Genomic DNA, 115,343 nt, shown 5'->3' with positions numbered 1-115,343 from the left:
ATGGATTCCAGTAAATTAAAACCACTAGTTCAAAATGAACTGGTGGTTTTAATTGTGGAATAAAAGTGAGATTCATTTTTAAATACTCTTCAAGAAGTCAGCGAAAATTCTGTTGTGAAAGATTACATACTTCGTTTCCCACTTTAGATCCATGAAGTTTACCCTCGTTCAATCGGATATATTTTTCAATAATGTTTGCTACTAGACCGGGAGAACATGCTTAAGTTCAATTATAATGCTTCAAAATGAGTTGTAGAATGGCTTTAAGCTATAAATTCAGTTAACGTTGAACATATTTTTGGCAATGTGAATTTGCAGCAGTGGAGTTTGTATTACATTTGGATTGTGGTAGAGTCGTCAACTTGTAAGCCACAAATGTATTTGCAGTTATTTTGCGGGGCTATTGGTCGTGTATTTTGATCGTCGCCAATGAAAGGAATTATCCTTGATAGGATTATTACTGAGATTACCACTGCTTATTATTGACATGGAATGTTTGTCCGGCTTTATTTAATGACAAATGTAACTATCGAGGGAGAATGGACTTTGGAATAATGGAGGTAATAAGTTAAGAAAGGATGAACAATATGATGATTGCTTCTATGCAAGGTGTTGTGAAAAGGTATGGATCACAGCTTGTACTGGATTATATAGATTTAGATATTCAAGAAGGAGAAATTATCGGTTTGCTTGGTCCGAACGGAGCGGGAAAAACAACATTAATTCAGACGTTAACCGGAATTACTGCTTTTGAACGGGGGAAAGTGGAGCTTTTTGGACAAACAGAAAATCCGTTTTCCAATCAAAATAAGGAAAAAATAGGTTTAGTTACGCAGGAAATTACGGTATTTGAAGAATTAACAGCAAAGGAGAACTTGCAATTTTTTGCAGGGGTTTATGGGTTAAAAGGAGAAGAAAAGAAAAAAAGAGTAGCAGAGGCATTGGAATTTGTTGGTTTGGCAGATAAGGGAGGAAAGATGCCAACAAAGTTTTCTGGTGGAATGAAGCGTAGATTAAATATTGCTTGTGCCCTGACACATCGACCAAAACTATTGATTATGGATGAACCGACGGTCGGAATTGATCCCCAGTCAAGAAATTATATTTTAGAAGCGGTAAAAAAATTGAGAGATAGTGGTACGACGATTTTATATACAACCCACTATATGGAGGAAGTTCAATCCATTGCTACTAGAGTGGTGATTATGGACCAAGGTCAAATTATTAAGGAAGGTACAGTAAATGAACTCATTCAAACGGTACAGCACGAAGAAAAAGTGAAAATGGATGTGACTGATCCTGAAAGTGTCCCCATTCATAGCTTAGAGAAGATAGCTGGAGTTAAAAAGGTTATCGTATCTGGAAGCCAAATCACCGTTATTTCAGCTGTTCATTCGGGCAATTTAGACCGGATTATCTCCATTGTGAAGGAGTATGCAGGGGTGCTTGGAATCCAGGCTGATAAACCTAATCTTGAAGACGTCTTTCTAACATTAACTGGAAAGCATTTAAGAGACAAGGGGGGAGAATAATGCGGGTACTTTCAACCGTGAAATTTACGGCATTAAGAATGCTGAGAAGCTACATTGTTTTATTACTCCTGCTTGTCGTTCCCATCATTTTACTTACAGTATTTTCTTTTATCCTTTCAGGAGCTGTCCCAGAATCAGGGGTCCCATATATTAACGAAACTTCAATGACTCAGGTACTTGTTTTTCAGTTGTTTGGCGGTTCAATTGTCATGTCCCTTATCTACAATGATCTATTTACAGAAAATAAAATAAGAATGTATGCTTTACCTTTTAATCAAACAATGTATGCTTTTTCGATTATGATGTGTGGTGCGTTATTTTCCACTCTATTAGGCGCTCTACTAATGGTTTATTCTCAATTTGTTCTAGGTGTAATGTGGCAGAATTGGCTGTGGATGATTTATATTATTTCCTTGATGGCGGTTTTATCGATCATTGTTTGCTTGATTTTCACGTTCTCAGTAAAAAATTTCAAAATTGCTGAACGATTAAGTGAAGTGTATGGGATTGGTTTTGTAGTTTTAGCTGGGTTATTTTTCCCGATGCCTGAAAATGGCTTTTTCGATTTTTTAGGGTCATATGGAAATCCATTGACTTTATCGATGGGTGCAATTCGCGATATGGGAGAATCTAATATCGGTGATGCTTGGTTCCAAGCGAATATTCTCTTAGGAGCAATTATCATCTTATTTGTGGTGATGCTCATTTTAGGGAGGAGGAAAATAGGGTGACCATTTTTAAATTTGCTTTAAAAAGAAGTTTCAGTAACACAACTAATATAATTTTTCTTACCCTTTTCCCGATCGCTTGTATTTTTTTGCCGAATGGAGAAGAGTGGCCTTTTCTTCCTTATGGTTATCAGTATTTTGGCTTGTTAATTTTATTTGTCGGCATACGATTGGCAACCATTATTCTTGAGGATCGCGAAAAAGGCGTGGTTAAACGTTTAGCCGTAGCTCCAATAAGTCATTTTCAGTATTTAAGTCAAAATTTACTGGCTTATTCAATAATTCTAATTCTGCAATGTATTATTGTTGTATATGGTGGTGTCCTTCTTGGAAAAGAGCTTTATCAACCCGGTTGGCTCTTCATTCTATATGGATCTTTTAGTTTTGCTTCATTAGCGATTGCATTAGCATGGATTTCTATTTATCGTAACAAAGATGCCTCCTTTCTGGTTTATATGTCATTAATCTTTATTATTGTTGTTCTTGGTGGATTGCTGATTCCAATTGAGATCTTCCCTGATTTGTTAAAACGAGTAGCGGTCATATTCCCAACCTATTGGCTGGCTGAAGGTTTAAAATGGATTGTTTTTAGTGAAGAGATCCTCGATTTTTTATTGATTAATGGGGTGCTATGGCTTTATACCATTGTATTTGTCATTGTGGGAAGTATAAGAAAAATTAATTAAAGAGGTTGATAAGGATGAAAAAGCTAATGGAACCGCTTCTATTTGTAAATAGCTGGCGTTTTTTAATGATGGGTGCCTTTATTCATTTATGGGTGCTAGGCGACTCACAGATTAGTTCATTTATCCTTATCCTCCTGCTCCTGCTTATGACTTGTCTACGCTGGCGTTTTGCATTGCCAGTTTGGTTTGTACTAGTAGATATTCTTATTTGTTTTTTCTATTTTCCATATACGGATATCGCTTATTACGGTTTCGCATTGCCTATTTTTGAACTTGCTTTAAAGGGAAAATGCTTGTTTTCTCTTTTCCTATGCGCAGGTGTATTTTTTGCACAGGCATCATCATCCTTCTTATTTTGGTTTTTTTTCCAGGCATTCTTCTTTGGAGTCTTTTCATTTATTTTCTTGAAAAATCAAGAAATGTATAGGGTAGACATAGATGAGCAACGTAAGGTCCGGTACGAACTGGAACGAATAAAAATAGATTTGCTGGAAGCGAATCAATCGGTTTCCCATCAGGCGGAACTAATGGAAAGATATCGGATAGCAAGAGAACTTCATGATCACTTAGGACATGATTTAACAGGTGCAACACTCGCCTTACAAGCTTATCAATATGTTCAGGAACCGGAAGAAGCCAAGAAAATTCTTCAGGAGGTTAAAAATCGTTTAGAGCGTAGTACGAAAAGTTTAAGGGAAACTGTCCATAATATGACACCAATGACACGAATCGGTGTGGAAAGCTTAGAGAGCGTTGTGCGAAATTTCCAACAAAAGGATATTGAGTTTAAAAAGTCAGGAAATATGCTCTTGGTTCCGGTTCATATATGGAGTCTGTTAGAATCGTGTGTGAAAGAAACTTTAACGAATGTTGCCAAACATAGTAATGCTACAAAGGTTGAAGTGGATTTACAGGTGACAGAATCGATTGTGCGTCTATCAATCAAGGATAATGGCACAGCTAAAAAGCTGAGCCATACAGGAAGTGGGTTAAGAAGTTTGCAAATGCGCTCCCGCTCCATGGGAGGCAGCTTATCTATCAGTCATGAAAATGGCTTTTTAGTCGTTTGTGTTATTCCTTTGGATAAGGAGATGTTAAATAGATGAAGGTTTTAATTGTAGATGACGATCCGCTTGTTTGTCAAAGCTTACAGTTACTGCTTGGAAAGGAACATGATTTGGAAGTCATTCATATAGCAGTGAATGGACAAGAAGCGATGGAATTATGCCAAAATGAACAACCGGATGTTATTTTAATGGATATACAAATGCCAGTTGTCAATGGAATTGAAAGTACAAAAAGAATAAAAGAACAATGGCCTTCTATCCAAATTATGATGTTAACGACGTTTCGGGATGAGAAGAATATTAGATTGGCATTAAAAGCGGGAGCGGCAGGGTATTTGCTAAAATCGGCATCAATTGAAAACATGGCTCAGCAAATTAGGGCATTAAAAGCAGGCTCCACAATATTGGATGCAGATGTTTTAAAAACAATTACGGAACCAGAAAAAGCAGCCTTGGAAGGTTTAACGGAACGAGAGACGGATATCGTAGAGCTAATAGCTCAGGGATTTTCGAATAAGGAAATAGCTGAACAGCTTTTTTTGAGTGTTGGAACTGTCCGAAATATGCTATCGGTTATTTTAGACAAATTAGAATTTCGTGATAGAACACAGTTAGCCATTTATTACTGGCAAAGGAAACAGGAGTGAAAAAAGGGAAATGAGTTAGGGTGATAGAGATGTCCTTTAGCGGCACTGATGCCTCATAGCCTGCGGTTTGGAAGTAGGAAAGAGACAGTCTCAGGTTATATAATAGCCCTCGAGTCAGTCTCTTTTCCTGAATTGTCATTTTAAGTAATTGATGGGAATAAGCTTTAAGCGTTCAAGCAACTAAGGGATCACAAGTTAAATTCCAAAGTGATATCCTGTTTTTTTAGCAGGTTTTGCATCTTTTTATTTAGATAGAGATATACTTTCCGGTAACAGATTGTGAATTTTCTTTTAACTCTTTCGGAGTTCCAGTAGCAATAACTTCTCCACCTTCAATTCCACCGTTTGGTCCCATGTCAATTATATAGTCGCTTGAAGAAATCATTGGAATATTGTGCTCGACAATAATCACTGAATTGCCTGCATCTACTAGACGATTTAGCAATTCGTGCAGATGTGTAATATCTGAAGTGTGGAGCCCGCTCGTTGGTTCATCTAGTAAATAGAGTGTGTGTCCTTTTTGAGAACCGCTTAATTCTTTTGCCAGTTTCAGGCGCTGCCCTTCACCGCCAGATAAGGTGGTAAGCTGCTGTCCCAAAGTAAGGTATCCCAAGCCAACATCGACAAGTAAGTTTAATCTTGTTTGCGCTTTTTTCCCAGTTATATGCTTTAGCGCATCTTCCACATTCATTTCTAAAAAGTCTGAGATCGTATATCCATTAACTGTTATCTCCAGCACTTCTTCTTTAAATCGTTTGCCTTTACATTCTGGACAAGTTACTTGTGTATTGGAAAGAAAATGTAGATCAACGTCCACTTTCCCCATTCCTTCACAGCGATCGCAGCGTCCCCCAGTTGTGTTGAATGAGAAAAATTTAGCTGTGAGTCCCAGTTTTTTAGCATGCTCTTGCTCGGCAAAGAGCTTGCGCAAATCCGTATAGATATCGAGATAAGTGGCAACATTAGACCGTGCCATACGAACCAGTGGACTTTGTCCAATATTAATAATTGAATCGATTTCTTCCATTCCGGAAATGCTGTCACACCCTTCTTGAGTGGCTAAAACATCGAAAATTAATGTCGACTTTCCTGAGCCTGAAACACCCGTTATAGCTGTGAGGGTTTCAAGAGGCAGGTCAACAGAAACTCGTTTCAAATTGTGCTTTGTAGCATTGTTGATTGTTAATGCTTTCCCATTTCCTTTACGAGCTTTGGAAGGTAAGGTAATATCTTTTCCAAGAGTGCGACCAGTGATGGAGTTTGGATTTTTCATAAGATCTGAGGTCGTTCCAACCCCTATAATCTCACCCCCAAGTCGTCCAGCACCTGGACCAATATCAATTAAATGATCCGCTGCTTCCATGACCGTTTCGTCGTGCTCAATAACAAGAACGGTGTTTCCTAGATCACGTAAACTTTTCATGACATCAATTAATCCATCTGTATCGCGGGGGTGCAATCCAGCTGTTGGTTCATCTAAAATATATAGTACACCGGTTAATCCGGAGCCTAAGATTGAGGCAAGGCGTAATCTTTGTGCTTCTCCCCCTGATAAAGTGATGGCTTGCCGATCCAGTGTTAAATAGCCTAGTCCGACTTGTAAAATTCGGGCAAGTCGTTCATGTAAATCATGTAGAACAGTGGCTAAAATCTCATCTTCCTCGTGAGCAAATAGTTCACTGGTGTTTTGTACCCAACGTAAAAGTTCATTTAAGGGAAGAAGTGAAAGTTCGGGCAATCTTTTTTTGTTTACACGAACGGAACGAATCTCTTCGAGCAATCGTTCACCGTGACAGTCTGGACAAGTTTCGGATTTAAAAAAATCTGCCACTTGTGAACTTTCTCCATTTTCTTTATAGGAACGCCACATAGCACCTAATACTCCAGCAAATTTTCCTTTTGCAACAGTTTTTGGTGGTTTGATATTAGGAAAGTGACGTGTGAAGCGTTCATCCTCAGCACCATAGTAAAGAAAGTCCAGCTCTATTTCTGAGAAGTCCTTGATAGGTTTGTCCGCAGTAATAGATAAGCCGTAGTACTGGCTTCCAGCAGTAACCACATTTGTATTGTATTCTCCCCATGAACCAGTCCAAATGCTTACTCCTTCATTAATTAATGATTTATCTGGATTAAAGAGTCGTTTTAAGTCAATTTCCTTTGCAACACCTAATCCCGAACAAGTAGGGCAGGCACCGGAAGGTTTATTGAATGAGAAATCAGCACGTGTCAACCGGTTGTGGGCTTTCTGACAGTTTTCACACACTATCATTTTCTCATCTGCCCCGATTGGTAGTGAAGGCAGGGTTTTACCACAAGCTGAGCATGGACGCTCACCTTTCTGTTCAAAGAGCTTCCGCAAGTAAGAATAGAGATCAGTTACGGTTCCAACTGTTGAGCGAGGATTACGATTGGTTACATGTTGACCAATTGCAATGGAGGGGGAGAGACCGCTGATTCGTTCAACCTTTGGCCGTTCAAATACATCAGTTGATAGCCCACTTGATTCTAAAAATTGACGATTACATTCACGTTCCAATATATCAAAAGCAAGGGTTGATTTTCCAGAACCGGATGGTCCAGTAATGACCACCAGTTGATTTCTGGGAATATCCAAAGTAATATTTTTTAAATTATTTTCTTGTGCTCCTTCAATACGAATGGTCTCTAACATATAAATATCCTCCTATTCTATTTTTTTTAAAAGCTGAGGTTGTCCTCATGAACCCAGTATGAGGACAGGCTTAGCACAGAATTCCTTTAATGGAGAACTCTTTCTTTTTTTTGGGAACTTCAGGCTAGAGCGGTGTGTACCAAAAGTTAAACTTGGCACTGCTTTTTGAAAACTTGAGGAAAAACGAATTTTTTGAGAAGCCGCAATACTTTTGGGACTTTCCCACGAATTTTGGCTCATTGCGTATGAAATCAAGGTTTCACACTGCTGATAGGTCCAAAAATCATCACCGACATATATTGAGGTCTTTTTAAAAAGGAAGTTGTACACATAGTTGCTGCTGGGTGCTATATCAGCTTTGGACCTGCTCTTCCATCATACAACTTTGATGCAATCCCCCTACTTTTAGTGAATGTGCAATTGTTCTGATAGGAGAAGATTTTTAAAAGTTTAGCATGTTCTTGAAGGTTGTACTTTAAGGGTGAATTAGGGATAATGAAGAGTAAAGGGATGGTGTATAGGGATGAAGGGTATTGAAATAGCGAGGCTTTGTAATGTGTCAACAAGCACGTTGAAGCATTATGAAGAATGGGGGCTTGTTCCAGAAGTACCCAGAGCTGAAAATGGCTATCGAAAGTATACAAACATCCATGCAGCTTATTTTCAATGTATTGTAAAGATGAATATTGGTTTTGGGATGAAGTTCGTTCGAGAGATCATGCCGTTGATTCAAAAAGGAGAAGTTATGCAGGTTCTGTGGAGAATTAACGAGGTCCAAACTCTGCTACAAAAGGAAAGACATCAAGCAGAACAAGTTGTAGAGATGCTCGATGTGGAGGAAGTTGAATGGTTTCAGCGAAGTCGTAAGAAAAAGGATTATTATACGATTGGGGAAGTAGCAGAAATTGCGGGGATAGCAGCATCAGCCATTCGGCATTGGGAGCTGGAGGAGCTTATTCATCCTATTCGTCATCAAGAGAGCGGGTATCGCTTGTATTCACCAGCAGATGTCAGACGAATCCTCATTATTCGAACAGTTTCTCGTGCCGCGTGGTCATTGGATATTGTTAGAGAAGTATTATCTGAAACAGAAAATCAACATCTTAAACGGGCAAAAGAAATGGCTATTCACTCATTGGAATATATTGATCAAAAGTTGATTGCCCGTATGAAAGCGATCACTGCTTTAAATGAGCTATTGGATCTCGTCTCAAATGAGGAAGATATCTGGAATGAAGAGCCGCGTGGGTATATGGATAAGTTATTTTAAGAAATATGTTATTGCTCATTGCTGCAAAAACTTTCACCAATAGGACCGGAAAACGACTTTTTTATTTTGTGAGGAATATTGTTCAAGAACCATGTCGTTTGGCTGGTAAGAATCAAAGTTCGTAGGAGTCATTCCCTTCGATTATCTGTAGGAGTAGTTGTTTAGATGCACTTTCAGTATTATAAAAGATCCCATTACGAACGTACAAATTTCGGGATATTACGAACCAAAAAAGACCGGGGGGTTTGACCCGGCTTTTTTGGATAGCGATAAGCACTAAGGAAAAAGGCTTTAATTTAACGTCGCAGGAACAATTCGAACTTTCATTGTTCCGAAGGTGCGTGCGCTTTTCTTACATTGGTTGTTATTGTGTTGAGAAAATATATTCAATGTCATCCAACATGATATTGGCTGCTAGTACACCGCCAGCTGTGTTCCAGATAATGTCACTTACTTTATGGGCATTTCCTTTCTTGACAACTTCTAGGTTTTTCCATAACGGATCGTTTGTCCATTCTTCTTCGACCGCAACGGAATCTGCATAAGTGAAGTAGAATAGAACATCTGCATCCATTTCAGGGATTAATTCTTTATCTACCTCTACGGCAAAGTTCCCCATTTTATTGTTTTCAGTAAATAATTTTGCTTGATGGGCTGCTCGTTTAAAGCCAATTTGCTCAAAGATCACACCTGAGAAAGAATCCGTGTAGTAAATACGAGTTGGACGAGAACTAAAACGTATAACCGAAACTTCTTGATTTACCTTATCACCAAGCGCAGTTTTTAATTTTTCAACTTTATGATCATACTGAGCCAATATTTCTTCTCCTTTTTTATCTAAATTTAGTGCCTTTGCATATAATTCAAAGTTTATTTTCCAATCACCTGCTAAATCTTCTGAAAAAACAGTTGGTGCAATAGCTTTTAATTGCTCATAAATTGCTTCTTGGCGAATTTTATTGCCGATAATTAAATCAGGCTTTAGTTTGGCGATTTTTTCAATATTTACTTCGTTTTCATCTCCAACAACCTCAACGCCTTCCATATCGGCACTGATGTGTTCGTACCAAGGATCCTGCCCCCATGACATCACGGCTCCCACTGGCTTAACTCCAAGTGCCAATAATGCTTCCGTACCTTCATTTGTTAAAATAACAACGCGTTCTGGTGTTGCCGGTATTTCTGTTGTTTCCATGGCGTGTTTTACTGAATAACTAGTATCTTTTGTTTTCGTTGCTTCTTCAGGTTTATTTGCAGCTTCTTCGTTGGTATTTCCACAACCTGCTAATAAAAAAAGTGATAGAATGGTAAAAATCGGTACTAATAACCTGAATTTCCTTTTCAATTCTTTCCCTCCCGGTGCAAAATAAATGAATTTGATAATCATTATCAATTAGTATGGCTGTTTTTATTCTACTTGAAGGAAGAATTGCAGTCAATAATACATTGAAAATAATTATCATTATCATTGACTGAGTTTTTAATATCTTCTAAACTAGCAATATAAATAATTAGGATGGACAGTCAAATGAATGGGATATTTGAATGGAAGAATTTAGGTAAAGTTGCAGTGGCAATCGTTTTTCTCGCTTTATTTATTGGGATGAGTATTATTTTAGGTTATACAGATACATCGATTCAATTGGCTTACGAAGCCTTTACATCATTTGATGGAAGGAATGAGCATTTAATCATTCAATCGGTTCGTTTGCCAAGAGCATTAATTGCAGCTTGTGTAGGTGCTTCTCTTGCAATAGCAGGAGTTTATATGCAAACTCTGACTAAAAATCCTTTAGCATCTCCTGGAATATTAGGAATAAATGCAGGAGCTAGCTTTGCAGTAGTTTTTGTTCTCTCTTTTTTTGAAGTTTCAAGCCTTAACATCTTTACTTGGGTGGCTTTTTTAGGTGCAGCTATTGCAGCAATAGTGGTTTATTTTGTAGGCGGAGTTGGTAGAAAAGGATTAACCCCAATGAAAATAACTCTTGCTGGAGCTGCAGTTACAGCGTTGTTTTCTTCTTTTACTCAAGGGATTTTGGTAACAAATGAAGCTGCACTTGATGAAGTGTTGTTTTGGCTTTCCGGATCTATTCAAGGGAGAAAGCTTGAATATTTAACATCTGTCTTCCCTTATTTATTGGTCGGCTGGACAATGGCGCTTGTCGTGGCTCCAATGATGAATGTCGTTGCTATGGGTGATGATATAGCTAAAGGGCTGGGATTAAAAGTTGGATTGTTAAAGCTAACGGTAGGGATGATAGTGATATTACTTGCGGGTGGATCCGTCGCTATTGCAGGGCCAATTGGATTTATTGGAATCGTTATTCCGCACATTGCTCGACGTTTAATAGGTAACGATCATCGTTGGTTAATCCCTTTTGCAGGCCTATTAGGAGGAGTGCTCTTATTAGCTGCTGATATAGGTGCTAGATATATTGTAATGCCTCAAGAAATTCCTGTAGGAGTGATGACTGCTCTTTTTGGCACTCCGTATTTTATTTATATTGCAAGAAAGGGGTTTAACAAGGGATGAAGGGATATCAAAGTGTTCGCTTAGGTAAGGATCAGGTGTCCCTACTATTAGACAAAAACACGATAGTAAAGTTAGTCATTCTAATTATTTTCACTTTCGGCATTTTCATTGTAAGCGCTAGTTTGGGTGACCTTAGAATCCACCCGTTAACAGTGGTTAATCTCCTGTTTTGGGGGAGCGGAACAGAGCTGGAACAACTCGTAATCTATCAGTTTCGATTACCACGAATATTTGCTTCAATGTTGGTTGGAATGGGATTAGCGGTAGCGGGAGGAATTCTCCAAGGAATAATCCGCAATCATTTAGCTGCTCCAGATACAATTGGAATAACTGCGGGAGCGGGCATGTCAGTAATGATTTTTTTATGGCTTTTTAGTGATGAAAATTATTCGTTAATGGTTAGTATAAAATGGTTGCCCGTTGCAGCATTTATAGGAGCTTTGTTAGTGGCCATTTTTGTCTATTTTTTATCATGGAAGGATGGAGTAACCCCTGTACGACTTATACTTATCGGAATAGGTGTTTCCGCTCTGATGCAAGCTGGTACAACAATATTTATGGTTTTAGGTCCAGTCTATATGGCAAGCCAGGCGAATATTTGGATTACTGGTAGTGTAAATAGTGTAACTTGGTCAGACGTTCGTGTGCTTCTGCCAGTGACAATTGTATTGTTGATGATAGCATTTATTTCGGCACGCAATGTTAATGTTCAATCACTTGGTGAAGATATTGCAACAGGGGTTGGAAGTCGGGTTCAGCGCCAACGTTTTATACTTCTCCTTATTAGTACGGGTTTAGTAGGAACTGCAGTTGCTTTTGCTGGAGGAATTGGATTTGTGGGACTTATGGCACCTCATATTGCCCGAAAGCTTGTCGGTTCTTCGTTCGGTTCATTATTACCTGTTGCAGCTTTAGTAGGTGCTATTCTCGTAATGTTAGCGGATTTAATGGGTAGAACATTATTTTTACCATCTGTCGTACCAGCAGGTGTATTTACGGCCACTTTAGGTGCTCCCTATTTTATATACCTTCTAATGAAAACAAAAAATAGTTAATTGCTGGAGGAAGTAATGATGACAAGTATTTTGCAGACGGAAAAGCTTACTCTTTCATACGGTGATACAATTATTATTAAAGAGTTAAACTTAACGATTCCGAAAGGTGAAATTACAATATTTATTGGTGGCAATGGGTGTGGGAAATCTACGCTCCTGCGTTCCATTGCCCGTCTTTTGAAGCCTGAAGAAGGAATGGTATTGCTTGACGGTAAAAACATTGCAAAGTTACCTACAAAGGAAGTGGCTAAAAAATTATCAATTCTGCCACAGGCACCAGATTCTCCAGAAGGACTTTCCGTTTTGCAGTTAGTGAAACAAGGGAGGTATCCATATCAAAATTGGGTGAAGCAATGGACAAAAGAAGATGAATGGCATGTAATGAATGCTCTTGCTTCAACTTCTTTAATCGAATTTAAGGATAAGGCCATTGACGAGTTATCAGGGGGACAAAGACAAAGGGCATGGATTGCCATGACATTGGCACAAAACACTGATATTATATTGCTGGATGAACCAACAACTTATTTAGATATGGCGCATCAAATTGATATTCTCGATCTTTTGTACGACTTGAATGAGAAAGAGAAAAGAACGATCGTGATGGTATTACATGATATTAACTTGGCTTGTCGCTATGCGCATAACCTGGTGGCGATACGTAATCAACAGATTATTGCACAGGGAAAACCAAATGATATTGTGAATGCTAAACTTGTTCAACAAGTTTTTGATATGCAGTGTGTGGTTACAGTTGATCCTATTGTAGGGACACCGCTTTGTATCCCGTACGGGAAAAGTCGCTCCAAGGTTAATTTTAAAGCAAATTGAAGTTTGCTGAAAAGAAACTGAAAATGAGCAATTTTTATTTTGTTTTAACCTAATATTAGGGGAACCTTGATATATGATGTTATGAAATTATGTCATTTGAAAGTGCTTAATCTTCCATTGTAACAGTTTCCCCAGAAGAGAGTGCCATGGTAATATTATCTGTCACAAGCTTAAAAACAAAATTTCTGGTAAAAAGAAGGGCACTTGTTAGCAGAGAGAGATCATTTTTAAAAATTTCAACCATTAGGACTAGATTCACTGTCAGCAATACAATAATCGCTATGTCACTTTCACCTTTGAATAGTTACTGGTGGATGGTATTTAAATTTGGTTTAACTCTGCTACTCCGAGGGCGAATTGCTTCCAGAGAGTGCTTTCTACACGTTCTTTCTGAAGGTGGTCGCATTCAACAATGAGAACAACTTCTGAATTTTTCCGTTTTAATAAAAACTGTTTCCGTTGAGAAATTTTTTTCATAAACAAATCAATGATGAAACCTATCAAGAATCCGCTTCCTGCTCCGATTAGCCCCCAAATAATGGGTCCCCATTCGAGTTCAAACCCTTTGCTGGCGCCTACTGTTGAAAAGAGAAAAGCCAGTATCATTCCTTTTGAGATGAGAGAAACTCCATCAGAATGATGAATGCTGTCAAATATCCTGCGCTCCTCTGTTCTATTGTTTAAAGGAACAGCTAAAATGTTTGTGATTCCGTATTCCTCCAATTCTGTCATTGCCAGCTCAAGATAGGTTGAATGTTCAAAAGTGGCAAAAATGAGCACGTTATTCACCCTGCTTCCTTTCTGTAAACTAAATCTATATTTTTGATAATGACTTCTTAAATATTTCCTTTGCTCATATTCAAATAATTTATTGTTTTCGACAGTGCTTACATAAGAATCAAAAATCGTAAAAAAATAGAAAGAAGGTAAATATAAAAGCCATTGAGCATCGAGAACCGCATTTGACTTATCAAGATTTCCATTTAGTAAGTAAATAAGTGCTTCGAGGAAATGCGAGTAATACATAAAAACAGCAGTCCAAATAAGTGTAAAACCAGCAAGGATAATTCTGTGTGCGTAAAGTTGACCCACGCTGGGAATAGTCATTGACCAAAGGAGCGCCATTATAGGATTCCTTTTATCCAGATAGTTAATTTCAAAGGCTCCTATTGAAAATGAATTAAACCGAGCATCCTCTCTTTTGGCAAGGGTATAAATATTATTCAAATCCACAGTGGTGCGGTAACTGTCCCAGATTGCAAAAAGATACACAGGTATATACATTAGAACCATTTTTAAATCCAATACTTCTTTTGCTGCATCAAAGTTACCTGTGAATGAATAAACCATGGCTTGATTTAGCCTTGTTGCCTGGTTGATATAGATTTCCCATATAAATAAAGAAAAAGCTCTAAAATACTTATTTAAGAGAAAGTGTCCAAATCCAGGGAATGCAATGACCACATGGCTATAGTCCAAGGGTTCCTTAAATGAATCTGTGTTGTTCCAAAAATACTTACATAAGCCTTATAGCGCCTTGACTTGTTTGTATTTTGGAAATTTTCCATGCTGTTCCTCCAATAATTTTTTATGAAGGTAGTATCTGCTTTTAGTCTCAGATTTATCCTTTTTAAAGGATTTGGTTATGAAGCGGTGGGAGGGGATTATGATTGAACGAAACGGTTTTTTAGGAAATCTTTTTTTGGTGGAGAATTATTCTTCAACTTTTATGTAATACTAACCTAAAAAATATTTAGGAGGGTTGTACTTGAACTCGGAAAAAAAACAAGCAAATATTGAGTTATCTTGTACGGAGATTGGTGGTCTCTGGGGCGTTTATTTTCAAGAAAGCATGAGTTCTTGTTTTCTTACATATTTTTTGCATCACCTACAAGATAAAGAAATCATTCCACTCGTAAAAGAATCACTGCAAATTTCACAAACTCGATTAGAAAAAATAAAAGAAATCTTCCTTGCAGAAAATTTCCCTGTACCTTCCGCTTTTTCAGAGGGAGATTTAAATTTGGCTGCACCTCCATTATTTCATGACTATTTGCCTTAAGCTATGTTTATATGATGAATCGGTTAGGAATGATTAATTTTAGTTTTACTGCTTCAAACAACGTGCGTCTCGATGTCCTTGATTTTTTTACCGAATGTATACATACTTCGACTGAACTGTTTGGGAGAGCGGTTAAGATGATGCTGTCAAAAGGTATTTATGATCGTCCACCTAAAATGAACTATCCGAAAGAAATTGAGTTTGTGAAAAAGGAGTCCTTTCTTTCGGGGATTATTGGAGATAAACGCCCTCTAAATGCAATAGAACTATCTGAAATTTTCTTTAATATCGAACGTAATTACTTTTCCGTCCTAATCATGCTTGGATTTGCTCAAGTAGTAAAAGACAAAAATTTAAAAAAACATATTCTTAAAGGCAAAGATGTTAGTGAAAAACAGATCTCACTTTTCAATAAGTTACTGATGCAAGAAGAGCTTCTTGGAACGGTGACAGTAAGTATGGAAGTAACAGATTCCACTTTGTCACCGTTCTCAGACAAACTCATTTTTTCAATGATTAATATTTTGAATTCAGTAGATATTAGCTTAATCTCACATGCAATGTCAGTAACAATGAGAACAGACCTTACAGCCCAATATAGCAAAATCATTGCGGAGGTAATGCTTTACGCCAAAGAAACATTTGATATTGTCGTCGAGAGGCAATGGATGGAACAACCTCCACTTGTAACGAATAGAAAGATGTTGATTCGTAACAATAATAATTAGCTGATTTGTGAGAAGTAATATTGTGAGGTATTATGCGTGGATCCTTCAATCATGAAGGATCATTTTTCTTGCGCTTGTTTTTAAAAATGGGCTTTGTGAAATAGAATTGTTGTTAAAATGATTTTGGGCTCATTGCATGGAATCAAAGAGAAAATGAGCCAAAAATCAACACCGATATATAACAGAGCCTAAAAATTAAATAACTAAAAAAGCATGCTGCGGTTTTCGGCGCAATTTCAATCTGAAAAATACTGCTCCTGTAACGGAATACAACAAAAAATGGAATCAGAGTGAAAAATCTTGTTAATGAAGATTATATTTCATATAATAAAACTATAACGTTTTAGTTTAGGAGGAATTATTTTGGGGCTGAAAAATTAAAAATTGGTGAATTAGCTGAAAGAACAAATGTTACAAAGAGGACAATTGATTATTATACACATCTTGGATTATTGGAAGCGGAACGTTCTCCTTCTAATTATCGATATTATAACCACTCATCTATTGATCGAGTTCATTTTATTGAAAAGCGAAAAAAAGAAGGGTTATCTTTAGAGGAAATTAAGCAAGAAATTATTGAGACTCGCTCACAAGAGGTTGATGTATTAGAGTTAAGATCGAAAATGACGGATTTGGAAAAGGAAGTTTCGGGCATTCTTACTCATCTTGAAAAAACAGATCAAAAAAAATGTGGGGAAATTAAAGAGAAAATTTCTCGCGAGAGCTTGTCTCTAATTCAAACATTGCTTTTATTTCTAAGCTAGAACCATCGTTAATATAGTTAGATGGAACGTTCTGTTTTTATCTTCATCAAGAGGTAATGATTTGATGCCATAAAACAATTGAGACTGTTTTACTATTTTTGGAGGTGAATCCCTCAGGGAGAGGGAAATAATTGGACATATACACGATTTCAAACATTTTTTTATTGATAATTTTACTTGCGTTGACGGCATTCTTTGTTGCTGTTGAATTTGCCGTTGTGAAAATCCGAATGTCAAGGATTGATCAATTGATAGCAGAAGGGAACAAGAAAGCTGTAGTAGCAAAGAAGGTTGTTACGGATCTTGATTATTATTTATCTGCCTGTCAGCTGGGGATTACGGTTACGGCATTAGGACTTGGTGCTTTTAGTAAGCCCTTTGTGAAACAATTGATGTATCCTGTGTTTGATTGGTTAAATGTATCTGATGGAATTGCTTCAGTCATTTCATATGGGGTATCACTGGCTGTAGTCACATATCTTCACGTCGTAATAGGAGAAATGGCACCAAAAACACTTGCGATTGAGTTTTCTGAGAAAGCAACGCTGCTTCTAGCGGGTCCACTATATTGGTTTGGAAAGATTATGTATCCGTTTATCCAAATTTTGAATGGTACATCTCGAGTACTCCTACGCATGGTTGGTGTTCCGGCAGCAGCACATGAGCAGGCTTATTCGGAAGAAGAACTTAAAATTATTATGGCTCAAAGCTTCCAGGGTGGGGAAATTGACCAGACCGAGCTGAATTATATAGAAAATGTTTTCTCTTTTGATGAGCGTGTTGCAAAAGATATTATGGTACCGAGAACAGATCTTGTTACGATTGATAAAGATATGAGCTATGAAGAAATTATTAAAATTCTGGATGAACATAACTATACACGTTACCCAGTTGTTGAAAATGGCGATAAGGATCGGATTATTGGAATTGTCAATGCTAAGAAAATGTTGAGTCATATCGTTGCTGGTAGAAAAAGTAAGCTTGAAGAATTTATCCTTGATGTACCACATGTGGTTGAGGCAACAAGTATTCAGGACATCTTTTTAAAAATGCAACAGGCCCAGGTTCATATGACTGTTGTCATGGATGAATATGGTGGAACAGCTGGTGTTATAACACTTGAGGATGTTTTGGAAGAGCTTGTCGGTGAAATACGGGATGAATTTGATGGAGATGAGGTAGCAGATATTCGTTCGGCTGGCGAGAATAAGTATATCATCAATGGCCGTGTACTCCTTTCTGAGCTTGAAGAAAAGTTCGGTTTGGAATTTGAAGATAGCGAAGATCTTGATACAATTGCCGGATGGATTCAGTTGAAAAATCTCGATGTTGTAGAAAAAGGTGATGAAATCGTACATGGCCGCAATGTTTGGACAGTCGATCAAGTGGATAACTATCAAATAAGACAGGTTATTTTTCATCTGAATAATGAGCAAGAATTAGCTGAAGAGAAGAAAGCTTCTCTACCATTAACGGAAACATCTTGGAGGTGAATCCCTCGGGGAGAGGGAAATAATTGGACGAATTGATAATGTTAAATTTATTTTTGATTGCACTATTCATCCTGCTAACAGCATTCTTTGTTGGAGCGGAATTCGCCATTTTAAAGGTTAGAATGTCTAGAATCGATCAATTGATCGCTGAAGGAAATAAGAAGGCAAAGTTAGCAAAGAAAGTAGCAAAGGAACTGGATTATTATTTATCTGCTTGTCAGTTGGGAATTACCATTACAGCTCTTGTATTGGGTGCTTTAGGTGAACCAACTGTACAAAAAATATTACAGCCTTTGTTTGAAGAGTTTCAAGTCCCAACAGCAGTTGCTACGATGCTTTCATATTTCATTGCATTGTCTATAGTTTCACTTCTGCACGTTGTTATTGGTGAGCTTGCACCGAAAACATTAGCTATCCAATACGCAGAAAAAATGACGTTATTATTGGCGCCGCCGCTTTATTGGTTTGGCTTAGTTATGGGACCGGTCATTCGGCTCCTAAACGGATCTGCCAGACAGCTTCTTAAATTATTTGGTGTGAAGCCATCCGGTCACGATTCGGTTCATTCTGAGGAAGAGTTGAAGCTGATTGTTGCTCAGAGTTATGAAGGTGGAGAAATCAATCAAACAGAGCTTGCGTATTTAAAGAATATTTTCGCATTTGATGAAAGACAGCTAAAGGATATCATGATTCCCAAGGCTGATATGATTACGCTTGAAAAGCATCAATCCGTAGATGATATGATTGAAGTGATTGATAAGTATGATTACACACGTTATCCAATAAATGATCTGAGTAATCAAGCAGACGATTTTATAGGATTTATCAATACGAAGGAAATGCTTACAAGTATTGCTGCTGGAAGGAATGGTAAGATTGATGATTTCATCCACGAGATTCCACGGTTCAAGCAATCAATTTCAATTAAGGATGTTTTTCTCAAGATGCAGCAAACCCGTACACACATGGCTATTGTGACGGATGAAAAGGGTGTTTGTGTTGGTCTTGTTACGATGGAAGACATTTTATCTGAAATTGTTGGGGAAATAAGGGATGAATTAGATGGAAATGAAATGTTGGCAACAACAAGTTAACGATTAACGATAAGAAGTGAGAATTCAGGAAAAGAGACTGACTCAATTTGATCGCTCCCTTCGAGGAAGACAGATTAAAAATAAAAATCTGTTTTGCCTTCGAGGGAGCTTTTATGTGCTCAATCATAACAGCTAATCAAAATGATGATTGGGCTTGAGAGTTAAGAAACATGTTTAAACAAGAACGGGCCATTTAAAGAATTTTCAGGAGCTGCAGAGGAGACATCAAAAGAAACTAAACGGCTTTAGTCCCTTGAAATATGGGCTAAAGCCACTTTTACACTTTGTATTCGTCCGCTGACTAGCTATAAGTTATTGTGCTTTAACTTTTCTTCTTTTTACAATTAGCCATATGATGAACAGTGCAATTGGTATTAACAAATAGTTGGCATATTGTCCAAATAATTCACCAGCCTTTTCCCATTGAGGTCCAAGACTGTAGCCTAAATAAACATAAATCGCTGTAACTGGGAGCATGGCTAAGTACGTATAAAAAATAAATTTCCACACGTTCATTTTCGCTATTCCACACGGAATTGAAATAGCTGTTCGAACACCTGGAACAAATCGCCCTAAAAAGGCAACACTCCCACCATATTTTTCGAAAAATTGATCTGATTTATCCATATGCTCATCTTTTATGAAGAAATATTTTCCAAATTTTAATATGGCCACTCGGCCACCGTAACGACCTAATGCATATAAAGTAAGCGGACCAAGTACTCCACCGATTGAACCTGCAAAAATCGCTCCAAATAAATTCATTTCTCCTTCATATACCCAATAACCAGCTAACGGTAGAACAAGTTCAGCTGGGACAAATTCAAATGTTAACGCAAGCATTATGCCAAAATATGATAGATCCTTAAAAGCCTCCATCATTTGTAAAATCAGAGCTTCCAATGAGGACTACCTCCTTTACACAATATTATAACTTAGGAAAAAAGCATATATATACTCTAAACAGAGAAAATCCTCCTTCATTTGCATAGGTTAGAGAGAATCACAAGGCTGAACTATTAGAAAGGAGATCACTTAGATTTATTATTACTGTAATGGTAGTCAAAGAATACTTTGTTGCTTTGAAACAATGACGTTTCATTAAAAGGGCAAAATATTGGAAGCATACCATTATTTCATATTTTAAATTTCCGTTTACCGTTAGTGTAGTAAAATTAAAAAGAAAAAAGGGCAGTGATTGGAGACGTCCCTTTAACCATATTCTAATAAAACTCCCAAATTTTAATTTTACTATCTTTTTCATTCCTCCTTTATTCTTTAAGTTTCAATATTTTTCTTAAATACCTGTTTATGTGATTACGAGAAAGTTCGTCAAAGGTGCCTTATACGTTTTTTAAAATTTCTTAAACACAAACAGGGTACCTTTATATTGAATCTCTTTTTCATTAATAAAGTCAATTAAAAACTAATCATGGCTAAATAAATCTGATTATGTTCCCTGATCCATGACAGTTTTTTAGCTTTTCATTGTCAAATTTGTAGTGTTGCTGACAATGATTCTTAAAAGATATTAAAAAAGGGATTACCAAAAAATCAGAGGATTCTGCATATTGATCCCCTGATAGTAATCTCTTGTTTTAAAAAACGACTTGAATGGATACATTAGCCAAAAGATCGTTTTCCTTTAAACGTCCTACGGACTTCCTAAAATGGTTATTTATTCTTTTGAATTTTGGATAATTCATTATGTATCTTATCTATTTTCCTGCTTAATTCCAGTACTTTTTTGTTATCTAATCCAAATATCTTTCCCAGCTTATTCATTTCTTTTCTAAGCATTTCAAATTCTTCCAGTAATTTTTTCTGATCCATGTTTGCTATGTTCCTTTCTTGGTAATAACATGTTCTAACCACGTGTAAAAGGAAAATTCCAATAAGTGCTGTGATAAACTTGACAAGATCTAATGATTTTTTCCTTTTCTTTTTATTATAATACAAAAATAGTCCTTACAAGAACAGAAATAGTAATATTGTCACTAAAAATGCCTGCACAGACTTCTCATGATTGTCTAAAATTTGGTTAAAGTGAAGGTGTTTTATTATGTATAATAATGATGTATCAACTGCAAAGTCACTTGGTTTCAGGATACGTGAGTTGAGAAAGCTACGTAAAATGACACAAGAGCAATTAGCGGAAGCAATCGATTCAACAGGAAGTTATGTAGGTCGTTTGGAACGTGGAGAAACGAATGTGCAATTACATACGCTAGAGAAAATAGCTGAGGCGTTAGAGGTTAATGTATCCGCTTTATTTGATGAGGAGCTGCAACAGGTCTTCAAGAATGAAGTGATTAGGGAAACGGTATTACTTATGTCAGAGCAGAATGAAAGCCGTCAAAAGAAAGCTCTGAATATCTTAAAGGAACTATACAAACCTGATTCCTAATGTGGCAGCGGAACTTAAAACAGTTTAAATAAGGAAAGGATGGTCTTTTTTGATAAGTACTATCCTTTCCTTATTTTAGTGTAACAAAACTTGTTCTTTTTATTCGAACACTCTGGATTCTATTACCATCCACTAAGCCATTCTCAGAAATAAGCAATCAAAGAAAGAAGGAATTTCAGCTGAAAAAAGAGAAGAATAATCTATAAAAATAAGAAAAGGAAAGAGGCTATTATGGAGAGAGAAAGTGTTATAGTGAGTTATTTTCAGTCTTGGATCAACAAGGACAGTTCAAAATTAACCGAGATATTCTCTGCAGATATTACTTACAGTGAATGTTATGGTCCTGAATATCAGGGAGTTGAAATGATTAAGAGATGGTTCCATGATTGGAATCAAAAAGGTACTGTATTGCAGTGGGACATAAAACAATTTATCCATCAAGACAATGTAACTGCTGTTGAATGGTATTTTAAGTGTGAGTATATGGGAAATGTCAGTGATTTTGATGGGGTTTCATTAATAGAATTTGACCAAGACAACCGTATTGTCAACGTAAAAGAATTCCAATCAGAACTTCCGCATTATTGTCCTTACGAGTAATGTGGACAAGATAGGAATGATTACCATAAGCAGAGCTTAAAGATAAAATCTCTCTTTTTTATAAAGAAAATTTTTCCAGTTTTTGAGTGTGTTGAAAGAGGGAAAGGGGAATAAATGGATAAAATAAATAATCTCGAATTGAAACATTTTGCACACGAGTATATGGATGCACCTGAATGCTTTTGAGCTACCTGAAGAGCAAGCTCAATTTACATCGCTGCCAAACTGTTATCACGAAGTAACAGATGGTCAATACCGGATTGTTATTCTTAAAGTCCAAAAGCCAGTAGGCTTCTTTTTATTACATTCCACCAATAGAGTAAAGGAATATTCAGAGAACCCACATGCTATGCTGCTGACTGCGTTGTCCATCAACTTTGTTGACCAAGGAAAAGGCTATGGAAAAGGTGCGATGTCACTATTAAAAGAGTTTGTTAGTAAGGAATTCCCGAGCTGTAACGAAATTGTTCTTGCTGTTAACCACAAAAATATAGCTGCTCAGCAAATGTATCGTAAAGTTGGTTTTCAAGATACAGGAAAAAGGAAAACTGGCCCGATTGGTAAGCAGTTTATTATGATGAGTTTAAGGGTGTAATATTAAAAGGCTATTTAGCTATTGAGAGCTGAAAAAGACTGTCTGTGCTAAGCAAATGCACCTCAATTTGTAACGACTGTTGTTCGATAAAGGTGTAAAAAAGATTTACTAAAAGTTTTTTGATTCTATGCTGTTAAGCAGCAGCTAGAAGAAAAAATGTTCTGATTCATGACAATATTGCCGAAGTACAACGACCTATAATAATGCTCTTACCCGTTCTTTAACCTCAAACGGCAATGGCTGGTTTAAGGCTTGTTTAAAGATTTCAGGATGCTTGACACCTGTTTTTTTTAAGAAATCTTCAATAAGTAGTGCTTTATACTGCTTATTAGGAATAAGCCAATATAAAATATACCAATCTTCTAGTGAGCAGAGCGGGATACTTACTCCATTTATAGTCTTGCTATCGACGATTGAATGGGTATTGAAAGCAATTTTATAGATGCCCTCGTGATGTTGAATGGCAAATCCCCCCATTACATCAACATCCATATTTTCAATTAGATATTTGGAGAAAGAGGTTGTTCGAAAGGGGTCAGAACTCACGGCTTCCTTACACTGTCCGATGGTTGATAACATTTGATTCAATTTATATGTGCTGTTTTCCTCTACCAAAATATCAATATCATTTGGATTGTCCTCTAGATTATAAAAACTTAGTAAGAGTGAGCCACCAAGTCCCCATGTTATCTTCTGATCATTTATTTTGCCACCAATAGCTGTTAACGCATTTAACATGTCAATTCTCCTAACAATTTTTTCAATATTTTTATATATAATATAACATCCTAAGATGAGTCTCTTGTACAAAGAAGGCATATTTTTAAAAAAAGTACAGCGAATTTAAGCCTTCATTCTTGTAAGTAATAGGATAATTCCAGATCTATATTAGTTGTTGTTGACAAAATACGACGTGTGTTGACAAAATGTCAACATGGAGATATATTGGTCAAAGAAAGTAGATGAAGGGAATAAGAGACAATGGTTAAGGTTAATAGAGATGATGATGAACTGTGCGAGCTATTAAAAGAGATGCTGGAAGAGCGCTCATGGTCACTGCGAAAATTGAGTGAACGAACAGTGATTGATAAAGCAACGATTTCCAAAATATTGAATGGCAAAAGAAAGGCAAACCTTAACCATTTGCAAAGGTTTGCCGATTGTTTTGAAGTCCCATTACATAAGTTGCTTAAGGCTGCTGGGTATGAAGTTGAAAAGAAAGATAGCAAAGTGTTTTCCGAGTACCATGCCTTTTTGAAAACAATGAAGCCTTTCTTTGAAGAGAATCAATTACCGAAGAAAAATTTAACTGTAGAAGATATTCAACAAGAATTAGCAAAATATGAACAATTTGCGCAAACAAAAGAGGGAGAAAAGACGATTGTTAATGGATTCGCAGAAAAGCTAAAAAAGGTCGATAGTATCGGATCAGCTATTAATCATCTGAAAGATTTTTATGAAAAATTCCGATTGAAAAAAGGGTCGGTTAAAGAACTTTCGTTGATGGGGGGAGCTTTGCTCTACTTTATTTTAACTATAGACTGCATCCCGGATTATTTATTCCCAATTGGCTATGTGGATGATGCGATTGCAGTTCAGGTTGTAGTAACAATATTAAAAAAATAGCGAATAATAGATCAAGATTTTCATAGACAATAGCAAGAGCGAAAGGAGAGAGTATGGAACGAAAAGAGCCACAAATTGATTCACAACTATTATTTATTTTGTTCGGAATATTTATTTTTAGTTTGGTTGTTGTTTATAGCGCTTCAGGTCAGTACCAGGCAGATGATCCATTTTATTTCGTCAAGAGGCAAGTGGTTTGGTATATTATTGGTTTTATTGCTATGACAGTAGTGATGCACTTTGATTACGAGTTGTTAGAAAAATGGGCTCTCCCATTATATGCAGTCGGAATGGGGTTATTGTTGTTAGTTCATTTTTTTGGAACATTTAAAAATGGTTCGCAACGCTGGATCAGCTTCGGCCTCTTTGAACTTCAGCCGTCAGAGTTTATGAAGATCTTTTTAGTCCTTTTGCTAGCTTATTATTTAAGTAGAGTGGGGGAAAAAAGTTTAACGTTTATACAAAGCATTCCAATAACTTTTAAGTTACTCTCTTTCACGATGGTCCCCTTTTTTCTCATCTTAATTCAGCCTGATTTAGGTTCTGCACTAGTAATTGCTGCTGTCCTATTTACATTAATTGGTGTCTCCGCTATTTCCTATAAAATAACGCTCCTTTTATTATCTGGATTTGCCGCTTTAATTACCTGTTTAGTTTACCTGCATAATCATTTCTTTGATATTTTCATTAAGATCATTAAACCGCATCAACTTGAAAGAATATACGGCTGGTTAAGCCCGGATCATTTTTCGTCGAGCTATGGTTATCAGTTGACTCAATCTATGCTTGGGATTGGTTCAGGACAAATGACGGGTTCAGGGTTTAATCAGGGTAGCCAAGTCCAAAGTGGCAGGATACCGGAGGCTCATACCGATTTTATTTTTGCTGTTATAGGGGAGGAGTTTGGATTCGTCGGTGCCTCGATTTTAATTTGTTTATATTTGCTACTAATCTTTCGAATGGTTCATATTGCTTTGCGTGCTAATACATTATTTGCTGTCTATATCATTGCGGGTATTATTGGTTTAATTGCCTTTCAGGTATTCCAAAATATCTCCATGACAATAGGGTTGATGCCGATAACCGGACTGGCATTGCCGTTTATCAGTTATGGAGGAAGTGCCCTTCTCACGAATATGATCGGTCTTGGGCTGGTGTTAAGTGTGCATAAAAGATCAAAGCATTACATGTTTAGTAAAAAATAGATGCGGTTCTGTAGGTGATGGCATGATTTTTAGAGCGCTTAAAAAGTTCGATTATATTTTGATTATCACCACAATCATAATGTGCCTCTTTGGTTTAGTCATGGTTTATAGTGCTGGTTATCCGTTAGCGCTGGAGAATTATGGCGATGAGAGATATTTTTTTCGAGACAGCTTAAATCTTTCGCTGTTGGCATTACCTTGTTTGTGGTGCTGGCTTTTATTCCGCATCAGGTTTATAAAAATCTTAGCCCGCTCTTTGTGGTTGCTTCGCTCATGATCCTAGTCATGGTGTTAATTCCCAGTGTTGGAGTCGAAAGAAATTACTCTCAAAGATGGGTGAGAATCGGTTCTTTTATGTTTCAACCGTCAGAAGTGGTGAAGCTTGGTATGATTCTGTATTTTGTCGCTATGTATGCAAAGAAATAGAGGTATATTACTGATTTTCGTAAGGGTGTACTGCCGCCATTGCTGATTTTAGCTTTCGTTTGTATGTTGATTCTACTACAGCCAATTTTAGGCACCGCTGTTATCAAATTGGTGCTGTGAAGCTTTAAGAAAAATTCTGACTGGCTAAACTAGTACAGCTTAGCACCTAAATAGAAATATATTGCAACTATTTAGGTGCTAATGGTATTCCGCATTAGCTGACCTTAAGCGGTTCGCTTTTCGGATGTGGTAGTCCCTTTTTCCTTTAAGGATAGTAAGATGATCATTCCAATAATACATGCAGAACCACCCCATTGGAAAGTTCCAAAAGGTTCTTTAAGCCAAAACACCGTGGTGATAACAGCAGCTAACGGCTCAACACTGCCTAAAAGGCTCGTCTCTTTAGGCGACAGACTTTTGAGGCTTTCGATATAAAACCAAAAGGCAAGCATGGTACCAAATAGGATTACAAAGAGCAAGTATAAATAGGCTTCTACAGGCAAGTTCAATAGATGGATCCGCCAAGGGGGGTGGATAAAACTCAAGGCAAAACTGCCGATAATCATCGCCCATCCAACAATGACAAGTGAATCATATTGTTTGAGGAGCGATGCTGCATATAAGGTATAGAATGCAAGAGCGACTCCAGATAGTATCCCCCAGACAATCGCCGGCAGCGGCACAGATAATTGTGAAAAGGTGCCGTTTGTTAATAAGAAAAAGGATCCGATTAATGCGAGGGAAACAGTCAGTAAATCTCTCCGTGCTAGCACGGTTTGTTTGCGGACAATTAAGTAGATGATGATCATAGCCGGTGCTAAATATTGTAAGAGAGTTGCTACTGCCGCATTTCCGTGTTTTATGGAAGCCATATATGTATATTGGACTGCAAGCATGCCAAGTAAACCGAAGATCACTAATTGAATCGCTATTTTTCGGTTTTTCCATACAGCAAAAATTTGCGACCGTCCTTTATTAAAAAATTGAATAAATAAAAGCAATAATCCTGCTATCAGCAATCGAGTCGTTACGAGCCAATTTACTTCAATGTGATATTGTTGAAAAAGCTTTTGCGAAGCTGTACCACCGATTCCCCAAAATATTGCGCCTGTTATGACAAGTACTATTCCCTGCCATCTATTCATTTTTTTCTCCACCTTCAATATAAAAATAGTGCTACAATATAATCAATAATAAGCTGTAAACCCTTAAAAAAATACAAAAATCGAATGTAAAAATATAAATATATTGAGGTTATGCGATGCAAATTAAGAATTTTAAGATCGATGGCACTTTAAAAGAATTAACGGAGCATCGAATGCGTGAATTACCACTGGCATGCTATGAAACTACGATTCACGATAATATCCATGGATATATACCGCTACATTGGCATAATGAGTTTCAATTTGTGTACCTTGTCAAAGGGGAAGCCATGTTTCAAATTAATGAGATAAATATCAAGGTTGAAAAAGGGGAAGGGCTCTTTATTAATAGTGGTTGTGTCCATATGGCAAGAGAGGAGAATAATTCTGGCTGCACCTATATTTGTTTAAATGTCGCTCCTAATTTCGTTTTATCGCAAGAACTTTATACAACTCTTGTCGCACCATATGTCGAGGCTACAAATATCCCATTTTTACACTTACTTCCAACTGAGACTTGGGCCAATAATATATTGACTTCCTTGTTGAAGATCAATCAAATAATAAAAAGCTGCCCGCCATTCTTTGAGATCGACATATGTGTGCAGCTTGCATTCATTTGGAAAAATCTCATTATGAATGGAATCACATTAGAACACGAACAGAAAGAAATGCGAAAGAATCAACGAATAAAGCAGATGCTAAATTGGATTCATCTTCACTATGATGAAAAGATTCTTTTAGATGATATCGCCGAAGCAGGGAAGATAAGCCGTTCCGAATGTTGCCGTTATTTCAAGCGAATGTTAAATACAACGCCGTTAACATATGTGAGTGAATATCGGATTCAAAAAAGTTTAATTCTACTGCAACAACCGGATTCTAATGTTACTGACGTGGCATATCAGGTGGGATTTAACAGCACAAGTTATTTCATTGAAAAATTTCGTAAATGGATGAATATGACCCCATTAGCATATAAAAAATTGAAAAATCATTGAACATTGAAACCATTGAGTTCTGGATGATTTTGTATATCTATTTAGCCGACAGCAAAGAAAATCGCTTTTTTTTTCTTTCTGATAAGAACTTGTTACAATGATATTAGATATTTTTTACAAATACATGCTCAACATGAAAGGACGGGTAATATGTCGATAGCGGTGATTTACGGTGGTGCACGGCAGAACGGAAATACAGAGCAACTAACTGAATATGCGATTGAAGGATTGCAGAGTGAGAAAATTTATTTGCGCGATTATCATATTCTTCCAATCGACGATCAACGTCATTCTGAAAGGGGCTTTCAAGATCTAGGAGATGACTATAATAGTGTTATTAAACGAGTCATGGCACATGATGTTCTGATTTTTGCCACCCCGATTTACTGGTACACGATGTCTGGTCTTATGAAGAATTTTGTCGATCGCTGGACTGAAACGTTGAGAGATTCTGAGTTCCCTCAGTTCCGTCAAGAAATGGGAAGCAAGAAAGCTTTCCTGATTGCGGTGGGTGGTGATGAACCACATATAAAAGGTTTACCCCTAGTTCTTTCGTTTCAGCATATAATGGGTTATTTTGGTGGGAAATTGGATGGTTATATTTTAGGAAAGGGAAGTAAACCAGGAGAGATCTTACATGATAATGCTGCCTTGACAGCAGCTGAGCAATTACGCAAGAAATTAGTCAGAACGGGAACTAGCTGAGATCGAGCTGTCTGAAAAGTTCCAATCTAAAAAAACAAATGAAGAAAATAACTCATTTTTCTTCATTTGTTTTTTATTAGACAGAACTATACAAAATGATTCTATACAGGAACGTAATGGTTTATGGCGCTATGGTTATTAAATTATTATTCAATAAAAATGTAAGATTTTACATAATGGCGAAGCGATTGCTTATTGCATTAACAGAGCAGTAATGTTGAATAGGGTTTAGTTTTCGGTTTGGGAAGGTGTCAAAATGAATATGGCAGAGGAAATCATAATTACTCCATTAAAGAATGAATTAATTGATGACATCAATAAAACAAATGATGATTTTAAAGTGTTTGGTAAGGTTGTACCCAGTTTTCAATCAGGAAAATGGTCTTTTGAAGAGAATCTATTCGATGAAACAAAAGAAATTCGTTTCCCAGATGATAAACTTGATTGGAGCCAATATATAAACCGGGAAGATAAGGCTCTTTTTTTAGCCTATAAGAATAATCATTGCATTGGGCAAATTAGAATCATTAAGGATTGGAATCGCTTCTGTTATATTGAAAATATCGCGACCAAAAAAGAATTTAGAGGATATGGAATCGGGAAGTTGCTCTTAACTAAAGCGGAAGAGTGGGCAAAACAAAGAAAGCTTATCGGAATGTCACTAGAGGCTCAAGATGATAATCTTGGAGCATGCAGATTTTATGTGAAACAAGGATTCATCCTAGGTGGAGTTGACACAATGAAACAGTCCTATAATCCAAATATAGTGACCACTTTGTATTGGTATAAGTTATTCAAGTAACAGGGTGCAATCGTTTAATGGAGCAACCAGTTATTAAAACAAGTTGCTTAATAGAGTATTTCTTTATTCCACAATCGGGCAAGCTCGTGGAATAACTTACTTTCGATTATAAAGAGTTTTGATGTTTTAATTTTCAATAATGTGTATGAAAAAAGTACTAGCGTTAATCAGAAATGGGTCTATCTTAATTAAGGGCGTTTTATTAAGGAATCTCAGATATAAAACGTGCAGATCAGTTGAATGATAAATTTAATTGGTCTGTAAATTAGTAGTAGATACTAATAGCAAGTGTTATAATCATTAGCACGGGAGAGTGAATAGCTTATTCCTACTGTGCATTATAACGCCCAAAATATATCTCTAAAGGAAGGTTCACATTCTGGGATAACAGTTAAACCTGATTTGATAATAATCCTGAATAGAATTTACACCTCACTAAAACATATTTCCAGTTTTCACTAACGGGTGTTTTCGTATTATAGAGTTAACCAGATTTTACTGGTTGCTCTTTTTTTTATAGGACCTATTATTTCAGTAGCCAGGGTAGAACGTACGGGTGCGTGGGAGTTAGATCTCGTCAACTAAACTGTTCACCCCCTACTTGTAGAATGATGTTTGAGGCTGGTTGGGACAAATGATCTCGTATAACAAGCGAAGCTATGTAACTACAGGAAGGTATAGGGGTTACTGGTGAATAAAACTAGAGGAGAGATATTAATGAATCCAGTCATTGGCTTAGATGTAGCCAAAGGAGAAAGTGAGGTACAGGCTTTTTTGGATAAAGACAAGCCATTCGGGAAAAGTTTTAGTGTAAAGCATACCAAGGAGGATTTAGATTCGCTTATTTCTTTTTTGAGAGAGATAGAGAGAAATACTGGGGTTAGACCAGCAGTTATTCTTGAATCTACAGGACATTACCATACACCAATTATTCAATGTCTTGAAGGAAGTCAGTATCTATACATCTTGGTTAATCCAATTATTTCTTATCAAGCTAAGAAAACAAGCCTTAGAAAGGTAAAGACTGATGCGATTGATGCATATCAACTTTGTGTTCTTTATTACAAGGAAGAATTTGAGCCGTATAAGAAAAGAGGACTGAGACTTCTAAATCTGAGAACATTGTCAAGGCAATATGAAACCGTTACGAACCTTTACATCCAAGCAAAACTTCAGTTCCATACCCTTCTTGATCAGATATTTCCTGAATACAGGGGAGTTTTCGGGGATTTATTTTCGAAAGTTTCTCTCAAAATATTAAAAGAGTTTCCGACATCTGAAGATATACTGATGGCAGGGGAAGAAAAGATAATGTCACGAATTGAGGAAATGCGTATTAAACGGTCCCAAAGTTGGATGACGGAGAAGGCAGCTAAATTAATGGCTTCAGCTAAGCGGAATCCTTTCCAACAAGGTGTTTATGAGAGCCAGTTGTTCAGTTTGGATATGTACATCAATATGCTTCTTCAATACCAGGAACACCTATCCAGCTTGGAGAGACAGATAGATGTCCTGGCAGAAGAAATTGAAGAATGTAAGATAATCCAGTCAATTCCGGGTATAGGAGAAAAAATCGCGGCAACGATTATTTCCGAAATCGGAGAAATTGACCGGTTTAATCACCCTAAGAAACTTGTAGCTTACGCAGGAATAGATCCAAGTGTCCATTCATCAGGTAAGTTCACCGCTACGATAAATCATATTACCAAACGAGGTTCAAGCCGATTACGGCACGCTTTGTATATGGCCGTATTATGCGGTATAAGAAGCTCCAGGAACAAGAAGCTAAAAGAGTATTATGATCGGAAACGAAAAGAAGGAAAGCCTTCAAAAGTAGCGATGATAGCTTGCGTAAACAAGCTTTTACACTGGATTTATGCAATCCTAAAAAGAAATGAGCAATTCCTAGATTTGGCTTAATCAACAAGAAAAAGCAACTAATGAAAAACCTACCAAACGGAATTTGGAGGGTTATTTGGCGTGCCTTCAAAAAGTATAACACGGTAGAAAAAATATTTTAATAAGAAGTTCTTGACTCCTATTAGCTGGTTTAGTTTAATAAGCTCCGATAATCAGAAGCCCTTCAATAGACACCCATTGGGTTGTTGAAGGGCTTTTTTTAGATACTAAAATATACTGCTATTACAATACATAGTTTAAATGCCCAATACAGCGTAATAAGAGCTTTCTATAATTGAGACCTTCTATTAGAAAGCCTCTTTTTGTAGAAAGAAAACTTTACGCAAGGGCGTAGGGGCCGGAACTGCATGATTATATAAAAGAAAACTGGCAATAAAAAATCACTAGAATAAATAAATTTTGCCTTTGTCAATTAATAGAAGCATATCTGCAACTTTATCTAAATCAGAGGTAATAAGTGTAGTAAAAATACATTTCTGCCTTTCTCCTTAACAAAATCTAAAAGTACTTCCATTAATTCATCCCGAAAAAGTGGATCAAGTCCACTTGTTGGTTCGACCATGATCAGAAAGTCAACATGATGGGACAGGGCGATTGCAATTGAAAATTTCATCCGTATTCCTTTGGATAAAATGGAAATCTGCTCTGAGTCTGACTTAATAAACGGTGTATTGTTTTCTTGAAAAAATATCTAGCTTATTTTTTAAGCGTGGTGTTTTGAGTTTTCTTTTTGGTGCTGACTTTATCTCAGCAAATTCATCTTTTTTGAAGGGACTATAAATTTCCAAAATTAGGTTGACAGAGTTTTTGGTTTATTATATTGTAATATTGTAAAGGTAATATTTAACATAATTAGGAGGGTGATAGAAATGGCTTTACGTAAAAATGGTTCTAAATCGCTCCTGTTAATTGCTGTTCTGTTTTTGACTTTTTTCTTCGTGTTTAGTTTGAAAACATCTGCCGAAACTACACAAGAAACAAATACCGAAAATCCTTTTGTATATCTTGAAACTCCTGAAAATTATATTAATTACTTGAAGAATTATGATAAGGAAGATGCAGCATCATTTCAAATTCCGGAACAAGAAATTAATGCTACAGTCAACGATGCAAAAAAAACATTAGAGGATTTCCTAGAATTAAGTTATGATGATCAAGTAAAATTTTTAGATTACATGAGAAACCCGCAAAAATTATTAACAGAAACTTTTGAAGGAAATGATCCTAATTTAACTTATGAAATGATTGAAAGTACACCATCAATCTCTATATTTGCAAATAGTCGCACGGTATCTCATAAAGGTGTTTTGACTGCTATGGGAATTAATTGGACAGAGTATAAAATAGATGGGACATACGAATATAATTCAAGTGGAGCAACAAAGCATCTAAGCACAAATGCTTATGTTAATAGACATTTTAATCCTGCTGTTACCACAACAAAGGAAGGTCAATCTGGTTATGTAAGTGGTGGTAAGTATTATGGTTCAGGAACTTTCAATTATAAAATTGGTATAATAGGTACTGATTGGGGGATTCAAATAGGTACCATAATTATTAAAGTTGAAGGTGGGGCAAAAGGTAAATCGTCGGGGTCGTTCTATAGGCAATAATAAAAAGTGTTTTACCCAGTCGTTACTTTTAATTGAATTGCAGGAGGGAATGATTACGATGACTCGAAGATTAAAAATGATCTTGATTTCGATTTTGGTTTTATTTGTTATTTTTGCTATTATTGGAATAATTGCCTTTAAAAATGCCCCAATCTCAGGCTAGCTAATTCTTCAAGAAGTTAATAGCTAATATAAGGTAATTACGAATATAGAAGATGGTAAGGTTACGAAATTAGAGAATATATTTATGGACTGAAAAGTTTTTATTGTTCAGTCTTTTTTAATGGTTAAAATGGTAGCAAGTTCAGTTGTCACTCTTTTCCAGCGATTCTAATGTAATAAAACTTATGCTCAATTTTCGCTGTTATGTTGATTATGTCATTTATTTTTTGTAGATTTAATGCTATTTTTTTCGATATTACAGGGAACGGAGGGGGAGAATATATTGCGAAATTCATAGGGCTACATCATCAGTCTTATTAAAAGAGATTAAATAATATGAACATCATGGTGCGATACATCTTAAACAACATAGTTTAAACTAGACGTCCTGAATCTTCAAGAACTTATTATGAGGACAAGGAAAGCATAATTTTGGCGTTCCATGTCCGCATGAGCTGTTTATGAGTACAAGGGAAGCTTAATTTTAGCGATCTATGTCTGTATGAGGAAAAGTTATAACAGAACAAGCCAGAGTGGTCCAATTGTTTTCGGAATTTCTTCATCCTTGTGGTAATCTCGAAATTTTTAAATACTAATAATAGAAGTTGGAAAATGGTTATGAGTTATTATTTAATAGGATTCATTTTGAGTTTAAGTTAATCTATATCGAATAATAGGTAACATTTCCCGAAAAATGTTTAAAGTTCGTATTATTGGGTATTTCAACTTATCTGGATAACGAAATTAAGCATAGGTTAGCAGTGTTAATTCTACGGATTACAGCTTTCTGGTCATTTCCCATCAAACACTTCCTTAGTTTTATCCTTATTATTCATTAAGAAAAAAACTATGTAAGTAAGAAGCCATACTCATTCTTACTTACATAGTTTAAATAACACTCCCGAATTTAATATACTAACTTATTCCTGAATTGACTTTTAAACATTACTTTGTGTACATTCTTTAAAAATAAATCCTCTGTTACGCCTTTCTTTTTATTTACTTATCTTTTCGTATTTCTCTATGAATTTTACGAAGTGCCTTTTTTGAACCTCGTTCAATATCATGATTTAGTTTTCTGGTTTTATAATCAATGAATAAAGTGTCTAAATCATAGCCCTCTGGATATAATTCTGTAGCTTTTAATTCTAAAGACAGTCGTTTTTCATTTATCTCAATAAATTGATTTTGATAAAACACAGTAACGTTATAGTACTTGTCCCTTTCTTTGTACACAATTCCGAAGTCGTCATAGTCAAGTAGTTTGACACGATCCCCTTTTTGGTAATTGATAATATTCTCTGCTTTTTCAACAACTATATTTGGCTTTTTGATTTTGCTTTCATTTAGTTGTTCCAATCGATATTCTTTCTTTTTCATATAATCTTCGGCTCTTTTTAGAACATTTTCCGGAATGTTCATTCTCCGTGAGATCCATAATGCATTACTATCTCCGGATTTTCCGATGAGAAGCTTATATAATGGTTCCAATGTTTCATTATCAAATTGCATGGCAGCGTTCATAAAATCACTATGCATTTCGGAAAAACGTTTTATTTCTCCATAATGCGTTGTGGCAACAGTAATACATCCTTTTAGATAAAACTCTTCTAATAGGGAGATTGCTAAAGCTGCCCCTTCGTTTGGTTCTGTTCCACTGCCAATCTCATCAAATAGTAAAAGTGTATTGTTGTTAACCGATTGAAGTATCTCTGATATGTTTTTCATGTGTGAAGAGAATGTACTTAGTGCATTTTCTAAACTCTGATTGTCACCGATATCTACAAAAATATGGTCAAATACTGCAATTTCCGATTCTTTAGAAGCTGTAATATGGAACCCGGACATAGTAGCTAAAGTAACAAGACCAATTGTCTTCAGTACAATTGTTTTTCCTCCCGCATTAGGTCCAGTAATGATCAAGCTTCGATAACTGCCTCCAATCTGAAATTGAAGCGGAACAACATGACCTGATAATAATGGATGCTTGCAATTGATTAAGTTCATCTTTCCAAAATTATTGATTTTTGGCTCAATTCCATCAACATGCTTGCTGTATTTGGCTTTGGCAAAAGTCATATCGTAAAGGGAGATAAGCTCGATATTAATTTTAATAAGCTGGAGATTTTCTGTCACTAGCCCCGTTAAAGTGGCTAGTATTTGATATTCCAACATAGCTTCTTCAGATTTTAAAGTTGCTAATTCACCACTTAATTTTCCGACCACATTAAGTTCCATAAAGACTGTCGAACCTTTAGAAGATATTTCAATAACGGTTCCCTGTACTTGATTTTTGTATGAGGCTTTTATAGGTATTGTATAACGGTCATCTTTTATACAAATCATGAATTCCTGAATATATTTTCTATTTACGCTGCTGTTTAAGAATTTATTTAAACGTTCTTTTATTTTTTGTTCAGTTGTTGTGATATGGTCGCGAATACGTTTGAGTTCTTTGCTGGCGGACGAGTCAACCTGATTGTTTTTAATCGATAAATTAATTTCCTCTTCTATCTCCATGAATTCTGTCATGGAATTAGCATAGGACGCTAATGTAGGTGCAGAAAATTCTTTATTGATCATGAAATGTTTAATCTTTCGGCATCCCCGTAAAAAGTCGGAAATACTTATAAGCTCTGCTGGATCTAAAATGATGCCTTTTTCCAATTTAGCGATAATGTGTTCAATGTTAGAAACACCTATAAATGGTACGTTTCCTCCTGCATCAAGTATAACCCGTGCTTCAGATGTTTCGGTTAAGCGCTGCTTGACAATTTTTAAGTTAGAGCTAGGCAGTAATTTATCAATTAGTTGTTTGCCTAATCCACTAATGCAATAATTTTTTACGATCTCTTTTAATTCGTTGAATTGTAATTTTTCAAAAGTACTTATATTCATGTTTTTACTCTCCTCAATGTGATTAGTTTATCAGCAATGAAGATACCTAGCGTCAGGATTTCAATGAGTTGTTAAAAAATAAAAAAAGCTGAGGCAGATACCTCAGCTTTTACGTTTACAAGGAAATAGTAAAATACATAAATAAAACTATCAATGGGATAGTTCAAATTCTGAAATTACGCGCTTGTTTTTAAAGTAGGGTAGGTATCTTCATAGGCGGAAATAAGTCCAAAACAAAATAAGGGGTAAATCCCCCGTTATTAAAACATCCTTATTTCCTTTAATTTTTTATCCTATTTAGAAACTACCGCACTCACAAAACGCACCTCTTCTAATATGAATGATATGCTCATTGAAATCGAGTTTATAGAATTGATTATAATCTGTGGAGCTGGAAATGTAAAGGCTGGCATATATCTGGTTCACCTGAAACTATAGACAAATGCATTTTTGGTTACGGAAGGTGCCCTAGATCATTGAAATGAATGGGTGCCAAGTGGATATATTCCTTATGAATCTTTGAGAAAGTCTTCGCAAAAAGTCGTGTTAGATCTGTTAAAGAAATGGTTTCCTGAAAACCAAAGTGTTCTTAATCTGATTAATGAACGGTATCAACGATATTCGAAAAGATTCTATGTGAATGAACAAAAGAAAATGAAAGACGCTAAGGGTGCAGCAAAGTACATCGGTAGATACTTGGCAAGACCAGCGATAGCTGAGTATCGGATTATTCTCATTGTCATCGAGAGATGGGCTTAGTTGAGATCTGGAATACAGATTATGGATTCTAGTATCTGAGGATAGGGAATCGATCAAAACGATGAGGAGGATCAACTGTGGGCAAAAACAAAGAGCAGGATGAATGTTTGAAATGGTTTGATGAAGAAGATCCATTCGAGTTGAATGAAGAAATGAAATTCATCATTTTAATTGTAGAGACTGTGGCAAAGAAGATGAAGCTCCAGATTATGTAGTGGAGGAGTTTCATTTTTATTTAGAAGAAAATGAAGAAGTAGTTTGTCCTTTTTGTAATGGAGCGATGATACAGGCGAGGAAAGACCCAAGGGAGTAATCAACACTTGGGTATTAATTGAGTTGCGTTAGCGATTTTGTTCTTTTCGGTTTTCTTTTACAAAGTGGAATAGCACCGAGGTAAGTAAGTCTGCATAAAGGGCTCATGAGGACAAACGAAGTCCAAAAAAAGCCAAGTGTGTCCGCATAGGGAGTTCATGAGGACAAAGAGCGTCAAAAAAGAGCATCCCGTGTCCGCATGAAGGGTCCATGAGGACAAAGAGCGCCAAAAAGGAGTCAAGCGTGTCCGCATAAAGGGCTCATGAGGACAAAGACCACCAAAAAAGAGCACCCCGTGTCCGCATGAAGGGCGCATGAGGACAAAGCTCATCAAAAAGGAGCATCCTGTGTCCGCATGAAGGGCCCATGAGGACAAAGAACGCCAAAAAAGAGCAAACCTTGTTCTCATAAACAACACATGAGGACAAAACCAGGTCAGTCTTAAGCGTTATCTGTCCCCACGAATCAGAAACTTTCAGACAAAACCAAGTAATGCAAGTGAATGAGCCTCACTTGCTTTTTTTAAGGGATTTTTCCGACAGTTTATTATTTTGCAATTCTTTAAAGTGCAATATTAACAAAGGAATTTGTCTTATAGAGGCAACGGGGGATCGTTCTGGTCAAACTTCCCTTGGACTAAGGGGCAACACTTTTACATCATTTCCGGATTACTTTATAATAGGCTTTTTTATTATCTTCTTTTTCAATTGTTATATTGTTATAAAAATATCATGAAGATTTAATATCTTTGAAATCGCTACTAAGGGTACAATGTGAATAGAGTGTTTTATCTAAAGGCTTTGTTATATGTCGGTGTTGATATTTGGCTTATTTTCTCACATCGCTTCATGGAATCAGAAGACTTTTCAGTATAACTGAAAGGCGTGTGAAACTAAGGTTTCACACGAAATGTGCCAAAAATCGTTTAATCAACCATAGAGTTTAACAAAGCTTTTTTAAAAGAAAGCTACACGGAAGGATAAAGAAACCAAGCTTAATTACGAGTAGTGTTAAATAAATCGTATTGGTTTCGAATATAGTGAGTCTTTTGTCATGTAAAATATGCTAATATAGGTCATAGGTAATAATTATAGGAAAATGGATTTTTTACTTCTGGATAAAATAAGGTTTGTGTCTGAAGATTTTGCACAAAATTTTTGTGCTGATTTAAATTACAAACATGGGGAATGGAAGTATGAATAAAAAACTAAAACATTTAAAAAATTTAAATCGATTTAGTAAAATAACCTTTATGATTTTAACCATTGTTTTAAGTGTAAATCTGCTTTCAAATTCTACTGCTTATGCAAATGAACTACTGGATGAGCCTACAATTGCAAGTGAAGCTGCCATTTTAATAGAAGAGGGCAGCGGTAGAGTTTTATATGCAAAAAATCCGGATGTACTTATGTATCCTGCTAGTTTAACAAAGGTAGCGACTGCCATATATGCAATCGAAAACGGGGACTTAGGGGCGATTGCTACGACGAGTGAAAAGGCCAGACAAGTTGATGGTACTAGAGTGTATTTAGAGGTGGGAGAAAGAGTCTCATTAAAAAAGCTTATTCAAGGTTTGCTGATTAATTCCGGAAATGATGCGGGTGTAGCGATTGCGGAACATTTGCATGGGTCTGTGCAAGAATTTGCCCATGAATTAAATGCTTATTTAAAAGAGATAGGCTTAAGGAATACGAATTTTATCAATCCTCATGGTTTATTTGATCCGGAACATACGACTACAGCAAGAGACTTGGCTTTACTTACCCAATACGCCATGAAAAATGAAGTGTTTCGCGAAATTTTTGGAACGAGAGAATTAGATTGGGATGGTGAAAGTTGGGATACGACGATCTACACGCATCACCGCTTGTTGTTAGGGCGGCCATATGATGGAGTTACTGGCGGAAAAAATGGTTATGTTAATCAATCAGGCCAAACGTTAATTACGACGGCAAAAAGAGGGGAGATGTCAGTAATTGCTGTCGTTTTAAAGGGAGCCACGCAAACCGAAATCTACAATGATACAGTAGAATTACTTGATTATGCCTTTGCCAACTATCATTTTGCTTCTATTCCTAAAGGGAAAGAATTTACTTTAGGTGAGCGAATCTTTGTCACAAAAGAAGAATATAAATTTCCGCTTGTACAAAACGAAGAATTTAACGAAGAAATGACAACGGATGGTCTTTTAAGAATTAAGAATCAATATGGAGATGAAATTACATCATATCCGATTCATGAAATAGAAATACCTGAAATACAAACAACAACAGTAGATGAACCAAATTTAGTTGAAAAAAAGGACGATTCCAAGAAATTAAATGCTTTTATGATCATTTCGTTTATGATGATTTTTGCTGGAATTGCAGTCTTGAAAAATCGAAATCGTAAACGCCACCATATGAAAAAGCTTTGAGTTTAAAAATAGAGAAAGGATTGGTATTAAGGGGAACCAATCCTTTCGTTTTTTAAGGTGATGAGGATGGGAGTCATTTCATCCACATTGTAAACATCATTCAAAGTGGTCTGCACTTGCCAAACGACTAACTTTTGTTTCATTTTTCTTATAAAGATATTGTGGATCAGGTATCATCTAGGACTAGTGAATTTCGAATAATTTTGAGTGTACCCATACAAAGTCAGCGGCTTTTTCTAAATGATTTCTTAAAGGTTAAATAAATGAGGTAAATAAATAAGATAACAACCCCAACCAAAATTTGCCATTCAACCCCGAGGGTTAAAAAATAAACAACGGAGTATGCTTCTATCATAATAGCGGGAATTTTGCCAGCTGTACTGGCGATAGAGAAAGGCAATACCTTCAATTTACTTATGGCTGCAGTAAGTGTGACAATGCCAGAAGGTACGAAGGGAAGCACTCTTAGGAAGATAACAATAAAGAAAGCATGAGCTCCATCTGACTCCTTTAATTTGCTTAAATAGCGATTTTCTAGTTTGTTGAAGCGAGGAAATGCAGATAATTTTTGCAGTCCTTTTCTGTATAGAGTGAAGCTAATAATGGCACCAGCTGCTTCACCAATGATTAATATGATAATGGCGAAATTTAAGTTTAAAGCACTAACTGTTCCAATCGTTACGAAAGTGCTAGGCAGTATCCCTGCTATCGCAATAATGATATTAAGAAGGATGCTTATGAGACTTATTATAATTGGATAAGGTGCAAACAGATCAAACATCATGTTTTCTCCCAAGCTAAGTGTCTAGTTAATGGTCATTAACAGTGCTGAGCAGTCATGCTCAAGCGAAAATGAATTTTTTCGTTTACTGTATGCAGAACTGTAGTTAGTAATGCTAGTTTTCGTGGCTTCCGTTGAACTTTTAGGATAAATGCAACCAAACTTTGAGTAAGGAAGCCCAAGCTACGCATTTTGCCTGGGCTCCTTAAAGGTTTTTCTTCTAAGTCACTTTTCTCAATGACCATAAAAAATACAATGTGGGAATAATCAAGATCGTAGAAGAAGCCATCCCAACTTGTACAGATGTATAAAGGGCAATCATTCCCACTAAGCAGTCAAAATAGTTGCTTGAACTGAAAATAAAGCGGCAACCAGAACGCTGGCAATGATCCCGCTAAACCTTCCAATTGAACTGTATTGTGCCCCTTTTAGGAAAACCTGCTCCAATTCTTTGCTTTCCAATTCGTCAGAAATCCATGCCTCTTCTGTTCCGCTAATATACGTCCAACCTAGTCCCCATAAAATAGCCCCAATGGCAATTGCCCAAAATTCTGGAAAACTCCCTTCAAGTAGATGGGCAGCTTGAACGTCCCGACGACTAAGGATTTTTTCCTTCCAAAAAAGTCAGCCACTAGTCCCGTTGGCATTTCAAATAGTAAAATGGATAATTCCATAATAGTTCCGACTAACACTAGCTGAAGTGGATTTAACTCAGCCTGAGTTACATAGTAAATAGCATTCAATGTAAATACCATTTGGATCATAAATGCACGTGAACTAGTTACTAAATAATAGATATTTTTGATCTTCAATGTTTTTCCTCCGATTTATGAGATTTGGATACTCAAATCGGAGAATAGGTTTACAAAAATAGATTTTAAGCTAACATACTCTCCGATTTGCTTGTGAAAGTAAGTGTTAAGCTTTTCATATTCATCGCTCCTTTATAAAGTTATATTAAGTATAATGAATGTTATTTGAATTGTCATTGAAAAAAGGGAGTATTGGGTAAGTAGCCTCTTTTTAGAAAGTCTGAAACAAAATGTTCAGAAACACTTTGGATGATTATGGTAATATGGAGAGGTGCTATTTAAAAAGGAGGAGGAAGCTGTAATGGAAATTCCAATTGGAAATGGAGCTCTTATGCTACCACCGTTACATATTACGATTGTCGGACTTATTATCTTATTTTTCTTAATGCGGTGGAGTAGGCAATTGGAGACTGGACGTTATAAAGTTTTCTTATATTTTTTAATTGGTACTTATGCTGCGCCTATATATTCTCAAAGTACGGAAAAAGGTCAATTTCAACTATGGATTCCGCTAGGATTTATCATTCTTTTCTTGTATTTGTACCGCAGTAAAAGCAATCATCCTTCAAAAATGAAAGCAAGTCTACTAGGACTTTCTATCGCAATTTATCAGATTATTGTCCACTATCTTCGTTAGTTCTTTAAAGGTAAATATTTGGCAAGTCTAATCTGACTTTGGTTAATATGAGCCAAGGATTTACTCTTTTGAGCGAAGGAGTGCCTCCAGATTAACAGGCCCTCGTTAGCACAACGCATTATTTAAAAATTGAATCGGTATGAGTATAATTGACTCTGCAGTTATTGAGCAGTTTTCTAATTTTTGAATCTTGATGCGAACGAGAAATATATCAAGAAAGCGTTACAGTATGCATAACTGAAGTTGGGCAAACTATATTTATGCTCAACAATCTATAATGTTAACATGAGAAAAGGTGGAATACTGCATGATTTGTGAGTTAAGCAAGGAAGATTTTCATAAATGTAAAAGCATTATAAATGGAGCTGGTCAATTAGAAGTGAAAGCCATTGTAGAAGGAATTAATCCTGGGCGAATATTTGTGGATCATCCTATATCACCGACTACTGGGCTGGTTTTGGTTAGGCAATAATGATGGTTTCGTATTTATTGGTAATGAGCATAATGATGCATTTAATTATGAAATAAACGGTTTTTTAGACCTTGTGATTGCACCGGAGGCAAGGAAGGTAGGTTTAGAATGGTTTGAAGGATTAGGGAATCATCAAGGATGGGATACAGTAATCGAGAAGTTATTTACTTCTCGAAATTTAAAGTCTTGGAATCAAAAGGTATACACGTTATCAAAAACTACTTATAAGGAAAAATCGTATTCAATGGAAAAAGGCTATACCGTGACAAAAATCAGCTCTGAACTTTTAAAGGACTCTTCCATAAAAAATATGGATTTTTTACGTTTGAAAGTTTCTGAATTTTGGACTTCTTCTGATTCTTTTTTGAATACTGGTAAAGGTTACTGTGTGTTATTCAATAATATAATTGTTAGTATTTGTCTTTCAGGATTTGTCGTTGAAAACATTCACTGCATCGCAATTGAAACCCTCCAAGGGCATAGAGGCAGAAAACTAGCGCAAGTGATTGCCCATTATTTTGTAAAAGATTGCTTAGAGAATGGTAATATTCCTTATTGGGATTGCATGGAAGAGAACTGGCCGTCTGTAGCGATTGCGGAGAATTTGGGATTTGAGAATGTGTTTAATTATAAGGGATACTATTTCAAACTAAGAGATTAGGAAACCATTATTTTTTAAAAAAGGAGAAAGTTGAAATTGAAAAATGTTCTTAAAATCCTAACGGTTGTGTTTATTTTTCTTGTCCTGTTTAGTGTATATGCTATACATGAGGTGAAAACTGTATTTAATGAATTCGTTCACAATTTAGTTAACGAAAGAACATTAAATCCCATAAATATGGAACTATTTACTGAGAATATAGAAGGTCTGGAGATTAAGTTTGAAAAAGAAGACAGGACATCGGTGGAAATGATAAAAGCGATATATCCAAAAGCAAAAGCGGAGTTAAATAAATTATATGGCAGTCATTCTGATGCACTGACTGTTATCGTGTATGCTAATGAAGAGGCTTTTCATGCTGCCTCTTCCTCTGAAAAATCAGGTGGATATTACCTTCCATTAAATGAATCTATCCACCTTAAGAGTGAAATTATGGTATCAGGCTCTCAATTCGAGAATTTATTTCATCATGAGTATGCCCATTACAGAACGGATCGATTTTTAGAGGAGCATGGGATCTCTGGTGAAAGCATACCTACTTGGTTTAACGAAGGGATATCCGAATTAATGAGATACAGGGATACTGAGGTCGATATCGACCAGATAGAAAAGATGGATTTTGAAGAGTTAATGACGAACACCTCCTTTTATAAGGAAAGAGATGGGAATGCTGAGCCATATCTCCAAAGCTACTTTGCTGTAAAAGAGCTTGTCGATCAATTCGGAATGGCGGCTATCACTGAGATTTTAATAGCTTTAAAGGATATGGATTTAGAACAAGCTCTTAGTAAAATAGTAGGGATGAATAGTGAACAATTATTGAGTAGCTATTTAGAAAGGAGAGAAAGTATTAACAAATTAATCGCTCAAGCCGAGGAGTACCAAGTTAAGGGAGATTATAGGTTGACTCAGAATATTTATGAAGAGGTGCTTCGATTAGAGCCAAATAACTTTTTTGTAAGTAGATCTATGCCTCATGTATTGGTTAAGCAATCGCAGTTTTTCGAGGCAAAAGCGATGTTAAAGAAGAGAGAAGATTTAGAAGGATATGAGCTTGAATTGTTGGCTGAACTTTCGCTACTGAGTGATTTGAATGAGTCTCTAAAATATGCGGAAATGTTTGAAGAGAAGATCGGAACGAATATCGATGATCATCAGTTTACATCCCCTTTTGGAAATGCCATTCGGCAAAATATTGCTGAGCCGGTGAATGTTTATCTAAGATTAATAAACGGAAACCTAATAACTTACCAAGAAATTGCTGATCAATTAAAGATAAACATAAAGGAAATGTATCCAGATGATCCGCGTGTTCAAAGCTTGTAAATAAGAATGGGCAAAGCGTTTGGGAAATTTGGGATTAGAAACAAAACTGGCAAATCTTATGTTAGTGGGAACCCGTTGGCAGTAGGTGAATATATACTGTGGTTCATGTTTGGCTCATAAATCATAAAGGTGAACTCCTTTTAATGAATGGACATTCTATCCCAACTGGATCGATCTTAGAAGGTGAAAATAGTCTCGAGGGCGCATTAAGAGAAGGAAAGAAGGAATTGAAATCGGGATCACATTGATATCTTCCACTGGGGGGATCGCTATTGCGATTTTGATGATGTGTGGGTTTTTCGAAAGAATTTCGAAAAGATTGAAACGATCCTTCGAGCAGAGAAGGTTGTTGATATGAAGTGGGCAACAAGAGCTGAATTAGATAGGATGTTTCAAGCAGACTGCATTGTACCAATTTTAAGCTATATTTAAAAAAGGAGAGAAGAATTTTGCTATCTAGGAGAGTGATGATGTTCAACAACATAAACTATTTGAAAAAAGGGAATGAAAAACAAAAGAGAGCTTATGAGGCAATTGAAGTTTTAGGAGTTATGGAACAACTCTCTGAGTATGATCCTACTCTTTGTGGGACGTTGCCGATTGAAATTGATATTGCAGATTCGGATTTAGATATCATTATGGAAGTTCATGATTTACAACAATTCGAGAAGGCGATAACGGAACTTTACCATGATAAAGAAAATTTTCAAATAAAAAGACGTATCATGAGAGGCATTCCGGTTGTGAAGGCTAATTTCCTTTTTTTCGGGTTCGAATTTGAATTATTTGGCCAACCGCAGCCAGTAGAAAAACAGAATGCCTACCTCCATATGCTAATAGAACATGCGCTTATAATGGAGTCCCCCCACGTAAAAGCAGATGTGATTACTCTTAAACAACAAGGCTTTAAGACAGAGGCTGCGTTTTGTAAAGTTCTTGGATTAGACTTTGAAGATCCTTATGAGAGTCTTTTAACGTACGGCAAAAAAAGAGGGTTCATTTAAAGGGATCTGTCCATACTTTACAGTCGTTATGCGAAAAACATTCGTAGACCAATAATAATCAATAGAATAGAGAGCATTTGCATAATCATTTTACTAGGAATTCGCTTGGATAACCGTATTCCAATCTGGGAACCGATCATCACCCCAATTCCTCCCCAAAGAACGGTCATCCACTCGATGTTGTTATAAACGAATTGTGCAGCAACACCAATTATGGAATAAAGAGCAAGCGCAAAAATGGAAGTAGCTGTTGCGTAATGTGTTGGAACTTTAAAAAAGTAGATTAAAACTGGCACAAGAAGCCAGCCTCCTCCGATCCCGAGGTAGCTAGACAATACTCCCATGATAAAACCAAGTGGCAGCAATCCTTTTAGTGGAAGGGGCCGTGCTTCTATCTCCAATGCACTATCGGCAGTGTCTGCCTCCATCTTAATACTAGTATCTCTTTGTTTCTGAAGAATTTTAAAAGGGGAATTTTTTGCAAACAAAAAAATCCCTAGCGCCACTAGAATGGTGGCGAAAATAACATAAAAGTAACTGGATGAATATAGCTGCAGCAACCAAACTCCAAGTATGGAGCCAGGAAATGCCCCGATCCCGATGAACATTCCCGTTCGATAGTTAATTTTATTTTGCTTGGCGTAGCCAACCACTGCGGATAGAGAGTTTATAAAAACAATGACAATGCCTGACGCAGATGCACTTACAGGATCGATATGCAATAAAAGAAGCAGTGCCGGTACAAATATAAATCCTCCGCCTGCGCCAACAATTGTTCCGTAGCCCCCAGCAATCATGCCTACTGCGAGAATTAGCAGTCCAGTTGCTATTTCCATGTTTTGTTCTCCTTTACCTCGGTTATCTTTAAATTATCAGATAGGAGAAGTGCTGCATATTGACAATATTTTATAGCCCATAAATAAATGTAATACCTGTTGAATCGAAGGACATACTTAGTGAAAAATGAAGTAATTGGCAAGGCTTCGACGATAGATAGAGTAGAGAAATTGAAAAAAAGACAAAGCTTTCGTTTTAAATTAGTGGTACATTTTATTCATAGAAAACAAATAGTTTAGGGTAAAAAGCAAAGGTGGAATTTATACCATGAACCTTGATAGTTTAAAAATGTTCTGCGCTGTAGTTGAGGAAGGAAGTATCAGTAAAGCGGCGCGACTCAGCTTTGTTACACAGCCAGCGGTGACAAGACAAATACATCAATTGGAAGAACTCTATGGAACATTATTATTTGAACGAACAGATGGAAAGCTTGTACTCACTGAAGCGGGAAAAGCACTGTATCCTTTTGCAAAGGAAATGGTCGAATATATTAAAAGGTCACATGAAGCGATAAATGAAATCGTTGGAAATCAAGAAACCTCTCTACATGTAGGCGCGAGTCAAACGATTGGAGAATATTTATTACCTGGCATACTAGGAAGCTTTAGAAAACAACACCCAGCAATCAAATTAAATTTAACGATTGCCAACACACCGACGGTTTTAGAGAAATTAGACAATAATGAAATAGATATTGCTCTTGTAGAGGGAACAGTGAAGAATGGCCGTTTTAACATCGAGAAGTTTGCGGAAGATGAACTAATTTTAATCGTTCCTATTAATCATCACTGGAAAAATCGAAACATGATTGAAATTCATGAACTGCTCAACGAGAGAATGATTTTGAGAGAAGAAAATTCAGGCACGCGATTAATTGTTGAAGAGGCGCTAAGGGAAATGGGAATTCTAGAGGAAATTGAAATTTCACTGGAGCTTGGCAGTATGCAATCTATTAAAAGCGCTGTAGAAGCAGAACTTGGTATCACTATTCTTCCAAAGCTAACCGTTTTAAAAGAGTTGAGATATGGTACACTTCGTGAAGTGAAAATCGCTGATTACCAAATTACAAGGGAATTGTGGTTAGTGCAGAAAGAACATCGTTTTCAAAAAACAGGATTAAGGTATTTTATTGAATATATCCGCAAGAAGTAAGATTGGCGAACCGATTAAAATGACGATAGCAAAAAGAGGAACAGCTATTTAGAACCTTTTGCACAAAATTTGTGAATTATTTTATGAATATCATTTAATTTACCTTCTGCCTATTTCGTTTTGCTATGATTGAAGGCAATAAACTAAGAATAAGAGATATCAGCTAAATTATTTGATATCTCTTAAATTGTGGAGAAAGCAGTAGAAAACGAGAAGTATAAAAATATCGACCACATATAAAATCTAATTTTTCAATACAGTGGCAAAAATTCATATACAAAGTATATGTTTTGTTAAATTCGTGAATAGATCATAATTTATGGAATTATAGTGATGCCCCAGAATCGGGATCTGATTCTATATCCCACCAATCTGCCATCTGCTTTCTCCATTCGTTTGCTTTTTGCTGGTTTCCTACTTTTTCATAAAGTGTTATGAGTGGTTGATATAGATCGATGGCACCGATTACAGAAATGGTTTTACTTAGTTGGTGAATAGCAATAGCGTACTCCCCTTTGCGTACAAGTTGTTCAGCATTCCAAAGAACAAGGTCCGCGATTCTTCCCTCAGTTTGTGTACGTAATTGAATAAACCATTCATCGTGATGTGTTTCGAGGAAATTTGTTGGTAATTGCTGAATAAGCTGATTTACTTTTTGTTCTTTTCGATCTGGAGATAATTCCTTTAAAGCATTTTCAACTTCCTTTAAAAAAGTTTTCGCATCGCATACTAGATTTCCTTTAATCATGACACGCTCTCGATCAACCACTAAGTATTCCTCACTCGCCAGCTGTTTGCGCAAATATGATAAGCATACACGTAGATTTGTTTTAGCTTTAGCAAGTGGTATTTCTGGCCAAAGGGTTTCACAAATTTGCTCTCTTGATACGGAACCGTTAAAAACAAGAAATAGTAGAAGGGACTTCGCAAAGCGCCTATTCCATCCAGTTGTAATCTCTTCCCCATTTATGAACACTTGAAACTGTTGTAATAAGTTCACTTTCAACTCATTTGAACGTTCAGAATTTTTCAGACTCTCTTCTTGAATTTTGGCAACATAGTCTAAAATTTGGTTGTCCATTGATTGAATAAAGGGGTCTTCTATCTGATTTTCGCTGCGAGACTCTTCAATAAAATCGAGAATCATTTCAGCTATTACGAGTGGCTGGTCCAACACAATTAAACTGGAAGCATTCAGAACGGTGATAAAACGGCAATGTCGCAAATGCAAGGTTTGGTGCTGTAAATAGTGGGATGGGAACAATGCGTCTTTCACACCAGATAGAATAAGAATAGGACAGCTTACTTTTTCAATATCTGAGATAGGATCAGCACTAACTGTTAAATCCATCACCTTTTTATAAAGATCAAAGGAAATGGTCTCGGCGTAGTTTCGAAGTTTTATCAACTCCGAATGTCCTTTTGGTAACGTGGTAGCATGGGTGTCTAAGTATTCATGTGGAATTTGCCTCTTTCCCGTTCCTAATTTACTTCGGTGTTCTCTTATTTGTTCTATCGTGTGCGGAGGATGGCAAGGCATAGCCATAAGGGTCAGTGAAAGAACATGGTCAGGATATTTTGAGGTGTAGCGAGCTCCTATAAGCGCCCCCATCTGCCAGCCAATAAGATGTACTTTCGTTAATTTTAAGTGCTGCAGAAGTGCTTCTAGATCGGTGACGAAGTGGGAAATAGCTAATTCTTCAATAGGGGTGTCATTGTCACTCATACCATAACCTCTTAAGTCATAGGTTAAGATATTAAACGAATTTCCTAAATAAGGAAGCATACAATCAAATGCGCGCAGATCAACAGCATTTGCATGAATTAGTACTAGTGTTTCTGAATTTCTTTCATAAGCTGGATGAAATACATAGTGTATCTTTCGATCATTAATGTTAAGAAATGCCATAGTATCTTCCCTTTCTCTCTATTTGTGGAGCCTGTTGCGTTTGTGTAACGCTTTATTTGGTATACTCTATTTTGATTTTGCGATAGGTCATAAGTCCTTAGAAGAAGAGATTTGTAGATGGTCTTTCCAGTTCAATGAAAGGAGTGTTAGAAGAAGGTAGAAAAAGGGTAAGTGAAAGGTTTTAACACTCATATAAATGGGCACAGCTATGATATTAATCTACTATATGTACCGTATTAAACTTAATTTCGAAGTCGGTAATCGTGAGCACAGTTTTTATTATAGCAAAAGATTTTGTAAAACAATATTGTCTCTTGTGAAATCCTGTTTCACAAGGCATTCACTTATATTGAAAGATCCCAGAGGGAAATGAGACAAAAATCATAAACAAAAAATAATCATAGAAAGTGAGGAATCATTAATCAAGTATGGGACAAACACAACATAAACTCATCACTGCTTTTGTTGTATCGTCATTGGCTGTTTCAACTATATCCCCCATGCAGGGACTAGCTAATAGTTTTACTGATGTGTCAGATCTTCACTGGGCAAAAAAAGCGATAGATTACATGAAAGAAAAAGGAATTGTCCGTGGGTATACAGATGGCACATACAAGCCAGAAGCATATATTACTCGTGGAGAACTGGCAGTAATGTTGGCTAACTCCCTTCAACTAAATATGGATGGTATAGAAAAGCAATCATTTATAGATATACCTGAAAACTCATTTGCCTTTTTGCATGTGGCTGCTTTACAAAAACACTTTCCCCATATATTTAAGAGTAATGGTGGATATTTTCATCCTAATCAAGTAATTGATCGGCAAACATTGGCACATTTAATTGCCAAAACTTATGAAGTGGAGATGAACCGGGAAAATCAAATGATATTTACTGATGTGGATGATTCACATCCTTATTCTGAGGACATTCAAGTTTTGGCTAGTAATGGAATTGTTGTGGGGGATGGAAATGGCCGTTTTAAACCTCGAAATCCTGTTACACGTGCTCAAGCAGCACAGTTTATTTATAATGTCCATCATTATGAAGGACCAGAAAAAATTGAGCAGATTAAAGCAATTAGTAATACTTCTGTTGAGATAACGTATAAAACGGATGTTGATATTGAAAAACTAAATTTCTTAATAACAGATTTACAAATTGTTCATATTGAAAAAACAGATAATCATACGGTTGTTTTGACCACTTCTTCTCAAACTGAAGGCAAGAAATATGTTTTAAAAGAGAGTGGGCGAACAATTGGTGATTTTATCGGCTATCCAAAAAAGGAAGAGAAGCCACCTTCTCACGGTGGTGGGTCTACACCTCTAACTCCCCAGCAGCAAGTAGATGCTGCAATTCGAAATGCTGTGGCGAGAGGAAATGACTTTGTCGTTGTCAAGGCGAGAGGTGGCGGAGATATAACCGTTACCACTGATTCGAAGATGGATATTTATGTAGAAGTAGATACAGTAAGGGATTTAACAATTAAGGGATCGAATATAGAAAATGTCAAGATTCGCAAAGTGGGTTCGGAGCAAGGATTAATAACTGGAGACTTAGTTGTTGATACTCCTAAAGCAGATGTCGAGTATGAAAACCCTGTAAAATTGTTAGGCACATTGTATATAAAAGATGTTTCAGGAAATTCTTTCGTAAATTATGGAGAACTAAATGATGTGGATATCTCCGACTCAGATATTTCTCATTTTGTGAACCATGGGAGAATGGGAATTTTAACAATCAGCAATAATGGTAATATCACAATTGATGGTTCCAGTTTAATTGACCTTGTCAATGTTCAAGATGCCGCAGAAGTTTCAATCCCGAATAACGCTAAGGTAAAAAAAGTAGTTGTCATGCACAGGAATGCCAAAGTTTCTGCCCACTCGGAAGTTGAGGTTGTATATGCCTATGAAGTAAAGCCAATAGAGAATGTAAGATTTAATGATTTAGATCCAGGTGTGGACATAAAAGGAGAAATTATATTTACTGCTACTGAGGCCATCCACTCAGGTGCTAATTCTCTTCAAATTGATGTGAACAACATTCATGTCAAATCCATTCCATTAAAAGGATTAGAAGATGAAGAGATTACATACTCTATGGCAGATATTGATTTACAAGAGGACGATACTATTACATTATCCACAATAAATGAGTATGGTGTTGTTTCAGCTCCGATTGAAGTAAAAGTTGTCAATAATATTAGGGGAAAGTCCCCTGCTTTGACAGGAAAATTATTGAATGGACAACTATTCGAAGTCACTTTTGAGGAACAGCGTGACTGGAGAGAAAGCATTACTTCCATTGTCAATGAAACAAATGGTTCATCCATTCCACTTTCATATGTCGATACAAGTAATCCCGGAATCATCATCATGGATCTTTCGAAAGTAGATTTTACGCCGGGTAACCATACAATCCGTGTAGATGCTGAGGGATATGAACCTGCGAAGTTTATAATAGAAATACTAGAGCCAGTATTAATTCCACCTAATTTAACGGGCGAAGTACTTAGTCCGCAACAGTTTCAAGCATCTTTTGCTGATGCCCCAAACTGGAGAGAAAGTATAACAGATGTTTGGGATATAGCTAATGAGAGATGGATTGGAAAAACAAAGCTTACCACAACAGAAGTAGGCAAATTGATCTTGAATGTGGAAGGCAGGATCTATCAACCGGGCACCTATGAATTTTTAATTAAAGCAGAAGGTTATGAGGATGCAGTCCTTACTGTAAACGTACCAAAACCAAAGGATGCACCTGAAGTACGAGGCTATGTCACAGGTATAAATCAATTTGTTATTGAATTTGAAGATGATCCGGCTTGGCGTGAAAAAGTGAGGTATGTATACAATGAAACCAAAAAACAAACTATATATATGGGTGAAGTCGATACAAGCCAGGAAGGAAAAATCACGATAAAACAAACTGGATATGTTTATGAGACGGGCGTCCATATATTCCGAATAGAAGCAGCAGGCTATGAGCCTGTTAGGATAGCGATTGAAAAGCCAGAATCTTTCACACCACCAACACTAACTGGTGAGGCAATTGGCCCAGAACTATTTCAAGCCACTTTTTCTGATGATCCGAAATGGAGAGAGAGTATAGTAGATGTTTGGGATATAACAAATGAAGAATGGCTAGGAAAATCAAAGCTTACCACAACAGAAGAAGGCAAATTGATCTTAAATGTGGAAGGTAAATCTTATGGGCCAGGAAGGCATGGGTTCTCTGTTGACGCTAGTGGGTATGAACGGGCAGTTTTTTTTGTGGAAATACCCGAGTATGACTTGCCACCTAATGTAGTATCTGCCTATGTGACAGAAAGCAATGAAATTGTCTTTGAATTTTATGATAATCCGGACTGGAGAAATAGTATAACTCAAGTGTACGATAACACAAACGGTCAATACTTTCTTCGTACTAAATTAGATGTCAGCCAGCCGGGGAGAGTGATTCTAAAACTTGGTTCGACATCTTTATCAGGAAAGGTAAGTTTCTTTCTTCAAGCCCCAGGTTACGATAATGTATCAGTTGAGGTAGAAATACCAGAGCCTGAAATACCAGAGCCCAAATCGCCTGAATTAACTGTGGAAATCGTTGAACCAAATATATTCGATTTCATTTTCCCAGATAATGCAGAATGGAGAAATAACATCACTAATGTATATAATGAAACAACTGGGACTCCCATTCATCTAAGTGAGGTAGATAGAAGTATACCGGGAAAATTACGCATAAACTTAAAATCCTACTATTATGTTCCAGGTACTTACGCTCTTTCTTTTCATGCAACTGGATACCCACCGGCAATGGTATTATTGGAAGTTCCAATGCCCCCTAAACCTCCAGTTTTAACAGGAGAAGTTATCGGAGTGAATATATTCCAAGCAACTTTTGTAGATGACCCAAAATGGCGTGAAAGTATTACGGATATTTGGGATATGACACATAAAAGATGGCTTGGGAAATACAAGCTCAATACGATAGAAGCAGGCAAGATCATATTGGATGTTGAAGGACGTGATTATCCACCTGGAATTTACGAATTCTCCATTGCAGCAAACGGATATGTTAGGGGAACACTTTTTGTAACAGTGACGCAGTGATGTCTGTTTTAGTGAGCAAGGAATCGTTTCTTTGACTCATTTTGAAATGATTCAATGAAGGTTTTAAACAGTCTTTGTAATAAGCAAGAGTGAATTTGACATTAACCATTTTTTTGAAATGCATTCCAATTGATTTTTGTCGAGGATATTCTTTTGGGTTACGGAGTAAGCTGAAGCAGTTAATAGAATTCAAGTATACCTAATAATATATTATTTCAACTTTTGCTGTACAAATATCAATTGAATGCCGGATTATATAAGGAATAAGCAGCAGTAAAGTGTACCCATTCTAGCAATTTTGCGCAAAGTTTGTAAAAAAACGTAAGAAATAAGGCGGAGTTTTGTTCATATAGTCTTTATGAAGCCATAAATATATCTCTATACTAGTTTAACATCCCTTTTCTAGAATACAGTTGAATACAAATTCTAGATAGGAGATGGTTCAATTGAGTAAAAAATGGTTGATAGGGACAGGGGTTGCGTTGACATTGTTTTTGACCCCATTTAGTCAGGCTTTTGCAGATGGCATAACAGAAGGGGAGAGAAAAAAGGTCGATAATGTTGCACATCGTGGTGCATCAGGCTATGCCCCTGAAAATACGATTGCTGCTTTCGATTTAGCAGTTGATATGAAGGCGGACTATATCGAAATCGACGTGCAAAGAAGTAAAGATGGTGAACTGGTATTGATTCATGATACAACTGTGAACCGCACAACAAATGGAACGGGAAGAGTTGGAGAATTAACTTTGGAGCAGCTTCGCAAACTTGATGCAGGAAGCTGGTTTGGATCAGAATTTGCGGGAGAGTTAATCCCGACTTTCGATGAAATTCTCGATCGTTATCGTGGGAAAATTGGAATTTTAGTAGAATTGAAGGCACCTGAGCTTTACCCAGGAATTGAAGCACAAGTAGCCGAGGCATTAAAAAAGCGTAACATGGATAAATCGAAAAATAATAAAATCATCATTCAATCTTTTAATTTTGAATCGGTAAAGAAGGTGAATGAGCTTCTCCCACGAATTCCGATTGGTGTCTTAACATCTAATCGTGCAGATACGACGGTCGAAGCTTTGCAGGAGTTTTCAACCTATGCAGACTGGTTTAACCCAAGCTACGGCATTGTAACAAAAGAATTGGTAGAGCAAGTGCACTCCCTTGGAATGAAAATTGGTTCATGGACAGTACGGACGCCAGAAGCGGCAGATTTCTTATTTGAAATGGGCGTTGATGCGATCATAACGGATTATCCAGATTATGTTGATCCGCGTAATTAATGGGGCTGATACTTGAGAAGACCTCTCGCTTTTATGCGAGAGGCCAGAGTGTAAACAAACTCGAAGATTTTCGAGTTTGTCTACACTCTTTTTTCTTTTATAATAGAATTAACTAAATTGCGTAGGTTGATTTCCACTTCGGGTGGCGCGGGCGGGGTTTGCGGATGCGATGGACAACCCTACGAGGTCTTAAAAATAATTCTATGCAGACGATGCTTACGTTTGCTACCATGAACTTAAAGAACATTGCCATTTGGACTTGGCAACCTGCTTGAGGGGTGCCAAACGAGTTGATGGAAGCGGAAGACGCTTAACTTGGGGAATAGCGGGACGGCACTGGAAAACCTGAAGTGAACATGAAAACCCCGGTAGGTTTTCCGAGATTTTTCGTTAATTTTCCTGTTTTTGTAAGTGGATCGTGGACCTTGAACACTTTAGAGTTGAGAGCTACACAACATCTTGTGTCAAAGTATTAGTTGATTACAAGATGTTGCGGTCTCCCTTTGTGTGAGGGAGTGGATTGAAATATAATCCACTCCATGCTCATATAATTGGTTGCTTAGGTCTCCCTTTGTGTGTGGATTGAAATTAAAAAAATTGATAGTTTTCAGCGGCTTTAATAGCGTGACAGCCGAGACCCCACACGAGCATCCGTGAGGAGGAGGCTCGGCGCACGCCCCCCGGAAAGCAAGCATCTGGAGAGGAAATCAACGTTTTTAGCGCAATTTCAATCCAAAAATGATAACATCCATCGATAGGGAGCCCTTTCGATGGATGTTGTCGACAGTCTGAACCTTCCATTTAAAATGGAAGGCTTTTTTTTGTTAGAATGCCTTTTTGACTGGTAAGGCAGTAAAATATATAGTAGAAAATAGATAAGCATATAGTGCATTTTTCAGCAAATTTATCATGACAAAGGGGCTAGTTTTTTATGAGGGAAAGTATGAAGATATTTGAAAAGTATTTAGCAGGTATTGATCATCCTGAGCATCGAGAACGAACTGAAGCTATTTTAACATGGATAGCAGAAAGATTCCCTAATTTAAAACCGGAATTCAAGTGGAATACACCGATGTTCTCTGACCACGGCACCTACATCATTGGTTTATCAATAGCAAAGAAGCATCTGAGCATATCACCTGAAGAAGCAGGTATAGAGCGATTTGCGGATGATATTGCACAGGCCGGATATAGTGCTACAAAAGGTTTGTTTCGAATTCAATGGACTGAGCCTGTTCATTACGAGCTATTGGAGAAAATGATTGAATTTAATATAGAGGATAAAGCTGATTATACTAAATTTTGGCGATGAACAGTCTGAGTCTCTTAACTAGAAAGAAGAGGGGTGTTTCGACATGACAACTCGTAACCCAAAGGTTGATGAGTTTTTGAGTAAAGCTACACAGTGGAAGGAAGAATTTGTGAAGTTGCGAGAGATTGCTCTTGCTAGTGGATTGAGAGAGGATTTTAAGTGGATGCACCCTTGTTACACGCTCAATGGAAAGAATATCTTTTTATTCCATGGATTCAAGGAGTATTGTGCAATTCTTTTTCATAAAGGGGCTCTATTGAAAGATAAGCACGGCATCCTGATCCAACAAACGGAGAATGTGCAGGCTGCACGCCAGCTTCGTTTTACGAAGCTTCAAGAAATTGTTGAATTGGAGCCTATCATAAAAGAGTATATAAATGAGGCGATTGAAGTTGAAAAGGCTGGATTGGAAGTAGCCTTAAAGGAGAAAAACGAATTTAGCGTCCCTGAAGAATTGGAGAAAAAATTTGCTGAAATGCCTGATTTGAAAGCTGCTTTTGCATCTTTAACTCCTGGACGACAAAAGGGGTATCTCCAGTATTTTTCTCAAGCAAAGCAATCGAAAACTCGTGAGACAAGAATTGAAAAATCGATGGAACGTATTCTTATGGGAAAAGGCTTAAAGGATTGCATTTGTGGATTATCCAAAAGAATGCCTAATTGTGACGGCTCCCATAAGAACGCTTGATAAAAAAGCAAGAAGGGCTGACATCCAATTAATATGCTCTCCCTTAGATAGACAAATAAAAACCTATTTTACCTTAAGGGGAGCATATCATATCTATCAAGTAAGCCCATTCTTACTTTTAAAAAATGAGGTTAACCAGTTAGAACATCCTCACTAGGGTATTTTATTTTTTCAATTTCCGGTTGCGCTAGAGAAAATGCGAGAGTAAGTGGACCTAATTTACCAAAAAACATAACAAAAATAATGATCAATTTTCCAATCGTTGATATATCTCCTGTGAATCCCATCGATAGACCTACAGTCCCGAAGGCGGAAATGACTTCAAACAGTAATTTCAAAAAAGGCAGCGGTTCAGTTATATTTAAGGTAACGATGGCTAAAAAAATAAAGCTAGCACTGATGGTTAAAATAGCCAAAGAGCGAAAAACCACCTTTTCCTTAATGGCTCTTCTCCCTACCGTTATATTTTGCTTTTCTCTTATAAAAGTAATAACAGAGAGTATGATAACTATATTATTTTCAGAGATGTTTGCTTTGTTCTTTCCTTTTTTGGCACCCTTACAATGAGACTAGGTTCGGGATACCGAGTGTTGTTAGTATGTTTTGAAGCCTCCATTGAAAAGAGAAAAAAATAATCCTTAGTTGTTGACAATCGGTGAATAAATGCTTAAACTTTTTTATATATTCAACGTTGAATAAACAAAGGAGTATTTCCAGTGACAAAACTATTAGTATTAGCTATGCTCAGTATACAGCGAATGTCAGGTTATGAAATTAAATCGATGCTTGAACTGAATGATGCACAAAGATGGGCTGGGGTATTGCCAGGCTCGATTTACAATGCTCTCAAAAAGCTTGAAAAAGAGGGGTATATTGAAGTGGCCAGTATTGAAAGTAGCGGTCACCGACAAAAAGCTATTTATAAAATTACCCCTAGTGGAGAGGCCTATCAAAAAGAATTAGCTTTAGAGTGTCTTGGCAGTTCAAAGGTGAATTATCCCACTGATTTATATTCTGGGCTTTCTCTTGCTTATCAACTTCCTAAGGATGAAGCGATTGAACAACTAACGAAAAATAAGGAAAAATTAATCCTTGAATCTCAAGCTGTCAAAAGTGGTCTAACAGAGAAAGAAAAAGCATTGCAAGGAGAAATTCCACAATTAACTAATGTGGTGTTTAATCATATGTTTGAAATGATTGAATCGCAGATTAAGCTTATTGAGGCTACTATTGCCATTATTGAACAAAAATAACAAAGCCATTTATAGTGGCTTTGATTTTCACTAAATAGTCAAAGTTGATTATACAAAGGAGAGTATGTATGAAGCTAATTGAATTTATAAATGTTGAGAAAAGCTTTAAAGGTAGAAAAGTAATCAATGAATTGAATTTTTCGATTTATTCTAACGAAATTATTGCATTAATTGGTTCTAACGGTTGTGGAAAAACGACCACGATTCGTATGGTCTTAGGGATAACTGAACCTGATAAAGGAATGATTAAGAGACGGTCAAAAGACTTTAATAAAAAAGTCGGTGCACAGCTGCAAACAACACCTTTTTTTGAAGGCTTTAGTGTGGAAAACAATTTAAAGCTGTTTAGTACTTTTTATCAGTCAAGGCTGACAAATGAAAAGATTGCAGAGATATTGAAAAATTATAGTCTATTGGATGTAAAGAATACGTTAGCTTCCAAGTTATCACTAGGTCAACAAAAAAGGTTGGCTATTAGTATCACAACGCTGCACAACCCAGACTTGGTAATTCTAGATGAGCCTACAGCAGGTCTTGACCCAAGCGGACAGCGAGAGGTTCAAAACATGATTCGTCGTTTAAAGTCGCAAGGTAAAAGTGTTTTATTCTCCTCCCATGATATGTTAGAAGTCCGTAATACAGCTGATCGAATCTTAATAATGGATCGAGGGAAGTTGTTAGAAGATGGGGGACTGGAAACCATCCTTAAGAAACATGGTGTATCAGGTTTTGAAGAACTATATTATCAATTAATCAAAAAGGAGAATCAAAATGGCTAATATTATTCGGATTTCACTTGAAAAGGATATAAAGGATTTCTATCTCTTATTCTGGTCCATTTTTTTACCATTTGCTACACTTGTGTCCTTGGCTATCTTTGAAGTAAATGTAAATGAAAATATATTAGTTGGTCTCATAACGATGAGCATCTTTTTCTATTGTTGTACAACGAACTCATTTTCCATTTTTGCGCAAAGGAAGCGTGGTGTTTTTGATTTATTGACGATCACTCCTTTTTCTTTATGGAAATACCTTAGTAGTATTACCATTAGCCAGACTGTCATTGCTTGCACGGTTTCGACTCTGTTGTTGTATAGTGAAAATAGCATATTTGATTTGAAAATATCAGCATTACAGTTTGTATTGTTTATACCCTTTTTCTTTATCGGCTCCGCCATATTTACCTTAATGGGTTTCATACTTTCAAGCTTTCCTAAAAATGAAGGACAATTAAGCATTAGTTCGAATCTCGTGATGATTCCTCTTTTTCTCTGCAGCAGCATCTTTTTTAAGCTTGGCAATTCTCCTATGGTGGTTCAATGGCTTAGCTGGATTAACCCTGTTGAGTGGCTACAAAACGGTTATCGTTCTATCTTAGCGACTAACTATGCTGATTATTTAGTTTCCGTTGCGGTTCTTTTCGTATTTTTAGTCATCACTCTTATAATCTCGATCAAAACTTTTCGAATGAAGGAGACTTGAGTTTGCCATTTAGGAGGAGTTCAAAGTAGCTTATAAAAATGTATTTTACAACAAAGATTGAATTCCGCTCCGCAAATTGATATAGTAATTTCAAATATGTATTCAATGATGTGATCAAGTAAATAAGGATTGTGAACCAGAAAATATAGCCTTGGCTGAAAGCTATATCACCTCTCCTTATTGAAACCTACCACGGAGAAGTTAGTAAACCTAACCGAGTCGTTTCGTTAAAAACGTTAGAGGGCATAAAATTTTTATGTCGAACTAAGGTGGTACCACGTCTATAAGCGTAAAGACGTCCTTATATAGGACTCTTTATGCTTTTTTTAGGTCATATTATTTTTTCAGGAGGAAAGAACATGTCTCAAAAAACAAAAGATTTTTCAAAATGGTATATTGACACCATCCAAAAAGCGGATTTAATGGATTATACACCTGTTCGTGGCTGTATCGCGTTTAAGCCAGATGGCTATGAATTATGGGAACATATCCAGGCTGAAATGGACAGACGTTTCAAAGAAACTGGTCATCGCAATGCCTACTTCCCAATGCTAATTCCTGAATCGTTTTTCCAAAAGGAAAAGGATCATATCGAGGGCTTCTCACCAGAATTACCTTGGGTAACGGAAGCGGCAGGAGAGAAATTAGAAGAGCGTTTAGCGCTTCGTCCAACTTCTGAAACGATGATTGGTCACCTTTATTCTGACTGGATTAAAAGTTATCGCGATCTACCAGTTTTAATCAACCAATGGGCAAATGTGTTCCGTTGGGAGAAAAAGACACTGCCATTCATTCGTACGTCTGAGTTTTTATGGCAGGAAGGTCATACGGCACATGTCGATGAAGAAGATGCTCGTAAAGAAACAATGCAAATGCTAAATATCTATAAGGAAGTCGTAGAAGGACTGTTGGCCATCCCTGTTTATGATGGTCAAAAGACACCATCAGAGCGTTTTGCTGGTGCTGTTGACACCTATTCCATCGAAGCGATGATGCAGGATGGAAAAGCTGTACAAGCTGGTACTTCCCATTATTTAGGGACAAAGTTTGCAGAAGCATTCGATATTAAATATTTAACGAAAGAAAATAAACACACATATGTTCATACAACGTCTTGGGGGACATCGACTCGTTTAATTGGCTCCGTTATTATGGTCCATGGCGATGAGCAAGGACTTGTATTACCACCAAGAATTGCTCCAACGCAAGTAGTGCTTATTCCTGTAGGCCCTTGGAAAAAGAATCCTGCTATTATGGAGAAATTAGATGAGATTTTTGCAGCTCTAAAAGCAAAAGGAATTCGTGTCCGTCTTGATGACAGCGATCAATCACCAGGGTTTAAGTTTAATGAGTGGGAATTAAAAGGAGTTCCAGTACGAATTGAGCTCGGCCCTCGTGATTTAGAAAATAATCAAGCCTTAATGAAAGCACGTGATGAAGGGGATAAAGTTTCTGTCCCGTTAGAATCTGTCATTGAGGCGGTTGAAAAAGAATTGGAGACGATGCAAACGCGCCTATTCGAAAAAGCAAAAGCCTTCCGTGCAGCGAACTCACATACACATATCGATACGCTTGAGCAGTTAGAACAGCATTTAGCCGAATCAGAACAAAATGAAACGATTCCTGGTTGGATCTTAGCTGGTTGGTGTGGGGATGATGCTTGTGAAGAAAAGGTGAAGGAACAAACGAAATTTACAACTCGTAACATTCCATTTAACCCACCGACAACAAAAAGCACTTGTATCTGCTGCGGACAAAAAGCGAAACATACCGTCTGGTTTGCTCGTGCGTATTAATCGGAAAATAAAAAGCCAACTTCTTTCGTAAAGAGGTTGGTTTTTTGTCGTCCAATTATGGAATAATTAAATTTACATATATCTCCGTCCCTTGGTATGATAATGATGTGGGGTGAAGCCCTATAATTGTATGTAACAGGGTGTTATCACTATGATTATTCAGTTCATTCGTTATAGATAAGAAGAGGTATAGATAGTTTATGGACCCAAATTTTGTTTTTTTTGAAAACGAAAAGAGGGTTTATTTGTCTATGCCTTTTTCATTTATTGAATACGAATGAATGAGGTGAATTCTTTGTTACCAAAAAATAAAAGAATGATGAGTGCGGAGTTTGTAAGCAAGCATCTATTTCTGTTTGCTTGTCCCATTTGTCATTCTTCGATGAAGGTTTTCGAATTAAAAAGTTTAGTTTGTTCCAATCAGCATACTTTCGATTTTGCAAAGCAAGGGTATATTAATTTAACGACGGGTCAAATAAAAACGAAATATAGTAAGGAACTTTTTGAAGCGCGAAGAACACTAATGACAGAATCAACATTTTTCAAACCGGTAGTCGAGACGATAGCAAAACTAATCAATAAAGAGGGAATTCAAGCAAAAAAAGAGCTGTCCATTATTGATATGGGCTGTGGAGAAGGTTCCCATCTTGCTAGTATTTGTGATTTAGTATCAGCCAAGGGTAATAAAAAAGTGGTAGGAGTAGGTATTGACTTAGCGAAAGAAGGAGTTGTGGTTGCTGCTAAAAATTATTCTGAAAATAAGTTATGGGCTGTGGCGGATTTAGCACGTACTCCTTTTATTAACAAGCAATTCGATGTGATTCTCAACATCTTATCTCCCTCTAATTATGCTGAATTTAATAGATTGTTGAAGGAGGACGGACTTGTCATAAAAGTGATCCCTCAAACTGATTATTTAAAAGAGTTAAGGGATTATTTCTTTCATGAAACAGAAAAGCAAACCTATTCAAACGAAGAGACTGTGGAAAGATTTCAAGATAGTTTTCGTTTTGTGGACAGCTCAAGGCTGCGTTATCGTGATCATTTAAATGGACCGTTAATCTGGCCATTAGTTCAAATGACGCCTTTAACATGGGGGATAACAGATAAGCAAGCTGCATCTTTTTTAGAAAAGGAAAGTATAGAAGTGACCATTGATCTAGAAATTATGATTGGCAGAAAGTAATTGAATTTAAAAAACTTTTAAGGAGGGAATATTGCCTTAAAGTTTTTTATGTACGATGGTGTAATAGAAAGAAGTAAATGGAGGAATAAATAATGACTGCAGAACTGATTGTAAGAGATGAAGTACTTATTGATGCACCCCCTGCAAAGGTCTGGAAGGTCCTGATTACCCCAAAATATGTGGCACAGTGGGATGAACTTCCTGAGGATTATCCGAGTGAGGATATGTCGAAGGGAAGTGAAGTTGTTTGGGAACATAACGGTGAGAAAACAATAACGACGATTATAAAAGCAGAGGAAATGAAGGAACTGCAAATTGCTTTATACCAATCTAATTGGGAAGTGCAGCCGGATGAAGGGGACGTAGCGTATCGCTACAACTTAGAAGAACGAAATGGCAGTACTCTTTTAAAAATCGAAATTGGTGATTTTTCACTTATCGAAAACGGCCAAATGTATTATGATGCCTCCGTTGAATTTGCATCGAACTCAAAACATGTGATCAAAGGACTAGCAGAAAGTCTATAACTGTCATTGCACTCAAAAAAACTTGGAATCATGACATGCTCCCTTAAGGGTAGAGATTTAAAAATAAACATCTGCTTACTTTAAGGGGGTAAGATTTTTAAGAAATAGTACGAAGCGAAAGACCGCCATTCAAAGATGGTCTTTCGCTTCGACCGTATTCTTATTTAGAAGCAGGCATCTTGTAATCCATAATCGACGCTACCGCTGTTTTCCAGCCTTCATACTTGCTTTCTCGTTCTGTGTCTTTCCAGTTAGGGAAATATTCGTCTTCCATTTGGTAAATTTGGTCGAGGTTTTCTTCTGTCCAGAAGCCTATCCCTAAACCACCGGCGTATGAGGCACCGAGAGCTGACAGTTCTGCGGCCTTTGTCGTAACAACGGTTTTCCCTAGAAACTCCGATTGAAGCTGCATCAGCATTTTATTTTTTGAGGCACCGCCGTCTGCTCGTAATTCATATAATTTGATTCCTGTTTCATGACTCATCAGGTCAACCACATCACGAATTTGATAAGCGATGCTTTCTAAGCAGGCCCGGAGTATGTGAGAGCGGGTTGTGGAACGGTTCATTCCCAAGATGGCTGCTCTGGCATTCGGTCTCCAGTAAGGAGCGCCAAGACCAACGAAGGCAGGGATCACATAGACTCCTTCTGTATCTTGAATAGAAGAGGTTAACTCTTCCAGCTCTTCGAAGGTCTGAAACAGGTTCATATTATCGCGTGCCCATTTAATTGTATCCCCACTTGTATGAATAATTCCTTCTAGTGCATATCGGGTTTCGTTTTTCAGTTTCCATGCCAGTGCTGACACCAGTCCGTGTGTGCCTGTAACTGGTTCCGAGCCAACGTTCATGAGAACGGAGGAACCTGTACCATATGTCGCTTTCCCCATACCGGTCTCTGTGCAGCGCTGGGCAAATAGGGCGGCCTGAGAATCTCCCATGACCCCGCAAATAGGTAGTGAAATCCCTGCTTCAACTAAATCGGGATCTGTGACATAGCCGAAAAGGTCATCAGATGCTCGTACTTCTGGTAAAAGCAATTCCTCTAATTCAAACAGCTGAATAAGCTCTGGGTCCCATTGAAGGGAATGGATATTAAACAATAAGGTTCTGCTGGCATTTGTGTAATCAGTTGCATGAACAGTTCCGCCAGTTAATTTCCAAATGAGCCAGCTATCAATGGTACCTGCTCTCCACTGACCGATGATTTCTTGGTTCTTAATAAGGTTTAAGAGCCATTTCCACTTGGTTGCTGAAAAATAAGGATCTAAAAGCAACCCTGTTTTAGAAGTAATAAGAGGTTCTTGGCCGGATGATTTATATTCTTCGCAGATTTCAGCAGTTCTGCGGCATTGCCAAACAATGGCTCGGTGTATAGGCTGCCCTGTTTCAGCATCCCAAATTAAAGCTGTTTCTCTTTGATTGGTAATAGTCAAGGCTGAAATCTCTCCGAAGGATACGCTAGCTTCAGCTAGGACCTTTTTTATAAGCTCTTTCACATTCTCGTAAATTTCGTTAGGGTCATGTTCTACCCAACCAGCTTGTGGGTAAAACTGTTTATGAGGCTTGGAACTCTTTTTTACAATTTGTCCTTCTTTATTAATAAGAAGAGCCTTTGTTCCAGATGTACTTTGATCGAGTGCTAGCAAATAGGTTTGCTTCAATGCTTATCCCTCTTTTCTGAGGCCTTCTTCAATGATTGTTGCAACATTCCCAGCACTAATTCCGTAATGGTTGAATACTTCAGCCGTTTTTCCAGCAATTGGCGGTTCATCTGGAATTCCGAGAATTTTCAATGGAACTGGGCAATGCTGGGAAGTAGTCTCTGCTACCGCTGCTCCAAGCCCGCCATAAATACTATGCTCTTCTAAAGTGACGATAAAGCCAGTTTCTTTAGCAGCTTTAATGATTTCTTCAGTATCAAGTGGTTTAATGGTGTGCATATTGACAAGACGGGTACGAATTCCCCTTTGGGCAAGAAGAGCACATGCATCTAGTCCGACCTTTACGGTTTCACCACATGCGATAATCGTGGCATCAGTTCCTTCATGTAACCGTACTGCCTTGCCGATTTGAAAATCATAGTCATCTGATTCATATACATCCTCTACAGGATTGCGACCAATTCGCATATACACTCCACCATCATAATGCACGAGTGCTTCGGTCATTTTTTTTGTTTCATGGCGGTCAGCAGGGAGCATAACGGCAAGACCTGGGATCGCCCGTGTTACGGCGATATCCTGTAAGGAGTGGTGAGACATCCCTAAAGCTCCGTAACTAACTCCGCCACTGATACCTACAAGTTTGACATTCGTACCAGAGTAGGCTACATCCACTTTTATTTGCTCGATACTTCTCATGCTCAGGAAACAAGCTGGTGAAGTGATGAACGGCTTTTTCCCGCTATGGGCTAACCCTGCAGCCACTCCCACCAGATTCTGCTCGGCTATTCCCATTTCAACAAATTGATTTGGGTATTTTTCGGCAAACGGACCCATCGCTGCAGAACCACGGGAATCACTTGCAAGAACGATAATATCTTGGTTATCCTTAGCTAAATGCATGAGTGTATCACATATTACTTGGCGGTTTGCAATTTTATTCATGTGGTTGCCCCTCCTTAGAGACCAAGCTCTCGATCTGCTCTGTTAGTTCTTTTATGGCAAGAGCTAATTCTTCATCACTAGGAACGCGATGGTGCCAACCAATCGCATTCTCTGCAAAAGAAACCCCTTTTCCTTTTACCGTATTGGCAATGATCAGAGTTGGTTTTCCTTCTGTATATGGAATAGAGTTGAAGGTTTCCATCAAGGAAACAATATCATTTCCATCAATGGACACGACATGCCAGCCGAAGGCCTCCCACTTTTTATCAAGAGGGTCCAGTCCCATCACATTTTCCGTGTTTCCGCTAATTTGCAGGCTGTTACGGTCGATGATCCCTACTAAATTATCAAGCTTGTAATGGGAAGCGGACATGGCAGCTTCCCAGATGGAGCCTTCCGCCTGTTCTCCATCTCCCATTAAGCAAAACACGCGATAATCTTTATGATCTCTTTTGCCAGCTAGAGCCATGCCCACTGAAATTGGAAGCCCGTGTCCAAGAGCACCTGTATTCATTTCAATTCCAGGAACTTTATTATTCGGATGTCCGATTAATCTAGTTCCAAATTGAGAAAACGTTTCTAATTCACTTTTTGGAAAGTATCCAAGGTCAGCCAAAATACACCATAAAGATTCAACAGAGTGCCCTTTACTAGCGATAAATCGGTCGCGTTCAACCCATTTTGGCTCTTGTGGGTTATGGCGCATCGTGTGGTAGTAAAGAACGGTTAATATATCGGTGTTACTAAGGGATCCGCCAGTATGGCCAGCTTTAGCATTATGAATCATTTGAAATAGGCGAATGCGAATTTCGGCAGCCTTTTTCTTTAAGTCAATGATGTCCATCACTTTAAATCACTCCCTCTTAACCATGCTTTAATTTCTTCCTCGGTCGGGTCAACTGGGTCAGGATTCAAACCGGGAATATAGTTACATGCTTCGTATAAAGCTGGAATCACATTTGCGTGTATTCCAACAGAATGGTGGACGTATGGCCCTTTTACCAACTTTTCTTCCCAAAGAGGCCAATCGTTTACTTCTACCCAAACGTAGGAACCTCTTGTGTAAGGACCTTCGATTCCTTTCGCTTTGCCTAAGAAAATAGAGTATTCACCGTGATCACCATCAAAGCGGGCGAGAGTCATCGAACCACCGCGGATTTCTCCTTCATGTGTACCAGGTGAATGGTCATCAAATAAGAAATGTCTTCTTAATTGCGGCTTATCTTCCACGCTCAACGATACAGGAAAGTTACCGCAATGGAAGAGCAGCTCTCCGTTATCATTTTCTGGGTGTCTAATCGTTAAATCAGCAAAGAAAGTTGGACAAGTATTGAGTGTAGCTGCCTGAACCATGACAGAAGTGATTGCCCCATGAATATCCGTTTCACAAGTAACTGGAATCTGTTCATCTGTTAAAATAGCATTTGCTAAGCAAGGCATGATTCCCATTGAATCCTGGAGGGAAGACCAGCATTGGATGGCAATGGCTGTACACTTGTTTTCTGTTGCGATGGTTTTCATCGCTACTTTTAAGGATGCGATTCTTCTAATATCTTCATCACTTACATCAATGGCATCCAAATTCGTTTTAATATATTCAATCGCTTCAGCTAGTTCAGGAGTGTCTTTCTTTTCGACCTTCTTGGAGGCTCTCTTTATATCTTCTAGTGTAATAGGGTGGAGCTCAATTCCGAAACGCTCCAATAGTTCTCCTTCATTGCACATCATCGTCCAGAAGGAAGTAGGGCGTGGTCCAATTTGCAAGATTCGTAGAGAATTGAAAGCCTTTACAACATTAGCTGCAGCAATGAAGTTTTTAAATCCACGTTCAAAGATGGGATCGTCAACACGACAGTTTGTAATATATGTGAACGGAACATTGAATCTTCTGAGAACTTTGCCGGTAGCAAACAAACCGCATTGTGTATCCCTTAGTCGCATTCCATCTTCAAGTGGTGCTTCATCCCGAGGTCCCCATAAAAGCACAGGTTTACCTAATTCTTTTGCCACGCGAGCAACCGTATCTTCAGTTCCAAAGTTGCAATGAGGGAAGAAGACCGCATCTATATTTTCTTCTTTGAAACGTTTAAGGATTTCTTCTGAACCAATTAAATCGTTATACAATAAGCCTTCGGAGTTTATTCCCTCTAAATCAACAATATCGATCTCTAAGCCAAAAGACTCCATTTTTTCGCGAATTTGTACCTTATAACGATAAGCATCCTCTGCACTAAACGTAAAACGTCTAGTTGGGGCATAACCTAATTTTAATTTAGCCACCTCTATTTCCTCCTTGTGTGTTGATTTAATCAAATCGTAACACCGTAAAAATTCGACGTCAATAAAATAATTTAGTATTTTTACTAAATTATTTTATAATCAACTTAATTTTTGAACATTGAAATAAGCTGCTAGACCTTGATGTAGCTAGGTAAGCCTGCAAGGCAGTACTGTAGTTGATATTGGATGAGCTTTGCCTCTTTTTGTTACTTTTTTTAGGACTATTGGAGAATTTAGGGTAACAGTCCGGAGTGAAACCCTCAATGGAGCTCATAAATCACTTCGCAGAGATCATAAAAGCGACCACCTCATATCCGTTGGTCTGTGTAGTTTGATTTTCCATAATCAGCCCTCATGAGTCACTTAGCTGTATGGCTTTGTAGTTTTAGTCAAAGCAACGTTACTAAACGGAGGGGTGTTTTTTTAGGTGTTAATCACCATTTTTGAACAACATCGGCGGACTGCTGCTGATAGAACTCATCACCCAATTATCGATGTGAAAGTTGAGTAATGGATTAGTAAAGATGGTATATTCAATTTACTATAAACTTGGTTATGACTTGTACATATCGAAAAATGTGAGTAAACTAAAATTGTTTATGAAAACAGTTAGTATTGTTCACGGCAGGCATACCGTAGAATTTTGTTCTTTTGGAGAGGACTTAATCATATATCTTTGGGAATTGCAAATATTGTACGGGTGGAAGTAATAATTTAAAAAAATGATGTAACGGACGGTGGCAAAGTAATGAAATTAGATGATATAGCAAAAAAAGCTAACGTATCGAAGTCGGCTGTGTCCCTTGCTCTTAGCGGGAAACCAGGAATTAGCTCAGAAACTAGGGATAAGATTTTACGAATTGTAAAGGAGACGGGCTATATACCCCGTTCAATGGTTAAAGCGGAGCAAGTTTATGGGAGCACAAAAAAGATACTTCGTTTTTTAGTATTTTCAGATGCACGGTTTATTGGCTTGCAATATCATAAACAGCCATTCTTTATGGAACTCATACATTATATTGAGGAGCATTGTAGGAAATTGGGGTATTCATTAATGTTTTCGACAGTAGATATAAGTCAGTTTGATAAGGATATTGCTAAACTAAATGATGAAGTTGAACATAGTGGCATTATTTTACTAGGAACGAACTTAGAAAAAAAACAAATAGAAAAGATATCGAAAAATAACCCCAATTTAGTAGTATTAGATACTTACGTACATGAGTTAAATGTTGATTTTGTTGTGATGAATAATATTATGGGTGCCTACCAGGCAAGTGCTTATTTAGTTGAGCAAGGTCATAAACATATAGGATATGTTCAATCGGAATACAGAATGCATAATTTTGAAAATAGAAAGCGGGGATTTCAAAAAGCCAAGGAAGAATATGGCTTTGTTTCAAAGGAGGAGGATGTGTTTTTTATGTCTCCAACCGTGTTATCCTCTCAAGAAAGATTCCAAAAAGAAATACAAAAGAAAATGGAGCAAAAAGAAACATTGCCGACTGCTTTGTTTTGTGAGAATGACTACCTAGCCATTAGTGTAATTAAATCGTTGCACGAAATCGGTCTTCACGTTCCGGATGATATATCGGTGATTGGATTTGATAATATAAAGGAGTCTGTGGTTATCTCTCCGGAGTTAACGACTGTTCATGTAGATAAGGAGACATTGGCATTAAAAGCAGTTGAACAGCTTATTCGGCTTATTGAAGAGAAAGATAAAATGGGGATCAAAACAGTTGTCGACACAAAAATAATTGAGAGAAAATCGGTAAAAAATTTTAGTAAATAATATTTTCCAGGAGGATGTGATTCTCCTTTTTTTATGTATTTATACCTTTTTATACAGTATTAACCAGTATTAATTAGAAATAGTTTGAAAAAACTTAAAACTATCCATTGACACCTAAACTAAAATATTTTAGAATCTACTCATGGAACATGTTTCATAGTTCAATCAACCTGTTTATTAGTGTAATTTATACTAAAATAATTTAGTGCGGTATTCACTCTTACCTTAAATTACAGTAAAATGTTTACTCGGATTATTGAACTAGTCAACTGTTCTTTATTTTTACGTATAGATGAAAACGCTTACCCTTGTAGGGAACTTTGCCAACATTAAAGGGGTGAGGGATTATGACAAACATGCGGAGAATTGCCAAGGAGGCAGGTGTAGGGATCGCTACGGTCTCTCGTTATATCAACAATACAGGGTATGTAAGTGATGAGCTAAAGAAAAAAATCGAAGAAGCGATTGAAAGAACGAATTATCGACCTAATGAACTGGCGAGGGCTATCTTTAATAGAAACTCCAAAATCATTGGTCTTATCGTTCCTAACATATCAAATCCATATTTCAACGAGCTTGCTCTCATTATTGAAGAGGTTGTAAGTAAAGCGGGTTACTCTATTTTTCTTTGTAATACGAACGACGAGCTGGAAAAGGAGCAACATTATATTAACGTCTTGCAAGGCCATCGGGTGGCCGGAATTATTACGGTGAGAAGCCGGTGCAAGGAAGAGTATACATTTCTTGGTGTTCCAGTTGTTTCCTTTGAAAGCGTTATCTCCGATGAAATTGTTACTGTTGCGACTGATAATGTTAAAGGGGGAAAGCTTGCTTTTAATCATCTTTATGAATGCGGTTGCCGGGAAATTGTTCATGTATCCGGTCCAATTTACTCCAGTGCTATTACAGACCGATGCAATGGCTTCTTAAAAGAAGCCGATAAGAAACAGATAACAATCGACCTTCTTCAATTTGATACAGATTTTCAGCGGAAAATGCTAGAGTCCAATATTCGGGCACTTGAAGATATTGAGAAGTATGATGGAATTTTTGTTTTTAATGATATCGCTGCAGCAACAGTCATCCGATATTGTCAACTTAAAAAGGTAAAAATTCCTGAAGAAGTCCAAGTAATTGGATACGACAACAGTTATATTGGGGAATTTTTATACCCATCGCTAACGACGATAGAGCAATCTGTACAAGAAGTAGGTATAACATTGGCCGATGTGGTTATTCGTCTGATAAGAGGCGAAGAGGTTCAAGAACAACGTATATCAATAGAACCAAGGCTAATAAAAAGGGAAACCACTAAATTACAAAATAACTCTGTTCAGGGGGTGTGACCATGGAAATAAGAATGACGGACATTAATAAAAGCTTTGGGGATGTCCAAGTTTTAAAAAATGCTGGGGTCCATGTTAAAGAAAAAGAAATTCATGCCCTCATGGGGGAGAATGGTGCTGGTAAATCAACCTTGATGAAAATTTTAACAGGGGTCTATATGAAGGATTCCGGTAAGATCGAAATCAATGGGGAAGTTCAAGAAATCGAAAGTATTCGAGATGGTGAAAATAAGGGAATTGCTTTTATCCACCAAGAATTAAACGTTCTGAATGAAATGAGCATTGTGGATAATATGTTTTTGGGGAAAGAAATCAAGAATAAATTCGGATTAGTAGATAAGACAACAATGGCAAAGCTTGCGAAGGAAAAACTTTTATTACTTGGTTTGGATGTTGATCCAAACACATTAATAAAGGATATTTCCGTAGGAAAGCGCCAGCTTGTGGAAATTGCGAAAGCGCTCTTAATGGAAGCAGAGTTAATTATCATGGATGAACCGACAGCGGCATTAACGGACAAAGAAATTGATCTGCTTTTTAAAATCATTAGAGATTTAAAAGAAAAAGGTGTTTCATTTGTATATATCTCTCATCGCATGGAAGAAATATTTGAGTTATGTGATGAAATCACAATCATGCGTGACGGGGAATTCATTGGTCAGAAAACGATTGCAGAAACAAACTTTGATGAAATTGTCAGCATGATGGTAGGGTATGACCTAGACGACCGATTCCCAAGAGTTGATGTGGAACCAGGAGAAGTAGTGTTATCGGTTAAAGAATTAACACATAAAGGCAAATTTGAGGATATCAATTTTGAGGTACGTGAAGGTGAGGTTCTTGGTTTCTCTGGATTAATGGGTTCAGGCCGGACAGAAATCATGCATGCGATATTTGGAAATATTCCTTTTGATTCTGGAACAGTGTATATCAACCAGAAGGAAGTTAAAATTAACTCTCCTATTGTTGCACAAAGATTAGGAATCGGTTTCATTACCGAGGATCGAAAAAATGAAGGGTTAATACTCAGTTTTTCAGTAGCTGAAAACACGGTGATGCCTTCTTTAAGAACCTTTACGAAAAACAAACTTATTCAAAAAGGGCAGATTTCAGAGGTCGTCGCGGAGTATATAAGGAAGTTAAATGTACGGACCCCTAATCAGACAATAAATGTTGGAAACCTTAGTGGGGGAAATCAACAAAAGGTTGTTATTGCGAAATGGCTCATCACAAAACCCAAGCTTCTTATCCTTGATGAACCGACAAGAGGCGTTGATGTTGGTGCCAAAAAAGAAATCTATGAAATTATTAATGAATTAAAAAAAGAAGGAGTTGCTCTTATCGTCGTATCGAGTGAACTTCCAGAAGTGCTTGGAATTTCAGACCGTATAGCGGTTATGCATGAAGGAAAACTTAAGAAAATTTTCGATATTAAAGAGGCGACTCAAGAAAAAATCATGGAATATGCAACAGGTGGGGGGGTATAAGCATGGAGAAGTTAGGAAGTATATACAACAGATTCGGTACAATCATTGTTTTGCTTGCGCTGATGCTGATTGTAACCATTATTAATCCGCAATTTTTAACTATGTATAATATTTTGAATATCTTTAAACAAGTATCCATAAACGGACTGATTGCACTTGGCATGACATTCGTTATCTTAACCGGAGGTATTGATTTATCAGTTGGGGCGATATTGGGGTTTTCAGGGATGATACTTGGCTTGATGATCACTGGGGGAACACCAGATTTACTAGCAATCCCAGCTGTATTAGCGATCGGTGCTTTACTCGGATATTTTAATGGATTTTTTATCTCTAAGCTGAAGCTACAGGCTTTCATCGTCACATTAGCAACAATGACGATGTTTAATGGACTTACGTTGATTGTTTCAGATGGGATTCCAGCTTCCGGTGTAACGAAGGATGCACCTGTACTAGATTTCTTTAGCCAGGGAAGTATACTGGGGATTCCATTTCCAATGATTATTTTTGTAGTAGCTTTTCTTATTCTATTAATTTTATTGCAGAATACAGTTTTCGGCCGCGGTGTTTATGCGATAGGAGGAAATGAGGAGGTTGCTAGGCTTTCCTCTATACCGACCAATAGGATAAAGACATGGGTTTATGTCATAAGTGGTATGATGTCAGCGTTAGCAGGTGTTGTATTAACATCTCGCTTAAGCTCAGCACAGCCCACTGCAGGAGCAGGCTTTGAACTAGATGCGATTGCGGCAGTTGTTATTGGTGGCACAAGTTTAGCAGGTGGTAGAGGGAGATTGTTTGGAACCTTTATTGGGGTTCTCATTATTGGGGTCTTAAATAATGGCCTTAATATTATCGGAGTTTCAGCTTTCTTCCAGCAATTTATTAAAGGGCTAGTTATTCTCCTTGCGGTCATTTTAGATCGCAAGAGTGCTAGATAAGTAAGAAAAGATATTAGGAGGGGCAAACAATGAAAAAATTTTCTTTAGTCTTACTGGCTGTATTCCTTTTCATTTTAGGAGGATGCAGCAGCAATGAAAGCGGTGGAGAGGCAAATGGAGGAAATGGAGGAGAAAAGAGTGAAGGTTCAGGTAAAATCGCTTTACTTATGGCGGATTTAGGCAATCCCTTCTTCCATGTTCTAAGTGATTCTGTAGTGGCACAAGGTGAAGAATTAGGGTATGAAGTGCTGGTTTATGATGGTCAAAATGATGCTTCTAATCAGCCATCTCAAGTTGAAGATGCAATTCAAAAGGGTGTAGATGCCATAATTATCAACCCTGCCGATGAATCATCAACAGCCAATGCATTAAAAGAAGCTATTGCTCAAGATATTCCGGTTGTAACAGTTGATAGAGCAGTGGATGTGGATGGCGTATTATCTTATTTAGTAACAGATAATCTTAAAGGTGGAAAACTTGTTGGTGAATGGTTACAAGAGAAGTTGCCTGAAGGTGGCAAAGTTATTCACATAGAAGGTGTTATGGGGACAGCTCCGCAACGTGAACGTGGAGGTGGATTCTTAAGTGTCATCGATCCAAAGGAAAATCCTGACAGCAAATTTGAAATTATAGATACAGCTGTAGGTGACTTCTCTATGGCACCAGCTGAAGCAGCAATGTCAGATTTATTAGCTAAGCATGATGATATTGATGTGGTTTTCGCTCAAAACGATACAATGGCTGTTGGTGTAGTACGTGCTATCGAAACAGCTGGCAGACAAGATGATGGTATCATTGTGATTGGATTTGACGGAGCTCAGGAGGCTTATGATTTAATTGATGAAGGAATAATGGCGGTAACAGCAGTACAAGATTTCGAATTTATCGGAGCAGAAGCTGTAAACTACGTTGATGCCTATCTTAAAGATGGTACAAAGCCAGAACCTGAAGTATTAGTTGACGTTTATATGTCAGATTCAAAATAATCATTAAGTAATAAGAAAAGGTGCCCCTTTATGTAAGATAAATAAAGGGGTATTTTTTTACACGTTATATAAGGAGATGCTGATGTATGGCACGTATAGCAGTAGTGGGTAGTATCAACATGGATCTTGTCGTAGAAACAGACATTATGCCAAAGAAGGGTGAAACCGTACTCGGAAACCATTTTTTTACATCTCCAGGTGGAAAAGGAGCCAACCAAGCTGTTGCGGCAGCAAGGCTTGGTGGAAATGTTACGATGTTTGGCTCGGTGGGCATTGATCAAAATGGAGAGAATTTGAGAGCAATATTAAAAGAGGAAGGAGTAGAGACAGCTTTTATTAATATCGTGGAGGGCATAGCAACAGGTGTGGCGATCATCGAGATTTGTGAACATGATAATCGCATTATTGTGGCATCAGGAGCAAATCAATATACCAATTTAGAGTATTTAACAAATGTTTCGAAGGAATTGTTAAATTATGATGTCATCTTGTTGCAGCATGAAATCCCGTTGGAAAGCATTGAATACATTGCGAATTTTTTATCAATATATAACAAAACGATCATCTTAAATCCTGCACCAGCTTTTGCATTATCTGATGAAATATTAAAATGCATCACTTATATTACACCTAATGAACATGAATATAAGATGGTCCTGAACACATCAGATCCCATGGATGAAGTATTAAAAAGGTATCCAAATAAATTATTAATTACACGCGGTGAAGAAGGAGTGACCTATTGTGATGGGACAAACATTATAACGGTTCCTTCGATTAACGTGGAAATTGTTGATACAACAGGAGCAGGAGATACATTTACTGGTGCGTTTGGTGTTGCTATTTCCGAAGGGCAGGATTTAATAGAGGCCATTCATTTCGCGAACTGCGCTGCTGGGCTTTCAATTACAAAAATGGGAGCACAAAAAGGAATGCCTACCCTTGATGAAGTTTTGAAAATACGGTAGTGGGGGATGTTTGTCATCTCCCTTTTCTTCTCGTTTAATGGTTGAAACGGTTTTGAGCATGCTTGTTACATCGCCCATCGCCTAAGAAGTTACGAAAAGTAAGAGTGTTCTTTATGGGGGATCAGTGGTAAACTAACGGGGGTGTTTCTAAATGGAACCTGTGAAATAATGATAGTAAGAAATGATGTTAGGAGTTTAATAATGCAAACCGAACATGATTCAACCTACATTTCTTTTTCGAGAGAAGAATGGGCTAGTTTACATCCTAGTTCACAAATTAATTTAACCCAATCAGAAATTAATCATATACAAGGGCTCATTGGAAATTTAACAAATGAGGAAATCTCTAAAATTTATTTGCCGCTCATTGAGTATTTGTCTATTAATATGGAAGCTGCTAAATTCTCACATCATGTAAAGAATCAATTTTTAAAAAAGGCCACAAAGAATCCACCATTTATTATTGGAATTGCTGGGAGTGTTGCCGTAGGGAAAAGTACTACATCGCGAATTCTTCAATCTCTCCTTCTGGATTTACCAGCTCGACCAAAGGTGGATTTGATTACGACGGATGGGTTCTTATTTTCGAATAATGTTCTCAAAGCAAAGGGTCTTTCTGAACGAAAAGGATTTCCTGAAAGCTATAATATAAGAGCGTTAATTGATTTTTTATCAGCAGTTAAGTCAGGAGAACCTTGTGTCCAGGCTCCTGTCTATTCTCATTTATATTATGATATTGTTCCTGGGCAATACCACCAAGTTTGTCAGCCAGACATTGTCATTATTGAAGGAATCAATGTACTGCAAACACCAAAGCAGGTCGGAAGCAGCATTCCTAGTAGAGTTGTGTCTGACTTCTTTGATATTTCCATTTATGTGGATGCCGATGAAAGCCATATTTTAAAATGGTATGTTGAAAGGTTCAAATTGCTGAAAAAGACAGCATTTACGAAGCCGGAATCATACTTTAAGCGTTTTGCTGAACTTTCGGATGTGGAAGCAGAAGGTGTCGCTACAGATATTTGGAATCGAATTAACAAAGTTAATTTAGAGGAGAATATTTTGCCGACTAAGTATCGGGCCGATCTCATAATTGAAAAAAGCTCCAATCATCAAGTTGATAATATTAGAGTGAGAAAAAATTAGCTGAAGGTATAGTTCCAATTTAAGATTGGAGGTAATTTTGCATGCAGCAGTTAAAATTTGAAGCCTCTTGGGATAGAGCGCTAGCTACGAAAGATCGACAGTTGATTGGAAAAATTTCCAATTCTACACATCAATTTGATCATTGTAAGAGAAAATGAGCCAAAAATCAACACCGACATATAACAGAGCCTATTAAAAGAAGCCATTAATCATAAAGAGGAGTTGCTCGTTACTGCACTAGTACATAATTATATGGATTGTCCACTTGTTTTTGAGAATGTTAGAGTGCTTTACAGTATCGAGGGGAAAGTTTTAGCCATAATCTGCTCTTGTGATTTCACCGCATGTGAGTATGCCATGGACGTTTATATTTCCGCAGGATCGTTACATCCTAAGATCTTCTTTGGAGAATGGACGATTGGTAATATATCGTCCATTCTAAATATTTTTATAAGCAAGCTTTAACAACATGATTTAATTAAATCCACCGTTTACACGAATAGTTTGTCCTGTTATCCATCGCCCTTTGTCGCTAACAAGTAATTCAATGGCATTTGCAATATCTTCAGGTTCACCAAGGCGACCGAAAGCGTTCAACTTTCGAAATGAATCTATCAATTCTTGTGATTTTCCGTGTAAAAATAGCTCGGTTGCTACTTGACCTGGTGCGATACAATTAATAATGATTTCCTTCGGACCAAATTCTTTTGCTAATTGCCGAGTTAGTTGTTCAATCGCCCCTTTTGTAGCAGCGTAGACGCTATAGGTCGGCAGCATTGCTCCTGACACTGAAGTCGAGAAATTGATGATTGTTCCACCTCGCGACATATGTTTCATTGCCTGTTGACATGCAAAATAGGTGCCTTTTACATTGATGGCAAAATGGCGATCAAACAATTCTTCAGATACATCAGCAAGGGCTTTACATTCCATGATCCCTGCGTTATTAATGAGAATGTCTATTTGTCCAAATTGTTTAAGTGTTTCCGAGAATAACAGGTCAACCTCAGTCACTTTGCTTACGTCGGCACGTATTGCTATAGCTTCCCCGCCGGATTGTTCAATCTCCTGTACAACTTCATTTGCTTTCCGTTCACTCGCAGAGTAATTGACCACGACTTTTATACCTTGGCTTGCTAATTGGAGGGCGATTTGTCGTCCGATCCCTCGTGATGCCCCTGTAATAATCGCTACTTTTTCATATGAACTCATAACGAATTCGCTCCTTTTTGTAACTAATTGGTTAAGCCTTGTATAATCATTATATTGAAGCATTGTTTGTAGTCGTTAGAACATATCTGTTCAATTCTTGCCTATTTCTCTTTAGCCTTGCTACCATCAAAATCAATATCGTATTAATAGAAAGGAAGGTTAACATGGATGAATCCCATCGTATAAAACAGCGTTTGCAACAATTGGCACAGTTGATTGTTCGTCATGCTCCCGCAAACGGTACTCATGATACAGCCATTCCAACTTTATCCCTAATGCACGCAACCGAGTTAACTGAGCCGTTGGAATCTGTATATAAGCCATCTATTTGTGTAGTGGCTCAAGGAGCAAAGACAGCTACGTTGGCTGATAAAACTTACATATATAATCCATCTGTTTACCTAGTAACATCTGTAGAATTGCCGATTATTGGAGAAATCATTGATGCTTCGCCTGAAATTCCATATTTAAGCTTGAAACTAAGTTTTGAAGCTGACATAATTCTAGATATCGTGAAAGAAATGAATGCTCCTGTTCCTTCACTCTCATTAGAATCTAACCAAGCGATAACAGTGAATCGTACATCGCCTGAGCTACTAGATGCGATCATCCGGCTTTTAAGTCTATTAGATCATCCCGGTGACATTTCGGTTCTAGCTCCACTGTTTATTCGAGAAATTTTGTATCGGGTACTTCAAAGCGAGCAAGGCGCGGCTATTCAACAATTTGCTATGATCGGCAGTTATGCATACAACATTGCCAAGGCTATTCAGTTGATTAATCGCAAATACGATCGTCCGCTCGCGATCGAACAACTTGCGAGCTCAGTCAATATGAGTACATCTGCGTTTCATAAACATTTCAAACGAGTCACAGCGATGAGTCCTTTGCAATATCAAAAGACAGTTCGTTTGCAGGAGGCGCGGCGTTTAATGCTAACGGAAACATTACAAGCTGCTGATGCTGCCTTTCGAGTCGGCTATGAGAGTCCATCTCAGTTCAGCAGAGAATATGCCCGAAAGTACGGACGGCCACCGAAATTGGATATAAAAGAGCTGCGAGGTTCGATTAAGTAAAGCTTTTAGTGAAGTGTCCCACTTTTATACGCGTTAGTTCAATGTCTTTGTCGGGGTACAAACCCTTGCTGAATAAAGTTAAAGCCCAGATGTTGGCAATAATTTTGTAGATACGAGACAATTTTGGGAAATATCATTTTCTTCAAATGCAATGAATCTATTAAGAAAGTGGAAGTGTTTTGATTATGAACGAGATTTTAACGTCAGATTGTGAGCATTGCTTTGGGTTATGCTGTGTTGCTTTACCCTATGCCAAGTCGGCTGATTTTCCATTTGATAAGGATGGTGGAAATCCTTGCCGCAATTTATTATCAGATAATCGTTGTAAAGTACATCATGAGTTAAGGGAAAAGGGGTTTCGAGGTTGTGTTTCGTATGAATGCTTTGGGGCAGGACAGCATGTGTCACAAAAAATGTTTGGTGGGCGTGATTGGCGAAGTCATTCAGATCTTAGCAAGGAAATGTTTGCTGTCTTTCCATTAATCCAGCAGGTGCATGAGATGTTATGGTACCTCACGCAAGCGCTAAGCCTGAACGAAACTGAACCGATTCATGCTGACCTTAAGAAGCTATATGAGCAAACGGTTGAACTCACTTTAAAGGCTCCCAATGAAATAACTCAATTAGGGATCGATATGCATAGAAGCAAAGTGAATAAATTATTAATAAAAACAAGTGAATTATACCGCGGCAACCAAGCAAGTAAGCCTGAAAAGAGATGCTTTGATTATATGGGCGCAGATTTAAGGGGAAGGAATTTTCGCGGCAGCAGCTTTCGAGGAGTATTATTGATAGCTGCTAATTTAAGCTATGCAGATTTAAGAAAAGTAGATTTTATTGGTGCGGACTTAAGAGATGCAAATCTGGAGTTTGCAGATTTATCAAATGCACTTTTTCTCACGCAAGCGCAGATTAATTCTGCTAACGGAAATATCGCTACAAAAATACCAGACTTTTTAGAAAGGCCACCGCATTGGTTTGCACAATCAGACAAGTAAGATGATGCAAAGGAGGAGCAGGAATGTTAGAAAAAGCAAGACAAGGAATTGCTCGTGTCGAAGCGGTTAGTATAAGTGATAAGCATACTTTCAGCAAAGAGAATAAAGACAGCATTCATTTAGTTGCAGGATTAGGAGTGGAAGGCGATGCCCATTTTGGTGCTACAGTTAAGCATCGTTCGAGAGTCGCAAAAGATCCAAACCAACCTAATTTACGGCAAGTACATTTGCTTCATAAAGAATTATTTGCAGAATTAAAGGAAGATTTCACAATAAAACCTGGTCAAATGGGGGAAAACATCACGACTTCAGGAATAGAATTGCTTATGCTACCTAGGGACACAGAGTTACATATAGGGGAAACTGCCATTGTAAAAGTGACTGGTTTACGTAATCCCTGCGCGCAAATTGATCATTTTCAACCGGGCTTATTGAAGGCGGTTTTGGGCAAGGATGCAGCTGGAAATGTCGTAAGAAAGGCAGGAATTATGGGGATTGTTCTACAAAGTGGAGTAGTGAAAGGCGGTGATGCTATCCGAGTGGTTCTGCCTAAGGGACCATTTAAAAAATTGGAGCGTGTATGAAGTTTCTCTAACCTAATGGAGCAACCCACACTGTTGCAGAGTATCGGATGGAATTAAATATACTGATAATATAGGCCGTGCTTTGTATCGTACCATAAGAACATGTCGTGGTTTTCGTTTCGACAGCCGTGTTTGTAAATTCCACTTTGGATACTGTTGTCCCTGCTCTCCTGTAGCAAAAGCGATAAAGGAAATATAATGTTCTTTTTCCATCGAGTTCTCACTTGAAATAACCCACTCTTGGTCGACTTCGGACCACTTTTTTTGCTTCTAACGGTTCTAATTTCTTTCCACAGCATGAGATGTCCATACTTCCTCTTGTTATGACATGCAGGACATACACATATTTCCTCCAATAAATTCATTTACTGATCGTTCGCCGAGTAATCTATATTCTATATTTACGCCAAGCAGAATGGACAAGCTTGGTAACAGTGAAATATCCGGGCAACGGTAGCCAATTCTCGTTTTGAAATGGTTCGATCAGTATATTCATTTTCTCGGCTAATTGTTTTGGTGTTTGCCCTTTTTCCTTCCTTAATTGGAGAATGAGATTTCCAACTTTTGGATTGTCCAGATTTTCTCTTCCCAATCTACTGTCATCATATGTGATTCATAGCGCGTTAGCAACAAATGCTCGTAGAGTTGGGAGAAGGAGTTATGTTTTTTGGGGAAAGAGGGAAAGAAATGTAACTATAGTGCGAAAAATGGTATCTTTATGTTATATTCACCCTTATATTTATTTAAACTTATGAAACAGGAGTCTATCTCTATGAAAAAATTCGAAAATCAGATTACAACGACGATGAATATGGGTTTGAAATCGATGCTCAGCATGTTGAAAGATGCTGTTATAGGTAAAGAGAATCGCAAGCCTGCCGTGCCCATTCAGGTAGAGGAGTTTAAAGCCGATGAAATGATTTCCCATGCAGCTGCTCCACGAATTACATGGTTTGGACACTCAGCTTTTTATTTAGAAATTGAAGGAAAGAAGCTTTTATTTGATCCAATGTTTAGTTTACGACCGTCGCCACTGCCATGGGTTGGAACAAAACGATACACGGGGAGTCTGTTACGGAAGCTGGATGATTTTCCAATGCTTGATGCCGTTATTATTTCGCATGACCATTATGACCATTTGGACTATCCATCTATTGTACGGTTAAAGGATAAAACAGCCCGCTTTATTGTTCCGCTAGGCGTACGTAAACGTTTAATAAAATGGGGAATTTCTGCCGAAAAGATTACAGAACATTCTTGGTGGGAGGAGCTTCAATATCATAATCTTATGTTAGCTTGTACTCCATCAAGACATTTTTCAGGAAGAGGATTACATGATCGCAACGCAACGTTATGGTGTTCATGGGTGATTAAAGGTCCGGAATGGCGGATTTTTTACAGTGGAGACAGTGGATATGGCCCCCATTTTAAAGAAATCGGAGAAAAGTATGGGCCGTTTCATTTAACGATAATGGAATGTGGTCAATACGATGAACGGTGGGCAGCCATTCATATGAAACCGGAAGAAACGGTGCAGGCGCATCTTGATTTGCAAGGAGAAACTTTACTTCCTGTCCATTGGGCAGGTTTCACGTTAGCCTATCATGAGTGGACCGACCCGGTTGAAAGAGCGATTGCTGCAGCATTAAAAAATGAAGTGAAGATAATAACGCCTAAAATCGGCGAAACCGTAGCCGTTACTGCAGAGAACGTGCCTACGCAGCCATGGTGGAGAATTTAGGTTGGAGTGACAAGAGATTGGGAAAATTATTGCTCTTCTGCCAGCTTTCTTTATTTACTTGGTCATATTTTCATTAATCACTATGTAGAACATCTTAATTTTAAGAGTAAAATAGTATTCTTGAGTATAGAACATTCAGATGAAAGTCAGAAGCGCTGAGGCTGCTTTTAACTAAGAATTTATCTTATAAGGGGGAATTTATTATGGCAAAGCTTTATTCATCTATCCTTCCAAAACATGAGGAATTTATAAACAAACAGCAGTTGTTTTTTGTTGGTTCAGCTCCACTAACGGGAGAGGGTCATGTAAACATTTCCCCAAAAGGACACGATGTGTTAAGGATTTTAACCCCCAATAAAGTAGCGTATTTAGATTTAACGGGGAGTGGTAACGAAACAAGTGCCCATTTGAAAGAAAATGGACGAATTACTTTTATGTTTTTGTCATTTGAGAATGCGCCTTTGATCTTACGATTATATGGTAGAGGAAAAGTGGTTTTACCTGAAACGGATGAGTGGGATGAACTGGCGCCGAATTTTTCCATTTTGCCAGGTGCCCGCCAAATTATTTATGCAAAGATAGACACTGTAAAAACGTCATGTGGCTTTGGTGTGCCGTATTATACATATGAAGGAGAGCGTAACACGCTTCATCAATGGACAGATAAGAAGGGTGAAATAGAATTAAGGGAGTACCGTAAAAAGAAAAATTCCATAAGTATGGATGGAATTGTGACGCCAATTGGAGAAGCTTTTGAAAAGGAGTGAAAGAAAATTTCTTCGAAAAGGCCCACAGCAGCTTATCTACCTAATTACTGTGACGGAAAAATCAATATGAATCTTCCCTTATCAAAGATACAAAAAAACCGTAGTAACTAGGTGAGTTTGAATTTGCTACGGTCATTGATTTAAAATGTTTAAAGATAGATATTAGCCTATATAATGATGAAAGATGGATATCGACAGAAATGAGTCGAATCGGGTGAAAAATTCTTGTAGTACAGTATATGCCAGGGAGAAAGACAATAGTGTTAAGAGTCTTTGTAGATGTTAATTTCTGTCCCAGGATAATAATGCTTGAGAATTTCTTTGTATGTTTTCCCTTGTTCAGCCATTTTGCTTGCTCCCCACTGGCTCATTCCAACCCCATGGCCGTTTCCTTTGCCGCTAATCGTATAAGAAGTAGGGTGATTTTCAAAGGAATTGATTAAATAGCTTTTGAAATGAGACCCACCGATGATCGGCCTGATTTTTTTCAATTCGACATTATCGTAGGAGAGCTTTTCGAATAAAATCGTCCCATCAAACAATCTTCTCATAAATTCAATTTGAATCGAACCAGTGATCGAACGCGATGATTCATTTTTGACTTTTTCAATTGCAAAACGAGGGATGCTCAAAATTTTTATATCTCCTATATATCCATGGCGTTGAAGCCAATTTTTCATGGAAGATGTAAGGTCCATATCCTTTTCCTCTAATTGGTCCCACCAATTTGGCTCATTCCAATTGATCCTGTCGATATCAATTTGTGTTTTATGAATTGTGAATGTCCATGGCTGTACCGGATCATACGGATCGCGCTTAACTGGGAAATAAGGGGTTGGTGCACCGCCCCAAACATTTTTATTGCTTTCCGTTATTCCGCCATTACTTGCTGAGTAAAATGTGCTTATTGGTTTATTTTTAAATGTAATGATTTCACCCTTTGTCTCATTGACAGCTTTTTTTGTGTTAGTAAATTGATTGTAGCCTCCGTAGACTTGATAATGGATTGTATCGTCAAGCTCAGCATCCTTATGGAGAAGGGTATACGTACGAGCCGCTAATGTTTGCGCCTTCAAGGCTTCAATATCCCACTCAGGGAAAACTTCAAAAGGTACAACACCTTTTAGATAATCTTCTAAAAGTAATTGATTGACAGGCCTAATGTAGTTTTCTTTATCAATTTGGAACTCAAATGCCCCCATATAAGGTCGATCGTCAATATAGACCAAGTGCTCTTCATCATATCCTTTAGGATATAAAACAAAAGGCTTAGCTACTGTCATTTTTTCTTTCCCATGCTGAAGAATCAGCCTTTTCCCTTGTATGAAAAGTGTATAGTCAACCCCTTCTGTTAAATTCAATGTTGGATCTAGCGAAAAATACTCCCCTTTTAAGCGCAATCTAATTTGGGAGGTGTCGCCAAGATAGTTTTTCAATTTTACGGTGATTAATGCTTCGGCGACAGCATCATTGGCACAAGTTAACAACAGGATTATCAAAATAAAAGGCATTAGAATTTTCATATCATTTATTATTGATGATGTCGTTTTTGATTATGCGTCCAGAGAAATCACTGAGAATAAAATGAACGATTAGCGGAAAAATAGTGCTAAAAATAGCACAACTTAATGGGGGCATTCAATGATATACATATATTATGACTTTGGTGGCACTCATTCCACATCATTGGCGGCAGCTTATCATCTTAAAATGATTAATGAACCATCCGAAGTCCTTGAAAAAGAGGAAGTATTGTCTATCCCTTATTTCAATAAATTAAAAAAACGTGATGCGGGAAAATTTATTTATCATGGTGAGGATGATGAAGGCAATCCAGTTTATACGCTTGGAAAACGCTCTTCAAAATTAGTCATTCCTTCACTTTATCAATATAGTCTCCTTTTGAGTGAACAGGTTGGGTTGCAAGAAAAGATCATTTTCTCCAATACCTCTCCTGTTGTGCCCCTCGCTATGACATTAGGAGGATTTTTTTCGAGGGGCTTGGGATGGGATGCTGTTGGGGTACCGCTGCTTATTAAAGGGGCACAGAAATGCTGTAAAAATGTTTATCAACTCGTCGAAGAAACAAAACGTATAGCGAAGGAAAAGGAGAATGAACTCGTCATTACGATCGAAAACAAAAAATATCAGGCTTAAGAAACTGCTTAACTGCTTGCTTATCTTTCGGTTTAGCAGTTTTTGTATTTTTTCAGGGATTTTTCGGTGCCATCTGTCATAATTTTAAAATATGAGGTGGGAAATGGGTGGTGAAAACTTATGTTATCAACACTGAAAGTTTTGGAATCCATTCAAGAGGCAGCTGAGAAATGTATTTTGGCAACGATCATCCAAGTAGAAGGCTCTGCATATTTAAGGGAAGGCACCTTCATGATCATAAAGGAAAATGGAGATAAGGCAGGACTCCTTTCCCCGGGTTGCTTGGAAGAGGATTTGATTTTAAGAAGTAAAGAAGTATTTAAAACAGAATTACCACAAACGGTGTTGTATGATACGAGTGCCATAGATGATGCAGGGTGGGGGCAAGGAATGGGCTGCAATGGAATGATGCGTATTCTATTGGAGCCGATCACCGAAACGTTGCATGCTAGCCTATTGAGTGTGAAAGAGGCGCTTGTACAAGGTTATGCCGTTTACCATGAAAAAGAATTATTCGCTGATTATACACTGAAAAAAAGCTCATTTGAAATTGTAGATGAAGACCTCTTATCGAACATCTCCTGTAATCTTTATAGAACGGAAGAAGGGCATCGCTTTACGTATTACTTCACGCCACCGCCAATTATGGTTGTGTTTGGTGCCGGAGAGGATGCGAAACCATTAGTTGAACTCGCTGTGAAAATTGGATTTATTGTCAAACTTTGTGATTGGAGACCAGCGCTTTGCAACGAAGAAATCTTTCCGAATGTCCACGAATATTATATTGGCTCACCTAGTCAAATTGTCAATTTACTCCGTATTTCCGAAAGTAACTTCATCGTCGTAATGAGTCATAACTTTTCTAAAGATCAAGAATTTTTAACTGCGGTGGAGAAATATAATGCTGCTTATATTGGCGTTTTGGGATCGAAGGAGAGAACGAGACGTCTGCTTCGCAATATGGTAAATCAAGAGCAAGTGACCTTTCCGATTGGTCTTCCGATTGGAGCACAAGGCCCTGAAGAAATTGCTGTCAGTATTATGGCTGAAATCATTCAGAAGTATAGACAGTATGATGGCAACTGACTTACATATGGTTGGGGTCTATCTTGCAGCGGGCAGCAGCAAAAGGATGGGGGACAATAAATTGGCACTTCCATTAGGTAATTTGATTTTAGGAGCGCATGCACTGCACACAGCTTTACAGACAACTATTTCCCATATCATTGTTGTCACGAATGAGAAATCCTCAATTGATTGGGAAACCTATGCTCGAGAAAAACTAACTGTTGTAACATGTAAAGAATCGAAGCAAGGTTTGTCTTATTCTCTAAAAGAAGGGGTACGAACGGCACAAGAAATGAATGCAGACGCGGCCATGCTTCTTTTAGCTGATCAACCGTTTATTCAAGCCTCAATGTTAAATGAGTTAATTTCTGTGTTTTCTAAAGGAGAGGTTGAATATGTGGCATCTAGCTACCAGAATATCATCAGACCTCCTTTGTTGATGGGAAAATCTATTTTTCCGATCGTTGACGAGTTAAACGGCGATAATGGAATAAAACATCTATTGATGAAACGCCCGCATATAAAGGGTAGGATTGTACCGTTTGAAGATAAAAGATTATTTCTCGATATTGATACAAGAGAAGAGTATCGAGAAATAAATGATAAATTAAGATGAAAGAGGGCCACTCCATGCATATTATCGGAAAAGGCATTATGCGTAAGGATTCCCTTGAAAAAGTAACGGGTCATGCAAAATATACTGCGGATTTTGAGTCAAAAAAAATGCTTTATGGACGATTGGTGACAAGCCCACATGCACATGCGAACATTAAACAGATTGATACATCTAGCGCAGAAAAGATCAATGGTATTCGTGCGATTATTACTGGCGAAAATTTGCCGCTCACAGGAGAGGAAATGAAGGATCGATACCCGATTGCAAAGGAGCGAGTCCGCTATTATGGAGAGGTTGTAGCCGTTGTTGTTGCGGATACCCCTTTTCAGGCCATGCAGGCGGCAGAGGCAATCAAAGTCAATTATGAATTTCTCCCTGTCGTCAATTCACCATCCGAGGCATTAAAGGCAGATGCTCCACTATTGCATCCCGACCTCGAAAATTACGAAAAAATAAACATGGTTTACCCTGTGCCAGGTACAAATATTGCTAGCAAAACGAAAATTCGCAAAGGCAACTTGGAAAAGGGCTGGCAGGAAAGTGAGGTGATCGTTGAAGAGGCATTTGCCTTTAGACCTTCTGATCATGCTGCGATGGAAACCCGCGCTGTTTTTGCACAAATTCATCCTGATGGAATGATAGAATTAACGGCTTCCTCACAAGCACCTTTTATGATTAAAAGATTAATAGCTGATTATTTTAATGTTGAATTAGGGCGTATTATTGTGAATACCCCTTTGGTCGGAGGTGCTTTTGGAGGAAAGGCATCGGTTCAGCTTGAACTATTAGCTTACCTTGCCACAAAGGCGGTAAATGGAAGATTGGTGAAAATCGTCAATGAGCGTGAAGAAGATATGGTCACCTCGCCTGGTCATATCGGTTTGGAGGCGCAGGTAAAGTTAGGTTGTACAAAAGAAGGTATTCTTAAAGCGGCGGAAATCCTTTTTTTATGGGATGGGGGAGCGTATTCGGATAAAGCGATTGATTTAAGCAGAGCAGGGGCTGTTGATTGCACAGGCCCTTATCATATTGACAATATTTGGTGTGATTCCTTGTGTATGTATACAAATCATCCATTTCCCGCACCTTTTCGGGGGTTTAGCCATTCAGAGGTTCATTTTGCCTTTGAACGAACGATGGATGTATTGGCGCAGAAGCTGAATATGGATCCGCTTGAATTGAGAGCGCGCAATGCCATTCTGCCAGGACATACCACTCCCACACAAGTTGTGCTAAATTCCAGTACGGTTGGAAACTTGCCAGAATGTATTCGGAAATTGAAAATGTTGCTCAATTGGGAGGAAGGCCAAGTTATTGATGTTGGTCCAAACAAGGTGAGGGCAAAAGGAGTTAGCTGTGTATGGAAAACATCAACGATTGATCCAGATGCTAGCTCAGGTGTTATTTTAACTTTTAATAAAGATGGCAGCATTAATCTCATTTCTGGTGTTGTGGAGATTGGAACCGCAACGAAAACAGTTCTTGCTCAGATTCTAGCGGAAAAGTTAAAAATGGATATAAATGAAATTCATGTGCAAATGGGTGTGAATACGCAAAGTACACCAGAGCATTGGAAAACCGTTGCAAGCCGAGGAACGTTTATGGCAGGGAGGGCGGTATTGACAGCGGCAGAGGATGTCATTAAACAATTGAAGAGTTTGGCTTCCTTTTTGTTAAGAGCATCGACGGAGGATTTAGAAGTAGGTTATGGAAAAGTGTATGTTAGAGAAGAACCTAAGCAATACATCCCGATAAAAGAAATCGCCTACGGATATTCCTTTCCGGAAGGTTTGTCGATTGGAGGGCAAATGATTGGCCGAGGAACTTATATTCTTCGAGGCATGACCCATTTAGATAAAGAAACAGGTGCGGGAAGACCTGGTCCGGAATGGACGGTAGGTGCTGAAGGAGTAGAAATTGAGTTGAACACGAGAGACTATACGTATCGGGTACTTAAGGCAGTTGCAGTTATTGATGTAGGCAAAGTGTTGAATGAAAAAACGGCGCTCGGTCAGGTGAAAGGTTCAATGAGTATGGGTTTATCTTTTGCTGCGAGAGAAACCTTTCGATTTGATCGAGAAGGAAGAGTTCTGAATCCACAACTTCGAACCTATCGTCCCCTTAGATTTGGAGAACATCCGAAATATGAAGCTGCTTTTGTAGAAACTCCACACTTAGATGCCCCATACGGAGCGAGAGGTGTGGGTGAGCATGCTCTTATTGGCATGCCAGCTGCACTTGGCAATAGCCTTTCAACAGCTCTCTCAGTAAAGATTAATTATTTGCCAATGATTCCTGAAGTGTTGTGGAAGATGAAAGAAAGAGGGAAATAACGTGCTGGCATTTAATCTTGAGTATTATAAACCAAAAACGATTGAAGAGGCAGTGGAGTGTTTCTTTTTGTTAAAAAAAGAAAATAAACGTGCCATCTATTATTCAGGAGGCACCGAAATATTAACACTTGGTCGTCTGAACCTTCTTCAGATGGATGCTGTCATTGATATAAAATCAATATCTGAATGTTTGGAATTTAATTTCGAGCACAATCAATTAATCGCAGGTGCGGCACTTTCATTAACCTACATTGAAGAGAGAAATTATTTTCCACTATTAAGTACGGTTGCTAAGGAAGTTGCTGATCATACGGCGCGCAATAAAATTACTCTTGGTGGTAACGTCTGCGGGCAAATTTTTTATCGGGAAGCAGTGCTGCCTTTTCTTCTTTGTGACAGCAATGTGGTTATTGCCGGCGAGGGTGGGAAAGAGACTGCTTCGATTCATCAAATTTTTAATGGAGCGTTCCAACTGGAAGAAGGACAGTTCCTTATTCAACTTTTAACGGATCAAGAATATATAACAATGCCGTTTGCCAGTCTGAAAAAAAGGCAGCAGTGGGAAACAGGTTATCCCTTAATAACGGTTTCCTCGATAAAAGTCGATAACCGCCTACGTTTTGCTTTTAGTGGTCTATGTTCATTTCCGTTTCGCTCGACAGAGATGGAGGACGCATTAAATCAAGCGAATAAGTCATTACACATCCGAATTCAACAGGCGATTGATCATATTCCAGCTCAAGTATTGGATGATATTGAAGGCTCCCGTGAGTATCGCTTGTTTGTGCTACGGAATACGCTCGAAGAAATAATTACTGAATTGGAGGGGGAAGGATGACGGAGAAAATAGCGATCCCATTAAACGTTAATGGCGAGATTAGGGAGGTCGTCATTCGTCCAGCCGATACCCTGCTCGATGTCCTGCGAAATGAACTTTCATTAACTGGCGCAAAGCCGGGCTGCTTAAACGGGGACTGCGGAGCATGCTCTGTGATTGTTGGCGGAACCGTGTATAAATCATGCATTATGCTGGCAGTTGAGGCAATAGATTCAAAAATCACAACAATTGAAGGTTTAAAAAATTCACCAATACAGGAAGCCTTCATAAAGCATTTTGCTTTTCAATGTGGATATTGCACGCCAGGTTTTATTATCAATATTCAGGCGTTGCTTGAGAAGCATTCCAATCCCACTTACGAAACGATAAAAGAATGGCTTTCCTCAAATATTTGCCGCTGTACATCGTATGAGGAAATTGAAGGAGCGGTATTTTCAGTAGTGGAAAAAAGTTCGGATGAATAGGAGTGAAACGGACTGAAAAGCTCCGTAAAAAAGGCTAGTAAAAACACATGAGCTTTTTTGGTAGTTTAGAATGAGGTCTTTGAAAAGAAGGATTGAATTCATTCATAGGATAACTTTAAAGGGTCCAGCAATAATTTCAGTTATGCGAAATCGAATTAAGCATTATAGAAAATTTTTAGATGGCGACTGAGAAAATTTTTGAGCATTTTAAGAGTTTATTAAAGATATATCTTGAAAAAATGAGTAAGGGTTATTGCCAACCTTGCTCATTTTTATTTGTTAGTCCTTATTTTGCGGGATTAACATAAAGCAATAACCATTCCAGGGTCGACTAGGATACAAAATTACTATCTGCCTTTTTAACAATTCTGTGAACTATATATATTTCTAATTTATATATGTTATGTTTAATTATATTTAATTATAAATGATTATATCTAATTATAATTAAATCTTGTAATTAAATATTGTCTCCGAATCTATTTATCTAAGGAAATCATTCTATGATGGGTAGATCCGGGAAATGCCCGCGGGGTAAACATAGAAATGTGTGTGCCTGCCATATGCAAAGGAGACGTGAAGCTTTTATGAGTAAAAGTTCCAATGCGTTTTTTTGCATTGGATTTTTTTATTGTAGTCTATGCAAACAATGTTTATTTGCGACGTTTGCAAAGGCTTCTATGCTTTGCTGGAAAGATAAGTTTTTTCTCCATGAAGCATTTGGAAGATGACTTAAATGGCGAGGGAGGAAGAATGAATAAGATTTTTGTAAAGAGGTGAAAAATTGAAGGATTTCCATTCATCAAAGCATCGAAAGCAATACAAAATGCAATTATTTTTATTGTTCTGCTTTTTAATAATTTGTTTTGTCGTTTCTTTTCATGTAGGAAGATATCCCATTCATCCTATTGACCTAGTAAAAGTATTATTCTCAAACATAGTTCCGATTGAGCAAGGGTGGGATCCTTCAATCGAAACGGTGCTGTACCAAATCAGAATGCCTCGTGTGATAGGAGCAGTCTTAGTTGGGGCTGCATTATCTTGTGCTGGTGCAGTCTATCAAGGTCTATTTCAAAATCCAATGTGTTCTCCAGATCTGCTGGGGGCTTCGTCTGGAGCAGGTTTTGGCGCAGCGCTGGCCATTTTATTTCATCTTGGATTTTTGGGGACAACCTTGTTCGCATTTTGTTTTGGTGTGATTACGGTGTTAATGGTTTATTTATTAAGTCGTCGAGTTAAAGGTAATCCAACCCTTGGCTTAATTCTTACGGGAATTATGGTTGGTTCTCTTTTTTCAGCAGCAATCTCGTTTATTAAACTAGTAGCGGATCCGAATGATACACTTCCTGCTATTACTTACTGGCTGATGGGCAGTCTTTCTGGAATTGGACAAAAGGAGATTTGGTTTTGTTTTATTCCAATATTAGCAGGATTAGTTCCACTCCTATTTTTACGATGGAAGCTGAATGTCATGACGATGGGGGAAGAAGAAGCAAAGGCAATGGGAATCAATACAAAATTCATTCGATTGATCGTGATTATTTGCGCAACAATGCTTACATCTGCAAGTGTTGCTGTTAGCGGCATGATCGGATGGGTCGGTCTTGTCATTCCTCATTTTACAAGAATGATCACGGGACCGGATTTTCGAAGACTGATCCCAGCATCGATGATATTAGGTGCGAGTTTTATGCTCATTGTCGATAATTTCTCAAGAATGTTAACCACGCAGGAAATTCCACTAGGAATTTTGACTGCTTTTATTGGTGCCCCATTTTTTATCTATCTAATTATGAGAGAAGGGAATAAATCCTAATGTTAGAAGTAAAGGAGCTTTCATTTGACTATCGTGAGAGGGAAATTTTAAAGGACATTAGTTTTACAGCAATGGCTGGCGATTTTCTTTGTATATTAGGACCAAATGGTGCAGGGAAAAGTACATTGTTCCGCTGTATTCTTGGCTTACATAAAAGATATAATGGCATCGTTTCCATTCACAATGAAAATATTAAAAACATGAGTCAAGTTAAACTTGCTAAAAAAATGGCTTATATTCCGCAATCTCATTATCCAACTTTTAATTTTAAGGTATTAGACATAGTAGCAATGGGATTAACCGTTCATTTAGATAAGTTAGCAAGCCCAACTGGAGAGCATGAAAAATTAGCGTACGAAGCATTGGAGCAATTGGGGATCTCTTACTTATGGAATAGGGGTTATGGAGAAATTAGCGGAGGTGAAAGACAAATGACATTAATTGCAAGGGCGGTTGCACAAAAGTCATTTATATTGTTAATGGACGAGCCCACTGCAAATTTGGATTATGGGAATCAGATTCGTGTGCTGGAAAAGGTTAGAGAGTTGGCTCAGGAAGGTTACACAATTATTATGACAACACATAACCCAGAGCATGCTTTTATATATGGCAATAAGATGTTGATGATGCAGAAAGGAGAGATCACTTGCGCAGGATGTCCGACGATAGAGTTGACAGAAGAGTTGATCCAAAATGTTTATGGTGTAAGCGTAGAAATACATGAAATTTACAATGGGGATGTTGATACTAAAGTGATTGTCCCAAAATTAAAAGGAGATTATGGAAAAAATGTTTCTATGGACAGAAGAGAGTATTCGCTTTTATGAACAAGCAGCTATTTTTAGTAGATTTCACGAGTGTATTGCAAAAGAAATTTCCGAGTTTATAACAGATGAGGATCATGTTGTGGATTTGGGATGCGGATTAGGTTTTTTAAGTCTGCAGTTATCAAAGCTGTGTAGGAATGTTACAGCAGTTGACTGCGATCAAAACGTTTTGGAAGCTTTAAAGGTGAACATGCTAGAAAACGATATTCGGAATATTCAAATACAGCATAGCGATTGGCATAAAATAAGGAAGATTCCCAAATGGGATATTGTTGTGGCAAGTTTCTTTGGAAGATCGCAGGAAGATATGGAACTTTTCTTCGACTATGCAGAAAGAAAGTAATTTTTATATTTCCAAACGGTGAATCAGAGGGTTTTTTACCGAAAAAAAGTGAGTATACAAAGAGAGAAACCGTTAAAGAGACAGAAGTGTCTTTGAGAGCTAAATATAAAATAAGTTATTACAAAGAGCTGGAGTTAGAGTTTGGTCAACCCTTTCACACTATGGAGGAAGCTTTTAGATTTGTTCGTAATTATCGCAAGGATGCTGGGAAATCAGTTATTAGAAAGCATTTAGAACAATATCTTATTCCAGTGGAAAATCAAAAATTCTCCTATTATTTACCAAATAAAAAGCAGATAGCGATTTGTGTGTTAGAAAAATAATCTTTTGAAACTAGTTAAACACAAAATAATGGAATTAATAAATAAATGAAGTGGAGCTGGAGAAATGAAAAAAAATGTTGTTTTATTTTGTATTGCGATACTAATGATGAGCCTTTTATTCGCATGTAGTAAATCGGCGACAAATAATATTGAAAATAGGGAGAATCAGAATGTAAAAACTGAAAAAACAGGAGAGGCAGGCTCTGAGACTTTTCAGTTTACTGATTCTGTTGGAAGAAGTGTAGAGTTACCTGCAAACATTGAGAAAATTGTTCCTTCTGCAGGCTTGGCCCAAATGGTCTTGTACACAATTGCTCCAGAAAAGCTAGCTGGGCTTGCGACAGCACTGTCAGATGAACAAAAGGAATTTGTCAATGAGGAATATTGGAGTTTACCAGTATTTGGCCAGTTCCATGGTGATAATTTTAATTTAGAGGCGATCGTTTCAATTGACCCGGATGTGATTATTGATATCGGTGAAGCCAAGTCTGACATTAAGGAAAGTATGGACGAAATTCAAGAAAAGACAGGAATTCCAACCATTTTTATTGAAGCTACGCTGGATTCTACTCCGGAGATGTATAAGACTTTAGGAAAATTACTTAAAGAAGAAGAGCGCGCTGCAAAATTGGCAGCATTTACAGAGGAAATTTTAGATTTAGCAGAAACCAATAAGGGGTTAATTACAGATAAAAATCGTGTTTCTTTATATTACGGTTCCGGTGATAAAGGGTTGAATACAAATGCAGCAGGATCGTTTCATTTAGAAATCCTTGATTATTTAGGAATTGAAAATGCAGCAGTACTGGATGAAATCGCCAGCAAAGGTGGAGGAAATGAAATATCGATGGAACAGCTTATGATATGGAATCCAGATATTATCTTACTCAATGACAAAAATGTTTTTGAAAATGTCGCTTCCGGTAAAGAACCAAGCTGGCAAGAGTTGACGGCAGTTCAAAACGGACAAGTTTATTTAGTGCCGAATGCTCCTTATAATTGGATTGGTTTTCCGCCATCTGTTAATAGAATTATAGGGATGAACTGGTTGGGGAACTTGGTTTATCCAGAATTATATGCATACGATTTGAAAGAAAAAGTAAAGGAATACTATTCTTTATTTTATCACTATGAATTGACAGATGAGGAGGCCAAGCAATTATTGGATCAAGCAACAAAAGGGGATTAAAAGTAAGGCAGTAAAGGAGGGACTGATGTGAGAACTTTTGAAGAAGATTTGCAAAAAGCTTTAAATTTTCATGGTCAACTTTGTATTGGGCAAGTATTGGGTACGAGAATTGCCCGTCTCGGTTTAATGCAGTTCGGTATTACTGAGCCAGAGAAGTACAAGGATTTAATCATATATGTTGAATCGGATCGCTGTCTTGCAGATGCTGTCAGTGCGGTTTGTGGCTGCAGTCTTGGCAGGAGGCGTTTAAAGTGGATTGATTATGGAAAGATGGCAGCCGTTTTTTATGATATTCAAACAAAATGCTCCTATCGAATTTTTAATCATAAGCGTATTACGCCAGAAAAAGGAGAAGACATCCTAGCATTTTATAATCAATATTCAGATGAGGAGCTTTTTAGTATTCAAGAAGTCAAACTAAATATTACCGAGTTTGATTTACCAGGGAAGCCTATCATCAGTGTTTGCTGTGAAGGATGTAAAGAAAAAGTCATGGATAATCGGCATGTGACATTAGATGGGAAAAACTATTGCAGGCATTGTGCTGATCGTTCGAAATATTACCGAGTATTAAGGGTGGAGTAGCTAAGATGTGGTCAATATACGATAGGTTAATAGATGGAGTTGAAACAGATATAGTTGTAACAGAAATTCAAGAGAATGAGCACTGGATCGTAGTAAATAGTGAGGATTTTCTTCAAAATCAGTATGCTGGAATAGCTATGTCGATGAAAGGTGGTCAAACAACGAGAAAACTAGACAATCGTAGCTGTACAGGAATGACTCTGAAAGAATTGGCTCATTATGTGAAATCATGGAATTTTTCAGATGCATCCATTGGCATGGCGGCAATTAATACTTATTACAATCAAATTGCACAAGTGAACGAGAAAATGCGTTGGCTGGATGAAAATGATAAAGATGCCTTTACTGTTTTTAAGGAACAAATCAAAGGGAAAAATGTGGCAGTAATTGGTCATTTTCCAAATGTAGAAAGTCTGGCTCAAGAGTGTAATTTAACCGTGTTGGAAAGGAATCTGGTTGGCGATGATTTGCCAGACAGTGCATGTGAATATGTCCTTTCCTATCAAGATTATGTGTTTATTACAGGAACAACCTTGACGAATAAAACATGCCCCCGGTTATTGGAATTAGCCAACAATCGTTTTGTAGTAATGATTGGTCCTTCTGTTCCAGTAAGTAATATTTTATTTGAGTTCGGCGTTAATTGTATCGGGGGAAGTATTATTAATAATCACATGAAATTGAAAAAGGCAATTGCAGGAAATACAGATGATATTTTTAGTGAAGGAATGTTACGTGTTCAATTTATCCCTTATCCAAGCTTTACAGAGAGGTAAAGCCCTACAATGCCCAATATTCTATTAACCGGAAACAAACAAGTTGGAAAAAGTACAATCATCAATAAAATTATTGAGGATTATCCAGGTGGAGTTTGTGGATTTAAGACAGTAATGAAGCAAACTCCTCGGCGCCAATTCTTTATCTCCGAATTTCAAAAAAGTGCAGCAATAATAGCAAATAGTGTGGAAAGAACAAGAAGCTATCCGTTGCCGCCAATTTCTTCAACCTTTGATAATGAAGGAGCAACGATTTTGAAGAGATGTTTTATTCAATCTCCTGAACTGATTATTATGGATGAATTAGGTCTCTTTGAAAATAGAGCATTTTATTTTCAAAAACTTGTGCATAAGGGCTTAAATTCGGATATTCCTATTTTAGGTGTCCTAAAGGACAAACCTTCCCGTTTTCTTAACTCTATTAGAGATAGAGAGGATGTGGAAATAATTCGGGTCTCTGAAGAAAATCGAAATCAACTTGTTAAAATTGTAATGAGTAAATTATTAACTGATTGACCGCCTAAAGACAATTTCAAGTAATTGTAGCTGCGAAGTGATACCGGTTATCCGAATTCATCAGTATAAATAGAGCTGCTCATATACATAAAACCGAGCAGCTCTATTTATGATTTTTTCAGCTGATTAATATTTAATAAATTGAGTAATTGCCTCGACATATAAGTAGATGAATGGGAATAGTCCTTTTTTATCCAGTCCAGTATTAATCCTAGCACACCCTGTGCATGGTAGGTTACGTATAAGTCCATATCGATGTCAGTATTGAGATTGCGCATCTTTAAAAGTTCTTTTTTAAAAGCTAATGAAAACTTGTCAATAAACATTTCTTGAATATTTGGGATCGCTTCCGATGTTTTCCAAAGATTAAAAAAATCCTTCTTTTTATAAATATGCTCAAAAATGACAATATCGGCAGGTGTCATATTCTCAATCCCTTTTTTAAAATCATCAAAAAAAGCAGCAATGAGACCATTAACCATACTTTCATTAAGCTCCTCAACTAATTCTTCTTTATATTTATAATGAAAGTAAAAGGTGCTTCGATTGTAATCGGCTCTTTCGACAATATCGGTTACGGAAATATCTTTGTATTCCTTTTCATAAAGAATGTCTATAAATGCTCTCTTGAGCATTCTTTTTGTTCGGCGAACTCTTCTGTCCTCACGATTCTCATCTGAAAGCATCATATTCCTCCTTTATGATATCCAATCCCGATGATTAAACATGCGATGTTTCGAGGTTCAAAATATGACAAATTACAACAAATAAGCATTAATTTGCAATAGAGCACAAGCTCTCTAAGTAATTAAATTATATACCATATCCATAAAAATTTTTGATGTTTCCGACAATATTAAAAAAAATGTTGGTTTTTTAGACATTAACAAATTTTTTAGTGATTGATGAAAAATTTGTCTAACCATAAGATGAAATTAAGATAAGCTTATCTGAATTAGACATTTTTCGTAGATTTTCTGATGTAGTTAAGTTTTTTAACTGTTTGGAGGTAGCAATGTTTAACTCTTGTTCAAAAAAAGGCGAAAAGATGAAAACGTAATCAAGTCGCCGATTGAAGGTGAAGTATTGCCATTGAGTAATGTCAATGATCCGGTCTTCTCGACAGAAATGATGGGGCAGGGTGTAGCAATTTTGCCGAAAAGAGGCAGAGTCGTATCCCCTGTTAATGGGAAAGTGGTGTCCGTGTTTGAAACTAAACACGCCGTTACCCTTACTTCCGACAACGGAGCGGAAATATTGATCCACGTAGGCCTGGATACAGTTAGTTTAAACGGGCAATACTTTGAGGCACTTATTTGTTCAGGCGAAAAAGTAAAAATAGGGGAACCTTTGCTACAGTTTGATATCGATAAAATCAAAAGACAAGGTTTTGATCTTATATCACCGCTCATCATTTGTAATACCGCTTCATTTAAAGAAGTGGTAAGTTTTACTGGCAAAGAGGTCGAAGAATTGGAAACGGTCATTGAGCTTATTGAAAATTAATTTGCACAACAGAGAAAGGGGGACTATGCGTTATGAAAGAATTCCCAGCAGATTTTTTGTGGGGAGGCGCCATTGCCGCTAATCAATCCGAGGGGGCCTATAATGCGGATGGCAAAGGACTGTCGATCCAAGATGTGATGCCCAAAGGGTTTAGCGGCCCAATTACAGAAGAGCCGACTCCAGATAACATGAAACTGGTAGGTATTGATTTCTATCATCGATACAAAGAGGATATAAAATTATTGGCAGAAATGGGATTTAAGGCATTTCGCATTTCCATTGCCTGGTCAAGAATCTTCCCGAATGGAGATGAAACAGAACCGAATGAATTAGGTCTACAGTTCTATGACCGTGTATTCGATGAGTGTAAAAAATATGGAATTGAACCGATTGTCACTATTTCTCATTATGAAACACCATTGTATTTATCAAAAATGTATGATGGCTGGCTCAACAGAAAGCTAATCGATTTTTTTATCCGATATGTAGAAACGATTTTTACGAGATACAAAGATAAGGTGAAGTATTGGTTAACATTCAATGAAATCAATTCTATTCTCTATGAGCCCTTTTGCAGCGGAGGCATCTACACTGATAAAGATAAATTAACGAAGCAGGATTTATATCAGGCGATTCATCATGAGTTGGTCGCAAGTGCCATGGCGGTAAAATTAGGGCACGAAATCATGCCGAACGCAAAAATTGGCTGCATGATTTTGGCTGTACCGATATATCCCCTTTCTTCTAAGCCTGACGACGTGATCGCCACAATGCAAAAGCAAAGGGAAATTGTCTTTTTTGCAGATGTGCATGCAAGAGGTGAATACCCAGCATATATGCGACGTTTTTTTAAAGAACATAATATTGAAATCAAAATGGAACCTGAAGATAGGGAAATACTAACTCACACAGTCGACTTCATTTCGCTCAGCTACTATATGAGTCTATGTGAAACTGCTGATTCTGCGCAAAAGTCTAATAGTAAGGGGAATATTTTGGGAGGGATAGCTAACCCATTTTTAGAGGCTAATGAATGGGGCTGGCAGATCGATCCACAAGGGCTTAGATATATGCTTAACGAGTTATATGATCGATATAAATTGCCTCTTTTCATCGTTGAAAATGGTGTTGGGGCGAGAGATGTTTTAGTAGAAGATGAAAATGGACAGAAGACGGTGCTCGATGATTATCGAATTGATTATTTAAGAGATCATCTTCTCCAAGTAGGAGAAGCGCTTGAAGACGGTGTGGAAGTAATGGGCTACACAGCTTGGGGATGCATCGATCTCGTTAGTGCTTCCACTGCGGAACTAAGAAAACGATATGGCTTTATTTATGTCGACCGTCATGATGATGGTTCCGGAACTCTTGAACGTTATAAAAAGAAAAGTTTTTATTGGTATAAACGAGTAATTGAATCAAACGGGAAGTCGTTAAGTGAGGGAATGTAAGCGTTTTATTACCGAGCTGTATTCATGCATTTAAAATGTCCGGAGGAGGATAAATGAATGAATTATGAAAATGTTGCTAATGAAGTCTTAGCTTCGCTAGGAGGAAAGGAAAATATTAAGACATTAACCCATTGTGCTACTAGATTAAGATTTTCCTTATTTGAAAGTAGTAAATTGGACAAGGATGCTATAGAAAAAAACCCAAATATTTTAGGCCTTGTTGATAAAAATGGAAACTATCAACTAATAATAGGTACGGAAGTGTCACATGTATACAAAGCTATTACAAATTTAACAGGCGAAGTGAATTCTGAGAGAGAAGATTCAAGTGCTGAGAGCACGGAGAGTAAAAAAGGCAGCTTACTTGATCGTTTTTTAGCAACGATCTCTGCAATTTTTACGCCGTATATTCCTGTATTAGCAACTTCAGGAATTTTGATTGGTTTAGTTGCTATCGCTGCAAACTTTGGCTGGATTTCGGAAGAAAGTACGACTTATATTACCTTGAATGCAGTAGGGAATGCGTTATTATACTTCTTCCCAATATTACTAGCGTATACTGCAGCCAGTCGATTCGGTGCAAATCCTTATATCGGGGCTACGATTGGGGCGGCATTAATGCATCCAGATTTAAGTGCAATACTAATTTCAGGAGAAAGATTAACTTTGTTAGGAATTCCCTTTACTGCGATGAACTTTGCCAATACGGTTATCCCAATTATCGTTGCAATGTGGGCTTTTAGTTATATAGAAAAATTTCTCAAGAAATATTTAGCAAAGCCATTGCAATTTATGCTTGTTCCTTTATTGTCCATCGTATTAATGGTGCCCCTTTCTTTATTGGTATTTGGGCCGATTGGAAATATATTAGCTCAAGCAATAGCGGATGGATATCAATTTTTTGTTGATGGAAATGTTTTTATTCTTAGCTTAATCTCAGGAGCATTTTTTATCTTTGTGATTATGCTAGGGCTGCATTGGATCATTTTGCCGATACAATTGCAAATTCTTTCTGAGCAAGGATTTGAATATTCCTTAGCAGCCGGTGGCATGGGAGGCTATGCTCTATTAGGTATAACCTTGGCAGTTCTGCTTTTTAATAAAGATAAAAAGATTAAAGAAGTTGCTGGATCTGCAGCATTTGTCAATATGATATCGGGGATTACGGAGCCAGGATTATATGGTATTTGTATGAAGAACAAGCGATATTTTTTAGCCTTAATATTAGGTGGTGCAGCAGGTGGGTTAGTATGTGGAATTTTTCAAGTATATGTAAAAGCTTTTGCTTTCGGAGGAATTCTTGGTCTACCAGCGTTTGCTGCTGCGACAGAAGTCTTTCCATTCTATATGCTTAGCGTTTTCTCTTCAATTGCCGTAGGTTTTATTGTTACATTCCTAATGGAAAAAGGAAAATTTTTAACAACTAAATCTGTGTAGGCTTCAGCTAAATTCGATAGAGGCAGTTGACAGTATGACTGCTTCTATCGAATCTCATTTAAAACCATATCTCTTAATCTAGTTGGTCATCTTTTTTTCTACTTCCCCGGGGACATTTTATAAAAAAGCTTTGTTAAACGATTTTGTTGATTTTTGGCTCATTGTCTGAGACTTCATATGTAATTGAACCAAAGTTCAACATCGAACTTATAACAAAGCCAAAAAAACATAATGGAAGGTGGAAAAAAGTGAAATTTCCTAATCTGTTTAAACCGTTGAAAATAAAAAACACTGTATTTACAAATAGAATAATAGCAACTCCAGCAGGTGCTTATAATGATAAAGCAATTGGCGGAGCGGGAGTCATTATTGCTGGTAGCGCAAACGTTAGTAGAAAGAGAGCGAGCTATTCACATCCGGATGATCCTTATATATTTGATAAGTATGAACGAGAAAAAACAAAGGAACGAGTGATTGTCGCTAAGCAAGCTGGAGCAAAGGCATCTTTAGAATTGATCCATGCCGGTCAATACGCCCGAGTAGATGACTATGCTCTTGGCCCAATCAGCTTTACTCGGAATGATGGTACAAAGGTAAAAGCAATGGATGAACAAGATATGATGGAGGTAGCCAATGATTGGGCTGAAACTGCTAAAAATGCAAAGGAGTTCGGCTTTGATCTAGTCATGCTCCACTTCGGGCATGGTTGGCTTCCTGCAGAATTTTTGTCTCCCTTGTTTAATAAAAGAGAAGATCATTATGGTGGTAGTTTGGAAAATCGAATGAGATTTCCCAAAATGATAATTGACCGTGTTCGGGAAGCAGTTGGTCCTGATTTTATTATAGATATGAGAATTAGCGCTTCAGAATGTGTTGAAGGGTCAATTCAATTTGAGGATGTTCTTCAATTTATAAAAGAAATTGAAGATAAAATTGATATGGTTCACATATCCGCTGGATTGGATATTGACCATGAAGGGAATGTTCATGCGGTTCCAACCATTTTCAAAGAACATATGCCAAATGTGGATTGGGCTGCGGAAGTGAAAAGAAATGTAAAGATTCCTGTGACGGTTGTCGGTGCTATTATGAGTCCAGTTGAAGCAGAGTCTATTATTGCAGAAGGTAAAGCAGACTTTGTTGCTTTAGGTAGACCTTTAATTGCTGATCCATTTTGGCCGCAAAAGGCAAAAGAAGGTCGCGATGAAGACATTATTCCATGTTTAAGATGCCAATACTGCTATCATATTTCAACAGACAGAAAAAATGTGGGCTGTTCCGTGAATCCACGCTATAGAAGGCAGCATTTAGTTCCATTGGAGTTGGATACTGCAAAGAAGAAAAAGAAAGTAGTTGTGATTGGTGGCGGACCGGCAGGAATGAAGTCAGCGATAGTGGCGGCAGAACGGGGACATCAAGTCGTACTAATTGAAAAGTCTTCTGAGCTGGGTGGTGCGTTAATATATGCAAAATACGAAGAGTTAAAGGTAGATTTATATAACTATATGAAATATTTAATTACTCAAGTCAATAAATCGACAGTTTCAGTCCAGCTAAACACGGAAGCAACTCCTGAATTAATAAAGGAGCTACGCCCCGATGCGATCATTATTGCTGTAGGGGCCAATCCCTTTACGCCGCCAATAAAAGGTGTCAACCAGCCCCATGTTTTGCAAGCATTAGAGGTTTATGGCCAAATGGAAAAGCTTGGCCAAGAGGTTGTCATAGTTGGCGGTGGCTCTACAGGCTGTGAACTCGGCATTGAGTTAGCGAGAAATGGGAGAAAAGTGACGATTTTAGAAGGCTCCGGGCAATATGCAGCTAACGGAAATCTCCTTTATCGGATTGGATTACGGCAGACGATGGAAAAGGAGAAATGCTTGCACTGGGAATTGAATGCATTTTGTCAAGAAATTAAAACAGATGGGGTCGTTTATATACAAAATGGTGAGGAAAAATTTATCACTGCTCAGTCCATTATTTTATCAACCGGAATGAGAGTTAATTCTAAACTTGTCGAATCCTTTTACGGCATTGTACCAGATACATTTGTCATTGGTGATGCCTATAAAGTAAGAAACGTGATGGATGCAACGAGGGAAGGGTACTTTATTGCTAAAAATCTTTGAGCAAACATAGGGAACAACCCTCTGGAAAACAGGGAACTCCGTCCTTTTTTCCAGAGGGTTAAAACGCAAATTGAAAGAAATTGGCAGGTGAAAAAAGTGAAATTTCCCAATTTATTTAAACCGCTTAAAGTAAAAAATATTATCTTTCATAACCGAATTATTGCAACTCCAGCAGGCCCATATCATGATAAAGCACTGGGAGGTGCAGGAACAATCATTACTGGCAGTATAAATGCAAGTAGAAAGAGAGCAAGCTACTCAAGTCCAGATGAGCCATATGGCTTTGATAAATATCAACGGGAAGCAACAAGAGAGCGAGTTATTATTGCCCATCAGGCTGGTGCCAAAGCATCTCTAGAAATTATTCATTCCGGACAATATGCACGTGTAGACGACTACGCAATAGGGCCAATTAGTTTTACTAGAGAAGATGGTACAGAAGTAAGAGCGATGGATGAGCAAATGATGGATGAAGTAGCTAATGATTGGGCAGAAACTGCAAAAAACGCCAAGGAATTTGGTTTTGATCTAGTTATGCTCCATTTTGGCCATGGGTGGTTGCCGGCAGAATTTCTATCACCGTTATTCAATAAAAGGACGGATCAATATGGAGGAAGTTTTGAAAATCGAGCGAAATTTCCGAAGATGATTATTGATAGAGTAAGAGAGGCAGTCGGACCAGATTTTGTTATAGATATGCGTATAAGCGCTTATGAATGTGTAGATGGATCCATTGAATTTGATGAGGTGCTCCAATTTATTAAGCTCGTAGAAGATAAACTAGATATGGTTCATATTTCAGCTGGCCTTGACATTAATCATGAAGGAAATGTCCATATGGCTCCAACCATATTTAAAGAGCATATGCCTAATGTGGAATGGGCTGCCGAAGTGAAGAGAAATGTCAATATTCCAGTTACAGTTGTCGGGGCGATTATGACGCCTGAGGAAGCAGAATCAATTATTGCTGAAGGCAAGGCAGACTTTGTTGCTTTAGGAAGACCGTTAATCGCAGATCCTTTCTGGCCACAAAAGGCGAAAGAAGGGCGTGAAGAGGATATTGTTCCCTGCCTTCGCTGCCAATATTGCTATCATATTTCAACGGAAAGAAAAAATGTTGGCTGTTCCGTGAACCCTCGATATGCAAGATCACATTTAGTTCCATTGCACGTGCAAAAAGCAAAAAAACAAAAAAGAGTGGTCATTATCGGCGGTGGTCCTGCTGGAATGAAAGCTGCTCTTGTTGCTGATGAGCGAGGCCATGAAGTCATTCTCCTTGAAAAAAGGGCAGAACTTGGCGGTGCGTTATCGTATGCAAAATTCGAGGAAATAAAAATAGATTTATATCGATATTTAATTTATTTAACAACTCAAATCAATAAATCCAATGTAAAGGTAAATTTGTCAACTGAGGTCACTCCAGAATTAATAAAGGAAATAGGACCCGACGCTATCATTATTGCGGTAGGAGCAGAGCCTTTTTCCCCGCCAATAAAAGGGGTTGACCAGCCCCATGTTCTGCAAGCATTGGATGTGTATGAACAGTTAGAAGAGATCAGTCAAGATGTAGTTCTTATCGGCGGCGGCTCTACAGGCTGTGAACTGGGGCTCGAGTTAGCTCATAAAGGCAGAAATGTAGCGATTTTACAAAGCGGCAGCGAGTATGCTCCTAATGGTAATATGCTCTATCGAATTGGTTTGCGGCAGACTATGGAAAAGGTTGAAACGCTAAAATTGTATTTGAACTCCTTTTGTAAGGAAATTACTAAGGACGGAGTCATTTTTGTACAGGAAGGTAAAGAAAAGTTTATCCCGGCAACGACGGTAATATTATCCACTGGCTTTAAACCAAAACAAAGTGTAGTTGAACAATTCTATGGAATCGTACCAGATACATTTGTTATCGGTGATGCAAAACAAGTAAGAAATGTGATGGATGCTACGCGAGAAGGGTACTTTGTCTCAGCGAATCTTTAATATTTGTACGTACACTGATCTTATGGGGATACGAGCGTTTTCTCTATTTTTCTGAAAAGTAGCTAGTGGTTTGACTGGTTCAGGAAGGTTGTTAGAGCCATTTGCAATGGTCAAGTTTCCAAACATACATGCAACTTGTACCGGGACCATGGACAATACAGTTGGGTCAGAGCTAAAGCATTCATTATGCAGCGATTCTTTGTTTGGATTTTCAATCCAGGATGGTCCTCGTAAAATTTTTATGAGGACCATTTTTTGGAGTTGGGTGAGTTCTGTCCGCATCAGTCTTGTATGAGGACAGGGTTCGCTTGAATTAGGAGATCTCTGTCCGCATGAGCCCATCATGAGGACAAACTAAGCACGATATTTTGCGTTTCCTTGTCCCAATAAGCCTTTTTATACGGACAAACTTGAACGGTATGCACTTCGAAGCTCAATTTGTCCCATTCAACAAATGCGTTGCTTCCGACTTCAGGTTATGAATACGGAAATTCTCCTGATATCAAAGTGTAATTACAAGCTGCAAAATTCGCGGTATCAGATATGGATATCCGTTGTGAAAAATCCTGTTTAATAAGTAAATAATTCAAAACACTTGAAATTTATAAATAATAGTGTTATGGTAAAAATGAAAGCACTTACAATAATAAAATGTTATGATGAGATTGTGACTTTCGCAAAGTATGAACTTTGACGTCAGGCAAGACTCAAGACAAACGAACTGTTTGTTTTGGGTCTTTTTGTTTTTTACAAGTGAATCTTTCGTACTAGAGAGAAATTGAACTGATAACGAAAGAAAATAGAAATGGTCAAAAGCATTGGGGAAAACAGCGCCTAATTTTTGAGGGAAATTTAAGAAAAGCTGCGAAAAGAATAATGAGGTGAAAGACTATGAAAAAATTATTTTCAAAGAAAAAGACAGCTATGACAGATAAAATACAAGTTTATTCACCAATCGATGGAAAATGTGTTCCGCTTGAACAGGTAAAAGATCCTGTTTTCAGCGATGGTAGCATGGGATATGGTTGTGCCATCATTCCATCTAGCAATGAGATCTATTCACCGATTTCAGGAAAGATAGCATCAATATTTCCAACTAATCATGCGATTGGGATAGTTGGAGATAACGGAGAAGAATTGCTATTACATGTAGGAGTGAATACGGTGGAATTAGAGGGAGTTGGTTTTATCCCCTATGTTAAACGAAATGAACATGTAGAAATGGGCACACTACTATTAAAAATTGATTTGGAACTAATCAAGCAGAAAGGATATGATCCAGATGTTATCTTGATTCTTTTAAACTCTAATCGCTATGAGCAGATTGAAGTAGTTCCGAAAATGACTAAGCGTGGCGAAGCTTTATTTCCTCTTAAATTAAAGACTTAATAATTTAAGGAGTGATTGCTCTTGATTATTTCTAGAATAATGAATAATAATGCGGTAGTGGCGCTCGATGAAAACGGGGATGAAACGATTTTACTAGGCAAAGGAATCGCCTTTCAAAAAAAGGTTCATGATCCTGTTGAACGTAGCAAAATCGAAAAAAAGTTTATTTTAGAGTCAAAAAATGAAATGAAATATGTGGAAGAATTATTCCGTTCAATTCCTCCTTCCTATATTAATGCGACAAACGAGATCATTGAAACAGCGAAAAACACCATTGGTACCAACTTTAAAGAAGGAAATTTATTTATTTCTTTGGTCGATCATATTGCATTTGCCATTGAACGAAAAATTTCCAATGAAATGATTGAAAATCCACTTTTAATCGAAATAAAGAAGTTTTATCCGAATGAGTTTAAAGTGGGTGCGCTCGCATTAGAAATTATTGAGAAACACACGGACATTAAGTTGGATGAAGACGAGGCGGGCTATATTGCATTCAATTTGATTAATGCGACTCTTAACTCTAATAAAACGAGCATAAAAGAGATAACGATAATCATAAAAAACCTTATTTCTATTATTGAGTCCAATTATAATGTCAAATTGGATGATAACTCTACTTATTATATACGTTTTATCACTCATTTAAAGTTCTTTTTATATCGATTATCTTCCAATAAAGTAAATAATAATGATGAATTTCTATACAAAATTGCGAAGGACAAATTTAAAAAAGAATACGAATGTGCGAAACAAATCGCTGCATATATAAATGATTATTATAATTTCAGGGTCCCAAATGAAGAACTGGGATATTTAATGATTCATATCAATTCTATGATTCTTCACAATAAAAAGTAGCAATAACAGCTGAATTGCGCATAGGCTGTTTTGTATAAAGATTGACGTCAATCCAATAAAAATAATGAAAATTGGAGAGAGAGGTGGCACAAGTGTTAAAAACAGAATTAGCAGAAAAAATAGTTGAACTTGTTGGTGGAGAAGGGAATATTTCCTCTCTGACTCACTGTATGACAAGATTGCGTTTCGTCATAAAAAATAGCACAAAGATAAGGGAAGAGGAGTTGAAAAAGCTTCCTGAAGTTATCAAAATTATGGATTTTGGTGGGCAATATCAAATTGTATTAGGGGCTATCGTGGAAGATATTTACCAAGAAATTTCCGAAAAGTACAATTTTTCTAACAATAATAATGATGAAAATATAAAAAAAGACGAAAAAGATCAGCATGAACAGAAACAAAATGTACTAGATAGATTAATAGGAACACTTTCAGGTATTTTTACTCCACTGATACCAGCAATGCTGGGGATGAGCTTTCTCAAAGTACTTTGCATCATTTTAGAAGTCTTCTTTGAAATTAGTGACACGAATACGACTTATGCGATTTTAATTGCCTTGTCAGATACGTTTTTCTATTTTCTTCCTATATTGGTGGCATGGTCAGCAGCAAAAATGTTTAATGCCAATATTGGCGTGTCATTAATGGTTGTTGGGCTCCTTATTCATCCTAGTTTTATAAATCTCTTAGGTGAGAATGGCGAGGGAATTACTTTTTTAGGGATACCAGTAACTGAAGTGTCTTATGCAAGTTCAGTGCTTCCTGCCATCTTAGCTATACTTCTACTGTCAAAAGTTGAAATACTATTAAAAAGAATAATCCCAAAAGCATTAAACTCACTTTTTGTCCCATTTTTTAGTCTATTAATTGTAACACCGATAACCATTTTAATTCTTGGTCCAATTGGAAACTGGGGAGGAACTTTTATTACATCTGTTTTCACTTCCCTTTATGATTTCAGTCCGATTTTAGCTGGAGCACTCATAGGAGGTACGTGGCAAATATTAATCATCGGTGGCATGCACATTGTCATTTTATCGTTAGTAACCGTTCCGAATATTGCTAGTTTTGGTAGAGATACCGTCATTGTTACGCATGCCCCAAGCTTAATGTGTCAGTATGCTGCAGGATTAGCGGTTGCGGCCAAAACGAAGAATCCTCAAACAAGGAAAACGGCTTTGTCCTTAACATTAACGGGATTTTTTGGAGGTAGTATCGTTGAACCAATCATGTATGGCATTAACTTGAAGTATAAAAAACCATTTTATTTTGTATTAGTGGGAGGAGCAATAGGGGGAGCCATTGCTGGTGGAAGTTTCGCAGGTGTAACTGCCCCGGTTGCATTAAGTATTTACTCTTTACCAGCCTATTTTGGAGTAGGATTTGTTGGTCTTTTAATAGGTGCCTTAGTTGGAAGTTTAGCAACATTTATTTTAACTTATATGTTTGGAATTGATGAAGCAAAAGAATAGGCAGTTTATTTTGTACCAATTCTACAGGCTATGTTAAACAGAATTGTGATAAAGTTCATTTCCTGTGAAGCCTCACAAGCTTTTAAGTAGAACTGAAAGGCACTCTGATTTCCATGAAACGGGAGGAGCAATCTCGTTTCATGGAATCAGAAAGAGGATTGGTGGCTTATACAAATCGCCACTGTACTGATGAGCGCAGCCACAATTTTAATATTTCTGAAGGCGTATTCGCAAAAAATATACGAGAGGAAGTCATCGATGCTAAAAGTTAATGATATTCGTTTTGAGTCAGCAGAACATGTTATTCAAGAAATAAGGAATATGAATGTAAAAGGGGGAAGTCCTTTTGGTAGAGCAGCAGCTTGGGCATACAAGTTGGCATGTGACCAAGAAGTCTTCTCTAATCGAGAAGAATTACAAAATCGTCTTGATTATCTTTCTTCTGAAATGCTTGAGCTTAAGCCAACAATGGCGACCATTTATAATTCAAAAAATCTTGTTTATGCCTTATTGGAGGCAAATATTGATGCAGAGGTGCTCGAAATTCAGGAGAAAATCAGTAAATTGTGTCAAAAAATCATCGATGTTTCTTTGGAAGCAGTTGAAAAGCTTGGTCAGTTCGGAGGAAACATCATTCAGGATGGGGAAACAGTATTCATGCATAGTTACAGTAGTGCATTAATGAGTGTTTTTATACATGCTGCTAAACAGGGGAAAAGATTTACTGTGATCTGTACAGAATCACGCCCATTAAGGGAATCGAGATTGGCAGCTCAAATTCTCCAAAGCTATCAAATTTCAGTAATTTATATTACAGATGCAAGCGCTTGGGAGTTTATGCCAAAGGCCGATTATATCATGGTTGGTGCAGATACGATTACTTTTGACGGTAGTGTTGCTAATAAAATGGGCACAGCTTTGATTAGTAAGCTGGCAAAAATGTGTAATAAAAAAGTGTATATTGCAAGTGAGATTTACAAAATCGATTTAAGGACAAAAGAAGGTTATCAAGTTAAATTGGAAAGACGTACGATTGAGGAAATGATTCAAAAGGGCGATTTTGATTCTTTAGATGGAATAGAGGTAATTAATCAATTTTTTGATTTGACTCCAGCCGACGATATTCACTCGATTATTTGTGAGTTTGGTGTCATCCATCCTTCAACAGTGGGAGAATATTGGGGAAAACTTGAAAAGTTTATTATGGAAGCTGCTCGTTAAGCATTTATGGTGAGAATTCAAGTAAAGGATGTGGAGTAATATGAACAGGTATTTGGAATTATCGGAAGAAGTCTTAGCGGCAAAAGAAAATGGCAAAGCGATCGTTGCCCTTGAATCAACCATTATTTCGCATGGGATGCCCTATCCCCAAAATCTAGAGATGGCCAATAAGGTTGAAACCATAATTCGCAAAAATAATGCGATACCCGCAACAATCGCATTAATGGATGGAAAAATTAAGATTGGTTTATCTCCACAAGAACTGGAGGCTTTCGCAAAAAGCGAGAATGTTGCTAAAGTCTCAAGAAGAGATATTGCTGTCATTGTTGCAACAAATAAAATGGGGGCAACTACTGTTGCATCAACCATGTATTGTGCTCAGTTAGCTGGTATCCGTATTTTTGTAACTGGTGGAATTGGAGGGGTTCATAGAGGGGCAGAGACAACAATGGATATTTCTGCAGATCTTGAGGAACTGGCCCAAACAAACGTAGCTGTTGTCTGTGCTGGTGCAAAATCTATCTTAGATTTAAATTTAACGATGGAGTATCTAGAAACGAAAGGAGTTCCTGTTATCGGCTACCAAACAAATGTGTTGCCGAGCTTTTTCGCCCGTACTAGCGAAATTAAACTGGATTATTCCCTGGATGAACCGAAGGAAATCGCAGAAGTATTAAAAGTAAAATGGGATTTAGGAATAGAAGGTGGCGCGGTGATTGCCAATCCAATCCCGGAACATTCAGCTATGTCCGAAGTTGAAATCAATTATATTATAGAAACAGCATTAACGGAGGCTAGCAGGCAGGGCATAAAAGGAAAAGAAGTTACTCCTTACTTACTAAAAAAGGTTGTAGAGATGAGCAACGGTAAAAGTTTAGAAGCAAATGTTGCATTAGTTTATCACAACGCATTGATAGGCGCTAAAATCGCGACCGCATTACAGGAATTTTCTTGATTTTGACTTTTGAGAAAGAAGGAGTGGCGTCATTCCTTCTTTTTTTATTGCATACAAAGTTGCGAAGCTGCTCAGATTCATGAACCCAAGTAAAGCTGCTGTTAACAAACAGCAGTTAATTGACGAAAGAGGAATATATGATGCTTTGTAGAATAAGAGTAATAGTCTTCATAAAATTTAGTTTTGGAGTGAGAAGCCAATGAGATTATCTATTATTAATACTGTGAGAACAAATAATTTTAATGATGAGCAGTTGATGGAGAAAATTGCAGAGCTGTGGAAAGAGGCATCTAAAAGCTTAACCAATCAAAATACGATAATCTATGGTGTCTATTATCATTATGAGAGTGACTATAAAGGCGATTATACGTTAAGCATTGCTGTTGAAGATAACGAAAGAGAACCTTCTCTGGAAATATTGAATACAGCAAAATATGAAATTTTTAATGTCGATAAAACTGAAGAACAAGGTGTCATAAATACTTGGAAACAGATTTGGAAACGAGAGGATTCAGGTACATTGAAGAGAGCGTATACATATGATTTTGAGAAATATTATCCAAACGGAGAAATTGAGATTTATATAGGAATCAAGTAATTCAAGATGGAATTTTTTATGATTAATAAGGAGCCAATAATGATTGGGTCCTTTTTGTCTAAGATAAAAACGAATTGTCGATACGTAATGTTTGTCTTCTTCGCTTTTGAAAGAGTACCTCGAGTTCATTTCTTTACTATGATTGTCCTTTATTTATTAATAAAATGCCTCCCAAAAAGATCTCCAATAAACCAATTGCAAAAAAGAGCGGCTGCAGAATACTGATCAATCCAAGCCAGTATACTTGGGATCCAATCCAAATGATCAGGATTACGCCGAGACTTATTGTTGCAACACTGGTCAAATGATGACGCTTTAAGGATAGAAAACTACCCACTAAACTGCCAATCCCATTGAACGTTAGGAGAACGATTCCGGGAATTAGGAAGTTTTGAAAAGGAGACTTGCTTAATAGCTCGACTGACATACCTAAATTGCTGCCATCCGGCTCTAACATCAATCCGATTCCTGCAGAAATCGCACCGAGGGCAACGATCAATAAGAGGGCACCAGTTCCATAGAATAGTATTTTGCTTCTCTTCATCATTTATCGCATCCTTTCATGTCTAAGTATACTCTTTAATATTTTTCAACTTTTTGTGATAAAGTGAACATTTCATTACGGATAAAGAAACCATTTTAGTCAAATATTCAAATGAATGTTTGACTATTATTTGAAACTTGCATACACTAATAATCAAATAGGGATTTGAATAAGAGGTGAGCTCAATTGAAACACGATGTTTGTGAAGTGACTTGCTATGATGAAATAAAAGTAAAGAGAGTAAAAGAATCCATATCAAAGCATAATACGTTTTCAGTATCAAAAATGTTTAAGGCATTAGCGGATGACACAAGACTGAAAATTGCTTTTGCTTTAAGTGAAGAAAAAGAGTTATGTGTCTGTGATGTTTCTCAAATTGTCGGCTGTTCTTTAGCAACTGCATCTCATCATTTACGATTGCTTCGTAATATGGGCTTAGCGAAGTATCGAAAAGAAGGGAAATTAGTCTTTTACTCTTTAGACGATGACTATGTTAGGCAACTCATTCAATTGGCTCTTACCCATGAAAAGGAGGGGAAAATACTTGAACCAAGCAACTAAACCATCAATGGAAAAACAAGTATATCGTGTTCAAGGCTTTTCCTGAGCAAGCTGTGCCAATACGTTTGAGAAAAACGTAAAACACCTGGATGGTGTTGTTGATGCAAATGTAAATTTTGCTGCTTCAAAGCTTACTTTATATGGGAATGCAACCATTGCTGAACTTGAAAAGGCGGGTGCATTTGAAAATTTAAGAATCATTCCTGATAAAGAAAAATTTACGGAAGCAAAGGAACCATTTTTAAAGAAGCATGCAAATGTCGTGATCTCGGCTATTTTCCTGTTAATCGGGTGGCTCTTGGGTGAAGGACATGTTATGAGCACGATTGCTTTTGGAGCTTCGATTATAATAGGTGGATATCGTTTATTTCAAACAGGAATTAAGAACCTGTTTCGCTTTACCTTTGATATGAAAACATTAATGACGATAGCTGTAATCGGAGCAGCAATTATCGGTGAATGGGGTGAAGGGGCTACGGTTGTCATCCTTTTTGCCATTAGTGAAGCTCTTGAAAGATATTCAATGGACAAAGCTCGTCAATCCATTCGTTCTTTAATGGAGATTGCGCCAAAAGAAGCACTGATTCGTCGCGGTGAGAAGGAGATGTTGGTGGAAGTTGAAGATATCGAAATTGACGATATTATGATTGTGAAGCCAGGTCAAAAAATTGCCATGGATGGAGTGGTGATAAACGGGACTTCAGCCGTCAACCAAGCTGCCATTACGGGGGAATCTGTGCCAGTGATGAAGGTAAACAATGATGAAGTGTTTGCGGGCACGTTAAATGAAGAGGGGCTTCTAGAAGTAAAGGTAACCAAACGTGTGGATGATTCGACAATTGCTAAAATTATTCATCTTGTCGAGGAAGCGCAAGCGGAGCGTGCTCCATCTCAAGCGTTTGTTGATCGCTTTGCCCAATACTATACCCCGCTTATTATGTTAGTCGCTTGTGGTGTCGCAATCATTCCGCCACTTCTTGGTGGAGAATGGAGTACATGGATTTATCAAGGCTTGGCAGTTTTGGTCGTTGGTTGTCCATGCGCCCTTGTTGTATCGACACCAGTTTCAATTGTGACTGCGATCGGAAATGCAGCACGTAACGGGGTGTTAATCAAAGGAGGAATTCATTTAGAAGAAATGGGTGCCATTAAAGCAATGGCTTTTGATAAAACCGGCACTCTTACACGAGGAGTTCCAGTAGTAACAGACTTTTTCCCGTTACAGCAAGGTATGGATAGAGCTCCCCAATTATTAAAAATAATCGCTGCTTTAGAAAAGCGTTCCCAGCATCCTTTAGCTTCTGCCATTTTGAAAAAAACAGAAGAGGAAAAACTCGATTATGAAAGTGTTAAAGTGAATGAGTTTTCTTCGATAACAGGAAAAGGGGTCAAAGGGCTCATCGCTGGTGAAACCTATTTTGTGGGCAGTCCACAATTATTGGACGAGACCCTTAGTAATGGACTAGCTCAGGAGATAAAAGAGAAAATTAATGCCCTACAAATTCAAGGAAAAACAGTGATCGTAGCAGGTTCACGAACAGAAGCGCTGGCAGTGTTGGCTGTTGCTGATGAAGTAAGAGAAAATAGCCGACTTGTAGTGGAGAAACTTCATTCCCTTGGTTTGAAAAAAACAATTATGCTGACGGGAGATAATAAAGGGACGGCGCAAGCAATTGGACAGTATGCAGGTGTTTCTGAGATAAAGGCAGAATTGTTGCCGCAGGATAAGCTTACTTTTATTAAAGAGCTGCAGAAGAAATATGAGCGCGTTGCAATGGTCGGAGATGGAATTAATGATGCGCCTGCTCTAGCGGCAGCGAATGTAGGGATCGCAATGGGTGGAGCAGGTACAGACACGGCATTAGAAACAGCCGACGTAGCGCTCATGGCTGATGATCTTGGCAAACTGCCATTTACCGTTAAATTAAGCAGAAAAACATTGCAAATTATTAAGCAAAACATCACGTTTTCATTAGGAATTAAACTGATTGCATTATTACTGGTAATTCCAGGTTGGCTGACTCTCTGGATTGCTATTTTTGCCGATATGGGGGCCACTTTGCTTGTCACTTTAAATAGTTTAAGGCTCCTTTTAGTGAAGGATCAGAAGTAGAAGGGGTGAAGAGTTAATTCGTTATACGTGCTGCCCTTTAATTGTTTTTTGTTTTTAAGTTTGAAGGGCAGTACAATGTCTTACCCTAGTCACCTTTAATTAATTGCCTACGAATGGTAGCAGTTTAAAAGCTAGCGGTCGTTCATTTTGCTACAAATTTTGTTCGTATGAAGGTCTCATGAGGACAAATAGCGCCAAAAAAGAGCTCGTGTTGTCCGCATAAAGTGTTCATGAGGACAAATAGCGCCAAAAAAGAGCTCGTGTTGTCCGCATAAAGTGTTCATGAGGACAAATAGCGCCAAAAAAGAGCTTGTGTTGTCCGCATAAAGTGTTCATGAGGACAAATAGCGCCAAAAAAGA

At 37.5% G+C, this 115,343-nt stretch carries 103 protein-coding genes, 6 pseudogenes, 1 riboswitch and 1 other annotated feature; of the genes and pseudogenes, 85 read left to right on the top strand and 24 right to left on the bottom strand.

Annotated elements, in window-relative coordinates:
* The first annotated feature begins 587 nt into the window (after positions 1–587).
* From FCJ93_RS13560 to FCJ93_RS13540, 5 genes are read left to right on the top strand one after another with little or no spacing between them, the layout of a single operon-like run.
* The gene (locus tag FCJ93_RS13560; RefSeq protein ID WP_137743928.1) at positions 588–1,532 is read left to right on the top strand and encodes an ABC transporter ATP-binding protein; all 945 of its coding nucleotides are present in this window, start codon (positions 588–590) and stop codon (positions 1,530–1,532) included.
* Positions 1,532–2,263: a multidrug ABC transporter permease gene (locus FCJ93_RS13555; protein ID WP_137743927.1), complete on the top strand. Its 732-nt coding sequence runs from the start codon at positions 1,532–1,534 to the stop codon at positions 2,261–2,263. Before FCJ93_RS13560 ends, FCJ93_RS13555 begins: the two co-directional genes overlap by 1 nt.
* Complete coding sequence (locus FCJ93_RS13550; protein ID WP_137743926.1) at positions 2,260–2,946, top strand: ABC transporter permease; 687 nt, start codon at positions 2,260–2,262, stop codon at positions 2,944–2,946. The genes FCJ93_RS13555 and FCJ93_RS13550 overlap by 4 nt, the downstream gene beginning before the upstream one ends.
* 14 nt (positions 2,947–2,960) lie before the next feature.
* Complete coding sequence (locus FCJ93_RS13545; RefSeq protein WP_137743925.1) at positions 2,961–4,052, top strand: sensor histidine kinase; 1,092 nt, start codon at positions 2,961–2,963, stop codon at positions 4,050–4,052.
* On the top strand, positions 4,049–4,660 hold the full coding sequence (locus tag FCJ93_RS13540) for a response regulator transcription factor (protein WP_137743924.1): 612 nt from the start codon (positions 4,049–4,051) through the stop codon (positions 4,658–4,660). The genes FCJ93_RS13545 and FCJ93_RS13540 overlap by 4 nt, the downstream gene beginning before the upstream one ends.
* Before the next feature lie 247 nt (positions 4,661–4,907).
* Here FCJ93_RS13540 and uvrA read toward each other — a convergent pair whose 3' ends face one another.
* The gene (gene uvrA, locus FCJ93_RS13535; RefSeq protein ID WP_137743923.1) at positions 4,908–7,331 is read right to left on the bottom strand and encodes an excinuclease ABC subunit UvrA; all 2,424 of its coding nucleotides are present in this window, start codon (positions 7,329–7,331) and stop codon (positions 4,908–4,910) included.
* Positions 7,332–7,854: 523 nt separating this feature from the next.
* On the opposite strand from uvrA, the gene FCJ93_RS13530 reads away from it, so the two are divergent.
* Positions 7,855–8,601 carry a MerR family DNA-binding transcriptional regulator gene (locus FCJ93_RS13530; RefSeq protein ID WP_095310842.1) on the top strand — a complete coding sequence of 249 codons (747 nt, stop codon included), beginning with the start codon at positions 7,855–7,857 and terminating at the stop codon, positions 8,599–8,601.
* A 364-nt stretch (positions 8,602–8,965) separates the two neighbouring features.
* Here the strand turns inward: FCJ93_RS13530 and FCJ93_RS13525 are convergent, their stop codons facing one another.
* Positions 8,966–9,946, bottom strand: coding sequence for an ABC transporter substrate-binding protein (locus FCJ93_RS13525; protein ID WP_235879480.1), 981 nt, complete (start codon positions 9,944–9,946; stop codon positions 8,966–8,968).
* A gap of 183 nt (positions 9,947–10,129) precedes the next feature.
* On the opposite strand from FCJ93_RS13525, the gene FCJ93_RS13520 reads away from it, so the two are divergent.
* The 3 genes from FCJ93_RS13520 to FCJ93_RS13510 are packed head-to-tail and all read left to right on the top strand — an operon-like array spanning position 10,130 to position 13,020.
* Positions 10,130–11,134, top strand: coding sequence for a FecCD family ABC transporter permease (locus tag FCJ93_RS13520; RefSeq protein ID WP_095310839.1), 1,005 nt, complete (start codon positions 10,130–10,132; stop codon positions 11,132–11,134).
* Entirely contained in the window at positions 11,131–12,189 is a 1,059-nt protein-coding gene (locus FCJ93_RS13515; protein ID WP_095310837.1) for a FecCD family ABC transporter permease, read from the top strand. The genes FCJ93_RS13520 and FCJ93_RS13515 overlap by 4 nt, the downstream gene beginning before the upstream one ends.
* Before the next feature lie 18 nt (positions 12,190–12,207).
* Positions 12,208–13,020, top strand: coding sequence for an ABC transporter ATP-binding protein (locus FCJ93_RS13510; RefSeq protein WP_095310836.1), 813 nt, complete (start codon positions 12,208–12,210; stop codon positions 13,018–13,020).
* A gap of 321 nt (positions 13,021–13,341) precedes the next feature.
* Here FCJ93_RS13510 and FCJ93_RS25775 read toward each other — a convergent pair whose 3' ends face one another.
* On the bottom strand, positions 13,342–14,484 hold the full coding sequence (locus FCJ93_RS25775) for a hypothetical protein (protein WP_321177951.1): 1,143 nt from the start codon (positions 14,482–14,484) through the stop codon (positions 13,342–13,344).
* A gap of 298 nt (positions 14,485–14,782) precedes the next feature.
* Between FCJ93_RS25775 and FCJ93_RS25475 the strand changes: the two are divergent.
* From FCJ93_RS25475 to FCJ93_RS13485, 5 genes and pseudogenes are all read left to right on the top strand, one after another.
* Positions 14,783–15,216: pseudogene (locus tag FCJ93_RS25475) on the top strand (DUF3231 family protein); the annotation flags it as partial.
* 3 nt (positions 15,217–15,219) lie between these two features.
* The gene (locus tag FCJ93_RS25470; RefSeq protein ID WP_235879484.1) at positions 15,220–15,810 is read left to right on the top strand and encodes a DUF3231 family protein; all 591 of its coding nucleotides are present in this window, start codon (positions 15,220–15,222) and stop codon (positions 15,808–15,810) included.
* Between the two features lie 383 nt (positions 15,811–16,193).
* Complete coding sequence (locus FCJ93_RS13495; RefSeq protein ID WP_095310832.1) at positions 16,194–16,574, top strand: MerR family transcriptional regulator; 381 nt, start codon at positions 16,194–16,196, stop codon at positions 16,572–16,574.
* 131 nt (positions 16,575–16,705) lie between these two features.
* Positions 16,706–18,067 (top strand): hemolysin family protein, encoded by a 1,362-nt coding sequence (locus FCJ93_RS13490; RefSeq protein WP_095310830.1) that lies wholly within the window; start codon positions 16,706–16,708, stop codon positions 18,065–18,067.
* Positions 18,068–18,090: 23 nt separating this feature from the next.
* Entirely contained in the window at positions 18,091–19,161 is a 1,071-nt protein-coding gene (locus FCJ93_RS13485; protein ID WP_095310828.1) for a hemolysin family protein, read from the top strand.
* A gap of 312 nt (positions 19,162–19,473) precedes the next feature.
* Here the strand turns inward: FCJ93_RS13485 and FCJ93_RS13480 are convergent, their stop codons facing one another.
* Complete coding sequence (locus FCJ93_RS13480) at positions 19,474–20,064, bottom strand: DedA family protein (protein ID WP_235879479.1); 591 nt, start codon at positions 20,062–20,064, stop codon at positions 19,474–19,476.
* Positions 20,065–20,835: 771 nt separating this feature from the next.
* Complete coding sequence (locus FCJ93_RS13475; RefSeq protein ID WP_095310824.1) at positions 20,836–21,120, bottom strand: aspartyl-phosphate phosphatase Spo0E family protein; 285 nt, start codon at positions 21,118–21,120, stop codon at positions 20,836–20,838.
* Between the two features lie 103 nt (positions 21,121–21,223).
* Here FCJ93_RS13475 and FCJ93_RS13470 point away from each other — a divergent pair, with 103 nt between their 5' ends.
* From FCJ93_RS13470 to FCJ93_RS13460, 3 genes and pseudogenes are all read left to right on the top strand, one after another.
* On the top strand, positions 21,224–21,568 hold the full coding sequence (locus tag FCJ93_RS13470; protein ID WP_095310822.1) for a helix-turn-helix domain-containing protein: 345 nt from the start codon (positions 21,224–21,226) through the stop codon (positions 21,566–21,568).
* 252 nt (positions 21,569–21,820) lie between these two features.
* On the top strand, positions 21,821–22,168 hold the full coding sequence (locus FCJ93_RS13465) for a nuclear transport factor 2 family protein (protein WP_211344121.1): 348 nt from the start codon (positions 21,821–21,823) through the stop codon (positions 22,166–22,168).
* Between the two features lie 114 nt (positions 22,169–22,282).
* Positions 22,283–22,763, top strand: a pseudogene (locus tag FCJ93_RS13460) (GNAT family N-acetyltransferase).
* A 195-nt stretch (positions 22,764–22,958) separates the two neighbouring features.
* Here the strand turns inward: FCJ93_RS13460 and FCJ93_RS13455 are convergent.
* The gene (locus FCJ93_RS13455) at positions 22,959–23,501 is read right to left on the bottom strand and encodes a nucleotidyltransferase family protein (RefSeq protein WP_095310819.1); all 543 of its coding nucleotides are present in this window, start codon (positions 23,499–23,501) and stop codon (positions 22,959–22,961) included.
* 243 nt (positions 23,502–23,744) lie between these two features.
* On the opposite strand from FCJ93_RS13455, the gene FCJ93_RS13450 reads away from it, so the two are divergent.
* The 3 genes from FCJ93_RS13450 (at position 23,745) to FCJ93_RS13440 (ending at position 26,020) form a co-directional block, all read left to right on the top strand.
* Positions 23,745–24,389, top strand: a complete 645-nt coding sequence (locus FCJ93_RS13450) for a DUF1232 domain-containing protein (RefSeq protein ID WP_137743922.1) — start codon at positions 23,745–23,747, stop codon at positions 24,387–24,389.
* 53 nt (positions 24,390–24,442) lie between these two features.
* Positions 24,443–25,594 (top strand): rod shape-determining protein RodA, encoded by a 1,152-nt coding sequence (gene rodA / locus FCJ93_RS13445; protein WP_137743921.1) that lies wholly within the window; start codon positions 24,443–24,445, stop codon positions 25,592–25,594.
* A 153-nt stretch (positions 25,595–25,747) separates the two neighbouring features.
* Positions 25,748–26,020, top strand: coding sequence for an FtsW/RodA/SpoVE family cell cycle protein (locus FCJ93_RS13440; protein WP_095310813.1), 273 nt, complete (start codon positions 25,748–25,750; stop codon positions 26,018–26,020).
* Between the two features lie 224 nt (positions 26,021–26,244).
* Here FCJ93_RS13440 and FCJ93_RS13435 read toward each other — a convergent pair whose 3' ends face one another.
* The gene (locus tag FCJ93_RS13435; RefSeq protein ID WP_095310812.1) at positions 26,245–27,165 is read right to left on the bottom strand and encodes a DMT family transporter; all 921 of its coding nucleotides are present in this window, start codon (positions 27,163–27,165) and stop codon (positions 26,245–26,247) included.
* Between the two features lie 122 nt (positions 27,166–27,287).
* On the opposite strand from FCJ93_RS13435, the gene FCJ93_RS13430 reads away from it, so the two are divergent.
* The 4 genes from FCJ93_RS13430 (at position 27,288) to FCJ93_RS13415 (ending at position 31,593) form a co-directional block, all read left to right on the top strand.
* Positions 27,288–28,166 carry a helix-turn-helix domain-containing protein gene (locus FCJ93_RS13430; protein ID WP_235879482.1) on the top strand — a complete coding sequence of 293 codons (879 nt, stop codon included), beginning with the start codon at positions 27,288–27,290 and terminating at the stop codon, positions 28,164–28,166.
* A 150-nt stretch (positions 28,167–28,316) separates the two neighbouring features.
* Positions 28,317–28,871, top strand: coding sequence for a flavodoxin family protein (locus tag FCJ93_RS13425; RefSeq protein WP_137743920.1), 555 nt, complete (start codon positions 28,317–28,319; stop codon positions 28,869–28,871).
* A 256-nt stretch (positions 28,872–29,127) separates the two neighbouring features.
* The gene (locus FCJ93_RS13420) at positions 29,128–29,673 is read left to right on the top strand and encodes a GNAT family N-acetyltransferase (RefSeq protein ID WP_095310806.1); all 546 of its coding nucleotides are present in this window, start codon (positions 29,128–29,130) and stop codon (positions 29,671–29,673) included.
* A 717-nt stretch (positions 29,674–30,390) separates the two neighbouring features.
* On the top strand, positions 30,391–31,593 hold the full coding sequence (locus tag FCJ93_RS13415) for an IS110 family RNA-guided transposase (RefSeq protein WP_137743946.1): 1,203 nt from the start codon (positions 30,391–30,393) through the stop codon (positions 31,591–31,593).
* A gap of 395 nt (positions 31,594–31,988) precedes the next feature.
* On the opposite strand, the pseudogene FCJ93_RS25010 reads toward FCJ93_RS13415, so the two are convergent.
* Positions 31,989–32,239, bottom strand: a pseudogene (locus FCJ93_RS25010) (sodium ABC transporter ATP-binding protein); the annotation flags it as partial.
* 223 nt (positions 32,240–32,462) lie between these two features.
* Here FCJ93_RS25010 and FCJ93_RS13410 point away from each other — a divergent pair.
* Positions 32,463–33,206: a hypothetical protein gene (locus tag FCJ93_RS13410; RefSeq protein ID WP_137743919.1), complete on the top strand. Its 744-nt coding sequence runs from the start codon at positions 32,463–32,465 to the stop codon at positions 33,204–33,206.
* Positions 33,207–34,367: 1,161 nt separating this feature from the next.
* On the opposite strand, the gene FCJ93_RS13405 is transcribed toward FCJ93_RS13410, so the two are convergent.
* Positions 34,368–36,266, bottom strand: a complete 1,899-nt coding sequence (locus FCJ93_RS13405) for an endonuclease MutS2 (RefSeq protein ID WP_137743918.1) — start codon at positions 36,264–36,266, stop codon at positions 34,368–34,370.
* A 450-nt stretch (positions 36,267–36,716) separates the two neighbouring features.
* On the opposite strand from FCJ93_RS13405, the pseudogene FCJ93_RS13400 reads away from it, so the two are divergent.
* The 3 genes and pseudogenes from FCJ93_RS13400 to FCJ93_RS13395 all read left to right on the top strand — a co-directional run.
* Positions 36,717–36,998 (top strand): annotated as a pseudogene (locus FCJ93_RS13400) (transposase); the annotation flags it as partial.
* A gap of 104 nt (positions 36,999–37,102) precedes the next feature.
* Complete coding sequence (locus FCJ93_RS25005) at positions 37,103–37,240, top strand: hypothetical protein (RefSeq protein WP_170211304.1); 138 nt, start codon at positions 37,103–37,105, stop codon at positions 37,238–37,240.
* Positions 37,241–38,532: 1,292 nt separating this feature from the next.
* On the top strand, positions 38,533–39,753 hold the full coding sequence (locus tag FCJ93_RS13395; protein ID WP_170211309.1) for a D-alanyl-D-alanine carboxypeptidase family protein: 1,221 nt from the start codon (positions 38,533–38,535) through the stop codon (positions 39,751–39,753).
* Between the two features lie 223 nt (positions 39,754–39,976).
* Here the strand turns inward: FCJ93_RS13395 and FCJ93_RS13390 are convergent, their stop codons facing one another.
* The 3 genes from FCJ93_RS13390 to FCJ93_RS25260 form a co-directional block, all read right to left on the bottom strand.
* Positions 39,977–40,534 (bottom strand): TVP38/TMEM64 family protein, encoded by a 558-nt coding sequence (locus tag FCJ93_RS13390; RefSeq protein WP_137743916.1) that lies wholly within the window; start codon positions 40,532–40,534, stop codon positions 39,977–39,979.
* Between the two features lie 327 nt (positions 40,535–40,861).
* Entirely contained in the window at positions 40,862–40,996 is a 135-nt protein-coding gene (locus FCJ93_RS25675; protein WP_268951590.1) for a hypothetical protein, read from the bottom strand.
* 47 nt (positions 40,997–41,043) lie between these two features.
* On the bottom strand, positions 41,044–41,346 hold the full coding sequence (locus FCJ93_RS25260; protein WP_211344120.1) for a hypothetical protein: 303 nt from the start codon (positions 41,344–41,346) through the stop codon (positions 41,044–41,046).
* 301 nt (positions 41,347–41,647) lie between these two features.
* Here FCJ93_RS25260 and FCJ93_RS13380 point away from each other — a divergent pair, with 301 nt between their 5' ends.
* The 5 genes and pseudogenes from FCJ93_RS13380 (at position 41,648) to FCJ93_RS13360 (ending at position 45,446) form a co-directional block, all read left to right on the top strand.
* On the top strand, positions 41,648–41,983 hold the full coding sequence (locus FCJ93_RS13380; protein WP_137743915.1) for a hypothetical protein: 336 nt from the start codon (positions 41,648–41,650) through the stop codon (positions 41,981–41,983).
* 307 nt (positions 41,984–42,290) lie between these two features.
* Positions 42,291–43,116 (top strand): annotated as a pseudogene (locus FCJ93_RS13375) (GNAT family N-acetyltransferase).
* Positions 43,117–43,152: 36 nt separating this feature from the next.
* The gene (locus tag FCJ93_RS13370; RefSeq protein WP_137743914.1) at positions 43,153–44,442 is read left to right on the top strand and encodes a collagenase; all 1,290 of its coding nucleotides are present in this window, start codon (positions 43,153–43,155) and stop codon (positions 44,440–44,442) included.
* A gap of 98 nt (positions 44,443–44,540) precedes the next feature.
* Positions 44,541–44,690, top strand: coding sequence for an NUDIX hydrolase (locus tag FCJ93_RS25765; protein ID WP_408014799.1), 150 nt, complete (start codon positions 44,541–44,543; stop codon positions 44,688–44,690).
* Between the two features lie 222 nt (positions 44,691–44,912).
* Complete coding sequence (locus tag FCJ93_RS13360) at positions 44,913–45,446, top strand: DUF4269 domain-containing protein (protein WP_137743913.1); 534 nt, start codon at positions 44,913–44,915, stop codon at positions 45,444–45,446.
* 26 nt (positions 45,447–45,472) lie between these two features.
* Here FCJ93_RS13360 and FCJ93_RS13355 read toward each other — a convergent pair whose 3' ends face one another.
* Positions 45,473–46,282, bottom strand: a complete 810-nt coding sequence (locus FCJ93_RS13355) for a sulfite exporter TauE/SafE family protein (RefSeq protein ID WP_137743912.1) — start codon at positions 46,280–46,282, stop codon at positions 45,473–45,475.
* Positions 46,283–46,550: 268 nt separating this feature from the next.
* On the opposite strand from FCJ93_RS13355, the gene FCJ93_RS13350 reads away from it, so the two are divergent.
* Entirely contained in the window at positions 46,551–47,435 is an 885-nt protein-coding gene (locus FCJ93_RS13350) for a LysR family transcriptional regulator (RefSeq protein ID WP_137743911.1), read from the top strand.
* 325 nt (positions 47,436–47,760) lie between these two features.
* Here FCJ93_RS13350 and FCJ93_RS13345 read toward each other — a convergent pair whose 3' ends face one another.
* A complete protein-coding gene (locus FCJ93_RS13345; RefSeq protein ID WP_137743910.1) occupies positions 47,761–49,344 on the bottom strand; it encodes an alpha/beta hydrolase in 1,584 nt (527 codons plus the stop codon).
* Between the two features lie 428 nt (positions 49,345–49,772).
* Here FCJ93_RS13345 and FCJ93_RS13340 point away from each other — a divergent pair, with 428 nt between their 5' ends.
* The 5 genes and pseudogenes from FCJ93_RS13340 to FCJ93_RS13320 all read left to right on the top strand — a co-directional run bounded on the left by FCJ93_RS13340 (position 49,773) and on the right by FCJ93_RS13320 (position 56,739).
* Positions 49,773–53,462 carry a hemoblobin-interacting domain-containing protein gene (locus tag FCJ93_RS13340; RefSeq protein WP_137743909.1) on the top strand — a complete coding sequence of 1,230 codons (3,690 nt, stop codon included), beginning with the start codon at positions 49,773–49,775 and terminating at the stop codon, positions 53,460–53,462.
* A 446-nt stretch (positions 53,463–53,908) separates the two neighbouring features.
* Positions 53,909–54,739, top strand: coding sequence for a glycerophosphodiester phosphodiesterase (locus tag FCJ93_RS13335; protein WP_095310781.1), 831 nt, complete (start codon positions 53,909–53,911; stop codon positions 54,737–54,739).
* A 146-nt stretch (positions 54,740–54,885) separates the two neighbouring features.
* Positions 54,886–55,014: pseudogene (locus FCJ93_RS13330) on the top strand (hypothetical protein); the annotation flags it as partial.
* Positions 55,015–55,682: 668 nt separating this feature from the next.
* Complete coding sequence (locus FCJ93_RS13325) at positions 55,683–56,051, top strand: iron chaperone (protein WP_095310887.1); 369 nt, start codon at positions 55,683–55,685, stop codon at positions 56,049–56,051.
* Between the two features lie 43 nt (positions 56,052–56,094).
* Positions 56,095–56,739: a YdeI/OmpD-associated family protein gene (locus FCJ93_RS13320; RefSeq protein ID WP_137743908.1), complete on the top strand. Its 645-nt coding sequence runs from the start codon at positions 56,095–56,097 to the stop codon at positions 56,737–56,739.
* A 131-nt stretch (positions 56,740–56,870) separates the two neighbouring features.
* Here the strand turns inward: FCJ93_RS13320 and FCJ93_RS13315 are convergent, their stop codons facing one another.
* A complete protein-coding gene (locus FCJ93_RS13315) occupies positions 56,871–57,221 on the bottom strand; it encodes a potassium transporter TrkG (RefSeq protein WP_328592007.1) in 351 nt (116 codons plus the stop codon).
* Between the two features lie 234 nt (positions 57,222–57,455).
* Here FCJ93_RS13315 and FCJ93_RS13310 point away from each other — a divergent pair, with 234 nt between their 5' ends.
* The 6 genes from FCJ93_RS13310 (at position 57,456) to FCJ93_RS13285 (ending at position 62,983) form a co-directional block, all read left to right on the top strand.
* Positions 57,456–57,992 (top strand): PadR family transcriptional regulator, encoded by a 537-nt coding sequence (locus tag FCJ93_RS13310; protein WP_095310775.1) that lies wholly within the window; start codon positions 57,456–57,458, stop codon positions 57,990–57,992.
* Positions 57,993–58,060: 68 nt separating this feature from the next.
* Positions 58,061–58,771 carry an ABC transporter ATP-binding protein gene (locus tag FCJ93_RS13305; RefSeq protein ID WP_137743907.1) on the top strand — a complete coding sequence of 237 codons (711 nt, stop codon included), beginning with the start codon at positions 58,061–58,063 and terminating at the stop codon, positions 58,769–58,771.
* Positions 58,764–59,474, top strand: coding sequence for an ABC transporter permease (locus FCJ93_RS13300; RefSeq protein WP_095310772.1), 711 nt, complete (start codon positions 58,764–58,766; stop codon positions 59,472–59,474). The genes FCJ93_RS13305 and FCJ93_RS13300 overlap by 8 nt, the downstream gene beginning before the upstream one ends.
* A 96-nt stretch (positions 59,475–59,570) precedes the next feature.
* Positions 59,571–59,780: a binding site (T-box leader), on the top strand.
* Between the two features lie 53 nt (positions 59,781–59,833).
* Positions 59,834–61,270, top strand: a complete 1,437-nt coding sequence (proS, locus tag FCJ93_RS13295; RefSeq protein WP_137743906.1) for a proline--tRNA ligase — start codon at positions 59,834–59,836, stop codon at positions 61,268–61,270.
* Between the two features lie 295 nt (positions 61,271–61,565).
* A complete protein-coding gene (locus FCJ93_RS13290; protein ID WP_235879478.1) occupies positions 61,566–62,456 on the top strand; it encodes a putative RNA methyltransferase in 891 nt (296 codons plus the stop codon).
* A gap of 92 nt (positions 62,457–62,548) precedes the next feature.
* Positions 62,549–62,983: an SRPBCC family protein gene (locus FCJ93_RS13285; RefSeq protein ID WP_095310768.1), complete on the top strand. Its 435-nt coding sequence runs from the start codon at positions 62,549–62,551 to the stop codon at positions 62,981–62,983.
* 160 nt (positions 62,984–63,143) lie between these two features.
* Here the strand turns inward: FCJ93_RS13285 and glpK are convergent, their stop codons facing one another.
* Genes glpK through FCJ93_RS13265 form a run of 4 tightly spaced genes read right to left on the bottom strand, consistent with a single transcriptional unit; the run spans position 63,144 to position 67,871 of the window.
* Positions 63,144–64,646 carry a glycerol kinase GlpK gene (gene glpK, locus FCJ93_RS13280; protein ID WP_137743905.1) on the bottom strand — a complete coding sequence of 501 codons (1,503 nt, stop codon included), beginning with the start codon at positions 64,644–64,646 and terminating at the stop codon, positions 63,144–63,146.
* Positions 64,647–64,649: 3 nt separating this feature from the next.
* The gene (locus FCJ93_RS13275) at positions 64,650–65,591 is read right to left on the bottom strand and encodes a transketolase family protein (protein WP_137743904.1); all 942 of its coding nucleotides are present in this window, start codon (positions 65,589–65,591) and stop codon (positions 64,650–64,652) included.
* On the bottom strand, positions 65,584–66,435 hold the full coding sequence (locus FCJ93_RS13270) for a transketolase (RefSeq protein ID WP_137743943.1): 852 nt from the start codon (positions 66,433–66,435) through the stop codon (positions 65,584–65,586). Before FCJ93_RS13270 ends, FCJ93_RS13275 begins: the two co-directional genes overlap by 8 nt.
* On the bottom strand, positions 66,435–67,871 hold the full coding sequence (locus FCJ93_RS13265; protein WP_137743903.1) for an L-fucose/L-arabinose isomerase family protein: 1,437 nt from the start codon (positions 67,869–67,871) through the stop codon (positions 66,435–66,437). The genes FCJ93_RS13270 and FCJ93_RS13265 overlap by 1 nt, the downstream gene beginning before the upstream one ends.
* Before the next feature lie 748 nt (positions 67,872–68,619).
* Here FCJ93_RS13265 and FCJ93_RS13260 point away from each other — a divergent pair.
* The 7 genes from FCJ93_RS13260 (at position 68,620) to coaA (ending at position 76,540) form a co-directional block, all read left to right on the top strand.
* The gene (locus tag FCJ93_RS13260) at positions 68,620–69,666 is read left to right on the top strand and encodes a substrate-binding domain-containing protein (protein WP_137743902.1); all 1,047 of its coding nucleotides are present in this window, start codon (positions 68,620–68,622) and stop codon (positions 69,664–69,666) included.
* Positions 69,667–70,013: 347 nt separating this feature from the next.
* A complete protein-coding gene (locus FCJ93_RS13255; protein WP_137743901.1) occupies positions 70,014–71,012 on the top strand; it encodes a LacI family DNA-binding transcriptional regulator in 999 nt (332 codons plus the stop codon).
* Between the two features lie 2 nt (positions 71,013–71,014).
* Complete coding sequence (locus FCJ93_RS13250) at positions 71,015–72,499, top strand: sugar ABC transporter ATP-binding protein (RefSeq protein ID WP_137743900.1); 1,485 nt, start codon at positions 71,015–71,017, stop codon at positions 72,497–72,499.
* 2 nt (positions 72,500–72,501) lie between these two features.
* The gene (locus FCJ93_RS13245; RefSeq protein WP_137743899.1) at positions 72,502–73,440 is read left to right on the top strand and encodes an ABC transporter permease; all 939 of its coding nucleotides are present in this window, start codon (positions 72,502–72,504) and stop codon (positions 73,438–73,440) included.
* A gap of 29 nt (positions 73,441–73,469) precedes the next feature.
* Positions 73,470–74,426 carry a sugar ABC transporter substrate-binding protein gene (locus FCJ93_RS13240; RefSeq protein WP_137743898.1) on the top strand — a complete coding sequence of 319 codons (957 nt, stop codon included), beginning with the start codon at positions 73,470–73,472 and terminating at the stop codon, positions 74,424–74,426.
* Positions 74,427–74,512: 86 nt separating this feature from the next.
* Entirely contained in the window at positions 74,513–75,394 is an 882-nt protein-coding gene (rbsK, locus tag FCJ93_RS13235; protein ID WP_137743897.1) for a ribokinase, read from the top strand.
* A 201-nt stretch (positions 75,395–75,595) separates the two neighbouring features.
* Complete coding sequence (coaA, locus tag FCJ93_RS13230; protein WP_137743896.1) at positions 75,596–76,540, top strand: type I pantothenate kinase; 945 nt, start codon at positions 75,596–75,598, stop codon at positions 76,538–76,540.
* Between the two features lie 474 nt (positions 76,541–77,014).
* Here the strand turns inward: coaA and FCJ93_RS13225 are convergent, their stop codons facing one another.
* Positions 77,015–77,752, bottom strand: a complete 738-nt coding sequence (locus FCJ93_RS13225; protein WP_137743895.1) for an SDR family oxidoreductase — start codon at positions 77,750–77,752, stop codon at positions 77,015–77,017.
* Positions 77,753–77,916: 164 nt separating this feature from the next.
* Here FCJ93_RS13225 and FCJ93_RS13220 point away from each other — a divergent pair, with 164 nt between their 5' ends.
* The 3 genes from FCJ93_RS13220 (at position 77,917) to FCJ93_RS13210 (ending at position 80,410) form a co-directional block, all read left to right on the top strand.
* Complete coding sequence (locus FCJ93_RS13220; protein WP_137743894.1) at positions 77,917–78,828, top strand: AraC family transcriptional regulator; 912 nt, start codon at positions 77,917–77,919, stop codon at positions 78,826–78,828.
* Positions 78,829–79,013: 185 nt separating this feature from the next.
* The gene (locus tag FCJ93_RS13215) at positions 79,014–79,826 is read left to right on the top strand and encodes a pentapeptide repeat-containing protein (protein WP_137743893.1); all 813 of its coding nucleotides are present in this window, start codon (positions 79,014–79,016) and stop codon (positions 79,824–79,826) included.
* A gap of 23 nt (positions 79,827–79,849) precedes the next feature.
* Entirely contained in the window at positions 79,850–80,410 is a 561-nt protein-coding gene (locus tag FCJ93_RS13210; protein ID WP_137743892.1) for an MOSC domain-containing protein, read from the top strand.
* A 388-nt stretch (positions 80,411–80,798) separates the two neighbouring features.
* Here FCJ93_RS13210 and FCJ93_RS25465 read toward each other — a convergent pair whose 3' ends face one another.
* Positions 80,799–81,002: a hypothetical protein gene (locus tag FCJ93_RS25465; RefSeq protein ID WP_235879477.1), complete on the bottom strand. Its 204-nt coding sequence runs from the start codon at positions 81,000–81,002 to the stop codon at positions 80,799–80,801.
* Between the two features lie 180 nt (positions 81,003–81,182).
* Between FCJ93_RS25465 and FCJ93_RS13200 the strand changes: the two genes are divergently transcribed.
* Together FCJ93_RS13200 and FCJ93_RS13195 are read left to right on the top strand one after the other, a co-directional pair.
* Positions 81,183–82,151 carry an MBL fold metallo-hydrolase gene (locus tag FCJ93_RS13200; RefSeq protein WP_137743891.1) on the top strand — a complete coding sequence of 323 codons (969 nt, stop codon included), beginning with the start codon at positions 81,183–81,185 and terminating at the stop codon, positions 82,149–82,151.
* Positions 82,152–82,354: 203 nt separating this feature from the next.
* Positions 82,355–82,918 carry a pyridoxamine 5'-phosphate oxidase family protein gene (locus FCJ93_RS13195; RefSeq protein ID WP_137743890.1) on the top strand — a complete coding sequence of 188 codons (564 nt, stop codon included), beginning with the start codon at positions 82,355–82,357 and terminating at the stop codon, positions 82,916–82,918.
* 263 nt (positions 82,919–83,181) lie between these two features.
* Here FCJ93_RS13195 and FCJ93_RS13190 read toward each other — a convergent pair whose 3' ends face one another.
* A complete protein-coding gene (locus FCJ93_RS13190) occupies positions 83,182–84,429 on the bottom strand; it encodes a SpoIID/LytB domain-containing protein (RefSeq protein ID WP_235879476.1) in 1,248 nt (415 codons plus the stop codon).
* Positions 84,430–84,559: 130 nt separating this feature from the next.
* Here FCJ93_RS13190 and FCJ93_RS13185 point away from each other — a divergent pair, with 130 nt between their 5' ends.
* The 14 genes from FCJ93_RS13185 to FCJ93_RS13120 all read left to right on the top strand — a co-directional run bounded on the left by FCJ93_RS13185 (position 84,560) and on the right by FCJ93_RS13120 (position 96,769).
* A complete protein-coding gene (locus FCJ93_RS13185; protein ID WP_137743889.1) occupies positions 84,560–85,075 on the top strand; it encodes a DUF3189 family protein in 516 nt (171 codons plus the stop codon).
* A 120-nt stretch (positions 85,076–85,195) separates the two neighbouring features.
* Positions 85,196–86,161 (top strand): XdhC family protein, encoded by a 966-nt coding sequence (locus FCJ93_RS13180; RefSeq protein ID WP_137743888.1) that lies wholly within the window; start codon positions 85,196–85,198, stop codon positions 86,159–86,161.
* Positions 86,148–86,759 carry an NTP transferase domain-containing protein gene (locus FCJ93_RS13175; RefSeq protein WP_137743887.1) on the top strand — a complete coding sequence of 204 codons (612 nt, stop codon included), beginning with the start codon at positions 86,148–86,150 and terminating at the stop codon, positions 86,757–86,759. The genes FCJ93_RS13180 and FCJ93_RS13175 overlap by 14 nt, the downstream gene beginning before the upstream one ends.
* Positions 86,760–86,773: 14 nt before the next feature.
* Positions 86,774–89,092 (top strand): xanthine dehydrogenase family protein molybdopterin-binding subunit, encoded by a 2,319-nt coding sequence (locus FCJ93_RS13170; protein ID WP_137743886.1) that lies wholly within the window; start codon positions 86,774–86,776, stop codon positions 89,090–89,092.
* 1 nt (position 89,093) lies between these two features.
* Positions 89,094–89,930 carry an FAD binding domain-containing protein gene (locus tag FCJ93_RS13165; RefSeq protein ID WP_137743885.1) on the top strand — a complete coding sequence of 279 codons (837 nt, stop codon included), beginning with the start codon at positions 89,094–89,096 and terminating at the stop codon, positions 89,928–89,930.
* The gene (locus FCJ93_RS13160; protein ID WP_137743884.1) at positions 89,927–90,394 is read left to right on the top strand and encodes a (2Fe-2S)-binding protein; all 468 of its coding nucleotides are present in this window, start codon (positions 89,927–89,929) and stop codon (positions 90,392–90,394) included. Before FCJ93_RS13165 ends, FCJ93_RS13160 begins: the two co-directional genes overlap by 4 nt.
* 459 nt (positions 90,395–90,853) lie before the next feature.
* A riboswitch (molybdenum cofactor riboswitch) is annotated at positions 90,854–90,984 on the top strand.
* Between the two features lie 194 nt (positions 90,985–91,178).
* Positions 91,179–92,210 (top strand): FecCD family ABC transporter permease, encoded by a 1,032-nt coding sequence (locus tag FCJ93_RS13155; RefSeq protein WP_235879475.1) that lies wholly within the window; start codon positions 91,179–91,181, stop codon positions 92,208–92,210.
* Complete coding sequence (locus FCJ93_RS13150; RefSeq protein WP_137743883.1) at positions 92,210–93,037, top strand: ABC transporter ATP-binding protein; 828 nt, start codon at positions 92,210–92,212, stop codon at positions 93,035–93,037. Before FCJ93_RS13155 ends, FCJ93_RS13150 begins: the two co-directional genes overlap by 1 nt.
* Complete coding sequence (locus FCJ93_RS13145; RefSeq protein WP_170211307.1) at positions 93,000–93,380, top strand: methyltransferase; 381 nt, start codon at positions 93,000–93,002, stop codon at positions 93,378–93,380. Before FCJ93_RS13150 ends, FCJ93_RS13145 begins: the two co-directional genes overlap by 38 nt.
* A gap of 92 nt (positions 93,381–93,472) precedes the next feature.
* Entirely contained in the window at positions 93,473–93,703 is a 231-nt protein-coding gene (locus FCJ93_RS13140) for a hypothetical protein (RefSeq protein ID WP_137743881.1), read from the top strand.
* 64 nt (positions 93,704–93,767) lie between these two features.
* Complete coding sequence (locus tag FCJ93_RS13135) at positions 93,768–94,892, top strand: ABC transporter substrate-binding protein (protein ID WP_137743880.1); 1,125 nt, start codon at positions 93,768–93,770, stop codon at positions 94,890–94,892.
* A 27-nt stretch (positions 94,893–94,919) separates the two neighbouring features.
* Positions 94,920–95,477, top strand: coding sequence for an FmdE family protein (locus tag FCJ93_RS13130; RefSeq protein WP_211344118.1), 558 nt, complete (start codon positions 94,920–94,922; stop codon positions 95,475–95,477).
* A gap of 5 nt (positions 95,478–95,482) precedes the next feature.
* The gene (locus tag FCJ93_RS13125; RefSeq protein WP_137743879.1) at positions 95,483–96,253 is read left to right on the top strand and encodes a DUF364 domain-containing protein; all 771 of its coding nucleotides are present in this window, start codon (positions 95,483–95,485) and stop codon (positions 96,251–96,253) included.
* Positions 96,254–96,262: 9 nt separating this feature from the next.
* Complete coding sequence (locus FCJ93_RS13120; RefSeq protein WP_137743878.1) at positions 96,263–96,769, top strand: nucleoside-triphosphatase; 507 nt, start codon at positions 96,263–96,265, stop codon at positions 96,767–96,769.
* Between the two features lie 107 nt (positions 96,770–96,876).
* Here FCJ93_RS13120 and FCJ93_RS13115 read toward each other — a convergent pair whose 3' ends face one another.
* Complete coding sequence (locus FCJ93_RS13115) at positions 96,877–97,455, bottom strand: TetR/AcrR family transcriptional regulator (protein ID WP_170211306.1); 579 nt, start codon at positions 97,453–97,455, stop codon at positions 96,877–96,879.
* A gap of 340 nt (positions 97,456–97,795) precedes the next feature.
* Between FCJ93_RS13115 and FCJ93_RS13110 the strand changes: the two genes are divergently transcribed.
* The 12 genes from FCJ93_RS13110 (at position 97,796) to FCJ93_RS13060 (ending at position 111,765) form a co-directional block, all read left to right on the top strand.
* Positions 97,796–98,275 carry a PTS sugar transporter subunit IIA gene (locus tag FCJ93_RS13110; RefSeq protein ID WP_137743876.1) on the top strand — a complete coding sequence of 160 codons (480 nt, stop codon included), beginning with the start codon at positions 97,796–97,798 and terminating at the stop codon, positions 98,273–98,275.
* A 32-nt stretch (positions 98,276–98,307) separates the two neighbouring features.
* Positions 98,308–99,726, top strand: a complete 1,419-nt coding sequence (locus FCJ93_RS13105) for a glycoside hydrolase family 1 protein (RefSeq protein ID WP_137743875.1) — start codon at positions 98,308–98,310, stop codon at positions 99,724–99,726.
* Positions 99,727–99,783: 57 nt separating this feature from the next.
* Complete coding sequence (locus tag FCJ93_RS13100) at positions 99,784–101,163, top strand: PTS transporter subunit EIIC (protein ID WP_137743874.1); 1,380 nt, start codon at positions 99,784–99,786, stop codon at positions 101,161–101,163.
* A gap of 248 nt (positions 101,164–101,411) precedes the next feature.
* Positions 101,412–103,292, top strand: a complete 1,881-nt coding sequence (locus tag FCJ93_RS13095) for an oxidoreductase (RefSeq protein ID WP_137743873.1) — start codon at positions 101,412–101,414, stop codon at positions 103,290–103,292.
* A 96-nt stretch (positions 103,293–103,388) separates the two neighbouring features.
* Entirely contained in the window at positions 103,389–105,269 is a 1,881-nt protein-coding gene (locus tag FCJ93_RS13090; RefSeq protein WP_170211305.1) for an oxidoreductase, read from the top strand.
* An 891-nt stretch (positions 105,270–106,160) separates the two neighbouring features.
* Positions 106,161–106,658 carry a PTS sugar transporter subunit IIA gene (locus tag FCJ93_RS13085; RefSeq protein WP_137743871.1) on the top strand — a complete coding sequence of 166 codons (498 nt, stop codon included), beginning with the start codon at positions 106,161–106,163 and terminating at the stop codon, positions 106,656–106,658.
* Between the two features lie 21 nt (positions 106,659–106,679).
* A complete protein-coding gene (locus FCJ93_RS13080) occupies positions 106,680–107,519 on the top strand; it encodes a PRD domain-containing protein (RefSeq protein ID WP_137743870.1) in 840 nt (279 codons plus the stop codon).
* 92 nt (positions 107,520–107,611) lie between these two features.
* The gene (locus tag FCJ93_RS13075) at positions 107,612–108,991 is read left to right on the top strand and encodes a PTS transporter subunit EIIC (RefSeq protein WP_211344117.1); all 1,380 of its coding nucleotides are present in this window, start codon (positions 107,612–107,614) and stop codon (positions 108,989–108,991) included.
* Positions 108,992–109,131: 140 nt separating this feature from the next.
* Positions 109,132–109,263, top strand: a complete 132-nt coding sequence (locus tag FCJ93_RS25670) for a hypothetical protein (protein ID WP_268951589.1) — start codon at positions 109,132–109,134, stop codon at positions 109,261–109,263.
* Positions 109,250–110,212 carry a translation initiation factor eIF-2B gene (locus FCJ93_RS13070; protein ID WP_137743869.1) on the top strand — a complete coding sequence of 321 codons (963 nt, stop codon included), beginning with the start codon at positions 109,250–109,252 and terminating at the stop codon, positions 110,210–110,212. Before FCJ93_RS25670 ends, FCJ93_RS13070 begins: the two co-directional genes overlap by 14 nt.
* A gap of 40 nt (positions 110,213–110,252) precedes the next feature.
* Positions 110,253–111,167: a pseudouridine-5'-phosphate glycosidase gene (locus FCJ93_RS13065; RefSeq protein ID WP_137743868.1), complete on the top strand. Its 915-nt coding sequence runs from the start codon at positions 110,253–110,255 to the stop codon at positions 111,165–111,167.
* Positions 111,168–111,366: 199 nt separating this feature from the next.
* On the top strand, positions 111,367–111,765 hold the full coding sequence (locus FCJ93_RS13060; RefSeq protein WP_095310697.1) for a GyrI-like domain-containing protein: 399 nt from the start codon (positions 111,367–111,369) through the stop codon (positions 111,763–111,765).
* A 136-nt stretch (positions 111,766–111,901) separates the two neighbouring features.
* On the opposite strand, the gene FCJ93_RS13055 is transcribed toward FCJ93_RS13060, so the two are convergent.
* Positions 111,902–112,312 (bottom strand): hypothetical protein, encoded by a 411-nt coding sequence (locus FCJ93_RS13055; RefSeq protein ID WP_235879473.1) that lies wholly within the window; start codon positions 112,310–112,312, stop codon positions 111,902–111,904.
* 183 nt (positions 112,313–112,495) lie between these two features.
* Here FCJ93_RS13055 and FCJ93_RS13050 point away from each other — a divergent pair, with 183 nt between their 5' ends.
* Positions 112,496–112,870 carry an ArsR/SmtB family transcription factor gene (locus FCJ93_RS13050; protein WP_137743867.1) on the top strand — a complete coding sequence of 125 codons (375 nt, stop codon included), beginning with the start codon at positions 112,496–112,498 and terminating at the stop codon, positions 112,868–112,870.
* Positions 112,833–114,983 (top strand): heavy metal translocating P-type ATPase, encoded by a 2,151-nt coding sequence (locus FCJ93_RS13045; protein ID WP_268951588.1) that lies wholly within the window; start codon positions 112,833–112,835, stop codon positions 114,981–114,983. Before FCJ93_RS13050 ends, FCJ93_RS13045 begins: the two co-directional genes overlap by 38 nt.
* Positions 114,984–115,343: the final 360 nt, after the last annotated feature.

The organism is Robertmurraya siralis (genome assembly GCF_005502275.1).
Lineage (GTDB): Bacteria > Bacillota > Bacilli > Bacillales > Cytobacillaceae > Robertmurraya > Robertmurraya siralis.
Note: the sequence above shows the minus strand (reverse complement) of the source record. Positions and strands in the feature narration are given on the sequence as shown.

Bases quoted from the DNA above. Each gene is read 5' to 3' on its own strand.
- FCJ93_RS13560 (WP_137743928.1), top strand. From the start codon at position 588: ATGATGATTGCTTCTATGCAAGGTGTTGTGAAAAGGTATGGATCACAG.
- FCJ93_RS13555 (WP_137743927.1), top strand. From the start codon at position 1,532: ATGCGGGTACTTTCAACCGTGAAATTTACGGCATTAAGAATGCTGAGA.
- FCJ93_RS13545 (WP_137743925.1), top strand. From the start codon at position 2,961: ATGAAAAAGCTAATGGAACCGCTTCTATTTGTAAATAGCTGGCGTTTT.
- FCJ93_RS13540 (WP_137743924.1), top strand. From the start codon at position 4,049: ATGAAGGTTTTAATTGTAGATGACGATCCGCTTGTTTGTCAAAGCTTA.
- uvrA (WP_137743923.1), bottom strand. From the start codon at position 7,331: ATGTTAGAGACCATTCGTATTGAAGGAGCACAAGAAAATAATTTAAAA.
- FCJ93_RS13530 (WP_095310842.1), top strand. From the start codon at position 7,855: ATGAAGGGTATTGAAATAGCGAGGCTTTGTAATGTGTCAACAAGCACG.
- FCJ93_RS13520 (WP_095310839.1), top strand. From the start codon at position 10,130: ATGAATGGGATATTTGAATGGAAGAATTTAGGTAAAGTTGCAGTGGCA.
- FCJ93_RS13515 (WP_095310837.1), top strand. From the start codon at position 11,131: ATGAAGGGATATCAAAGTGTTCGCTTAGGTAAGGATCAGGTGTCCCTA.
- FCJ93_RS13510 (WP_095310836.1), top strand. From the start codon at position 12,208: ATGACAAGTATTTTGCAGACGGAAAAGCTTACTCTTTCATACGGTGAT.
- FCJ93_RS25470 (WP_235879484.1), top strand. From the start codon at position 15,220: ATGATGCTGTCAAAAGGTATTTATGATCGTCCACCTAAAATGAACTAT.
- FCJ93_RS13470 (WP_095310822.1), top strand. From the start codon at position 21,224: ATGTATAATAATGATGTATCAACTGCAAAGTCACTTGGTTTCAGGATA.
- FCJ93_RS13455 (WP_095310819.1), bottom strand. From the start codon at position 23,501: ATGTTAAATGCGTTAACAGCTATTGGTGGCAAAATAAATGATCAGAAG.
- FCJ93_RS13450 (WP_137743922.1), top strand. From the start codon at position 23,745: ATGGTTAAGGTTAATAGAGATGATGATGAACTGTGCGAGCTATTAAAA.
- rodA (WP_137743921.1), top strand. From the start codon at position 24,443: ATGGAACGAAAAGAGCCACAAATTGATTCACAACTATTATTTATTTTG.
- FCJ93_RS13435 (WP_095310812.1), bottom strand. From the start codon at position 27,165: ATGAATAGATGGCAGGGAATAGTACTTGTCATAACAGGCGCAATATTT.
- FCJ93_RS13425 (WP_137743920.1), top strand. From the start codon at position 28,317: ATGTCGATAGCGGTGATTTACGGTGGTGCACGGCAGAACGGAAATACA.
- FCJ93_RS13420 (WP_095310806.1), top strand. From the start codon at position 29,128: ATGAATATGGCAGAGGAAATCATAATTACTCCATTAAAGAATGAATTA.
- FCJ93_RS13415 (WP_137743946.1), top strand. From the start codon at position 30,391: ATGAATCCAGTCATTGGCTTAGATGTAGCCAAAGGAGAAAGTGAGGTA.
- FCJ93_RS13410 (WP_137743919.1), top strand. From the start codon at position 32,463: ATGGCTTTACGTAAAAATGGTTCTAAATCGCTCCTGTTAATTGCTGTT.
- FCJ93_RS13405 (WP_137743918.1), bottom strand. From the start codon at position 36,266: ATGAATATAAGTACTTTTGAAAAATTACAATTCAACGAATTAAAAGAG.
- FCJ93_RS13395 (WP_170211309.1), top strand. From the start codon at position 38,533: ATGAATAAAAAACTAAAACATTTAAAAAATTTAAATCGATTTAGTAAA.
- FCJ93_RS13390 (WP_137743916.1), bottom strand. From the start codon at position 40,534: ATGTTTGATCTGTTTGCACCTTATCCAATTATAATAAGTCTCATAAGC.
- FCJ93_RS13380 (WP_137743915.1), top strand. From the start codon at position 41,648: ATGGAAATTCCAATTGGAAATGGAGCTCTTATGCTACCACCGTTACAT.
- FCJ93_RS13360 (WP_137743913.1), top strand. From the start codon at position 44,913: ATGTTCAACAACATAAACTATTTGAAAAAAGGGAATGAAAAACAAAAG.
- FCJ93_RS13355 (WP_137743912.1), bottom strand. From the start codon at position 46,282: ATGGAAATAGCAACTGGACTGCTAATTCTCGCAGTAGGCATGATTGCT.
- FCJ93_RS13350 (WP_137743911.1), top strand. From the start codon at position 46,551: ATGAACCTTGATAGTTTAAAAATGTTCTGCGCTGTAGTTGAGGAAGGA.
- FCJ93_RS13345 (WP_137743910.1), bottom strand. From the start codon at position 49,344: ATGGCATTTCTTAACATTAATGATCGAAAGATACACTATGTATTTCAT.
- FCJ93_RS13340 (WP_137743909.1), top strand. From the start codon at position 49,773: ATGGGACAAACACAACATAAACTCATCACTGCTTTTGTTGTATCGTCA.
- FCJ93_RS13325 (WP_095310887.1), top strand. From the start codon at position 55,683: ATGAAGATATTTGAAAAGTATTTAGCAGGTATTGATCATCCTGAGCAT.
- FCJ93_RS13320 (WP_137743908.1), top strand. From the start codon at position 56,095: ATGACAACTCGTAACCCAAAGGTTGATGAGTTTTTGAGTAAAGCTACA.
- FCJ93_RS13305 (WP_137743907.1), top strand. From the start codon at position 58,061: ATGAAGCTAATTGAATTTATAAATGTTGAGAAAAGCTTTAAAGGTAGA.
- FCJ93_RS13300 (WP_095310772.1), top strand. From the start codon at position 58,764: ATGGCTAATATTATTCGGATTTCACTTGAAAAGGATATAAAGGATTTC.
- proS (WP_137743906.1), top strand. From the start codon at position 59,834: ATGTCTCAAAAAACAAAAGATTTTTCAAAATGGTATATTGACACCATC.
- FCJ93_RS13285 (WP_095310768.1), top strand. From the start codon at position 62,549: ATGACTGCAGAACTGATTGTAAGAGATGAAGTACTTATTGATGCACCC.
- FCJ93_RS13275 (WP_137743904.1), bottom strand. From the start codon at position 65,591: ATGAATAAAATTGCAAACCGCCAAGTAATATGTGATACACTCATGCAT.
- FCJ93_RS13270 (WP_137743943.1), bottom strand. From the start codon at position 66,435: ATGGACATCATTGACTTAAAGAAAAAGGCTGCCGAAATTCGCATTCGC.
- FCJ93_RS13260 (WP_137743902.1), top strand. From the start codon at position 68,620: ATGAAATTAGATGATATAGCAAAAAAAGCTAACGTATCGAAGTCGGCT.
- FCJ93_RS13255 (WP_137743901.1), top strand. From the start codon at position 70,014: ATGACAAACATGCGGAGAATTGCCAAGGAGGCAGGTGTAGGGATCGCT.
- FCJ93_RS13250 (WP_137743900.1), top strand. From the start codon at position 71,015: ATGGAAATAAGAATGACGGACATTAATAAAAGCTTTGGGGATGTCCAA.
- FCJ93_RS13245 (WP_137743899.1), top strand. From the start codon at position 72,502: ATGGAGAAGTTAGGAAGTATATACAACAGATTCGGTACAATCATTGTT.
- FCJ93_RS13240 (WP_137743898.1), top strand. From the start codon at position 73,470: ATGAAAAAATTTTCTTTAGTCTTACTGGCTGTATTCCTTTTCATTTTA.
- rbsK (WP_137743897.1), top strand. From the start codon at position 74,513: ATGGCACGTATAGCAGTAGTGGGTAGTATCAACATGGATCTTGTCGTA.
- coaA (WP_137743896.1), top strand. From the start codon at position 75,596: ATGCAAACCGAACATGATTCAACCTACATTTCTTTTTCGAGAGAAGAA.
- FCJ93_RS13225 (WP_137743895.1), bottom strand. From the start codon at position 77,752: ATGAGTTCATATGAAAAAGTAGCGATTATTACAGGGGCATCACGAGGG.
- FCJ93_RS13220 (WP_137743894.1), top strand. From the start codon at position 77,917: ATGGATGAATCCCATCGTATAAAACAGCGTTTGCAACAATTGGCACAG.
- FCJ93_RS13215 (WP_137743893.1), top strand. From the start codon at position 79,014: ATGAACGAGATTTTAACGTCAGATTGTGAGCATTGCTTTGGGTTATGC.
- FCJ93_RS13210 (WP_137743892.1), top strand. From the start codon at position 79,850: ATGTTAGAAAAAGCAAGACAAGGAATTGCTCGTGTCGAAGCGGTTAGT.
- FCJ93_RS13200 (WP_137743891.1), top strand. From the start codon at position 81,183: ATGAAAAAATTCGAAAATCAGATTACAACGACGATGAATATGGGTTTG.
- FCJ93_RS13195 (WP_137743890.1), top strand. From the start codon at position 82,355: ATGGCAAAGCTTTATTCATCTATCCTTCCAAAACATGAGGAATTTATA.
- FCJ93_RS13190 (WP_235879476.1), bottom strand. From the start codon at position 84,429: ATGCCTTTTATTTTGATAATCCTGTTGTTAACTTGTGCCAATGATGCT.
- FCJ93_RS13185 (WP_137743889.1), top strand. From the start codon at position 84,560: ATGATATACATATATTATGACTTTGGTGGCACTCATTCCACATCATTG.
- FCJ93_RS13180 (WP_137743888.1), top strand. From the start codon at position 85,196: ATGTTATCAACACTGAAAGTTTTGGAATCCATTCAAGAGGCAGCTGAG.
- FCJ93_RS13175 (WP_137743887.1), top strand. From the start codon at position 86,148: ATGATGGCAACTGACTTACATATGGTTGGGGTCTATCTTGCAGCGGGC.
- FCJ93_RS13170 (WP_137743886.1), top strand. From the start codon at position 86,774: ATGCATATTATCGGAAAAGGCATTATGCGTAAGGATTCCCTTGAAAAA.
- FCJ93_RS13160 (WP_137743884.1), top strand. From the start codon at position 89,927: ATGACGGAGAAAATAGCGATCCCATTAAACGTTAATGGCGAGATTAGG.
- FCJ93_RS13150 (WP_137743883.1), top strand. From the start codon at position 92,210: ATGTTAGAAGTAAAGGAGCTTTCATTTGACTATCGTGAGAGGGAAATT.
- FCJ93_RS13145 (WP_170211307.1), top strand. From the start codon at position 93,000: ATGTTTCTATGGACAGAAGAGAGTATTCGCTTTTATGAACAAGCAGCT.
- FCJ93_RS13135 (WP_137743880.1), top strand. From the start codon at position 93,768: ATGAAAAAAAATGTTGTTTTATTTTGTATTGCGATACTAATGATGAGC.
- FCJ93_RS13125 (WP_137743879.1), top strand. From the start codon at position 95,483: ATGTGGTCAATATACGATAGGTTAATAGATGGAGTTGAAACAGATATA.
- FCJ93_RS13120 (WP_137743878.1), top strand. From the start codon at position 96,263: ATGCCCAATATTCTATTAACCGGAAACAAACAAGTTGGAAAAAGTACA.
- FCJ93_RS13115 (WP_170211306.1), bottom strand. From the start codon at position 97,455: ATGCTTTCAGATGAGAATCGTGAGGACAGAAGAGTTCGCCGAACAAAA.
- FCJ93_RS13105 (WP_137743875.1), top strand. From the start codon at position 98,308: ATGAAAGAATTCCCAGCAGATTTTTTGTGGGGAGGCGCCATTGCCGCT.
- FCJ93_RS13100 (WP_137743874.1), top strand. From the start codon at position 99,784: ATGAATTATGAAAATGTTGCTAATGAAGTCTTAGCTTCGCTAGGAGGA.
- FCJ93_RS13085 (WP_137743871.1), top strand. From the start codon at position 106,161: ATGAAAAAATTATTTTCAAAGAAAAAGACAGCTATGACAGATAAAATA.
- FCJ93_RS25670 (WP_268951589.1), top strand. From the start codon at position 109,132: ATGGAATCAGAAAGAGGATTGGTGGCTTATACAAATCGCCACTGTACT.
- FCJ93_RS13070 (WP_137743869.1), top strand. From the start codon at position 109,250: ATGCTAAAAGTTAATGATATTCGTTTTGAGTCAGCAGAACATGTTATT.
- FCJ93_RS13065 (WP_137743868.1), top strand. From the start codon at position 110,253: ATGAACAGGTATTTGGAATTATCGGAAGAAGTCTTAGCGGCAAAAGAA.
- FCJ93_RS13060 (WP_095310697.1), top strand. From the start codon at position 111,367: ATGAGATTATCTATTATTAATACTGTGAGAACAAATAATTTTAATGAT.
- FCJ93_RS13055 (WP_235879473.1), bottom strand. From the start codon at position 112,312: ATGATGAAGAGAAGCAAAATACTATTCTATGGAACTGGTGCCCTCTTA.